We start from the raw sequence: 113,051 nt of genomic DNA, 5'->3' as shown, positions 1-113,051 counted from the left end.
GCGTTCGGCTACCGCAGCCACGATCAGCGTCACTCCCAGCACGCGCAGCAGCAACTGCTCGGAATCGGGGTGACCCACCAGCCGTCCGAAGTAGTGGCCCCACCGAAACGACACGGCGAACGCCACCCAAAATGCCCCGACTGCGACCACCATTCCACCGACGGCCAGCAGCCACGTGCCACCGCTCGCCAGCACCGCGAACACCGGCAGGTAAGCCGCCATGACGAAATCCTCGAGCACCAACACCGCCAGAACAGCCGGTGTTTCGCGGTTGCCCAGCCGGTCGAGCTCCTCGAGTAACCGCGCGATCAGCCCGGAAGAAGACACATACGTCACGCCGGCCAGCGCGAAAATGCCGATGCCGCTGAATCCGAGCATCCAGCCCGCGATCGCGCCCGGCGTTGCGTTGAGCACGATGTCGACCAGCGCCGAGGGCACGTGGCGCTTCATGCTGCTGGCGAATTCGGCGGTCGAGAACTCCAGACCCAGCGTGAGCAGCAAAAGCACGACACCGATGGGCGCGCCCGTCTTGATGAATTCGGTGGCGGCGACCACCGGCTCCTCGACACCACCTTTGCCCAGCCACAGCCCGACCAGCAGGTACAGCGGTATCGGCGACAGCCCGAACCGGCGCACAAAGCCGCCCAGGACCGCAAGCACCGTTAAGACGGCGCCGAGTTGTAAGAGCAACGGCGCTGAAACCTGCACAGGCTCAGCCCTTGGCGATGATCTGCTCGACTGCCGCGATGCCCTGTTCTGTGCCGATGACGACCAATACGTCGTGGGCCCGCAGCGTTTCAGCCGGCCCCGGCGATTGCAGTACCTGGTTGTTGCGCACGATCGCCACGATGGACGCACCGGTGCGGGTCCGGGCGCGAGTGGCACCCAGGGGCTGGCCGACGAGCGGGCTGCCCGGATCGACCCGAACCTGCCCGGAATCGATGCCCGGCACGTCGCTGGTGAGTTCCCGGAACCGTTCGGCGATCCGCGGTGCGCCGAGAATCTGGGCGACCGCATCGGCCTCTGCGTCGGTGAGGCGAAAAACCGGTCGAGCCTGGTCGGGATCGTCGCGGCCGTAGATGACGACCTCGAACTCGCCGCCGCGTCGGGCGATGATGCCGATCCGTTCGCCGTGCCGGCTGGTGAACTCGTATCGCACGCCGATGCTGGGCAGCAGCACCTCTTTGACGTCCACCGCCGCTACCGCCTTTTGGCGGACTTCGGCTTGGCATGGCGACCCTGCCGACGCGCGGCTTCCCGCCGCTCGCGTCGACTGCCGCCGGCCCCTGCCGCTGCCTTCTGCGCATCGCCGTTGCCCTGCACTTGCGCAGAACCGTCCTCGGCAGGCCCGGAATAGGTCAATGCAGGAGATTCGGTCTCAATTCCCTTGGCGCGCAACGCCTTTGCGGTCTCACGCACGCCAGCCGATCCGGCTGACCCGCCACCGGCCCGCTGCTGTGCGCTGGCGGCTGCCGCGGTGGCGAACTCCGCCAGATCCTCCGGCACGTCCCGCGTTTCCAAGACCGGTCCCACCTGCGGCGCCGGTACCGCCTCGACCGAGACGTTGAACAAGAAGCCGACCGACTCCTCCTTCATGCCGTCGAGCATCGCCGTGAACATGTCGTACCCCTCGCGCTGGTATTCCACCAGTGGATCGCGCTGCGCCATTGCCCGCAGACCGATGCCCTCTTTGAGGTAGTCCATCTCGTAGAGATGCTCGCGCCACTTGCGGTCGATGACGCCCAGCAGCACGTTGCGTTCCAGCTGGCGCATCGCGCCCTCGCCGGCGAGTTCCTCCAGCTCGGCCTCGCGTTCCGCGTAGGCGCGATCGGCGTCTTTTATCAACGCGTCGAGCAGTTCCTCACGGGTGAGCTCACCGGGCTCGCCGATCGCCTCGGAGTCGATCAAGTCTTTGTGGTCGATCTTGACCGGATACAGCGTTTGCAATGCCTCCCAAAGCTTTTCCAGATCCCAGTCCTCGGCGTAACCCTCCGCGGTTGCTCCGTTGACGTAGGCGGTGATCACGTCGACGAGCATGTCGTGCGCTTGCTGCTGCAAGCTCTCGCCTTCGAGGATGCGGCGCCGCTCGGTGTAGATGACCTTGCGCTGCTGGTTCATCACCTCGTCGTATTTGAGGACGTTCTTGCGGACCTCGAAGTTCTGCTGCTCGACCTGGGTCTGCGCGCTCTTGATAGCGCGGGTCACCATCTTGGCTTCGATGGGCACGTCGTCGGGCAGGTTGAGTCGGGTCAGCAGCGTTTCCAGCGCCGCGCCGTTGAAGCGGCGCATCAACTCGTCGCCCAGCGACAGATAGAAGCGCGACTCACCGGGATCACCCTGGCGACCGGAACGGCCGCGCAGCTGGTTGTCGATGCGCCGCGACTCGTGCCGCTCGGTACCCAGCACGTACAGCCCACCGGCCTCGATCACTTCCGCGGCCTCCTCGGCGGCCTCGGCCTTGACCAAAGGCAGCTCGGAGTGCCAGGCCTGCTCGTACTCGTCAGGTGTCTCCACCGGATCGAGGCCTCGCGCGCGCAGCCGCGTGTCGGTGAGAAAGTCGACGTTGCCGCCCAACACGATGTCGGTGCCGCGGCCGGCCATGTTGGTGGCGACCGTGATCGCGCCGCGCCGGCCGGCCTCGGCGATGATGTTGGCTTCCTGCTCGTGGTATTTGGCGTTGAGCACGTTGTGCGGGATGCGCTTCTTCTGGAATTGGCGCGACAAGTACTCCGAGCGCTCCACGCTGGTGGTGCCGATCAGCACCGGCTGGCCCTTCTCGTAGCGCTCGCTGACATCGTCGACGACCGCGATGTACTTGGCTTCCTCGGTCTTGTAGATCAGGTCGGAGCAGTCGGTGCGGATCATCGGCTTGTTCGTCGGGATCGTGACGACGCCGAGTTTGTAGATCTCATGCAGCTCGGCGGCCTCGGTCTGAGCGGTGCCGGTCATGCCGGAGAGCTTGTCGTAGAGACGGAAGTAGTTCTGCAGCGTGATCGTGGCCAGCGTCTGGTTTTCGGCCTTGATCTCGACGTGCTCCTTGGCCTCGATGGCCTGGTGCATGCCTTCGTTGTAGCGCCGCCCGATCAACACCCGGCCGGTGAACTCGTCGACGATGAGCACCTCGCCGTCGCGCACGATGTAGTCCTTGTCGCGGTGAAACAGCTCCTTGGCTTTCAGCGCGTTGTTGAGGTAGCTGACCAGCGGCGAGTTGGCGGCCTCGTAGAGGTTGTCGATGCCGAGCTGGTCCTCGACGAATTCCACGCCCAGCTCGTGCACCCCGACCGTGCGTTTACGCAGGTCGACCTCGTAGTGGACGTCTTTTTCCATCAACGGCGCCAACCGGGCGAACTCGGTGTACCAGTTGGAGGCGGCGTCGGCGGGACCGGAGATGATCAGCGGGGTGCGGGCTTCGTCGATCAGGATTGAGTCGACCTCGTCGACGATCGCGAAGTTGTGGCCGCGCTGGACGCACTCTTCCAGCGAATGCGCCATGTTGTCGCGCAGGTAATCGAACCCGAATTCGTTGTTGGTCCCGTAGGTGATGTCGGCGGCATACGCCACCCGCCGCTCGTCGGGTGTCATGTGCGCGAGGATCACGCCGACGTCCAGGCCTAGGAAGCGGTGCACCCGGCCCATCCATTCGCTGTCTCGTTTGGCCAGGTAGTCGTTGACGGTGACGATGTGGACGCCCTTGCCGCCGATGCCGCCCAGGTAGGCCGGCAGCACCGACGTCAGGGTCTTGCCCTCGCCGGTCTTCATCTCAGCGACGTTGCCGAAGTGCAGGGCCGCACCGCCCATCACCTGCACATCGAAGGGGCGCTGGTCCAGCACCCGCCAGGCCGCTTCGCGGGCCACCGCAAACGCCTCGGGCAGCAGGTCGTCGAGGCTTTCAGGGTTTTTTGGGTCGGCGTGCCGCTGCTTGAACTCGTCGGTCTTGGCGCGCAGTTGGGCGTCGGTCAGTTTCTCGACATCGTCGGCCAAGGTGTTGACATAGTCGGCCACTCGCTTGAGGCGCTTGACCATGCGACCTTCACCAAGGCGCAGCAACTTAGACAGCACGGCTATTTCCCTGGCTCCTCTGTGGATCAGATGTCGTGGGCGCCACCCATCCTAGGTGACAAGCCGTGATGTCCGGCCCAGCGGCGATCGCAAGCGCGGCGCAGCCGGGCGCTGGGGGCGCCCGCAGCCGCGGAGGGGTCGTCGCCATCGGCCCCGTCAGGCCAACCGGATCAGGCCGTAGTCGTAGGCGTGCCGACGGTAGACTACCGACGGCCGTTCGGTCTGCTTGTCGTAGAACAGGAAGAAGTCGTGGCCGACCAACTCCATTTCGTAGAGCGCGTCGTCCACCGTCATGGGCTGGGCGGCGTGTTCCTTGATTCGCACCACCCGACCCGGCTCGTGGTGTCCGCTGGTCGGGGAGGCGCCGTTGCGGCCCGGCACGCCCGCGGCTCCGGTGTCCGCGGCCGGCTCGGGCGGCACGGCGGCGGTCGCCTCGGCCACCGAGACCGGAGTCTTGTCGCCGTAGTGGACTGTGCGGCGATCCTTGACGCGGCGCAGCCGGGCTTCCAGCTTGGCGATCGCGGCTTCGAATGCGGCGTAGAAGCTGAAAGCGCCTGCCTCGCCGCGGACCACCGGCCCGCGACCGCGGGCAGTGATCTCGACATGCTGACACGACTTGCGTTGGCGTCGGTTGCGTTCGTGGTCGAGTTCGACGTCGAACAGATAGATCGTTCGGTCGAACCGTTCCAGGCGGGCGAGTTTCTGCGAGACGTAGAGGCGGAAGTGGTCGGGTATCTCGACGTTGCGGCCTTTGACGACGACCTCGGCGCGCGGTGTCGGTTGGTCCGGCTCGTCGGCTGCCGCCGGTAGTGGCTCGTCGGCTGCCGCCGGTAGTGGCTCGTCGGCTGCCGCCGGTAGTGGCTCGTCGGCTGCTAGCGGTAGTTCGGCGACAAGTCGAGCGGAATCTACGGTGAGTCTTGACATGCTTGACAGCTCGTTTCTCTCGCGTTGCACGCGCGCGGCGTGCCGGATTCGAAATACACGCGCCGACGGGGTTAATGGACGTGCCCTGGTCGCCCGCCGGTGCAAGGAGTCGAGAACTCACCCCCTACCGTCTTCGGGGCCGTGGCGCCTACATCAGACGCGCCGACTTGAGGCGTTCAACGTGCTTGATCCCGACGGTAGACCGTCTGCGGGCCGAAGTTCCAGTGTTTTGGTCCACCTGTTGCACGTTCTTCATGAACGCTCATGCGGCGGCCAGCGCCAGCACAGCCGACACCTGCGCTCCCGCGGATTGCAGCACGCGGACCGATTCGCGGGCGGTCGCGCCGGTCGTGACGATGTCGTCGACGAGTAAAACCTCGCCACCGAGCGGCACGCGACGGCGGGTCAGCAGCACCCTTCCGGCGATGTTGCGCTCGCGGGCGGCACTGCCCAGACCGGCCGAGTCGCGGGCCAGCGCCTTCATCCGCAGCGCACGGACCACGGCGATGCCTGGGTGGCCGGCTGTCGCCAGCGTCGCGATGAGGGTGACCGGATCGCCACCGCGGCGCCGCGCCGCCCAGCTGCGGGTCGGCGCCGGCACGATCGTCAGCGGGACGTCCAGCAGGCCCCAGCCGAGTAATCGGTGTACGCCGAGCCCCAAAGCCTGAGCCAACGGCGCGATCAGATCGCTCCGGCCGTGGTCTTTCATCGCGACGATCGCCTGCCGGCGCGCGCCGGCATAGCGGCCGAGCGCCAGCACCGGAACTTTTGCGTCGATGCGCGGGTTCACCACCCGCGGCACGTCGGGACCCACGGCCAGCTCGCGGGCGCAGGCCGCGCACCAGCGCGTCGACGGCGCTCCGCAGCCGCCGCATTCCAGCGGCAAGACGAGATCGAGCACAGCGCAAGTGTGAGGGCTGGGGGTGACACACAGTCGTCATCTCAACCCCGACACCCGCCCGCTGCTCGACGTCGACGAGTTCTACCAGTCCCAGCGCGGGTCACAGCAGTAGTGCCCACATTTGCCGGCTCTCTTGATGCCAACGTCGTGCTCCGCCTGCTGCTTAACGATGTTCCCCAGCAACACACAGCGGCGATCGCGCTACTAGAAAGTGGCGATGCGCCATTCGTCGTGTCGGACGTCGCCGTCATCGAGGTCGTATTCGTGCTGTGCCGCCACTACCAGTTCAGCCGGGACGCGGCGGCCGAGGCGATCGAAGGCCTGATGTCGTTGCCCCAGATCGATGGCAACCGCGCCGTGTTCAACCGCGCACTGCCACTTTTCGCGCAACGCCGGAAGCTCTCGTTCGAGGATTGCTGCCTAGCCACCTACGCGGAAGTCTCGAAGGCCCAACCACTGTGGACCTTCGACACAAAACTGGCCGGCCAAGCCATCTCGGCCCGGCTGGTGCCGCAGACGGCCCAGTGAGGACACACACCGGCACAAGTCGCCCGGGCATGACCGGCACCGCTTTGGCCACCCTGAATCCCGACACCTCCGACTAGCCTGTTCGTCTTCGGCGTCGCCCGATTCTGCGTGTGATGACTGGCCACTCGACGCGGCGGGGGCCGCGTTATCCGGGCAGCACCGGCACTGCCCCGGCCACCATGAACGGCGGTACGTCCAACCAGCCCTGCGGCCCTTCTGCCCCCGAGATCGACAACTGCATCACCCCGCGCGGATCGGCCACGTACACCATCGAGGGGTTGGCCGCGATCGTCGACACCGGCTGTTGCAGATTGCCGTCCGGCGCATCGGAGTTCACCCCGTCGATGTTGACGTAGGACACCGGGTGGTCGGCGTCGTTGCGACTCACCGCGATGTCGTCGTCGGTGCGCCACGACAACGACACCACCGAGGAGCCCAGCCCGAAGCCGAGCCGCCGCGGGTAGGTCAACGCGAACTGGCCGGCCTGGGTCTGCTCGACGCTGGCCAGGATCACCTGGCCGCCAATGACCATCGCTGCCCGCGTCCCGTCCCGGGACAGCTGCAGCTCAGCGACCACACCGGGGAAGCGAGTGGACACCGCGGCCGAATCGACCGGCAGACGCGCGGGCTGACCGGAGGCCGTCCCCGCGATCGCGCGCAGCACGGTGTTGCCGTCGGCGACCACCCACACCGCGTCGTCCAGCGCCCAGCTGGGGCGCGACAACATATGCCCGTCTGCGGCTTCCACCGCTTCGCCGCCGAGATCGCCGATCCACAGCGATGCCGCCATGTCCGGAGCGCCCGGGCGTAGCGTCACCACCGACGCGACCTGGTGCCCGCTGCGCGACAGCGCGCCTGAAGTCTGATCCGTCGTCCGCCCGAACGCACCCGGCACCGGGTCGGCCGCCTGCCCGTTCAGCGACACCAGCCGCCCGCCCACCAGCGCGTGCACCCCGGCCGCGGCGCCCTCGTCGACACCCGGATCGGTGGCGGCGACGTCCGAGGTGTTCCACCCGGCCGCGAACCTCTCGTCCAGTGCGGCGCCGTCGGCGTTGATCACGTACGGCCCTTTGATGTCGGCACGCGCCAGGGTCCAGATGATCTGCGCGGCAAGCAATTGCTTGCTCTGTGGGTCGGCGACGGTCAGCAACTCCAGATCGATGCGGGCACCGGCGTAGCCGCGGCCGATGCCGTTCTTTCCGCCGTCGGCCCGAGTCACCGGCCCGCGCAGCCGCACCGGCGGCGCGAGCATGTTGCGCACGCTTTTGGCCATCTCCGGCCGCGGCCCGGCGATCAGCTTGGAGATCAGTTCGGTGGCCAACTGATCACGGTCGGACACCGCGACGTAACGCGGATCAGGAACGACCGTCTTGCCGGTCGGGTCGGCGAAATACAACGTGTTGCGTTTGTAGGTGGCCTGAAATTGCTGCCAGTCCAAGAACACTCCGTTGGGCAGGCGGTCGATACGCCAACCGCCCGCCGTCTTGACCAGCTCGATCGGGCCGGGATCAGGCAGCACTCCCTCGGCGGTCTGGAATACGCCCATATCCGAGAGCGATCCGAGTTTGTCCGCCCGCATCGTCGCCCACACCCGATCGGCACTGTGGGTTTCCACGAAGACGACGTGGTCGATCAGCAGCGCGCTGCCGGCATCGTCCCACACGTTCGACGCCGATTGAGTCAAAAACTGACGTGCAGCGAGGTGCCGATTGGCCGGATCGGCGGTGGCTTTGAGGAATTCGCGCAGCAGCATGTCAGGGTCCATGCCGGGGGTCGGCTTGGGCAGATTCGACGGCGCCGGCCGCTCGACGGTGCCGATGGCTTGTGGCGCCGACGCGCTCGGCACGCCGGCGCAGCCCGCGAGCACCACGGCGGCGGCGAGCAGCAGCCCGACGACCACGCGGACCGGAACGGCCCGAGGTGGGGGCGCCCCCGGCCGCGTAGCGGCGAGGGGGCAAGCAGGACGATCGGGCCAGCCCATCACATGCCCCTCTCGGCGTGCTCCCGTGGCCGAGGCTGGCGCTCCTTGTGTTCTGGGGCAATCGGTTTCATCGGCAGCGGGCTGGTGGTGACCTTATGCCCCCGCACCAGCGGAAGGGTCAGCCGGAAGCAGGCGCCGTTGCCCGGCTCGCCCCAGGCTTCCAGCCGACCCTGGTGCAGGCGGGCATCTTCGACGCTGATCGCCAAGCCCAGCCCGGTCCCACCGGATTGCCGCACCCGCGACGGGTCCGAGCGCCAGAACCGGCTGAACACCAGCTTCTCCTCCCCCGGCCGTAGCCCGACGCCGTAGTCGCGGACGGTGACAGCGACGGTGTCTTCATCGGCGGCCATCCGGATCCGAACCGGCTTGTGTTCGGCGTGGTCGATGGCGTTGGCGATCAGGTTGCGCAGGATCCGCTCGACCCGCCGGGGGTCGACTTCGGCGATCACCTCGTCGGGCGGCATGTCGACAATCAGCTGGACCCCCGCGTCTTCGGTCAGGTGACCGACATTGCCCAGCGCGCTGTTGACGGTCGACCGGAGGTCGACGGCCTCCACGGACAGTTCGGCCACGCCGGCGTCGTGCCGCGAGATTTCCAGTAGATCGTTGAGCAGCGTCTCGAACCGGTCCAGCTCGCTGACCATCAGCTCGGTGGACCGCCGCAGGGCCGGTTCGAGGTCTGCGCTGTGGTCGTAGATCAGGTCGGCGGCCATCCGGACGGTGGTCAGCGGGGTGCGCAACTCATGGCTGACATCGGAGGTGAAGCGGCGCTGCAGGTTGCCGAACTCCTCGAGTTGGGCGATCTGCCGCGACAGGCTTTCGGCCATGTCGTTGAACGACACCGCCAGGCGGGCCATGTCGTCCTCACCGCGGATCGGCATTCGCTCGGACAGATGTCCTTCGGCGAATCGTTCCGCAGTGCGGGCCGCCGCCCGCACCGGCACCACCACCTGCCGAGTGACCATCCACGCGATGCCGGCCAGCAGCACCATCAACACCAAGCCGCCGCTGGCCATGGTGCCCCGGACCAACGCGATCGTGCTTTGCTCGTTGCCCAGCGGGCAGATCAGGTAGAGCTCGAGGTTGGTCACCCGCGACGAGGTCGGGGTGCCGACGACCAGCGCTGGACCGGAGAAGCCGTCGGTGTGCACGGTCGCGTACTGGTAGGCCACCTGCCCGGCCTTGACAAAGTCCCGCAGCGCATCGGGCAGCTGGTCGACGGGACCGGCCGCCGCCGCGGGCCGCGGACCGTAGCCGGGTACCACCAGCACCGCGTCGAACGCGCCGGCCAGTCCGGCGCCGGACGTGGGATCGGTTTTGGACGTCAAGGTGTTGCGGGCAAGCTGCAGGCTGCTTTCCAGCGACCGCGCCTCCTCGCCGCTGACGACCCCGCTGACCGTATTGCGGGCCCGCTCGATTTGTTCGATGGCCGCACGGACCTTGACGTCAAGAACGCGGTTGGTGACCTGACTGGTCAGCACGAAGCCGAGCACCAGGATTACCGCGAGCGACATACCCAGCGTCAGTGCGACCACCCGAAGTTGCAACGAGCGGCGCCAGGCCGCGCCGACGGCCCGACTCAACACACCCATGCCCCGCATCACCGGCCCGGAACGGCCGGAACGACCGCGGATGCGTGGCCTCGCCGAAAAGATCACCGGCGCCGCTCCTCAGCCTCGCTAGGCTCGGCATCGTCGCCGGCGCGGGTCACGGCGGTCCGGCCTTGTAACCCACTCCTCGAACGGTCAGCACTACGGTCGGGTTTTCGGGATCTTTTTCCACCTTGGCGCGCAGACGTTGGACATGCACGTTCACCAAGCGGGTATCCGCTGGGTGACGGTATCCCCACACGTGTTCGAGCAGCACATCACGAGTAAACACCTGGCGCGGTTTACGCGCCAACGCCACCAGCAGGTCGAACTCCAGCGGCGTCAGGGAGATCTGTTCACCATTGCGAGTCACCTTGTGCGCCGGCACGTCGATATCCACGTCGGCGATGGACAGCATCTCGGCGGGCTCGTCGTCGTTGCGCCGCAACCGTGCGCGCACCCGGGCAACCAGCTCCTTGGGCTTGAACGGCTTCATGACGTAGTCGTCGGCGCCCGACTCCAGGCCGAGAACCACATCGACGGTGTCGGTCTTGGCCGTCAGCATCACAATCGGGACACCCGAATCGGCGCGCAGCACCCGGCACACGTCGATGCCGTTCATCCCCGGCAACATCAAATCCAGCAGCACCAGGTCGGGGCGCAGTTCGCGCACCGCCGTGAGCGCCTGGGTGCCATCACCAATGACCGCGGTGTCGAAACCTTCGCCTCGCAGCACGATGGTCAGCATCTCGGCCAGCGAAGCGTCGTCGTCGACCACGAGAATCCTTTGCCTCATGGCGTCCATGGTGTCACCAGATCTCGATAAAACCGGGCTGCCACACGCGTGTTTCTCCCCCCGATTACCACAGTTCGCGTCGTTAGGCCGTCAACCTGGCCGCCAGCCGGCCGGAATCGACGTCCGCATCGACCACCAGCCAACGCCCGCCGAAGCCCGCGGCGGCCAGGCCGGCGTACACCGCGCCGGTGCGCTGCTGGAGCTCGTCGTCGCGCTCGTAGGCATCGCGCGACCGCCTGGCGTCCTCGCGGGCCCGCCGGCGGGCCCGCTGGCCGGCAAGCTCGGCCGAAACCCCAAGCAGCACTTGCCAATCCGGTGCCGGAAGGTGCAGCCGGCGGTATTCGATCTGGCGCACCCAACCCACCACCTCACCGTCGGCGTCCTGACGCAGCCGGGCGGCGCTGTAGGCCGCGTTGGACGCCACGTAGCGATCCAGGATCACCACGTCGTAGCCGCCGCACAGTCGGCGGATCTGGTCGGCGGCGCCGGCGCGGTCCAGCGCGAACAGCATTGCCATCGCATACACCGAGGAAGCCAGGTCACCGTGGCGGCCGTGCAGCGCTTCGGCCGCCACGTCGGCGGCCACCGACTGCCCGTACCGCGGGAACGCCAGGGTGGCCACCGACCGCCCGCCGTCTTGGAACGCCGTGCGCAGACGCTGCGAAAGTGTCCGCTTGCCGGCGCCGTCGACGCCTTCGATGGCGATCAGCACGGCGCGAGCTTATCGCCGACTCCGCCGAGGGTGCGGCCAGCCGCATCCTGGGCGCCCGGCGTGCGGCTGGCCGCACGCCGGGCGTGACGCAGCGAGCTGCTCAGTACCGGTAGTGGTCCGGCTTGTAGGGCCCGTCGACGTCGACGCCGATGTACTCGGCCTGCTCCTTGGTCAGCTTGGTCAGCTTTCCGCCCAGTGCAGCCACGTGCACGCGGGCCACCTTCTCGTCAAGGTGCTTGGGCAGCCGGTAGACCTCGTTGTCGTATTCGTCGTTCTTGGTCCATAGCTCGATCTGGGCGATGACCTGGTTGGAGAAGCTGTTGCTCATCACGAACGACGGATGCCCGGTGGCGTTACCGAGGTTCAGCAGCCGGCCCTCGGACAGCACGATGATCGACTTGCCGGTGTCTTTGAAGGTCCACATGTCGACCTGCGGACGGATGTTGGTCTTGATGGCGCCGGAGCGCTCCAGCCTGGCCATCTGGATCTCGTTGTCGAAGTGGCCGATGTTGCCCAGGATCGCCTTGTCCTTCATCGCCTTCATGTGCTCGAGGGTGATGATGTCCTTGTTGCCGGTGGTGGTGATGACGATGTCGGCCTCGCCGATCACGTCCTCCACCAGCTTGACGTTGTAGCCCTCCATCAGCGCCTGCAGCGCGTTGATCGGGTCGATCTCGGTGACGGTCACCCGTGCGCCCTGACCGGCCAGCGACTCCACACTGCCCTTACCGACATCGCCGTAGCCGCAGACCAACACGTTCTTGCCGCCGATCAGCACATCGGTGCCGCGGTTGATGCCGTCGATCAGCGAGTGCCGGCAGCCGTACTTGTTGTCGAACTTCGACTTGGTGACCGAGTCGTTGACGTTGATCGCCGGGAACGCCAAATCGCCCGCGGCGGCGAACTGGTAGAGGCGCAGCACACCGGTGGTGGTCTCCTCGGTGACGCCCTTGATCGACTCGGAGATCTTGGTCCACTTGTTCTTGTCGGTCTCGAAGCGCTTGCGCAGCAGGTTCAGGAACACCTTGTGCTCAGCCGAGTCGTCCTCTTCGGCGGGCGGCACCACCCCGGCCTGCTCGTGCTGCGCTCCGCGCAGCACGAGCATGGTGGCGTCACCGCCGTCGTCGAGGATCATGTTCGCCGGCTCACCCGGCCAAGTCAGCGCCCGCTCGGCGGCCCACCAGTACTCCTGCAGCGTCTCGCCCTTCCACGCGAAGACCGGCACACCCTTGGGCTCTTCGGGAGTGCCGTGTGGGCCGACGACGACTGCGGCGGCAGCGTGGTCCTGGGTGGAGAAGATGTTGCACGACGCCCACCGCACCTCGGCGCCCAGCGAGACCAGCGTTTCGATCAGCACCGCGGTCTGCACGGTCATGTGTAGCGAGCCGGAAATCCGGGCGCCTTTGAGCGGTTGCACGTCGTGGTACTCGCGGCGCAGCGACATCAGACCCGGCATCTCGTGTTCCGACAGCTCGATGTCGCGGCGACCGTAGTCCGCCAAAGACAGGTCGGCTACCTTGAATTCGATGCCGTTACGAACGTCGGCGCGGGGCGAGCTCTCGGTCGTCGTCATGTGTATAGGCCCATTCCTTCGTCATCAACTAATTAGCTTGCATATATATTAGTCCCGACGCGGCGGTGCCCTGCTGCGGGGTCAGCCGGGTTCTGCTCTACCCTATGGGTCCGCTTCTCCTCGGGCCTACCGGCCCGCATCGTCGCGAATCTCCCCGTAGCGTTCCACCGCCGGTGTCATCAGCCGCGCCAGATCCGCGGCCACGTCATGGTCGGACTCGGGCGGCATCGACACGTAGCTCATCGCGAGCCGCACGATGGCGCGGGCCAGGATGCCGGAGTCCTCATCGCTGGCCTTGACCCAGCTGTGCTGGAAAGTCGCGGTCAGACGCACCGAGCAGTGCGTGATGATCGGCCCGCTGTCGATGGTGATGAGTTGCAGCAGATCGGGTTTGGCCACCCCGCTCAGCAGCGAGATGACCAGCGGGTCGGTGGCCGACTCGGAGAAGAAGGACCGAAATCCCTGCAGGAAGGCGGCATAGGCATCGCCAACGTTGGAGTGGATAGCGTCGTCGACGGCGCTCACCAGTCGATCGGCCAGCCGCATCGCATAGCCTTGAGCAAGGCCTTGCCGCGACCCGAATTCGTTGTAGATGGTTTGACGGCTGATGCCGGCGGCGCGGGCCACATCGGCTAGCGCGATCGCCGACCAGTCGCGGCCCAGTAGCAGCTCCCGCATCGCGTCGAGCACCGAATCACGCAACAGGGCCCGTGACGCCTCGGCGTGCGGGACCCGTTGCTTCACAAGCGCGACAGTAGCCGTTGCGCCGCTCCTCCTCATCGCTTCGCTCTGCATCGCCGCCGGCGGTGTGCTCACGACCGGGCGACTTCCACCATTTCGAAGTCGGATTTCGCTGCGCCGCAGCCCGGGCAACGCCAGTCGACGGGGAGCTGACCCCGGCGCGTCGCGGGTAGAAATCCTTCTCGTGCGGCGCCATTGCGCCGTCTGCGCCGGCTTGCGAGGCGACCTTTACGTCTTTTGCCTCGGCGGCAGCCGCGTCCCGCCGCATGGCCAGCACGGAGTGCCGGCGCCCTTAGCCGAAGTAGATGGCGACCCCGGCGACCATCCAGACGCCGAAGCGGATCCAGGTCACCACCGTGAGGCTGACCATCAGCCAAAGACGCGCGCGTTCGGTGCGCGTACCGCGCTTCGACGCCGACACCGGGCGGGTGACCCGGAGTGTTGCTGAATTTCGATGACATTGCCAACCCGGAGTTTGTCGCCGCCGACCTCCTCGTCGACGCGCCCGAACGCGGCACCAGGCTGCCCGTGTGGCTAGAGCAGTGGGGCCGCCTGCGCCGAGCCTTGGCCGGTGGCCCGACAACAACGAACTTGGCGCGCGACGTGAATCGGGCCACCGCCAGAACCACCTACCCGGTATGGACGATGAACACGATCGGCGATCTCAATTTCCACCATGCCGCCGGCCACGCATCGTGGCGGTACCGGCCGCAGGGCAGTCTGTTCGATCAATTCCTCGGCGCCGCAGAGGCCGATCGACGTTCTCGCCGAATGGTTTTTGCGTAGGTTTTCGTTACTCGACAGCCTCTACATGATTCCGACGCCGCCGCCTGTTGTCCGCGCCATCCGGCACAACTTGCGGTTGTGCGCCCGCCGAGCGCCGCCAAGCCCGGAACGGTCACAGGCCCACGGTGGCCCGAAAGATCGTGGTCGGTTCGTGAGCGATGAGCCGGATGGGCCCGTCGTCGGCAGCCACCCAGGCAGCGGCGCCCCGGGTGAGCTTCACCACCCCGGACTTTCCGCACACCGTCGTGGAACCCTCAGTGCACAACAGGATCTGGGGACCGTTATGGCGCGACGGCGCGTCGACTTCGTGACCAAGTTGGTCGTCACCGAGGGTCAGCATCGATGCCGCGAACTCGACGGCGGGAGTGTCATAGACCAGTCCGATTCCATCCTGGTGTGTCGACGGGTGCAGCCCCGCCTCGGTGGTGGGGTTGAAATCCAGCACCCGCAAGAGCTCCGGAACGTCGACGTGCTTGGGGGTCAGACCACCTCGTAACACGTTGTCGGAGTTGGTCATTACCTCCAGCCCGACGCCACGCAGATAGGCATGCAGGTTGCCGGCCGACAAAAAGATCGCCTCGCCAGGATCAAGGGTTATCCGGTTGAGCAACAACGCTGCCAGCACGCCAGCATCGCCGGGATAGCGTTCGCCCAGCTCCAGCACAGTCTTGGCTTCCGCAGCGAATTCCTTTGCGCCGCAGCTGACGTAGCGGATGGCACCCTCCAGCACAGCGGACACAAGGGCATCGACGTCGGGCTGTGGCGCGGTGATCCAAGTCGTGAACAAGGCGCGCAGGCCATCGGCATCGGACTGGTCGTTCAGCAATTCGATGTATGGATCCAGTTCAAATACCGCTAGGGCGCGCAGGAGTTCGATGGTCCGGGCGGTAGGACGGAATCCGGCCAGCGCCTCGAACTGCCGTAGTGCCACCAACAGCTCGGACTTGTGACTGGTGTCGCGGTAATTGCGGACCGGCGACGTCACCGGGATGCCGAGCTGTTCCTCGCGAAGGTAACCCTCGGCGGCTTGCTCGGCGCTCGGATGCGCCTGCAGCGACAGCGGTTCTTCGGCAGCAAGCACTTTGACCAAAAATGGCAGCACGTCGCCGAACCGGGCGCGGGCCACCGAGCCTAGCTGGCCTTCTGGATCGTCGAACAGCGCCTGCAGCAACGACGTTTCCCCGTCCGGGCCTTCCAGCCACGCCGGATCGCCGGTGTTGGCGCCGAGCCAGAGTTCTGCTTCTGGGTGGGCGGCCGGGACGGGGCGCCCGGTGAATTCGGCAATGTCAGTACGCGATCCCCATGCGTAAGTCCGTATCGCTCCGCGTAGCAACTGCACTGTCTAGTTATCCCCGCACGAGCCGTAAGTAAACCGCGGCCATCTCCAGCCGGACAGCCAATATTGCCAGTTGCTGCTCGGCACGTTGGACACCCACCGGCGCCGAGCGGACATCCGACACATCAGACACATCCTCGGCGCCGACGATGTCGAGGTCGTCGAGACGCACGGCCCGCGAGGCCACGACGGAGCGCTCGGCGTCCAACGTCAACGCCAGCACCCGCAACCGCTCGGCGACCGGGCCGTCGATCTGCTCGTCGTGAAAAAACGCCTCTTCCGGGTCGAGGGACTTTGACTGTGCGATGGCCCGCAGCGCTGCCAGCGCGTCGGCGAGCCCGGTTGCGGCGGCCACCTGATGCGCAATCCGCAGCAGTGCCGAAGACCCGTGTCTGGCCAGCGCCAGGGTGGCTGCGCAGTCGCCGGCGAGCACGACGCGACGCCGTGACATGCGCTCGACCAAGGCCTTGGCCGGGTTGGTGAACACTTCTCGGCTGGCGCTGTTGCGCAATGCCTCGGCGTCCAGTTCGTCGGCCATCGCGGCGAGGTCCACCCGCAGCTTGGGGTCGACGGTTTGCAAGGTAGCCAGCCCGGCGGCCAGGTAGCGGCACAGGCGAAACTCTTCGGGAACCGGCACCCGCGGCTCCATCACCGCCACCCGCCCGGCGGTGCTGTCGCGCAGCGGGCCCTGGTAGGGCGCCGCGACGACCACCCGCGCGCCTCGGCGCACTCCGCTGGCGGCGGCCCCGACCAACGCCGGGTCGCCGGGGTCGTCGCCGGCGACGACCAGCGTGTCGAGCGGACCGATCCAAGGTGGCGCCCCGGCCGCGACCACGATGGGCGCGGCCACCCGGCTGCCCAGCGTCGCGGCCAGCATGACACCCGCGGTCTCGGCGGCGCCGCGCCCGGCAACCCAGATCACCGTGCGAGGACGCTCATCGCTGGTTACTGGGTCCAGCGCGCCCCCGTCCAGCGCGGCCGCGGCGGCCCGGACCTGGGCACCGGCCGTCGACGCCGACCGCAACAGCCCGTCGCGGTCGGCGGCCAGCAGGCCGTCGGTGTCGTCGAGGTCGATGGTGGCCCGGGTCGCGTTCACACTGCGGCCTCTGGCTGACTCGCGTCCTGTCGGCGGATTTCGTCGGCAACTCGCGCGACCACCGCTTCGACGTCTTCGGTGCACCGTCCTTCCACGTTCAGCCGCAACAACGGCTCGGTGTTGGAGCTGCGCAGGTTGAACCAGCTGCCCTCACCGAGGTCCACCGTCACCCCGTCGAGATGATCGATGGATTGAATTCGGCCGCTGAAGGATTTCAGCACCGCTTCGACGCAGGAGGCTGCGTCGAACACGGCGAAGTTGATTTCGCCGGAGGACTCGTAGCGCTGGTAGTCGGCGGTCAGCTCAGACAGCGGACGCTGCTGCTCGCCCAGCGCGGCCAGCACATACAGCGCGGCCAGCATCCCGGAATCAGCGCCCCAGAAGTCGCGGAAGTAGTAGTGCGCCGAGTGTTCGCCGCCGAAAATCGCGCCGGTGTCGGCCATCAGCGCCTTGATGTAGGAGTGCCCGACCCGCGATCGCACTGGCGTGCCGCCGCGCTCGACCACCAGCTCCGGCACCGCGCGAGAGGTGATCAGATTGTGAATGACAGTCGCGCCGATTTCCCGGCCGAGCTCACGGGCGGCGACCAGCGCGGTCACCGTCGACGGCGACACCGGCCGGCCGCGCTCGTCGACCACAAAGCACCGGTCGGCGTCGCCGTCGAAGGCCAGTCCGATATCAGCACCGGTGTTCTGCACGTAGGACTGCAGGTCGGCCAGGTTCGCCGGGTTCAGCGGGTTGGCCTCGTGGTTGGGGAACGACCCGTCGAGCTCGAAGTACAACGGCAAGAGGGTGATCGACCCGATCGGACCAAGGACCGCCGGGGCGGTGTGGCCGGCCATCCCGTTGCCCGCATCGACGGCCACCCGCAGCTGGCGCAGCCCGGCGGTGTCCACCAACGAGCGCAGGAAGGCGCCGTAGTCGGCCAGCACGTCTTTGTCGCCGATCGCGCCGGGCGGCCCGTGGTACGCCGGGACGCCGGCGACCAGGGCGCCACGGATCGCGCTCAACCCGGTCTCGGCGCCGACGGGCAAGGCGGCGGCCCGGCACATCTTGATGCCGTTGTAGGCCGCCGGGTTGTGGCTCGCGGTGAACATCGCGCCGGGGCAGTCCAGCAGCCCGGAAGCGAAGTAGAGCTGATCGGTCGACGCCAAGCCGATGCGGACCACGTCAAGACCCTGTGCGGTGACCCCGGACCCGAACGCGGCGGCCAGCGACGGAGAACTGTCCCGCATGTCGTAGCCGATGACGACTTGCCGCGCGTCCTGCTCACGCATCAACCGGGCGAACGCGGCGCCGACGTCGCGGACGAGGGGCTCATCGATCTCCGCACCGACCAGACCCCGCACGTCATATGCCTTGATCACACGGTCGAGCACCGCGGCGGACCGAGACATGTACCAGGCTCCTGACGAAGGGGACGTTTCGCCGTCAGCCTAGCTGGGTGACGATGCATGCCGGGGCGGATTGAGGGTGGCGGCACCTCCCAGCCGCGAAGCGGCGAGGGGGCGAACCGGGCAATCAAACCGAGCCCGGTGACGTTGCTAGTCGGCGGGGTCGGGCAACACACGAAGATGCCCGCGCCGGCGCCCGGCGCCGGCGGGGCGGGGGCCGGCCTGGGCCAGGGCGCCGTTCGACCCGGCAGCGGTCGGAGCACCGCCGCGCTGGGCGGCGAAATCGTGGAATCCGTTGACGGGCGCACCGCCGCCAACCGCGTCGCGACCCTCGCGGACCGCTTCGGCCAGCGCGATCAAATCGTCCTCGTCAGGGTTGGTGGCCAGCGGGCCGGAGTGGCGGACGAGTTCCCAGCCGCGCGGCGCGGTGATGCGACCGGCGTGGCTGACGCACAGGTCCCAGGAATGCGGATCGCGCGAGGTTGCTAGCGGACCGATTACCGCCGTGGAGTCCGAGTAGACGAACGTCAGCGTCGCCACCGCGTAATGCGGACACCCGGGCCGGCAACAGCGACGCGGAACGTTCACGATCGAGAGGCTATCGTGCGGAAACGTCCTCTCAGCGCCGGACACGCGCATTCGCCCGGGACGCGATGTCCAACCGTTACCATCGCCGGGTGAGCGATTCGGGCAGCTCCCCCCGCGGCGGCGGCCGGGGGCCGCGACGGGTTTCGCGCCGCCGCCGGGAGATGCGCGGGCCGCTGTTGCCGCCGACGGTGCCGGGGTGGCGCTCCCGCGCGGAACGTTTCGACATGGCCGTGCTTGAGGCCTATGAGCCCATCGAGCAGCGCTGGCGGGAGCGGTTGTCGGGGCTCGACGTAGCCGTCGACGAGATCCCGCGGATTTCGGCCAAGGATCCCGACAGCGTGCAATGGCCACCGGAAGTGGTCGCCGACGGGCCGATCGCGCTGGCCCGGTTGATCGGCGCAGGCGTTGACGTCCGAGGAGGTGTTACCCGGGCCCGAGTTGTCTTGTTCCGCAAGCCAATCGAGCGACGCGCCAAGGACACCGTCGAGCTCGTCGAATTGCTGCACGAAATCTTGGTGGCCCAAGTCGCCAGCTATTTGGACGTCGAACCTTCGGTCATCGACCCGGCGATCGATGACGATTAGTTCCCCGGCGCGACTGCGCCCAGCGCGGAGATTTCCGCGAATCGCCGCCCTGGGCGCAGTCTCGGCGCCGCGGTCGCAGTCTCGGATGCGAAGTCACGGCCCGTCAAGCAGCCCCTGGTCTCAGATAATTCCGCGCTTGAGGCGCCGGCGTTCGCGCTCGGACAGCCCGCCCCAGATGCCGAACCGCTCGTCGTGCGCCAAGGCGTAATCGAGGCATTCGGCCCGGACCTCGCAGCCGAGGCAGATCTTCTTGGCCTCGCGAGTGGAGCCACCCTTTTCCGGAAAGAACGCCTCAGGGTCGGTTTGCGCGCACAACGCGCGGCCTTGCCATTCGTCGGGCGTCACCGGTGCAGGCTCAGAGTCAAAGGCTGCCGACACTTCGACCGCATCGGCGACCAAACTCAAACGGGGCCTTGACGTTACCTCTATCACCGGCGTCATCGGCGAGCTGGTAGTGGTGTGCGGTGTGCCTCCCATTAGGGCCCGAAGGTGCTCATAGGACATGCTCCGCCTCCTCACCTGGTTTCGTTGATCGTGAATGTCACCACTGTTTTGCTGTGCGGCCATCTCGATTCGAACAAATGATCGAATCTCGGTCTGCGACACCGAATCCGGCTAGCCAACCGAAATGACACTGGTGTGATTACACACGGGTAAGCAGCGCTTTGCAAGCGATTCGGAAGAATTCCATACCATCTCGTGATCATTTTTTTGCGGCGCTGCAGCCGTTGCCGCCCTGGCGTGTCGGTCACACCCGCCCCACATGCCCCACCGCGACGGTTCGGGCCGCTCGGGCGCCGGGCGTACTGTCGTGCGGTGTGAAGGTCACGGTCCTGGTCGGCGGGGTTGGCGGCGCCCGCTTTCTGCTCGGGGTGCAGCAGCTGCTCGGTCTGGGTCGGTTCGCCTCCGCGCCGGCGGCGCCGGGCGATGATGAGCTGACCGCGATCGTGAACGTCGGCGACGACGCCTGGATGCACGGCGTGCGCATCTGTCCCGACCTGGACACCTGCATGTACACCCTGGGCGGCGGCGTCGACCCGCAGCGCGGCTGGGGCCATCGCGACGAAACCTGGCACGCCAAGGAGGAACTGGCCCGCTACGGCGTGCAGCCCGACTGGTTCGAGCTCGGGGACCGTGATTTGGCTACCCATTTGGTGCGCAGCCAGATGCTGCGGGCCGGATATCCGCTCGCGCAGGTCACCGCGGCGCTGTGCGACCGCTGGCAACCGGGGGCCACGCTGCTGCCTGCCACCGACGACCGCTGCGAGACGCATGTCGTCATCACCGATCCCGTCGACGACAGCCAACGCGCGATCCACTTCCAGGAATGGTGGGTGCGCTACCGTGCCCAAGTGCCGACGCACAGTTTTGCCTTCATCGGTGCTGAAAAAGCCCGCGCCACAGCCGAAGTCATGCAAGCTATCGGCGCTGCCGACATCATCTTGCTCGCGCCGTCGAATCCGGTGGTGAGCATAGGCGCGATCCTGGCCGTTCCCGGCATTCGGGGAGCGCTGCGGTCGACCAACGCGCCTGTCGTCGGCTACTCCCCGATCGTCAGCGGAAAACCATTGCGCGGCATGGCCGACGCCTGCCTAAGGGTGATCGGCCTGGCGGCTACCGCAGAGGCAGTGGGCCGGCACTATGGCCCGCGCGCAGGCACCGGCATCTTGGACTGCTGGCTGATACACGAGAACGACCGGGCCGAAATCGATGGCGTTGCAGTGCAGCCGGTGCCGCTGCTGATGACCGATCCGAAGGCGACGGCGGCGATGGTGAGCGCCGGCCTCGACCTCGCAGGCGTGGCAACGTGACCGCCCCGGCCAGCCCCGAGCACGGCGCCGCGTCACCCGTTGAGATTCTCCCCGTTACCGGGCTACCCGAGTTTCGCCCCGGCGACGACCTGAGCGCGGTGCTCGCCGCGGCCGCACCCTGGCTGCGCGACGGTGACGTGCTGGTGGTCACCAGCAAGGCGGTCTCCAAATGCGAAGGCCGGCTGGTCGACGCGCCCGTCGACGCCCAGGATCGAGACACGCTGCGGCGCACGCTCGTCGGCGCCGAGGCCGTTCGCGTACTGGCCCGCAAGGGTCGCACGTTGATCACCGAAAACAAGCTGGGCGTGGTTCAGGCGGCATCCGGGGTGGACGGGTCCAACGTCGATGCGGGCGAATTAGCCCTGTTGCCGGTCGATCCCGACGCCAGCGCGGCAGCCCTGCGTGCCGGACTGCGCCAGCTACTGGGTGTCACCGTTGGCGTCGTCGTCACCGACACCATGGGCCGGGCATGGCGCAACGGCCAGACCGACGCTGCCGTCGGCGCGGCCGGTTTGGCCGTGCTGCACAACTACGCGGGCGCCGTCGACCAGCACGGCAACGAATTGGTGGTCACCGAGATTGCGGTTGCCGACGAGATCGCCGCCGCGGCAGACCTGGTGAAGGGCAAGCTGACCGCGATACCGGTGGCCGTCGTGCGTGGCCTGCCCGCCAGCATCGTTTCCGACACCGGCGACACCGCGCGCCACCTTGTCCGCTCCGGCGCCGACGACTTGTTCTGGCTGGGCACCGCCGAAGCCCTGGAGCTGGGCCGCCAGCAGGCCCAGCTGCTGCGCCGCTCGGTGCGCCAATTCGCCAATGAGCCGGTGCCGCCGCAGCTTATCGAGGCCGCGGTCGCCGAGGCGCTCACCGCGCCGGCCCCGCATCACACGCGGCCGGCGCGCTTCGTCTGGTTGCAGACACCCGCGACCCGGATCCGGCTGCTGGACCGCATGCGCGACAAGTGGCGTGCTGATCTGTCCGGTGACGGCAAGCCCGCCGACGCTGTCGAACGACGGGTGGAGCGCGGCCAGATCCTCTACGACGCACCGGAAGTCGTGATCCCGATGCTCGTGCCAGACGGTGCGCACGACTACTCCGACGCCGCGCGCAACGACGCCGAGCACACCATGTTCACGGTCGCGGTGGGGGCGGCGGTACAGGCGCTGCTGGTGGCACTGGCGGTGCGCGGGGTGGGCAGCTGCTGGATCGGCTCTACGATCTTCGCCGCAGATCTGGTGCGTGACGAGCTGGGGTTGGCCGACGACTGGGAACCTCTGGGCGCCATCGCGATCGGCTACCCGCTTGAGCCGACGGAGCCCCGCGATCCGCTGCCGGTCACAGGTCAGCTGGTGCGCAAGTGAGCGTCCGGCAGTCGGCGATTGCATTGCTGACCGAGTGGGAGGCGCCGAGCCCGGAACAGGATTCACTGCGGCACGCGGTGTTGGCGTTTATCGATGCGCGTGACGACTCCTGCCGTCGTGAGTGTGTGCCGGGACATGTCACCGCCTCGGCGTTGGTGCTCGACGACTCCGGCGGCCAGGTTCTGCTCACGTTGCATCGCCGGCTGAGCCGCTGGGTGCAATTGGGTGGGCACTGCGACGACGGAGACGGCGACATACTCGCGGCGGCGCTGCGGGAGGCCAGCGAAGAATCCGGCATTGCCGACCTGTGCATCGAGCCCGATCTGGTCGCCGTACACGTCCACCCGGTCACCTGCTCGCTGGGTGTGCCGACCCGCCATCTCGATCTGCAGTTCGTGGCTCACGCGCCGGCGACCGCTCAGATCACGATCAGCGACGAATCGGTGGATCTGCGTTGGTGGCCTACCGACGACTTACCCGCGGGCTCCGACGAGGCGCTCGCATACCTGGTCGCCCGGGCGTCGAAGGTGGGCTCGTGACACGCTCCGCTCGAAAAACCGTCCATTAAGCCCACATTCGGCGAGTCACACGTCCGACGAGTACCTGATCCCCCCGTCGGGAATGACCACACCGGGCCACACCCGCGCACCCCGCAGCAGCTCACACCGCGCCCCGATATCAGCGCCGTCGCCGATCACGCCGTCGCGGATCAGTGCCCGCGGGCCGATACGGGCGCCGAAGCCGATGATCGACCGCTCGATCAGACTGCCGGCCTCGACCCGCACCCCGTCGAAGATGACTGCGCCGTCCAGCCGGGCGCCGGGGCCGATTTCCGCGCCCCGCCCGACGACCGTGCCGCCGATGAGCACCGCGCCCGGCGAGACCGCCGCGCCGCCGTGCACCAACTGCTCGCCGCGATGCCCACCCAACGCCGGCGACGGCGCGATCCCACGCACCAGATCCGCTGAACCGCGCACGAAGTCCTCGGGCGTGCCCACGTCCCGCCAGTAGGAAGAATCCACAAAACCGCACACCTTGACCCCGTCGGACAGCAGCGCCGGGAACACCTCGCGCTCCACGGACACCTCCCGCCCGCGCGGTATCCGGTCGATGATCGCACGCGAGAATACGTAGCAGCCGGCGTTGATCTGGTCGGTCGGCGGATCTTGCGTCTTCTCCAAAAACGCTGTCACACGGCCATTTTCGGTGGGCACACAGCCGAACGCTCGCGGGTCGCCGACCCGCACCAGGTGCAGCGTGACATCAGCCTGCTTCTCGTGGTGATAGTCCAGCAGCTGTCCCAGATCGACTCCGGAGAGCACGTCGCCGTTGAACACCATCACGGTGTCGTGACGCAAATGCGAAGCGACGTTGGCGATCCCGCCGCCGGTGCCCAGCGGATGGTCCTCCGTGACGTATTCCATCTGCAGACCCAGCTTCGACCCGTCGCCGAACTCCGCCTCGAACACCCCCGGCTTGTACGACGTGCCCAGAACGACGTGCTCAATTCCGGCCGCGGCGATCCGCGACAGCAGATGGGCCAGAAACGGCAGCCCCGCAGTAGGAAGCATCGGCTTGGGCACCGAGAGCGTCAGCGGGCGCAGCCGAGTGCCCTTGCCGCCGACCAGGACGACAGCGTCAACTGGCGACCGGGTCACGTCACGGCCACCCTTGCGCCCGCCGCGAGCCCCGCACCATCAGCCGCGCACGCACCGCCAGTCCCGCCCGGATGACCCAGCGCAGCGGGGCCCGCCGCCACCCAGCATGGCGGCAGGCGAGATAAAGGTAGGTGCTTTTGTGGTGCCCCGCCAGGTGGCGCGCGGGGTCGCGGCCGGTGGCGTGGCCCTTGTAGTGCAGCACCTGCGCCGACGGCACATAGATGTTCAGCCAGCCGGCCTTACCCAACCGGTCGCCCAGGTCAACGTCTTCCATGTACATGAAGTAACGCTCGTCGAAGCCGCCGATCTGCTCGAAGGCGGCGCGACGCACCAGCAGACACGACCCCGAAAGCCAGCCCACCGGCCGCTCGCTGGGTTCCAGCCGCTCCTGGCGGTAGGCCGCCGACCACGGATTGTTCTTCCACAACGGTCCGACGACGGCGTGCATGCCGCCGCGGATCAAGCTCGGCAGATGGCGCGCCGACGGGTACACCGATCCGCCGGGGTCGCGGATCAGCGGGCCAAACGTCGCCGCCCGCGGCCACCGCGTCGCCGCGTCCAGCAGCGCGTCGATGCTGCCCGGGCCCCACTGCACATCCGGGTTGGCCACCATGACCCACTCGTCACCGTCGTCGAGCTGCGCGATTGCGCGGTTCACCGCGCCGCCGTAGCCGAGGTTCGACCCGGTCGAGAACAGCCGAACGCCCGGGTAACGCTCGACCGCGGCCTGCGGCGCCCCGTCGGTGGAGCCGTTGTCGGCCATCAGCACGCTCACCCGTCGGTTCGTCGCATGCGACAGCGACGCCAAAAACCGGTCCAGATGCGGACCCGGGGAATAGGTCACCGTCACAACCGGCAGGACGTCACTCACGGGTAGCAGGGTAACGGTCAGCCGCGCGGCGCGGCGTGCAGCGCCTCGGCGAGCGCGTCGCGCCACGGTCGCAGCGGCGAAAGGCCGGCCCGCTGCGACTGGCGGCCGGACAGCGCCGAATACGGCGGCCTGGCCGCCGGCCGTGGATTGCCGGCGCTGCTGACCGGCGCCACCCGTTGCGGGTCGGCGCCGACCCCGGCGAACACCGCGCGCGCCTGCTCGAAGCGGCTGACCGCTCCCCCGTTGGCGGCGTGTACCAGCGGCGCGTGCACTCCCCCGTCGACCACCTGCAGCAGCGCGGCGACCAGATCAGCGACGTAGGTCGGTGATCCGGTCTGGTCGTCGACCACCTCGACGATGCCGTCCCCGGCGGCCAGCCGGCGCATCACCGCGACAAAGTCTTTGCCGTTCCCGCCGGTGTAAAGCCAGGCGGTGCGGACCACGGTGGCCTGCGGCAGCGCCGCCAGCACGGCGTGTTCACCGGCAAGTTTGGTACGGCCGTAGACGCTGAGCGGACCGGTTTGGTCGTCAACGTCATAAGGGCGCGGCGCCGACCCGCCGAAGTCGCCGCTGAAGACGTAGTCGGTGGAGACGTGAACCAGCCGGGCGCCGACGCGCTCGCAGGCTCGGGCGATATATCCCGGGCCGGCGGCATTGACCGCACGCGCGCTCGACTGGTCGCTCTCGGCGCCGTCGACATTGGTGTAGGCCGCGCAATTGACCACCACATCGCCGGGCCCGACGATCCCCTCGGCGGCAGCCGCGTCGGTGACGTCCCACTGCGCCGACGTGAACGCCCGCACGTCGCGGCCCTGCCGGGCGGCCGCGGCCGAAAGAAGGCTTCCGAGCTGGCCGCCGGCGCCGGTGATCATGATCCGCACGTCACGAGTCTGGCACGCCGAAGCCACGGCTACGCGCCATACTGCTGTGGCAAAAGTAGTCTAGAGTGATGCCTGGGGAACGCGTGGTTCGTGTGATTGCAACTGTGGCCGCCGTGGCGGTCGTGCTCGGCACCGGGGTCGCATGGGGCAAGGTCCGCTCTTTCGAGGACGGCATCTTCCACGTCTTCGCCCCGTCGCTGGGTCAAGGCGGCGACGACGGCGCGATCGACATCCTGCTGGTCGGCATGGACAGCCGCACCGACGCCCGCGGCAACCCGCTCAGCGCCCAGGAGTTGGCGGCGCTGCGGGCCGGCAACGAGGTGGCCAGCAACACCGACACCATCATCCTGGTGCGCATCCCCAACAGCGGGAAATCGGCGACGGCCATCTCGATTCCGCGAGACACCTACGTGGCGGCGCCCGGGCTGGGCAAGACCAAAATCAACGGCGTCTACGGCCAGACCAAGGAAGAGAAGCGGGTCAGCCTGGTCAAATCCGGCGTCGCGCCCGCGCAGGCCGAGGCAGAAGGAACCGAGGCCGGCCGCGAGGCGCTGGTCAAAACCGTTGCCGACCTCACCGGCGTCACCGTCGACCACTACGCCGAGATCGGGCTGCTGGGCTTCGCATTGATCACAGACGCCCTCGGCGGCGTCAACGTCTGCCTTAAAGCGCCAGTGTACGAACCACTTTCGGGCGCCGACTTTCCGGCCGGCTGGCAGAAGCTCAACGGTCCGCAAGCGCTGAGCTTTGTCCGCCAGCGCCATGACCTGCCCCGCGGCGACCTGGACCGGGTGGTGCGCCAGCAGGTGGTGATGGCGTCGCTGGCCCACCAGGTGATCTCCGGCAAGACTTTGTCGAGCCCGGCGACGATGAACCGGCTGCAGCTGGCCATCCAGCGCTCGGTTGTGCTGTCGTCCGGTTGGGACATCATGGATTTCGTAAACCAGCTGCAGAAGCTGGCCGCGGGCAGGATCGCCTTCGCCACCATCCCGGTGCTCGACGAGTCGGGCTGGAGCGACGACGGCATGCACAGCGTCGTGCGGGTCGATCCCCATCAGGTGCAAGACTGGGTCGCCGGCCTGTTGCACGACCAGGCGCAGGGCAAGAGCGAGGAGCTGGCGTACACGCCCGACAAGACCACCGCCAGCGTGCTCAACGACACAGATGTCAACGGGCTCGCGGCGGCGGTGTCAGCGGTGTTGACCGCGAAGGGATTTGCCGCAGGTACTGTCGGCAACAACGATGCCGCCCACGTGTCCGCCAGCCAGGTGCAAGCCGCAAAGGCCGACGACCTGGGCGCGCAAGCGGTCGCCAAAGATCTCGGCGGACTTCCGGTGAGTGCCAATCCATCGCTGCCGGCGGGATCGGTTCGGGTGGTGCTGGCCAACGACTACACCGGGCCGGGCTCGGGCCTGGGCGACGGCGCAGGCGCAACGGCGGCCGCCGCGTCGCACTCCGACTCGGCCAACAACACCGCTCCCCCGCCGTCGCCGATCCTGACCGCCGGCTCCGAGCACCCCGAGTGCGTCAACTGACGTGCCGGCGACGATGCAGTGGGGGCATCCCCAGCCGCGAAGTGGTGAGGGGGGCGAAGCGATGGGCAGGAGCGGCACTTTATGACCGTCACGCTGAGCGCGGCGGTGCTGGACCCGATGCTGCGCGCCGACTCCGTCGGCCCGCGTATCACCTACTACGACGACGCCACCGGTGAGCGCATCGAGCTGTCCGCGGCGACGCTGGTCAACTGGGCGGCCAAGACGGGCAACCTGTTACGCGACGAGTTGGGCGCCGGGCCGGCCAGCCGGGTGGCGGTGTTGCTACCGGCGCACTGGCAGACGGCGGCGGTGCTGTTCGGGGTGTGGTGGATAGGCGCCGACGTGGTGCTCGGCGACGGGGCAGCGGCAGACGTCGCGTTGTGCACCGTCGACCGGCTGGAGGCGGCTGACACCACCGGCGCCGGCGAGGTTGCGGTGCTGTCGCTGGACCCGTTCGGGCGCCCGGTGCCCGATCTGCCGGTCGGTGTCACCGACTATGCGACCGCGGTGCGGGTGCACGGCGATCAGATTGTCGCCGAGCCTCAGCCCGGCCCGGCGTTGGCGGGACGATCGGTCGACGAGGTGCTTGCCGCATGCCAAAGATCAATTGTGGCAAGGGGTTTGACGGCCGAGGATCGGGTGCTCTCGACGGCATCGTGGGATGGGCCGGACGACGTGATCGACGGCCTGTTAGCGGTCCTGGCGATCGGCGGGTCGCTGGTGCAGGTGGCCAACCCGGATCTGGCGTCGCTGGCACGCAGGATCGAGACCGAGAAGGTCACCCGCGTGCGGTAGGGGTCGCCCGCGCTCGACGCCGCCGCGTCCTGCGATCCACCCCAATGCCAACGGGAATCCGGTAGAAAGCGTCGAGCAAATCAAGTTCGCGGCCAAGAAAATCCGCTAGAGTTCCGATTGCCGGAACGGCGCGACGGCAAGCAGTCAGGCCGAAGATGATTTGGTCATTGACGCTGGTGCACGTGATGTTCAGCGTCTGCCCGTCAACGGGGACCGACAGCGGGTAAAGCGCTTCGAGGTGAGCGCCGTTCCAGTAGAGCGGGCCCGATGGGCCGGGAACGTTGGAAATCATCACGTTTGGCGGGCGCAGCGGGCCCAGCCCATGCCCGAGCGCTATCGCAATCGCGAGCGGGGCAGCACCAAGCGCACTCATCGCCAACACCTGTAGTTGGCTGCGGCCGGCCAGCGCGGCCTTGCCGTCGCACATGCTGGCCTGTACTGCCGCAAGACGCTCGGCTGGGTCTGCCAATTGTGTGCCCAGCGAGCACGTCAATGTGCCGATTCTGTTGCCGGGAACGGCCGCGCCGGCAGGCTCGTCGCCGCGCAGCGACACCGGCACCATCGCCATCAGCGGCGCGCTCGGCAATGCGTTACGCCGCAACAGATAACGACGCAGCGCACCCGCGCACATGGCGAGCACCACGTCGTTGAGAGTGGCATCGGTGTGTTTGGCGACCAGCCGCAGCCGGTCGATCGGGAAGCTGCGTCCGGCGAAGGACCGGGCGCTGCTGATCGGCACGTTGAGCGGTGTGTGCGGCGCGGCCAGGGTCAGCGGACCACCGCGGCGGCGCACCGCCCGCCACACCGTGTCGGCGAGAGCCGGCGCCATTCCGGCAAGCTCTCCGGTCGCTTTGACCACACCCTGGGCCACACGCCACGGACCGATGCCGCCGGATACGTCGTCGCCGCTCGGCTGTGTGCCCACCTCCCACAGCGCCGGCATCCCGCGCCGGTCCGGGTCCGTACTGACGGTCTGTTGCAGCAGGCGCATGGCCGAAACCCCGTCGGCCAACGCGTGGTGCACCTTGACATAAATTGCATAGCGCCCGTCGGGGAGCCCTTCGATCAGATGGAACTGCCACAGCGGGCGGTTCAGATCGAGCCGTCCGCTATGCAGCCGCGAAACCAGATCGCACAACTCGGCCATGCCGGCGGGCTGGGGTAAAGAGCTGAGGCGCACATGGTAATCCAGGTCAATGTCGTCGTCGGTGCACCAACGCCACTGCCCAAGCGAGATAAGCGAACGGTGCGGGTGGCGCCGCCACAGCGGCGCCACCTGATCGCGAGTCAACGCTTCGGCGACCATTGCCCGCGCGTCTTGGGCGCCGGCGCCTTCCGGCCGGCTCAGCACACCCAGCGCCCCGACGTTGATCGGCCGCTGCACGGCCTCCGCATACAAGAACAGCGCATCGGTCGGCGATATGAAAGAGAGCACGAATAGCCGAGCCTTTCCGCCCCGGTACCGACACCCCGCACCCGGCCGGCGCCCTTTGACCCGCCGGCCGCAGTGCCGATCGAAACAGCCGATATGACGGCTGCCCGGGTTGCCGGGCGTGGCGGAAATTGACACCAGCGCCGCGCGCAGCTGCACCAGGCGGTCGACTTGACTTGTGTCAAATGATGGTTGCCGCCGAGACTTAACGGCAGTTCCCGCCGGTTTCTGGACGGGTGATCCCGTCACGATAGCACACTCTAACCGCGTCGCGGTGAGTTTGCCGGGGGCGTTAATTAGGCACTTCCCAGCGGCGATACATGTTGGTATTGCAATATTTGTATGTTAGGTTTGGCGACACGGTTACCTAGGGAAGGTTCTGGGGATGTTGATGCACGGCTTTTTGGGCAAGGCGGCCGGAACGGTGGTCACCGGGCTGGTCGGGGTGAGCGCGTACGAGGTTGTGCGTAGGGCCCTGGCGAAGGCTCCGATTCACGACGCCGCGGTGACCACCACGGAGTGGGGACTGCGCGGAACCCGGCGTGCCGAGGAGGCAGCGGAGTCCGCCCGGCTCAAGCTGGCCGACGTGGTGGCCGAGGCCCGCGAACGCATCGGCGAGGAGGCGCAGCCTCCGGCGATCGGCAACCACGACCACGAGCACTGACGTGCGCGTCGTTTCCGACGCTGCCGGGCGGATGCGGGTGCATGTCGGATGGGCGCGTTCGAATCCTCGCCGCGCCGTCGCGGTGGAAGAGGCGGTCGATCGGCAGGACGGGGTGCGTTGCGTGCACGCCTACCCACGCACCGGTTCCGTCGTCGTCTGGTATTCGCCGAGGCGCTGTGACCGTGAGGAGGTGCTGGCGGCAATCACGTCGGCAGAACACGTTGCCGCCGAGCTGATCCCGGCTCGCACACCGCGGTCGTCCGACGTCCGCAACACCGAGGTGCTGCGCATGGTGCTCGGCGGCGCCGCGCTGGCATTACTCGGGCTGCGGCGCTACGGCTTCAACCGTGCGCCGCTGCTGGGCCCGAGCGGCCAGCTCGTCGCGGCCGGCGCGACGGTGTTCATGGGCTATCCGTTCCTGCGCGGCGCGTTGCGCTCACTGCGGTCCGGACGCGCAGGCACCGATGCGCTGGTAACCGCAGCGACTGTGGCAAGCCTGGTGTTGCGCGAGAACGTCGTCGCGCTCACCGTGCTGTGGCTGCTGAACATCGGTGAGTACCTTCAGGATTTGACGTTGCGACGGACCCGGCGGGCCATCTCGGACCTGCTGCGCGGCCGCACCGACACGGCATGGATCCGGCTGGCCGACGGCAACGAGGTGCAAGTCCCGATAGATTCCATCCAGGTCGGCGACGACGTGGTGATCCACGACCACGTCGCGATACCGGTCGACGGTGAGGTGGTCGACGGCGAGGCCATTGTCGACCAGTCCGCGATCACCGGCGAAACGCTGCCCGCCAGCATCCTTGCCGGGGCGACGGTGCACGCGGGTTCGGTGGTGCTGCGCGGACGTCTGGTTGTCCGCGCTGGCGCCGTCGGCAACGAAACCACCATCGGCCGCATCATCGCTCGCGTCGAAGAGGCCCAACACGATCGGGCGCCGATCCAGACCGTCGGCGAGAACTTTTCCCGTCGCTTCGTCCCGCTCTCGTTCATCGTGTCGGCGGTCACCCTGGCCATCACCGGAGACGTCCGGCGCGCGATGACCATGTTGTTGATCGCCTGCCCGTGCGCAGTGGGCCTGGCGACGCCGACCGCAATCAGCGCGGCGATCGGCAACGGCGCGCGCCGCGGCATCCTGATCAAAGGCGGCTCGCACCTCGAGCAGGCCGGCCGAGTGGACGCGATCGTCTTCGACAAGACCGGCACACTCACCGTCGGGCGTCCTATCGTGACGAATATTATTGCGTTGCATGAGAATTGGCAGCCAGAGCAGGTGCTCGCCTACGCCGCCAGCTCGGAGCTGCACTCACGTCACCCGCTGGCCGAGGCCGTGATCCGCTCGACCGAGGAACGCCGCATCATCATTCCGCCGCACGAAGAATGCGAAGTGCTGGTCGGCCTGGGCATGCGGACCTGGGCCGACGGACGAACACTGCTGATGGGCAGCCCGTCGCTGCTGCGCTCGGAAAACGTCAAGGTGTCCAAAAAGGCCGCCGACTGGGTCGACGCGCTGCGCCGCCAGGCCGAGACGCCGCTGCTGCTCGCGGTCGACGGCACACTGGTCGGGTTGATCAGCCTGCGCGACGAAGTGCGGCCAGAAGCGCCCGATGTATTGAAGAAGCTGCGCGCCATCGGGATCCGCCGAATCGTGATGCTCACCGGTGATCATCCCGACACGGCGACTGCGGTCGCCGGCGAGCTGGGCATCGACGAATGGCGCGCCGAGGTGCTGCCCGAAGACAAGCTCCAAGTGGTGCGCCAACTTCAGGACGAGGGCTACATCGTGGGCATGGTCGGCGACGGCATCAACGACGCCCCCGCGTTGGCGGCCGCCAACATCGGCATCGCCATGGGCCTGGCCGGCACCGACGTCGCCGTCGAGACCGCCGACATCGCCTTGGCCAACGACGATCTGAACCGCTTGCTCGACGTGGGCGACCTGGGCGCTCGCGCGGTCGAGGTCATCCAGCAGAACTACGGCATGTCGATCGCAGTCAACGCCGCCGGGCTGTTGATCGGCGCCGGCGGCGCGTTGTCGCCGGTGCTGGCCGCGATCCTGCACAATGCGTCCTCGGTGGCGGTCGTCGCAAACAGTTCTAGGCTGATTCATTACCGGTTGGACTAGTGGCGACCGTCAAGCGCGGCGAAGCGGGGAACGCCGATTCCCGGCCTTCGGCTTAGGGTTAGCAGCCGCAGTCCTCACCGCGCCACGCCTTGGCGCCCTGCCAGATTGCCGCGGCGGCAATGCCCAGGCCGATTACCGGATCAAACCACCAGAAGCCCGGCCACTGGGCGGTCACCACCAGGCCAACCAGAACGGCCGCGGCCTGCGCACCGCACAAATAATTCTGGGTACCTTCGCCGGCGGTGGCCGACGAGCCCAGCTGCCCGGCGAGTGCATGCTTGGCCCGCCCCAGGATCGGCATCAGCACCAACGACGCGGCTGTCAACGCCATACCGATCACCGAGACGTCAGCGTGGTGCGCATCGAACAGGTGATGTATCGATTCCGCGCCGATATAGGGCGCCGACAGCCAAAACGACAACGCGACACCGCGCTGAGCGCGCCGTTCCGCCGTCTCGGACAATGTGCGCGAGCCGGAGAACCGCCACGCCACCATGGCACTGGCCAGGGCCTCGGGCATGCTGCCCAGTGCCCAGCCGGTCAGCGCGATCGACCCGACCGCCAAGCCCTGCCACAACCCGATGACACCCTCGGCCAGCATGGCGGTCATGCTGACCCACGCCAGCCCCCAAGCCCATCGGGCACGACGATGCCAGGCCGCGTCCCGTTGGGCCGCATGTCCAGATTCTGCACAGCAGGCCCCGTCGACGAGCCGGGCGTCACCGCCGATCGGGCGCGCAATGGTCACCAAGCGATGTTAGCGGCCCACCTCCACCGGGAGTGGCAGCGACATGTCGTTGCCGCCGTCGCTGAGCGTGCGCTGCCAGAAACCAACGTCGTGCCAGGTGCCCATTTTGCAACCGGCCTCCAGCAGTCGACCAGCCCGGATAAACCCGTGTCTTTCGTGCAGTCGGACGCTCGGGTCGTTGGGCAGTGCGATCACCGCTACGACGCTTCGGAAACCCTGGCGGGTCAGGCGGCCGAGCAGTTCGGTGTACAACGCGTCGGCCAGCCCGCGCCGCTGCCTCGACGGATCGACGTAGACGGTGGCCTCGACGGTCCACTGATCGGCGGCCCGAGGGTTCCACGGCGCCGCATCGTTCACCGACGGCTTGCGGCAGGTTTACGGTTGTCGCGAGCCCTCTCGACGAAGCCCGGCGCAGTGCCATTAACGTGCCCCTATGGTGGATTTTGCGCTGCGCTCCTGTGGACTGCGCGGGCATGCGACGTTCGCTCCCGACGAGCCCGAGCTTCGGCAGCGCTTGAAAGCCGATACCCCCGCCGGGGAGGCGTGGCGCTGTTTGCGCTGCGAAACGTTCGTAGTCGGCCCTCCTCGCGACAGCGGCCCGGCCAATACCGCGCCGGAGATCCCACGGGGGCGAATGCTGCGTGATCGGACGTTGATGCGGGCGCTGGCCGTGGAACGCGCGATTCGCGCTGTGATCGTTCTGTTGCTAGCCGCCGGCGTGTTCAAGGTCACCGGGTCACGCGAGCGATTGCGTCATGCGTTCGAACAAGACCTGCCGTTGCTCAAACCGTTGGCGAAGCAGATCGGGTTTAATCCGCAAAACTCCAAGATCATTCACCACATCGCGCAAGCATTCGCGCTGTCGTCCTCGACGTTGACGTGGATTGGCGTCGGGCTTGTCGCCTACGCGGTGATCGAACTTATCGAAGCGGTCGGGTTGTGGTTGGTGCGACGGTGGGGCGAGTACTTCGCGGTGATCGCGACCAGCGTCTTTCTTCCGCTGGAAATGTACGAGCTAACAGAAAAGCTCACGGCTCTTCGACTTATTGCGCTTGTCGTCAACATCGTCGCGGTCATTTGGCTGCTGTGGAGCAAACGGCTGTTCGGGCTGAACGGCGGCGACACAGCCTACCGAGAAGAGCATCACACCGCAAGCCTGCTCAGCGTGGAGCGCGCGGGGCTGGGCGAAAGTGCAGCAAGCGCAACAATATAACCGAAGCTACCCGAGCGGATCGATCCATCGGACGCCGGAAAATCGACTGAAGTCGACGTCGGTGGAACACAATTCTGCGCCATGCTCGATGGCCAGGGCGGCAAGATGCGCATCGCTGGTTAGATTTCCCGCTGCGCCAAGAGGAATAAGCAGCCCCCGGAGCACATTCGCATGGCGATCGGTTGGGTGCACGACGGTCACGCACGGTTGCGCCAACCAGCCGTCGACGACGTCGAACGACTCGTCGACCGTGAGGGGCCGGGCAAACACTGCAGCGCGCGTAGCTAGCCGCACAAAACCGACGAGTACCTGCCAAGCGAAAGCGACGGTGTCCGAACCGGACAGGGTGTCGTCGAGCCAGTCCCGCGCCCGTTGGTGACGCGACGACGACTCATCCATCGCGTAGATGAGGATGTTCAGGTCCAGCAACCTCATTTGCGATGCGCGAGTTTGCGCACGATCTCCGCGTCTTCGTCGGCTGCGGCCAAGGCCACTGCCTTATCGACGTCGAATTCTGGCCGTATCCCCATGTCACGACTCGGCGTGCGATAACGCCGTCGGGTTGGTTCACTGCCCAGCCCGCGTCGTACCGCGTCGTTGAGCACCGCCTTGAAAGACGTCCCCCGCTGGCGTGCCACCCGCTGCAGCGCGGCAACCACATCGGGATCGAGCGTCACCGTGGTCCGCATGCTGGCATCATAGCAGCAATTGCGATGCTGTCATGATGCCATACAACGTGGCCTGCCAATTGATCCGCGACGCATAAACGCCTGCGAAGACACGCCAGGCTGGTGCGCAGCAGATTAAGTCTCGACGGGATTGTGCGGCGCGCCCTCCACTCGCCGGCACGTCACAGCATCTCGTTAGATTGGGTTGAAGTAACTTCTCGCAGCCACGGAAGGGCCAAACGATGCCACGTACCGACAACGACACCTGGGACCTGGCGACCAGCGTGGGCGCAACCGCGACCATGGTGGCCGCGGGCAGAGCCCGTGCCAGCATTGCCGAGCATCCGGTGATCGACGACCCGTTCGCCCAACCGCTGGTAGCTGCGGTCGGTGTCGACTTCTTCACCCGCTGGGCGGCCGGCGAACTCGACTCGGCCGACGTCGACATCCCCGACCACCCGTGGGGGATGCAGCCGATGACCGATCTGCTGGCGGTGCGCACCCGCTTCATCGACCAGTTCGCGGCTGACGCGGCAGCGGCCGGCATCCGCCAGGCGGTGATCTTGGCGTCCGGCCTGGATGCCCGCGGCTACCGACTGTCCTGGCCGACGGACATGACGGTATTCGAGATCGACCAGCCGCAAGTCATCGAATTCAAGACGCGGACGTTGGCCGAACTGAGCGCCGAGCCGACGGTCGACCTGCGGGCCGTGCCGATTGACCTGCGCGACGACTGGCCCGCGGCGCTTCAGCAGACCGGCTTCGATCCGGGGCGGCCCACCGCCTGGACCGCCGAGGGCCTCTTGGCTTTCCTCCCTCCCGAGGCCCAGGACCGCTTGCTGGACAACATCACCGCGCTCAGCGCTGACGGCAGCCGACTGGTCGCGGAAATCTTTCTCACCTCAGAGAACTCAGCGCAGATCATGCACGCCGCCACGCAGAAGTGGTACGAGCACGGCCTAGACGCCCACATCGACGATCTGTGGTACCGCGGCGAGCGTCATGACGTCGCGACCTACTTGGCTGAACAGGGTTGGCACACCACCCGGACCCCCGCCAGCCAGCTATTGACCGACGCCAGCCTACCCGTGCCCCGGCGTGACGACGATGAGTCCGAAAGCTACTACTGCACCGCAACTTTGGACACACACTGATGGCTGACGGCCCCAAGCCCCTGGACGGATTTCGGGTGATCGATTTCACCCAGAACGTCGCCGGGCCGCTGGCCGGACAGGTGCTCGCCGACCTCGGCGCCGAGGTCATCAAGGTGGAGGCGCCCGGCGGAGAGGCCGCACGCCGCATCACCGCGGTCCTGCCGGGCCGTCCGCCGCTCGCGACGTACTTCCTGCCCAACAACCGGGGCAAGAAATCGGTGGTCATCGATCTGACGACCGAGCTGGGCAAACAGCAAGTCATGCGACTCACCGACACCGCTGATGTCATCCTGGAGGGCTTCCGCCCGGGCGTGATGGAAAGACTTGGCCTGGGCCCCAATGACTTACACTCACGCAATCCCAAACTGATCTATGCCCGCGTGTCGGCGTTCGGTGGCAACGGCCCAAACGGTGACCGGCCGGGGGTAGACCTCATGGTCGCAGCCGAGGCCGGCATGACCACGGGGATGCGCACACCGGACGGTAAGCCTCAGATCATCCCGTTCCAGCTTGTCGACAACGCCACCGGGCACGTGCTGGCCCAAGCGGTTCTGGCCGCGCTGCTCAATCGCGAGCGGCACGCAGTGCCCGACACCGTCCGCGTTGCGATGTACGACGTCGCGGCGTCGCTGCAGGCCAACCAGCTCACCATGCACTTGAACCGGCCGACCGCGCCGCCTTCATCGACGCCAAAAGCTGAGCGGCGCAGAGGAGTTGGATTCGCCACCCAACCGTCAGATGCGTTCCGCGCCGCCGATGGGTATGTCGTCATCAGCGCGTACATCCCTAAGCATTGGGAGCTCTTGTGCCAGACCATTGACCGCCCGGATCTTTTCGCCGACGAGCGGTTCGCCGACCAGCGTTCGCGGGCGATCAACTACGCCGAGTTAACCGACGAGCTGGAGTCCACGCTGACCACCAAATCTGCCGACGAGTGGGTTAAATTGTTGCGCAGCAATGGAGTAATGGCTTGCCTGCCGTACACGTGGAAGCAGGTCGTGGAGACCCCGCTTTTCGCCGAGAACGACCTCGCGCTTGAGGTCGGCAGCGGCGGCGACGCCGTCACCGTGGTCCGTACGCCGGCCCGCTACTCCACCTTCACGGCGGTTGCTACCGAGCCCCCGCCGAAGGTCGGCGAGCACAACGATGACGTCCTCCCCGGTACGGCGACAATCGCCGAGCGCTAGACGGGTTTCCTTCTCGCGCGCGGTCTTGTTCGCTCCGCACGCGGCACGTAGGCGTAGCACACATGCTACAGCTTGGGCATGGCCCGAGAGATCAGCCAGCGCGAGCTTCGCAACAACAGTGGCGAAATCATGCGGCAGCTTGACCACGGCGAGTCCTTCGTCGTGACCAGAAATGGAGTCCCGGTCGGGGAACTTTCCCCGCTCACCTTCGACACGCTGCCGTTCGATGACGGCTCCGCCCGAGCCTATGGGCGCATCTACACAGCGATCGTCGCAACCGGGCGCAGGGCGCCCCGCCCCCGCGCCGTCGACGTCTTGATCGCCGCGACTTCGCTGGCCGCCGAGCTCCCCCTCTACACGCGCAACGTCAACGACTTCCGAGGAATCGAACAGCTCCTGACGATTGTCGGCGTCTAACACCACGGTCCGACCTCGCCGGCAGGACGTTACGGCACAAAGAGAAAAGAGCGCCGATCCCCGTCGGCGAATCATGGCCGAGCGCAACGCCAGTCAGCGCAGCAGCGCCCGCGACATCACCACGCGCTGAATCTGGTTGGTGCCCTCGTAAATCTGGGTGATCTTGGCGTCGCGCATCATCCGCTCGACGGGGAAGTCGGTGGTGTACCCGGCGCCGCCGAACAGCTGCACGGCCGCCTCGGTCACGTCCATGGCGGTGTCGGAGGCGAAGCACTTTGCAGCGGCGGAAATGAATCCGAGATTCGGCTCGCCGCGTTCGGCGCGAGCAGCGGCGCTGTACACCATCAGCCGGGCCGCTTCGACTTTCATCGCCATGTCGGCCAGCTCGAACTGCACGCCCTGGAACTCCGAGATCGATTTGCCGAACTGCTTGCGGTCCTTGGTATAAGCGACCGCCGCGTCCACCGCGCCCTGCGCGATGCCCACTGCCTGGGCACCGACCGTGGGCCGCGTGTGGTCGAGGGTCTGCAGTGCGGTCTTGAACCCGGTGCCGGGCTCGCCGATGATCCGATCGCCCGGGATGCGGCAGTTCTCGAAGTACAGCTCAGTGGTCGGTGAGCCCTTGATGCCCATCTTCTTTTCCTTGGGGCCGACGCCGAATCCCTCGTCGTCCTTGTGCACCATGAACGCCGAGATCCCGTTGGCGCCCTTGTCCGGGTCGGTGACCGCCATCACGGTGTACCAGGTGGACTTGCCGCCGTTGGTGATCCAGCACTTGGTGCCATTGAGGATCCAGTCGTCGCCGTCGGCCTTGGCCCGAGTCCGCATCGAGGCCGCGTCGCTGCCGGCCTCTCGTTCAGAAAGCGCATACGAGGCCAGCGCACCGTCGGTGGCCAGTGCGGGCAGCACCTGTTTCTTCAGCTCCTCTGAACCCCGCAGGATCAGGCCCATGGTGCCTAGCTTGTTCACCGCGGGGATCAACGAGGCAGAGGCGTCGACCCGAGCCACCTCCTCGATCACGATGCAGGCCGCGACCGAGTCCGCGCCCTGACCGCCGTACTCCTCGGGTATGTGGACGGCGTTGAAACCGGACGCGTTCAGCGCCGCCAGCGCCTCCTGCGGAAACCGGGACTGCTCGTCCACCTCGGCAGCGTAGGGAGCGATTTCCCTTTCGGCTAGCGCGCGGATCGCCACCCGCAGCTCGTCGTGCTCCTCCGGCAACTTGTACACGTCAAACGACGGATCGCCGGTCCACTGAGCCATCCTGAAGCCTCCTTCGGCACTGTGCCAATTTGTCCGGCCCCTCAGCGGGCCGCACCCGGTCCGCATCGTCGCCGGGCTACTGGCCGGTAACTTTACCCTGGCGCTTTTTCAGCGCCGCATCCTTAGTCAGCACCGACTCGGCGAGCCGGTCCTGAAACTTGACGATCCGGCCCCGCAGTGCCGGATCCGAAACCGCCAATATGCGCACAGCCAGCAGGCCCGCGTTGCGCGCGCCCCCGATCGATACGGTCGCCACCGGCACCCCGGCCGGCATCTGCGCGATCGACAGCAGCGAGTCCAGACCATCGAGCCGCGCCAGCGGCACTGGGACGCCGATGACCGGCAGCGGCGTCGCCGAGGCCACCATGCCGGGCAGATGAGCCGCGCCACCGGCGCCGGCGATGATCACCTCGATACCCCGGCCGGCGGCTCCTTGGGCGTAGTCGAGCATCCGCTGCGGCGTGCGGTGTGCCGACACCACAGAGAGCTCATAGGCAACGTCGAACTCGGCCAGTGCGTCGGCAGCCTCGGCCATCACCGACCAATCGCTGTCGCTGCCCATGATCACCCCGACGCGGGGGACGCGAGTCATGTGCGCCACTCCTCCTCATCGCTGCGCTCTGCATCGTCGCCGGCGCGAGTCATGTGCGCCACTCCTCCTCATCGCTGCGCTCTGCATCGTCGCCGGCGCGAGTCATGTGCGCCACTCCTCCTCATCGCTGCGCTCTGCATCGTCGCCGGCGCGAGTCATGTGCGCCACTCCTCCTCATCGCTGCGCTCTGCATCGTCGCCGGCGCGAGTCATGTGCGCCACTCCTCCTCATCGCTGCGCTCTGCATCGTCGCCGGCGCGAGTCATGTGCGCCACTCCTCCTCATCGCTGCGCTCTGCATCGTCGCCGGCGCGAGTCATGTGCGCCACTCCTCCTCATCGCTGCGCTCTGCATCGTCGCCGGCGCGAGTCATGTGCGCCACTCCTCCTCATCGCTGCGCTCTGCATCGTCGCCGGCGCTAGTCATGTGGATCCCATCCGTCTGTCCACTGCCCACGCGATAACCAGTCTGCCGCCAGCTCGGCGCGCTCGCGCAGCTTCGCCAGCTGCGCGACATCATCGCCGAGGAAGTTGACGTGGCCGATCTTGCGGCCCGGCCGTTCACCCTTGCCGTAGAGGTGAACCCGTGCATCGGGCATCCGGGCGAACAGATGGTGCAACCGCTCGTCGACCGTCATCGTCGGCGTTTGCGCAGCCCCCAGCACATTGGCCATCACCGTCACCGGCGCCGTGGCGTCGGTATCGCCAAGCGGGTAATCGAGGACCGCGCGCAGATGCTGCTCGAACTGGCTGGTCCGCGCCCCATCCATGGTCCAGTGCCCGGAATTGTGCGGCCGCATCGCCAGTTCATTGACCAACAGCCGCCCATCGACCGTCTCGAACAGTTCGACGGCCAGCACGCCGACCACGCCGAGTTCGGCCGCCAATCGCAGCGCCAGATGCTGGGCCTCGGCGCCGACGTCGTCGCTCAGCGCCGGCGCCGGCGCGATCACCACCACACATATGCCGTCGCGCTGCACTGTCTGGACCACCGGCCAGGCGGCGCCCTGCCCGAATGGCGACCGCGCCACCATTGCCGAGAGCTCGCGGCGCATCACGACGCGCTCTTCGACCAACACCGGCACTTGCGCGTCCAGATACTCCCCCGCGATTTCGCGGGCCTGCGCCACGTCGGCTGCCATCCGCACCCCACGACCGTCGTAGCCGCCGCGAACGGCCTTGACCACGATCGGCCCATCGGTTCGCGCGGCGAACGCGTCGACGGCATCGACGTCGTCCACCGCCGCATACCGCGGCACCGGGGCACCCAGCGCCTCCAGCCGTCGCCGCATGGCGAGTTTGTCCTGGGCGTGCACCAGCGCCTCCGGCGGCGGCGCCACATTGACGCCCTCGGCGACCAGCTTCTCGAGCAGCTCGGTGGGGACGTGTTCGTGGTCGAACGTCAGCGCGTCGGCGCCGGCGGCGACCCGGCGCAGATCGTCGAGGTTGGTGTGCGAGCCAATCACCACATCCGGGCTGACTTGAGCTGCAGGGTCGTCGGCGTCGGCGGCTAGCACCCGCAGGCTCTGCCCCAGCGCGATCGCGGCCTGATGGGTCATCCGGGCGAGCTGGCCGCCGCCGATCATCGCGACGAGCGGCGCGGCGGTGGGGGTACTCGTCACGGCAATCATGGTGTCATGGCCGCGCAAGGCCCTTGAACGGGGTGTTTACCGGTGGCGACACCGTCGCTGGGCGTGCCTGACCGGCAGTACGTAGACTGCGACATTGTGTCCTTCGCCGATGCCACGATCGCACGGTTACCGCGGCCGGTCCGTCCCTACGCCGAACGCCATCACGAACTGATCAAGTTCGCTATCGTCGGCGGGACCACCTTCCTGATCGACTCGGCGATCTTCTACACCCTCAAGCTGACGATTTTGGAGCCCAAGCCGGTAACCGCCAAGGTCATCTCCGGCATCGTCGCGGTAATCGCGTCCTACATCTTGAACAGGGAGTGGAGCTTTCGGGATCGCGGCGGCCGGGAGCGCCACCACGAGGCGCTGCTGTTCTTTGCCTTCAGCGGCGTGGGCGTGCTGCTGAGCATGGCGCCGCTGTGGGTCTCCAGCTACGTCTTGCAGCTGCGGGTACCGATGGTGTCATTGACCGCGGAAAACGTTGCCGACTTCATCTCCGCCTACGTCATCGGCAATCTGCTGCAGATGGTGTTCCGCTTCTGGGCGTTCCGGCGCTGGGTGTTCCCCGACGAGTTCGGCCGCAGCCAGGACAAGGCGCTGGAATCGGCCCTGACCGCGGGCGGGATCGCCGAGGTACTCGAGGACAACTACGAAGAAGGCGGCTTAAAAAACGGGAACGTCACGCCGCTGCGGTCTTGGCGGTCGCGCCGTAACCGGGCGGATCAGCTCGGCGATGCCTCTGATCCGAGGGTGTCGAAAACCTCGTGATACAGCAGCGCGTGGACCTGCTCCACGCGCGGAATGTCGTAGAACGCCAACGGGTTTTGTGACGCCGACTCGACGATCAGCGTGCCGGTGCGCAATATCCGGTCGATCAGCCGATGCCCAAACTCCACGTGAAAGATCCGGGCCAGCGGGATGTCAATCCCGCTGCGACTCAGCACCCCATGCCGAAACATGACTCGCCGGTCGGTGATCACGAAATGCGTTGTCAGCCAATTCAGGAACGGCCAGAGCGTCAGCCAGCCGATGACGACCAGCCAGATCGCCCCGATAACGGCGAAGATGATCCTTTTGGCGTTCGGATCCCAGTCGGCGCTGTTGACGACGGCTGAGCCGAACGACGCCCCCGCGCTCGCCAGGATCAAGGCGGTGACCGGCCAGAAGAGTCGCTTCCAGTGCGGGTGTCGATGCAAGACCACCTGTTCGTCGCCGGCCAGGACGTTCTCGGGGTAGCCCACGCTGGCACTTTAGACGGTGGGACGAAGGTGTGTGATGTCTGCGGCGGAGATCGCCACGGTCTGACCGCCCGTATCGACGCACAATCGGCCCGTCTCGTCGATGGCATGCGCGGTGCCCACCACCTCTCGATCGCCGGGCAAGGTCGCCCGCACCCGAGAACCCAGGGTCAGGCTGTGGCGCCGATAATCGGCGACCAGCGCGGGGTCGGCGCCGCCGGCGCTGCGCCAGGCGTCGACGCGCACCGCCAGCTCACCAAGTATCTTGCGCGCCAATGTGTTTCGATCCACAGCCGACAACCCCAGCATCAGCAGCGAGGTGGCCGCCGGGTCCGGCGCTTCCTCGGCGGTCAGCGTTACGTTGAGTCCCAACCCGACCACGATCACCGGCGCCGGCGCTGCAACCTCGGCGAGGATCCCCGCCAGCTTGCCGCCGTCGACCAGCACGTCGTTGGGCCACTTGAGGCCCACTGAGATGCCAGCCACGCCGCACACCGCTGTTAGCGCGTCGGCCACCGCAACACCGGTGGCCAGCGGCAACCATCCCCAGCCCGACCGGGGCACCGACGCGGCGGCCGCCCCCACCGACAGCGCGATCTGCGCGCGCGGCGGCGCTGACCACGGCCGGCCGTGACGACCACGCCCCGCGTTCTGGTATTCGGCCAGCAACACCGATCCGTCGATATCGGCACCGCTCTGGGCCCGGGTCATCAGATCGGCGTTGGTGGAGCCGGCTTCGGCGACGACGTCGAGTTGACGCCACGGCCTGCCCGCCCCGACCAGCGCCTCGCGCAGCCCCGCCGCGTCCAATGGCGGCCTCCGGGCACCCGTATCCATCGCTGTCCAGCGTAGAACCAGCCAATCGCGCAGAGTACCCGCTCGAGGCACGGATAAACGTGAGAAAGCCGACATCTGCGCTGCGCATGTTTTTGACACCCACCGCGGTAATCATTAGCGCAATTAATGAGGAGTTGATCGGAAATGGTCACGAATTCAGCTCCGGCTCGCTCAAGGACGGGTCGGACGACCGAGCGCCGGATGCACCATCGCCACAGTGCGCAATCGATTGCGGTCTCGCTGGCCAGCCGGCTCATCGTGAAGAATGCAGTCCGCGTCTGGGCCATCCAGCCAGACCTGCATTGGCCTCTCGAAGCCGTCGACCTGCTTGCCGGTTTGCTGCCACGGCACGGGCCCTCAGCGGAGATCGAACGGGTTGAGCTCGACAACTGCGCCGCCGAATGGATCCGCTCGGCTGGCGCATCGTCGGACCGGGTGATCCTCTATTTACACGGCGGCGCGTTCTTCACCTGCGGCCTCAACACCCACCGCTCCTTCGTGACCCACTTGTCGAAAGCAGCGGACGCGTCCGTGCTCAACGTCGGATACCGACTGCTGCCGTCGCACCAGATATGCGATGCGATCGACGACGGCATCAGTGCCGTTGCCTGGTTGCGGCGTCGCGGCTACGACGGCGACAGGATCGTTATCGCAGGCGACTCGGCCGGGGGGTATCTGGCATTCATGACTGCGCTCTCCGCCATCAAAAACCAGGTTGCGAAGCCGGCCGGAGTTGCGACGATCTCACCATTCACCGATCCCGACCCGGCCCGCAAGCTCGGTCACCGCAACGCACGCAGGTGCTCCATGTTTACTCGCCGAGCCCTATCGGTGTTTGACCGATACCTTCGCCAGGCGCAGCTTTGGGAACGATCAGACGATGTTCTCGGTTGCGCTGTCTCACCGGTCGACGCCGATCTGTCACGGCTGCCGCCTGTCGCCATCCATGCGAGTTCCGATGAATTGCTGCGTCCGGACGCCGAGCTCATGGCACAACGCCTAGGAAACGCGGGAGTCCGCTGCGATCTCCATCTGTGGGACGGACAAATCCACGACTTCCCGCTGGCGGCGGATGTGTTGCCCGAAGGGCGGCGCGCCATTCGGTACATCGGAGACTTTGTCAAAGAAGTCACCGCGAAAACCGGCGAATTACGCGGGCGCCGGGAACGCGCATCGCGGGGTCAGAAGCGGCGGACGCGCTATCGCGGCGGGTTAGCGCCGCTCGCCGCGAGCTGGCCGCGCAGAGCCGCAAGCCATGCGACCTGCTGATAGCGGCATCCTTTGCGCCGCCGGCGCGTGATTGGGATCCCACTTTAAGGGACCGCTAAGATCGGCAGCCATGACAAGCGTTTCCGAGAGCCATGTCGAGGCCAAGGCCGAGCACCACATCGACATCCACACCACCGCGGGCAAGCTAGCCGAACTGCGCAAGCGGTCGCAGGAGACACTGCACCCGATCGGCGAGGCGGCGGTCGACAAGGTGCATGCCAAGGGCAAGCTGACCGCGCGCGAGCGCATCTATGCCCTGCTCGACGAGGGGTCGTTCGTCGAGCTCGACGCGTTGGCCCGGCACCGCAGCACCAACTTCGGGCTGGGCGACAAGCGTCCGCTCGGCGACGGCGTGGTTACCGGCTACGGCACCATCGACGGCCGCGACGTGTGCATCTTCAGCCAGGACGTCACGGTGTTCGGCGGCAGCCTCGGCGAGGTCTACGGCGAGAAGATCGTCAAGGTCCAAGACTTGGCAATCAAGACGGGCCGGCCGCTGATCGGCATCAATGACGGCGCGGGCGCCCGCATCCAGGAGGGTGTCGTCTCGCTGGGCCTCTACAGCCAGATCTTCCGCAACAACATCCTGGCCTCCGGGGTCATCCCGCAGATCTCGCTGATCATGGGCGCTGCCGCCGGGGGGCACGTGTACTCTCCGGCGCTGACCGACTTCGTCGTGATGGTCGACCAGACCAGCCAGATGTTCATCACCGGTCCGGACGTCATCAAAACGGTCACCGGCGAAGACGTGACGATGGAGGAGCTGGGCGGTGCCCACACCCACATGGCCAAGTCGGGCACCGCGCACTACGTGGCCTCCGGCGAGCAGGACGCCTTCGACTACGTCCGCGAACTGCTGAGCTACCTGCCGCCCAATAACTTCACCGATCCGCCGCGGGTCGCCGCACCGGTTCCCGAGGGCGCCATCGAGGACGACCTCACCGATGAGGATCTCGAGCTGGACACCCTGATCCCGGATTCGGCCAACCAGCCCTACGACATGCACGAGGTGATCACCCGCATCCTCGACGACGACGAGTTCCTCGAGGTGCAGTCCGGTTACGCCCAGAACATCGTGATCGGCTTCGGTCGCGTCGACGGTCACCCGGTCGGGATCGTCGCCAACCAGCCCACCCATTTCGCCGGCTGCCTGGACATTGACGCCTCGGAGAAAGCCGCACGCTTCGTGCGAACCTGCGATTGCTTTAGCATCCCGATCGTCATGCTGGTGGACGTGCCGGGCTTCTTGCCGGGTACCGACCAGGAATTCAACGGCATCATCCGCCGCGGCGCCAAGCTGCTGTATGCCTACGGCGAGGCCACCGTTCCCAAGATCACCGTTATCACCCGCAAGGCCTACGGCGGCGCCTACTGCGTGATGGGTTCCAAGGACATGGGCTGCGACGTCAACGTCGCCTGGCCGACCGCACAGATCGCGGTGATGGGCGCATCCGGCGCGGTCGGTTTCGTCTACCGTCAGCAGCTCAGCGAGGCGGCGAAAAACGGTGAGGACGTTGACGCGCTGCGGCTCAAGCTTCAGCAGGAGTACGAGGACACCTTGGTCAACCCGTATATCGCCGCTGAGCGGGGCTACGTCGACGCGGTCATCCCGCCATCACACACCCGCGGCTACATCGGCACCGCGCTGCGGCTGTTGGAGCGCAAGATCGCCCAGATGCCACCTAAGAAACACGGGAACATTCCACTGTGAGCGGCGAGGGTGACACAACCGAGATCCATGAACCGCATATCCAGGTGCTCAAGGGCCAGCCGACTGACGAGGAGCTGGCCGCGCTGATCGCAGTGTTGGGCAGCGCCGTCGGCGGCCGGGGCGAGGCGGCACCGGCGGAGCACAGCCGGTGGGCACTGCCCGTCGACAAACTGCGCTACCCGGTCTTTTCTTGGCAGAAGATCACGTTGCTGGAACGGACCCACATGCGGCGATGACGCGGCGCGGCACGACGATGACGCCGGCGAAGCCGGGATCGAGGAGTGACGCATGACGCGGGTAGTCCTCGGGTCCGCCTCACCGGGCCGGCTCAAGGTACTGCGGCAGGCCGGCATCGACCCGCTGGTCGTGGTCTCCGGCGTCGACGAGGACGCGGTCATCGCCGCATTGGGATCCGACACCTCCCCCGGTGACGTCGTCCGCATCCTGGCCCAGGCCAAGGCCGACAAGGTCGCGGCCAGGCTGGACGATGTGATAGCCGCGGATTGCGTTGTCGTTGGCTGTGATTCGATGCTCTACCTCGACGGCCAACTGGTCGGCAAGCCGGCATCGGCCGATGCGGCGCGAACCCAGTGGCAGTCGATGGGCGGCAGGGTCGGGCAGCTCTACACCGGCCACTGCGTGGCCAGGCTGCTCGACGGCAACGCTAATCGACAGGTATCCGAATCATCTACCACCACATTGTATTTCGCTAAACCAACCGCATCAGACCTGGAAGCGTACATCCGCAGCGGCGAACCGCTGGCCGTCGCCGGGGGATTCACACTGGACGGGCTGGGCGGCTGGTTCGTCGACCGGATCGAGGGCGACCCGTCCAACGTCATCGGGCTGAGCCTGCCGCTGACCCGCCGCCTGCTCAGCCGCATTGGGTTATCCATCGCCGACGTGTGGTGATCGCCCCACCGAGATCTACGTTGTGCAGGCAAAGAGGCGAGAAGAGTGCTGCAAAACGTCGATCTCGCGGCGAGCATTGCCGAAGCGCCAACGGGTAGGCTCGCGGTGTGTCATTACCAGCGGACCCCAGCCCGACGCTGAGCGCCTACGCCCACCCGGAACGGCTGGTGACCCCCGACTGGCTGGCCGGCAACTTGGGTCAGCCGGGGCTGGCCATCGTCGAATCCGACGAGGATGTCCTGCTTTACGACGTCGGTCATATCCCCGGGGCGGTCAAGATCGACTGGCATACCGACCTCAACGACCCGCGGGTGCGCGACTACATCAACGGCGAGCAATTCGCCGAATTGCTGGACCGCAAAGGCATTTCCCGTGACGACACGGTCGTGATCTACGGGGACAAGAGCAACTGGTGGGCCGCGTATGCGCTGTGGGTCTTCACCCTGTTCGGACACCCGGACGTGCGGCTGCTCAACGGCGGCCGCGGCCTGTGGCTGTCCGAGGGACGCGACACCACGTTGGACGTCCCGACCAGAACGTCGACCGGCTATCCCGTCGTGCAGCGCAACGATGCCCCGATCCGCGCGTTCAAGGACGACGTGTTGGCGGCCTTGGGTTCGCAGCCTCTGATCGATGTGCGATCGCCCGAGGAGTACACCGGCAAGCGCACCCATATGCCCGACTATCCCGAGGAAGGCGCGCTGCGCGCCGGGCACATCCCCACCGCGATCCACATCCCGTGGGGCAAGGCAGCCGACGACAGTGGGCGCTTCCGCAGCCGCGACGAGCTGGCGCAGCTCTACGGGTTTATCGAGCCGGACGACACGACGATCGTCTACTGCCGCATCGGCGAGCGGTCCAGCCACACCTGGTTTGTGCTGACACATCTGCTCGGTATCCCCGGCGTGCGCAACTACGACGGCTCATGGACCGAATGGGGTAATACCGTGCGGGTGCCGATCGTCGCCGGCGAAGAGCCAGGAGCTGTGCCTGTCCGATGAGCATGCCCGCGCCGCTGGCCGAGGTGGTGTCCGACTTCGCCGAAGTTGAGGGCCAGGACAAGCTCAAGCTGCTGCTGGAATTCGCCAATGAACTTCCGGCGCTGCCCGCCGGTCTGGAAGAGGCGGCGATGGAGCCGGTGCCCGAATGCCAATCGCCGGTGTTTCTGCGCGTCGACGCCGGCGACGTCAATCGGGTGCGGCTGTACTTCAGCGCTCCGGCGCAAGCGCCCACCACTCGTGGGTTCGCGTCGATTCTGGCCGCCGGCCTCGACGAGCAGCCCGCCGCCGACATCTTGGCGGTGCCGGAGGATTTTTACGCCGAGCTCGGCCTGGCCGCGCTGGTCAGCCCGCTGCGGCTGCGCGGCATGTCGGGGATGCTCGCGCGAATCAAGCGGCGGCTGCGCGAGTCCGGCTGAAGTGGGCACCGGGTCGTATCACTCACGGCGCGGCGCTTAAACTTCCCCCGACACGACTTGTAAGAATTTCTCTTAGACACGCCAGATGTGGTCAGCGATACAGGAGGCGCAGTGCCTAATCACGCCAGCTCGACGATCTCTAGGATCTCTAAGGTTCTGGTCGCCAATCGCGGTGAGATCGCGGTGCGGGTGATCCGCGCGGCCAAGGATGCCGGCCTGTCCAGCGTGGCGGTGTACGCCGAGCCCGACGCCGACGCTCCTCACGTGAAGCTGGCCGACGAGGCGTTCGCCCTGGGCGGTCAAACCTCGGCGGAGTCCTACCTGGACTTCGGCAAGATCCTGGAGGCCGCCGAGAAGTCCGGGGCCAACGCGATCCATCCCGGTTACGGCTTCCTAGCGGAGAACGCCGACTTCGCCCAGGCCGTGATCGACGCCGGGCTGATCTGGATCGGGCCCAGCCCCCGGTCGATCCGCGATCTCGGCGACAAGGTGACCGCCCGGCACATCGCCGCCCGCGCGCAGGCCCCGCTGGTGCCCGGCACGCCCGACCCGGTGAAAGACGCAGACGAGGTGGTCGCTTTCGCCAAGGAATACGGCGTGCCGATCGCGATCAAGGCGGCCTTCGGTGGCGGTGGTCGAGGCATGAAGGTGGCCCACACCATCGAGGAGATCCCCGAACTGTTCGAGTCGGCCACCCGCGAGGCGGTCGCGGCGTTCGGCCGCGGCGAGTGCTTCGTGGAGCGCTACCTGGACAAGCCCCGCCACGTCGAGGCGCAGGTGATTGCCGACCAGCACGGCAATGTCGTCGTGGCAGGAACCCGCGACTGCTCGCTGCAGCGCCGCTTCCAGAAGTTGGTCGAAGAGGCTCCCGCGCCGTTTTTGACCGACGCGCAGCGCAAGGAGATCCACGAGTCCGCCAAGCGGATCTGCAAAGAGGCCCACTACTACGGCGCCGGGACGGTCGAATACTTGGTCGGCCAGGACGGCCTGATCTCGTTCCTGGAGGTCAACACCCGTCTTCAGGTCGAGCACCCGGTCACCGAGGAGACCGCCGGCATCGACCTGGTCCTGCAGCAGTTCAAGATCGCCAACGGCGACAAGCTGGACATCACCGAGGACCCGACGCCGCGCGGGCACGCCATCGAGTTCCGGATCAACGGCGAGGACGCCGGTCGCGGCTTTTTGCCCGCACCTGGTCCGGTCACCCGCTACGACATCCCGACCGGGCCCGGTGTGCGGCTGGACTCCGGCGTCCAGGCAGGTTCGGTCATCGGCGGCCAGTTCGACTCGATGCTGTCCAAGCTGATCGTTTACGGCGCCACCCGCGAGGAGGCGCTGGCCCGCGCCCGTCGGGCCCTGGACGAATTCCACATCGAAGGGCTCGCCACCGTCATCCCGTTCCACCGCGCCGTGGTGTCCGACCCGGCGTTCGTCGGTGACGGCGGTGATGTTCCTGGCTTTTCGGTGCACACCCGCTGGATCGAGACCGAGTGGAACAACACCGTCGAGCCCTTCACCGGCGGCGAACCGCTCAACGAAGACGACGCCCGTCCGCGGCAGAAAGTTGTGGTTGAGGTCGGAGGTCGACGCATCGAGGTTTCACTGCCCGGTGATCTGGCGCTCTCCAACGGCAGCGACCCGTCCGTTACCGGTGTGATCAGGAAGAAGCCCAAGCCGCGCAAGCATGGCGGGTTGGGCCGCGCGGCAGCCTCTGGCGACGCGGTCACCGCGCCGATGCAGGGCACCGTGGTGAAGGTCGCCGTCGAAGAGGGCCAAGAGGTCAGCGCCGGCGATCTGGTAGTGGTGCTAGAAGCGATGAAGATGGAAAACCCCGTCACCGCACACAAAGACGGCACCATCACCGGGCTGGCAGTCGAGGCGGGCGCGGCGATCACCCCGGGCACCGTGCTGGCCGAAATCAAGTAGTGGACGCCGTCGAAATCAACGCTGGGCAGTGGTATCTGCGCCCATTGCGCGCCGACAATCGCCTCGACGATCGCCTCGGACGATCGCCTCGACGATCGTCCTGCGCTGGCCGATCTCGCGGTAATCGACCCGATCACGTCGCACGCTGTGCGGTGTCGTGGTCAGCGGATACCAGCTACTCCTGGGCGGTGTGCGAGGTGACGACGGGTGAGTTGCTGGCAGAGGTGACGCTGGACCCCGGACACCGGTGAGATCGCAACTCGGGCCCGCGCCGGGTAAGCCGACGCTGCAGCCGCGGCTGCCGACTCAGTGCAGCGACTCGCCGCTGAACTGGGTTTCTTGGAATCGCCCTAAACGTCCTCTAAACCTCGTTGTCGGCTCAGCGCAGCCGGAGTAAGGTATCGAACAAGGTTGAGTTCACAGCCACCCGGAGCAACGTTGATCGACGTAGGGGGAGGCCAGGTTTCCGGCCTCTCCTCGCGCGCGGCCTGACCGCTTGACGTGATCCCTCGGCAAGACTGCTTGACGACTGATGGAGTCACCTGATGTTTCCCGTAAGACGCTCGAATTCTGCTTCCCAAGCGCGAGATGTCGATACCGCAATTCCGTCCGCGCCGTGGGAAAACCACACCGCCCGTTTCACCGCAGAGTGGGGCCCCTCGTTGGTAGTGGTTACGGCACACGGCGAGCTCGACGCCTCCAATGCCAACCAGCTGGCCGATTACGTCCAACGCTGCGCAGCCCATGCCGACTCGGTGATCGTGAACTTAAGCCGCCTGGACTTCTTTGGAACTGCGGGCTTTTCAGCGCTGCACACGATCAACGTGCGATGCGCGGGCGCCGGTGTGCGCTGGACCGTTGTACCAAGTAAGGCGGTTTCCCGGCTACTACGCATATGCGACCCTGACCACGCGCTGCCGCTGTCCGAGTCGGTTCCGGACGTCTTGGACGGAGACGAAGCGCCCCGACGGCTAATCCAGCTCGTCCCGCAGTCGCGCTAGCGACTTAGCGAGCAACCGCGAGACGTGCATCTGTGAAATACCGACCCGCTCGGCGATCTGGGTCTGCGTCATCGACTCAAAGAACCTGAGTACCAACACAGTTCGTTCCCGCTCGGGCAGCCCGTCCAGTAGCGGACGCAGCGCCTCGCGGTTCTCGATCCGCTCGAGTCCGACGTCCAAATCGCCAAGCGTGTCGGCGATGGCTCGGGCGTCCTCATCGCCGGTGCCGGCGCCGCTGTCAATGGACAGCGTGTTGTAGGAGCTACCGGCCACCAAGCCCTCGATGACCTCCGCGCGGTCCATATCGAGTTCGTCGGCGAGTTCAGTGGCGGTCGGTGCGCGGCCCAGCCGCTGGGAAAGGTCGGCGGTTGCCGTCCCAAGGCGCAAGTGCAGTTCTTTCAATCGCCGCGGAACCTTGACCGACCAGCTGTTGTCCCGGAAATGCCGACGGACCTCCCCCATGATGGTCGGCACCGCAAACGAGACGAAGTCGGACCCCGCGTCGACGTCGAAACGGGCAACAGCGTTGACTAGTCCGACGCGCGCTACTTGAACCAAGTCCTCCCGTGGTTCCCCACGGCCCTCGAAGCGGCGGGCGATGTGATCGGCCAGCGGCAGGCAGCGCTCCACGATCTTGTCCCGCTGGCGCTGAAATTCCGACGAGTCGCCGTCGAGAGTGGCCAACTCGCGGAACATGTCCGGAACGTCAGCGTATTCGTTGGGACGAGATGAAGAACCGCCGACAGCTCGCGCTGTCACCGGTGGGGGCCCGCCGTCCGCGTCGTCAGCGTGACGCCGAAGACGCCGCGCCCGCCACCAGGTTCCTGATCGTCGTGGAAAGTTTGTACGTCGTCGGTTAGCGATGTCAGCACATGCCAGCTGAAGCTGCCTGGCGTCACCACGTCGTAGTTGTCACAGGTCGCCGACGCCTCGACCACCAACCCATCGTCTCTCGGGTCGACCACGATGGCCAACGTGGCATCTGGGATCGCCGAGCTAATCAACCGGGTACAGACCTCATCGACCGCCAACCGCAGGTCGGCAACCGCATCGAAATCGAGATCCTCATAGGCGCCGACCGCCCCAACCAGCGTGCGCAGTACCGCCAGATTCTCCAACCGCGCGGCAACTCGCAGTTCGATCGCGCGGTCGCCGCGCTGCGAGTTCATACCTTGCTTTTCGGCAGTAGTCATCGAGCCTCCCGGCAGTATTTGACTGACACTATCCTCGGGTTCAAGCCGGTTAGCCATGACCGCCGCCGGGTATCAGGTAGCCCATGAAGGCAAATGAGACGGCTGAGATGGTGTTGCGCTCATGATCTTGTCGCCGGTGCTCGCATGACCGGGATGCCGGGGCAGGGACGGGCGCCTCCAAACTCATCATGGTCTATAGCTGATACCCACTAGCCTCGGCGAATAACCCGCTAATCCAAGCCTTAAGGTGAGCCTCATGCCCGATCGCGACCGCTTCTCCGATGAGACTCCTATCGCCGACGCCGTCGAGCAGGAGCAGGAAACCACTTTTGAACCCATCCCGTCTCATCAGGAAACACCACCGATAGAGGCGAACGCGTCGGACTGGAACGAGCAGCGCCAAGAAATCGGCGGCGGCGACGACGAGGAGTACCGCGATTAGCAGACAGCTTGGCGCATCAGGCTATTCGAGCCCGTTAAAGGCCCTGCCAAAGGCCCTAGCTGGTCAGCTCGCTGGCGGTTGGCGCGGAACTTCGGGGTGTGCGTCGTACCAGCGGTCTTCGATTCTGCGCACCCGCCGGTGCTCGGCCGCTAGCCACACCAGACCGAACGTCATCGCCGCGACGGCGATGACACCTGTGGTCATGCCCTGGCTTGGGTGCCCGGTCCCGAACGCCGCCAGACAACCCACGACGGCGATCACGCCCGCCACCACTAGTAGATAGCCGGGCCAACGCAACACGTCGATCATCGACTCGCCTGCGTGTGACCGCGTCGTCCGCACATGGTCGACGGGGTCACGATAGGTGTCACCCATTACTGAACCCTTCTTCCAACCTTTTGGGCGGTACCTACCACGGTAGAACGCTCAAAGACAACCCGGAAGTATCCGGACGAGATTGCCAGCAGTTCGTCAGCCAGCCAGAACGTGCCCGGCGATCGGCGGTACGCCCATGGTGAGCGTCACGAGCATCAGCATGAACAGGAACCAGCCGGCGCCCTGCCACGCCCACCAGATGCCGTTGCTGCGCCAGATTCGATACGTACGCAGAAATGCCCAGCACCCCGCGGCCAGCAGGATCAGCGGTGCACCGAACGCCAGAATCGTCAACTGCGGCGCACCGCAGGCGACGGTGTCGATCGCCATCGCACCTTTACAGGCACTGGCCCATAGCGCGGCCACGACGAGGAACGCCGCTCCGGCCACCGCGGCCAGCACCGCGAATCGCACGGCGGCATGCACCTCGTGGTCTTCCTGCCCGAGGCGGTCGCCGCCCGGGCGCTCCTGCATCTGCATCTCGAACCCTCTACAAGCGTCACCATCATCATGCGCCGTCACATGCGCCACAGCTATGTAGCCCAGGATCAGTAACCGGTGAACACATCCCGGAGAACCGCGATCGCCTCGTCGATCTCGGCACGCGCAACGGTCAGGGCCGGCCGGAACCGCACGCTGGCTTGACCGCACGGCAGCACAATCACCCCGTTCTGCCACAACCGGCGGAGCAGCGCATCGCGGTTGGCGGTGGTCGGCATGCTGAACGCACACATCAAGCCGCGGCCGCGGACATCCTGCACGAATGCCGGGAAGTCGTCGGCGAGTTCGTTGAGGCGCGCCCGCAGATGGCGGCCCTGGGCGGCCGCATTCTCGAACAGGCCGTCAGCTTCGACGATCTCCAAGATGCGCCGCGCGCGAACCATATCGGTGAGGTTGCCGCCCCAGGTCGAGTTGATCCGGGAAGCCACCGTGAAAACGTTGTCGGCGATTTCGTCGACCCGACGTCCTGCCATCACGCCGCACACTTGCGTCTTCTTACCGAACGCAACCACGTCAGGCGCAACACCCAATTGCTGGTAGGCCCAGGCGGTTCCGGTCAAACCACAGCCTGTCTGCACCTCGTCGAAGATCATCAGAGCGTCGTATTCGTCGCACAGCGCGCGCATCGCGGCGAAGAATTCGGGCCGGAGGTGACGGTCACCGCCTTCGCCCTGGATGGGCTCGGCGATGAAGCAGGCGACGTCGTGCGGGTAGGCCTCGAAGGCTGCCCGGGCTTGGCGCAACGACTCGGCTTCCAGCGCCTCGATGTCGGCACCGGGACGAAGGTAAGGCGCGTCGATGCGTGGCCAGTCGAACTTCGGAAAGCGAGCAACGACGACCGGATTGCTGTTGGTCAGCGACAGCGTGTAGCCGCTGCGACCGTGGAACGCACCCCGCAAATGCAGCACCCGGGCGCCCAGTTCCGGGTGAACGCCGCGTGCCTCGTTGTGCCGGCTCTTCCAGTCGAATGCGACCTTCAACGCGTTCTCCACCGCGAGGGCGCCACCGTCGACGAAGAACAAATGCGGCAGCGCGGGATCCCCCAATACGCGGGCAAAGGTCTCGACGAAGCGGGCCATCGGCACCGAGTACACGTCGGAGTTGCTGGGCTTGTTGACCGCGGCTTCGGCGAGTTCTTCGCGAAACTCGTCGTCATAGGCCAGTGCCGGATGGTTCATCCCCAGCGCCGACGAGGCGAAGAACGAGAACATGTCCAGGTAACGCCGACCGTCGCGGGCATCGACCAGATATGAGCCCGCCGAACGATCCAGGTCGAGCACCAGATCCAGGCCGTCGGCCAGGATGCTGCGCGCTAACACCTCGTGGACCCGGTCGGGCTCGAGTTGCCGATCGGCCGAACAGGCACGTGCCAGCACGCCAGTCATGACACTCACGGTATCATTAACTCTTACGGTATATTGGCGTCTGGCCGTAACTATTACGGTATGAACTGCCGATCATCGTAAAATGTTTGTAAAATGATCGTACTGCGGGTCCGGACGTTGGCGGCTGTGCGGATCCGCTGCAACAGGCCCTCCAACGCTCGCGGCGACCCGACGCGCACCAGCAGGATGTAGCTCTCCTCGCCGGCCACCGAGTGACACGACTCGATCGCCTCGATGTCGTGGAGGCGAGCCGGCGCATCATCGGGTTGCGAGGGATCGAGAGGAGTGATGGCCACGAACGCCGACAGCAGATGTCCGACGGCTTCCGGATCGATCCGCGCCGAATACCCGGTCACCACACCGCGAGACTCCAGCCTGCGCACCCGCGACTGGACCGCAGAGACCGACAATCCGGCGCTCGCCGCAAGCTCCGACAATGTCGCGCGACCGTCGGCGACCAGTGAGCGCATCAAGATCCGGTCGATGCCGTCGAGCGTCTCTGCCATCAGTCCACCCCTTGGAAACCGGCGGCTTCAGCCATCCGCGAAGCCGGGACTTGTGTCAGGTTGCGACGGAATTCGTGGTGGCTCAAGGGTACTGTCACTTTCGGGATCGGACTGGTCCTTCGTGCGGCGTCGAGAGGCGCACCGCAGAGAAGAATCTGAGGCTGAGTGAGGGCCATGAAGCTGCTGGTTTCAGCTGGCAGAGATGTCACGGCCGGAGAGTATCGCAGCCGAACATGGTGAGCTGCGTGAACAAGTTGTCGACGTGGCAATTGCGCGAGCGCTTCGCCGCCGGCCTGTCCGCTATGTATGGTGGCGAGGTACCCGCGTACACCACGCTGGTCGAGGTGAGCACCCAGGTCAACCGCGATTACGCCGACCAGCATCCGGACGCGCAGCGGCTGGGCTCGCTTTCCCGAGTGACCGCGGAACGGCACGGCGCGATCCGCGTCGGCACGCCCGACGAGCTGGCCGCTGTCGCCGACCTGTTCTCCGCGTTCGGCATGGTCCCGGTCGGCTACTACGACCTGCGCGACGCCGTTTCGCCCGTTCCGGTGATCTCTACCGCGTTCCGGCCGATCGACAAGGACGAGTTGGCGCACAACCCATTTCGGGTGTTCACCTCGATGCTGGCATTGCAGGATCCGCGTTTCTTCGACGCCGGCCTGCGCGCTCGTGTGCAGACGTTCCTGGAATGCCGCCAGCTGTTCGATCCGGCGTTGATCTCCCGGGCCCGGGTGATCGCTGCCGAAGGCGGCTGCGGCGTTGCTGAGGCCGATGACTTTGTCGCACAGGCCGTGGCGGCATTTGCGCTGTCACATCAACCGATCGAGAAGTCCTGGTATGGCGAGCTTTCGCGGGTGTCGGCGGTGGCAGCCGATATCGCCGGAGTCACGTCCACCCACATCAATCACCTGACGCCGCGGGTGCTCGACATCGACGAACTGTACCGGCGGATGGCCGCGCGCGGCGTCACGATGATCGACGCCATCCAGGGGCCGCCGCGCTGGGACGGGCCCGCGGTGCTGTTGCGCCAGACGTCGTTTCGCGCACTCGCCGAACCGCGCCGGTTTCGCGACGACGACGGGACGGTCATCGAAGGCTCGCTGCGGGTCCGCTTCGGCGAGGTCGAGGCGCGCGGCGTGGCGCTGACACTGAAGGGCCGCGAGCGTTACGACGCAGCAATGGCCGCCGGCGATCCCGCCACAGTCTGGGGCCATTATTTTCCGGCGAGCGACGACGAGATGGCCACCCAGGGGCTGGCCTACTATCGCGGCGGCGACCCATCCAAACCAGTTGTCTACGAAGACTTTCTGCCTACCTCAGCTGCCGGCATCTTTCGGTCTAATCTGGACCGCGACACCGAGACTCTAACGGCCACCGGAATCGCCGACGACTCCGGCTACAGCATCGATTGGATGGCGGGGGCGATCGGTCGCCACATCCACGACCCGTACGCGCTGTACGAATCGCTTTGCAAGGAGGCACTCGCGTGAGCACCCGCCTGCCCGCCCTCGACGAGTTGCGCGCCCGCGCCCGCCGCGCGCTGGATGCCGTCGGCTGTGATGTCACCCTCGGTGAGCCCGGCGAGCACGGCCAGCCGGCGAGCACACCGATCACCGGCGACGTCCTGTTCACCGTCGAGCAGACCACGCCCGAACAGGTCGATACCGATATCGCCGCCGCCGCACAAGCGTTTTCGGCGTGGCGAGCCACCCCCGCTCCGGTACGCGGTGCGCTGGTGAGCCGGCTGGGCGAGCTGCTCACACAGCACAAGCAAGATCTCGCCACCCTGGTGACGATCGAGGCCGGCAAGATCACCTCCGAGGCGCTGGGCGAGGTGCAGGAGATGATCGACGTCTGCCAGTTCGCCGTCGGCCTGTCGCGTCAGCTATGCGGCCGCACGATCGCCTCTGAGCGACCGGCGCATCGACTGATGGAGACCTGGCATCCGCTCGGCGTGGTCGGAGTGATCACCGCATTCAACTTCCCGGTCGCGGTGTGGGCGTGGAATACGGCGGTGGCGCTGGTATGCGGGGACACCGTGGTGTGGAAGCCGTCCGAGCTGACGCCGTTGACGGCGCTGGCCTGCCAGGCGCTGATTGAACGGGCGGCCAGTGACATCGGGGCGTCGGCTCGTGTTTGCGTCTTGATCATCGGTGGCCGCGAGGTCGGTGAGCAGCTCGTCGACGACGAGCGGATCGCGCTGGTCTCCGCGACCGGCTCGGTGCGCATGGGCCGGCAGGTCGGTCCGCAGGTCGCCCGGCGATTCGGCCGCTCGCTATTGGAACTGGGCGGCAACAACGCCGCCGTCGTCACACCATCGGCCGACCTAGATCTCGCGGTACGCGCCATCGTGTTCGCCGCCGCCGGCACCGCCGGTCAACGCTGCACCACGCTGCGCCGGCTGATCGTGCACCGATCGGTGGCCGACGAGGTCGTGGGGCGCATCGCCGCCGCCTACCGACAGCTGCCGATCGGCGATCCGTCGACCGAGGGCACGCTGGTTGGCCCGCTCATTCATGAGACGGCCTACCGCGACATGGTGGGCGCGCTGGAGCAGGCGCGCGCCGGCGGCGGCGACGTGGTCGGCGGCGAGCGCCACGATGCGGGCCACCCGAGTGCCTACTATGTCGCGCCGGCGCTGGTGCGGATGCCGTCGCAGACCGACATCGTGCACACCGAGACGTTCGCGCCTATCCTCTACGTGTTGGTTTACGACGGCCTCGATGAGGCCATCACGCTGAACAACGCCGTGCCGCAGGGCTTGTCGTCGGCGATCTTCACCATCGACATCCGCGAGGCGGAACGCTTCATCGACGGCTCCGACTGCGGCATCACCAACGTCAACATCGGGACGTCGGGCGCCGAGATCGGCGGCGCGTTCGGTGGCGAGAAGCAGACCGGCGGCGGCCGGGAGTCGGGCTCGGACGCCTGGAAGACCTACATGCGCCGCGCCACCAACACGGTCAACTACTCCAGCGAGTTGCCGCTGGCCCAGGGCGTGCATTTCGGCTGAGTGCGCCGCACGACGCCGATCGGGTCAACCGTCGTCGCTGTCCGCTTGTGCGGCGCGTTTGGTGCTGACGCGAATCATGAAGATTGCCGCGGCGATGCCTACGACCAGCAGTCCCAACGCGCCCAACTCGAGCAGCAGGCGATTGAGCTGCTTGTCCGAGTGCACCTGTTCGGTCTGCGCCGTCACGATCAGGATCCGTCGCACGCAGGCGATCAAGCCGATGAAAAGAAACGGCTCGGCGGCGATTTCGTGATACAGCAGGACCGCGCGCAGCGTCGCGGCGATCTCCGCAACGATCAGAACCATCAGTACCCGATCGAGGACGAGCACGCCGCCCTGCAGCGTGTTGACCTTGTGCTCCGCGGCTTGCGCGACCGCTTCTGCACCGCCGATCACCACCAGGATCGCGGCCGCTATCAGGAGCAGGAAGGCGATCGCATAAATCACCGTCTCGAAGCTGTCGACCAGGCCGCCGACTCGGTGACTCAGCCGGGAGCGGGTGTCCGCGCTTTTCACATCCATCGGTCAGGGATTCTATTCTCGCATTGCCCGACGCGACGGCTGAGAACAGTGTAGAAATCGTCCGCCAATTCGCTGAGTGAACGAACGTGCCGGCAGAGCCGCGGTGGTGGCTTCGCGGCGCCGCCCCTCGCAGGGCGCGTTATTGACGGGCGCGTCGCTAATACCAGGTTTGCAGAGCCTTCCTGAAACGTTGACGGCCTGCGCCAAGGACCGGCAAGTACCATCTGGTCTATGCGGACACCCCGGCGCCGGTTATCTCCGGACGATCGCCGCGCCGAGTTGCTGGCACTCGGCGCGGAAGTCTTTGGCCAACGCCCCTACGACGAGGTCCGAATCGACGAGATCGCCGAGCGGGCGGGCGTGTCCCGGGCCTTGATGTATCACTACTTCCCGGACAAGCGGGCGTTCTTCGCCGCCGTCGTCAAGGGACAGGCTGACCGGCTGTTCGAGACCACCAACGCCCTGCCGGCGCCAGGCCAGTCGCTGTTTGAGGAGACCCGGGACGGCGTCTATGCCTACATGCAGTACCACCAAGAGCACCCACATGCCGCCTGGGCTGCATATGTCGGCCTCGGCCGCTCCGATCCGGTGTTACTCGGCATCGACGACGAGGCCAAGGATCGGCAGATGGCACACATCATGAGCCGCGTCATGGAAGTGGAGGGCTCGGGCAACACGCTCGCGCCCGACGTGGAACGCGACCTGCGGATCGTCATCCACGGCTGGCTGGCGCTGACCTTCGAGGTGTGCCGGCAGCGGATCATTCACCCCGACACCGACGCGCGCCACCTGAGTGAAACCTGCGCTCACGCGCTGATGGACGCGATCATCCGGATCAACGGGATTCCCGAACAACTGGCCAAGGCGCTCGGTCCCGACCAGCGCTGACAGCCGGGCGTTGTCGGGCCCGACTGGCACCATGGCTGGGTGAGCACCGTGCCCATAGATCCACTCGGACGGTTCAGCGTCGTCACCCGCGACTGGTTCGCCGGTACCTTCGCTGCGCCGACCGCGGCTCAGGCCGATGCCTGGGCGGCGATCGCCGACGGCCACAACACCTTGGTCATCGCGCCGACCGGTTCGGGTAAGACACTGGCGGCGTTTCTGTGGGCGATCGACAGGCTCGCCGACGAGCGAACGACCGGCACCCGCATCCTCTACGTCTCGCCGCTGAAGGCTTTGGCCGTCGACGTCGAGCGCAACCTGCGCACGCCGCTGGCCGGCATGACCCGGGTCGCCCAACAGCGCGGGTTACCCCCACCGGAGATCACGGTCGGGGTGCGATCCGGCGACACCCCGCCCGCGCAGCGCCGCCAGCTCATCGCCCGGCCACCCGACGTGTTGATCACCACGCCGGAATCGCTGTTCTTGATGCTCACGTCGGCGGCGCGGGAAACCCTGGCCGGTGTGCAAACCGTGATCGTCGACGAGATCCACGCTATTGCCGGCACCAAGCGGGGCGCTCACCTGGCGCTGTCGCTCGAGCGGCTCGACGACATGTTGCGGGCACCCGCGCAGCGCATCGGGCTGTCGGCGACGGTGCGCCCGCCCGAGGAGGTGGCCCGGTTTCTGTCCGGCTCAGCACCGACGGCCATCGTGGCGCCCGCGGCGGCGAAGACGTTCGAGCTGACGGTGCAGGTCCCCGTCCCGGACATGACCAACCCGGCGGAGACTCGCCCGCAAGCCGGAGGCACCCCCTCCATCTGGCCCGACGTGGAGGCGCGTCTGGTCGACCTGGTCGAAACGCACAACTCGACGATCGTGTTCGCCAATTCCCGGCGGCTGGCCGAGCGACTGACCGCCCGGCTCAACGAGATTCACGCTGAACGCGCTGGAGTCGATTTACCGTCCGTCGCCAATCCGCAAGTCGCCGGCGGCGCCCCGGCCCAGTTGTTGGGCAGCGGGCAGACCTACGGCGTGCCAACAGTATTGGCTCGTGCGCATCATGGCTCGGTCAGCAAGGAACAACGCGCCATTGTCGAAGAGGAGCTCAAGTCCGGACGGCTGAAAGCGGTGGTGGCGACCTCGAGCTTGGAGTTGGGCATCGATATGGGCGCCGTCGACCTGGTCATCCAGGTGGAGTCGCCGCCGTCGGTGGCCAGCGGCCTGCAGCGCATCGGCCGGGCCGGACACCAGGTCGGCGAGATCTCGCAAGGGGTGCTGTTTCCCAAGCATCGCACCGACCTGATCGGCTGCGCGGTGACCGTGCAGCGCATGCTCGCCGGTCAGATCGAGACGATGCGGGTCCCGACCAACCCGCTCGACATTCTCGCCCAGCACACGGTAGCCGCGGCGGCGCTGGAACCGCTCGACGTCGACCGCTGGTTCGACACCGTGCGTCGCAGCGCGCCGTTCGCGACGCTGCCGCACAGCGCATTTGAGGCCACGCTGGATCTGCTGTCCGGCAAGTACCCGTCAACCGAATTCGCCGAGCTGCGGCCCCGGCTGGTTTACGACCGGGATACCGGCGCCGTGACGGCACGGCCGGGGGCGCAGCGGCTGGCGGTCACCTCGGGCGGCGCGATCCCGGACCGCGGCCTGTTCACCGTCTATCTGGCTACCGATAGCGAAAAACCCTCTCGCGTCGGCGAACTCGACGAGGAAATGGTTTACGAGTCGCGCCCCGGCGATGTCATCTCGTTGGGCGCCACCAGCTGGCGGATCACCGAGATCACCCACGACCGCGTGTTGGTGATCCCCGCGCCCGGTCAGCCGGCCCGGCTGCCGTTCTGGCGCGGCGACGACGCCGGGCGCCCCGCCGAGTTGGGCCAGGCAGTCGGCAAGTTCACCGGCGAGCTGGCTGGACTGGCTCGCGATTCATTCGACAAACGTTGCGCTGAACTGGGTTTGAACGACTACGCCACCGACAACCTGTGGCGGCTGCTGGATGACCAGCGCACCGCCACCACGGTGGTACCCACCGACGCCACCTTGCTCGTCGAGCGGTTCCGCGACGAACTGGGCGACTGGCGGGTGGTTCTGCACTCCCCCTATGGTCTGCGCGTGCATGGTCCGCTTGCACTCGCGGTGAGCCGGCGACTACGCGACCGCTACGGCATAGATGAGAAACCGACCGCGTCGGACGACGGCATCGTGGTCCGGTTGCCGGACACGTTCTCCGAGTCCGGGCCCGCCGACAAGCCACCGGGCGCCGAACTGTTCGTCTTCGACGCCGACGAGATCGACCCGATCGTCACCGCCGAAGTGGGCGGTTCGGCGCTGTTCGCCTCGCGTTTTCGGGAATGTGCGGCGCGTGCGCTGCTGCTGCCGCGGCGACATCCCGGCCGCCGATCGCCGCTGTGGCATCAGCGCCAGCGCGCCGCGCAGTTGCTCGACGTGGCCCGCAAGTATCCGGACTTCCCGATCGTGCTGGAGGCTGTCCGCGAATGCTTGCAGGACGTCTACGACGTGCCGACGCTCACGGGGCTGATGGCCGACATCGCCGCGCGCAAGGTGCGCGTACTGGAGACCGAGACGGCCACCCCGTCGCCGTTCGCCGCGTCGCTGTTGTTCGGCTATGTCGGCGCGTTCATGTACCAGGGCGACAGCCCGCTGGCCGAGCGCCGCGCTGCCGCGCTCTCGCTGGACGCCACGCTGCTGGCCGAACTGTTGGGCCGCGTCGAGCTGCGCGAACTGCTCGACCCCGAAGTCGTCGCCGCCACCGGCCGGCAATTGCAACATCTATCGCATGATCGGGCAGCCCGTGATGCCGAGGCAGTCGCCGATCTACTGCGGCTCCTTGGCCCGTTGACCGCCGAGGAGGTCGTCGCCCGAGCCGGTGGTGGCGATGTCGGCGGCTGGTTGGAAGGTCTATTCGCCGCCAAACGCGTGTTGCCCGTTTCATTTGCCGGACAAAGCTGGTGGGTCGCGATCGAGGACATCGGCCGACTCCGCGACGGCGTCGGGGCGGCCGTACCGGTCGGCGTGCCAACCAGCTTCACCGAGGCGGTCAACGATCCGCTGGGCGAGCTGCTCGGCCGATACGCCCGCACCCACGCCCCGTTCACCACCTCCGACGTCGCCGCCCGGTTCGGGCTCGGACAGCGGGTAACGGCCGACGTGCTGGGCCGGCTGGCCGCCGACGGCCGGCTGGTCCGCGGCGAGTTCACCACGGAGGCCGCCGGTGACCAGTGGTGTGACGCCGACGTCCTGCGGATCCTTCGCCGCAGATCACTGGCGGCGCTGCGGGCCCAAGTCGAGCCGGTCAGCACCCGCGCGTACGCGCGGTTCCTGCCGGCCTGGCATCAGGTCGGTTCGGCTGGGGACTCCAGCAACGCCGGCCTCGACGGGCTGGCGGCCGTCCTCGACCAATTGGCCGGCGTCCCGCTGCCCGCCTCGGCGGTCGAATCGCTCGTGCTCTCTGCTCGAGTAGGCGACTACTCCCCCGCGATGCTCGACGAACTGCTGGCATCCGGCGAGGTTGTCTGGTCGGGCGCCGGACCGATCTCCGCCACCGACGGCTGGATCGCGTTTCATCCGGCTGACACGGCGCCGCTGACCTTGGCAGCGCCCGCCGCGTTCGAACTGACTGCGGCCCACCAGGCGATCCTGGACACGCTGGCCGGCGGCGGAGCGTTCTTCTTCCGGCAACTCACGCAGACCGGCATCGGCGAGCAAGAGCTCAAAGCGGCACTGTGGGAGCTCATCTGGGCCGGGTCGGTCACCGGCGACACCTTCGCGCCGGTCCGCGCGATGCTGAGCGCCGGCCCGGGCAGCCGCCGACGGTCCACCCCCGCGCACCGGCTAGGTCGCGCAGTCCGTCCGCCGCGGCTGAGCCGCTTTCATGTCGCGCACGCCCAGTCCCGCCCCAGCGACGCGACGGTGGCGGGCCGTTGGTCAGCGCTGCCTGTGCCCGAGCCGGATTCGACGCTGCGGGCACACCACCAAGCCGAGCTGTTGCTGAACCGCCACGGCGTGCTGACCAAAGGCGCGGTGGCGGCCGAGGCAGTGCCGGGCGGATTCGCGATGCTCTACAAGGTGTTGACGACGTTGGAGGAGGCCGGTCGATGCCAGCGTGGCTATTTCGTCGAGTCGCTGGGCGGCGCCCAGTTCGCACTGGCATCAACGGTCGACCGGTTGCGCGGCTACCTCGACGAGCCCGGCTCTTTCAAAGACCCGACGCGTCCCGAGTATCGGGCGGTGGTCCTGGCCGCCGCCGATCCGGCCAACCCGTACGGCGCCGCGCTGCCTTGGCCGTCCCGGGCGCTGGAGGAAGAGGGAGGTGGCCGCCCCGGCCGCAAAGCCGGAGCGCTGGTTGTGCTGGTCGACGGCGAACTGGCCTGGTTTGTCGAGCGGGGCGGCCGCTCGCTGCTGAGCTTGCGTGACGATCCTGACGTCAACCGCGCAGCGGCCGCGGCGTTGGCCCAGCTGGTGACGGCGGGGCGGGTCAGTTCGATTCTGGTTGAACGGATCAACGGCCTGCCGGTGTTGGGGCCCGACGTGTCCGCGCCGGCCGTCAGCGCGCTGTCCGACGCCGGGTTCGCCCGGACGCCACGCGGGCTTCGGCTGCGATAGCGTATGCCCGAGGGGGACACCGTTTTTCACACCGCAGAGACGCTGCGGAAAGCACTCGCCGGTCGCACACTGACGCGATGCGATATCCGTGTGCCACGCTTTGCGGCTGTCGACCTGACCGGCCAGGTGGTCGATGAGGTGCTCAGCCGCGGCAAGCACCTGTTCATTCGCATCGGGCCGGCCAGTATCCACTCGCACCTGAAGATGGACGGCAGCTGGCGGGTGAGTCGTCGCCCGCCAGATCACCGGGTGCGAATTATCCTCGAAGCCGGCGGAATTCGCGTCGTCGGGATCGACCTCGGCGTGCTGGAGATCCTCGACCGGCAACACGACGAGAACGCGGTCGCCCACCTGGGCCCGGACTTGCTGGGCGCAGACTGGGATCCCCGGGTCGCGGTCGCCAACCTGATGGCCGCCCCGGACCGGAACCTCGCCGAGGCGCTGCTGGACCAGCGGGTGATGGCCGGGATCGGCAATGTCTATTGCAACGAGCTGTGTTTCGTCAGCGGACGGCTGCCTACCGCTGCCGTCAGCTCACTGTCCGACCCGCAGCGGCTGGCGACGCGGGCACGAGAGATGCTGTGGGCCAACCGGTCGCGGTGGAACCGCTGCACCACCGGCGACACCCGATTCGGCCGTCAGCTCTGGGTGTACGGGCGCGCCGGGCAAGAGTGCCGCCGCTGCGGCGCCACCATTCAAAAGGACCACACCGGCGACCGGGTCACCTACTGGTGCCCCGCCTGCCAGCGGTAGCGGGCCCGCGAGTGGCCAGTTATGCCACGCCTTGTAGGACAGGGTTTGCGTGCTTGTCGCGGAGGAATACACCGGCGACGTCTTGAATCACGACGGACCACATTGCCGGATTACTGAAGGGCACCGGGGCGCTAACACTGCAGAACCACGTCAACCTCAGCAATCTGACGAATATTCGCGCCCTCAACGCGGGCGCGTTGGCGGCGCGGCTGCGGGAGACACTGCTCGCCGCCGTTTCGGGCGCCGGCGCCACGCGGGCTGGCGGGCCGATCCCGGAGGGCGGCCGTCCGGAGCCGCGGGATCTGGCGCCACGGGTGGACCGAGACTTGCCGCGCATGCGTCGCGGCGTCGAGCGCTGTTAGCGGGCGGGCTCTAGCCGTCGCGAGCTGACGAACCGGCGCCGATATCCGGTCACTGGGTCCTCGAATTCGATGCACTGCGCCAGCAGCTGCAGTGGCTGGCTGAAGTCGTCGTCTGCCACCTCGCGCACCGCGGGGTACAACGGGTCTGCGTAGATCGGTATCCCGAGTGAAGCCATGTGTACTCGCAGCTGGTGGGTGCGCCCGGTGCGCGGCGTCAGCTGGTAACAGCCGTCCGGTGACATCAACTCAACCAGCGTCGCCGCGTTGGGCTCACCGGGTTCTTCGACGGCTTGTAAATGGCCGCGGCGCTTGACGATCCGACTGCAGACTACGCGCGGCAACGGCAGGCCGGGGTTGACCGCGGCCCTCGCCACATACGTCTTGTGCACGGCGCCACGGGCAAACATCGTCTGGTAGGCGCCACGAATTTCGCGGCGGGCGGTGAAAAGCAGCACCCCGGCGGTCAGCCGGTCCAGCCGGTGGGCCGGGCTCAGCTCGGATAATCCCAGTCGCCGACGCAGCCGCACCAGCGCCGTCTGCGCGATGTGGCGCCCGCGCGGCATGGTGGCCAGAAAGTGCGGCTTGTCGACAACCACAATGCGCTCGTCCTGATACAGCACGGGGACGTCGAACGGCACCGGTACCTCGTCGCGCAAGTCGCGGTAGAAGTAGACGCTGACCCCAGCCGGCAGCACGGTGGTCGCATCGAGCACCGCCCCGTCGGTGTCGACGACCTCCCCGGCGATCGCCTTGGCGGCAACCGCTGGCCCGAACCGGGTCAGCAACTCGTCTCCGAGCGGCCCGCCGCGAACCCGCAATCGCGCCGGTCCCAATCCGTCGCGAGGCGGCAGCGGCAGTGACCTCACTTTTGGCTCAATTTAGAGGCACCGGCTCGAGGATCTCCATGCGCGCCTCGGGGGCAGTGGCCCGCAGCGCATCGGCCGATGCATCGTCGGGCTGGGCCTGCGACAACACCTCGGCTTCGACCCGCGCCGTGTACGTCGCGACCTCGCGGCCCACGTCAGCGGCAGTCCAGCCCAGCAGCGGCGCAACGATGTCGGCCACCTCACGCGCGCAGTCGACACCGCGGTGGGAGTATTCGATGGCGATCCGCGTCCGGCGCGCCAAGATGTCCTCCAGATGCAATGCGCCCTCGGCGTCAGCGGCATACGCGGCTTCGACCCGCAGGTAGCCTGGCGCCGAGGCGATCGGGTCGAGCAGGTCTCGGCGGTCGGTGGCCATCGCCAGCACCTCGCTGATCAGCGACCCGTAGCGGTCCAGCAGATGGCGCACCCGGTAGGGATGTAGTCCTTGCAGCGCACCGACGTGCTCGGTCTGATTGACCAGCGCGAAGTAGCCGTCAGCGCCCAGCAGCGGCACCTTCTCGGTGACCGACGGCGCCACCCGGGCCGGGACGTACTGCGACGCGGTGTCGATCGCGTCCGCGGCCATCACCCGGTAGGTGGTGTACTTGCCGCCGGCGATGGCCACCAAGCCGGGAGCCGGCACAGCCACCGCGTGCTCACGCGACAACGTGGAGGTGTCCTCGCTCTCCCCCGCCAGCAGTGGGCGCAAACCGGCGTACACCCCGTCGATATCGGCGTGCGTCAACGGCGTGGCCAGCACCGTGTTGACGGTGCCCAGGATGTAGTCGATATCGGCTTTGGTGGCCGCCGGATGGGCCAAGTCGAGCCCCCAGTCGGTGTCGGTGGTGCCGATGATCCAATGGCTGCCCCACGGGATGACGAACATCACCGACTTCTCGGTGCGCAAGATGACCGCGACGTCGCTGACGATCCGATCCCGCGGCACGACGATGTGCACGCCCTTGGAGGCACGCACCTGAAACCGTCCGCGCTGCTTGGACAATGCCTGAATCTCATCGGTCCACACCCCGGTGGCGTTGACCACGACGTGCCCGCGGACCTCGGCGATGGCGCCGTCTTCCGAGTCGCGGACGCGCACGCCGGTCACCCGGTCGCCTTCGCGCAGCAACGAGACCACTTGGGTGGACGCGCGCACCACCGCGCCGTAATGCGCGGCGGTGCGCGCGACGGTCATGGTGTGCCGGGCGTCGTCGACAACGGTGTCGTAGTAGCGGATGCCGCCGATCAGCGCGCTGCGCTTCAGGCCGGGGCTCAGCCGCAGCGCGCCGGCGCGGGTCAAATGCTTCTGTCCCGGAAGGGATTTCGCCCCGCCGAGTTCGTCGTACAGGAAAAGACCGGCGGCGACGTAGGGGCGTTCCCACCAGCGCTTGGTCAGCGGGTACAAAAACGGCAACGGCTTGACCAGATGCGGCGCCAAGGTGGTCAACGACAGCTCGCGTTCGAAGAGCGCCTCGCGGACCAGGCCGAATTCCAGTTGCTCAAGATAGCGCAGCCCGCCGTGAAACATCTTCGACGACCGGCTTGAGGTGCCCGAGGCGAAGTCACGCGCTTCGACCATCGCCACTTTGAGTCCACGGGTGGCGGCGTCCAGCGCGGATCCCGAGCCCACGACACCGCCGCCGATGACCACGACGTCGAATTGGTCGCTGCCGAGGCGCTCCCAGGCCCAGGCGCGCTGCTCAGGTCCCAACAAGGAACCCGGGCCGGCCTGCGCGCTCCCAGGTACGTGAAGCGGGTCGCTCACGGCACAGAACTCCTGTCAGTTACTCGTCAGTAGGACACTGGCTCCCAAGGCTACCCGGCACCCGCCCGATCGGCCGCGTCCGCCTCATCGCGCTACGCGTCCTTCTCGCCGCTGCACGGCTGGGTGCGCCCCACTGCATCGTCGCCGGGCGGTCAGTCCAGATCATCGTGCGCCATCAGCCGCCGTGCCGCCTCCGTGATCGAGCCCGACAGCGACGGGTAGACGGCGAGCGTTTCGGCCAGCTGGTTCACGGTGATGCGGTTCTGCACGGCCATCGCGATCGGCAGGATCAACTCCGATGCGATCGGCGCAACCACGACACCGCCGATGACCACGCCGGTGGACTGCCGGCAGAACACCTTGACAAAACCTTGCCGCAGTCCCGACATCTTCGCTCGCGCGTTGGTCCGCAACGGCAGCATGATGGTCCGAGCACTCACCGATCCGTTGTCGATGGCCGATTGAGGAACCCCGACCGCGGCGATCTCGGGCCGAGTGAACACCGCAGCCGCTACCGTGCGCAGCCGGATGGGGCTGACGGCCTCGCCCAACGCGTGCCACATCGCAATCCGGCCCTGCATCGCAGCGACCGACGCCAGCAGAAGCAGGCCGGTGCAGTCCCCGGCGGCGTAGATGCCGGACACCGATGTCCGCGACACCCGGTCGACGGGCAGGTAGTTCCCTCGTCCCAGTTCGATGCCGACCCGTTCCAGGCCCAGGCCGCTGGTGTTCGGAACGGACCCGATCGTCATCAACGCATGACTGCCCGCCACAGTGCGACCGTCGGTCATCGTGACCAGCACCCCGGAGTCGGTGCGGGTGACCGACTCTGCGCGGGCATTCTTGACCAGCTGGACGCCGCGTTCGGCGAACGAATCCTCCAGCACCCGGGCGGCGTCGGCGTCCTCATAGGGCAGCACCCGGTCGCGGCTGGCCACCACCGTGACGTCAACGCCCAATTCGGTATAGGCGTTGACGAATTCGGCGCCGGTGACACCGGACCCGACCACGATCAGATGGTCGGGCAGTATGTCCAAGTCGTAGAGCTGGCGCCAGGTCAGGATGCGCTCGCCGTCAGGCTGCGCCGACGGCAACACCCGCGGGCTGGCGCCGGTCGCGATCAGGACGACGTCAGCGTCGTAGGCGCTGGTGGTGCCGTCGGCGGCCGTCGCCTTGATGCGGTGAGTGGCCAGACCGGGGCTCGCATCGATCAACCCGCCCTTGCCGACGACCACCTCAACGCCCGCACTGACCAGTTGGGAATTGATGTCGGCGGACTGCGCGGCGGCCAGCGTCTTAACTCGCTGGTGGATTTCCGGCAGCGAGATCTTGGCGTCGTCGATGTCGATGCCGAAACCCAGATGAGGCGCGCGGCGCAGTTCGGTGCGCACGCCCGTGGAGGCGATGAACGTCTTCGATGGCACGCAGTCATACAGCACGGCCGCGCCGCCGACGCCGCCCGAATCGACGACGGTGACCTCGGCGTCGCGTGCTGCCGCGACGAGCGCCGCCTCATAGCCGGCCGGCCCTCCACCGAGGATCACGATGCGGGTTGCCACGGGTACAACCTAGCCCGGCGACGATGCGGCCGCGCTGCGGCCGAGGAGGAGCCGGGCAATCGAATCAAGCTAACCGTTCGGATCACCGCCGATTCAGCGGCTTCCGTTTAAGCTTTCTCCGTGCCGCTCTACGCCGCCTACGGGTCGAATATGCATCCCGAGCAGATGCTGGAGCGAGCACCCCACTCGCCGATGGCCGGAACCGGCTGGTTGCACGGGTGGCGGCTGACGTTCGGCGGTGAGGACATCGGCTGGGAGGGAGCGCTGGCCACCGTCGTCGAGGACCCGGCGTCAAAGGTGTTCGTCGTGCTCTACGACATGACGCCTGCGGACGAGAACAACCTCGATCGGTGGGAGGGGTCCGAGCTGGGCATCCACAAGAAGATCCGGTGCCGGGTGGAGCGCTTGTCGTCCGACACGACCACCGATCCGGTGCTGGCGTGGCTGTATGTGCTGGACGCGTGGGAGGGCGGCCTGCCGTCGGCGCGCTACATCGGTGTAATGGCCGACGCCGCCGAAATCGCAGGGGCGCCATCCGAATACGTACACGACCTCCGCACCCGCCCAGCCCGCAACATCGGCCCCGGAACTTAGCTCACTTTCGTCGACGAGCGTGCGTGTTTGTACGCCGACACGCCGTTGACGACGGCATTTTGCGCACCTTCGCGACAGGTTGAGCGCTGCTGGCGCGCTCCAAGTGCATCTCGATACGACGGACGAGCTGGCCGGGCCAGCGCCTCACATCCTCGGCGACCATGCGTAGTCGCGACCGAGCATCCACATCGCCTCGGCTGTAGATGCCATACCAAACCTTCTGCAGCCCGCCGCGTTTCAGCTCCGCTTCTAAGGAACGACGGGTCAGGAATGCCAACGCCTGGCCAGAGGTGACGACTCCGCCTTGCTTGTCGAGCAGCCGACACAGCTCGTCATTCATGCCGCCATGGTGGGTGGATGGCCGGTGCGGCACGTTCAGCTTCGGGGTGCCGGTGGCCGGTTTGTGTACGAATGCGCCGCTGTGCACAGTTGGCGTCCCCGCGAACGTGCACAGTTGTACGCCAAGCGCGGCATGTTGACGTGCGAACACGCACGTTCGCGCTAAATGGCTGCGGCCTGCTCGACGATGTTCACCATCAGCCGCACCCCGATCGCCAGCGCGCGCTCGTCGAGGTCGAACGTCGGCTGATGCAAGTCGGGCTGCGGACCGTGACCCGACCACACCCCGAGTCTGGCCATCGCGCCGGGCACCTCCTCCAGATACCAGGAGAAGTCCTCGCCGCCGCCGGACTGCTTGGTATCGGTCAGCACATCCGGTCCGACCGCCTCGATGGCATGCCCAATGATCCGCGTCGAGACCTCCTCGTTGACCACCGGCGGGACCCCGCGGCTGTATTGCAGGGTGTGCTCGATGCCCAGCGGCGAGAGCAGGGCGGCGACCGCCTGGCGCACGATTTCCTCGAGGCTCAGCCAGGTTTCACGGCTAGCCGTCCGGATGGTGCCGGCGAGCATGCCCGTTTGCGGGATCGCGTTTGCGGCCACCCCCGCATTGACCGCACCCCACACCATCACGGTGCTGTTGCGCGGGTCGATGCGGCGTGACAACACGCCGGGCAGCCCGGTGATCAGCGTGCCCAACCCGTAAACCAGGTCGCCGGTCAAATGTGGCCGCGAGGTGTGCCCGCCCGGCGAATACAGGGCGATCTCGATCATGTCGGCCGCCGACGTTATCGGCCCTGCTTTCACCGCGATCTTGCCGACCGCCAGCCGGGGATCGCAGTGCAAGGCGAAGATCCGGCTCACTCCGGCCAAGGCGCCGGCGGCGATCGCATCGATCGCGCCGCCGGGCATCAGCTCTTCGGCGGACTGAAAGATCAGCCGCAGCGCGATCGGCAGCTCCGGCACCGGCGCCAATGCCAGCGCCGTGCCCAGCAGGATCGCGGTATGAGCGTCGTGGCCGCAGGCGTGCGCGGCGTTGGGCATCGTCGATTCATAAGGGGCGCCGGTCCGCTCGGCCATCGGCAACGCGTCCATGTCGGCCCGCAATGCGATCCGGGGCTCGTTGTCGGGACCGAAATCGCACGTCAACCCCGTCCCGCCGGGTAACACCTTCGGGTTGAGCCCGGCGTCGGCCAACCGTTCGGCGACAAACTGGGTGGTCGCGTACTCCTGGCGACCCAGCTCCGGGTAGCGGTGGATATGTCGCCGCCAGGCGACCAAGTCGTCGACGTGGGCGGCCAGCCACGATCCAGCGGTGTCAGCAAGCCTCACGATGCCGCCCGCCGGTCGCGAGCCGCCAGCACGCGGTCGCGTTCATCCGAAAACTCGGCGAGGCGAACGACACTGCGCGCCAACATGATTGCGCCATCAATCACCGCCTGGTCGGCACTGGGACCGACAGCTGCTGCGGTGAACCCGGGCTGGTGCAACGACGCGCCACCGGCATCGACAGCGACCATCGGATGGATACCGGGCAGAACTTGCGTGACGTTGCCCATGTCGGTACTGCCCAACGGGAACTTGGCCTCGAGTTCCTCGTCGACGGGCGTGCGCCCGAGTCGCGTCATCTCGGCGCGGACGGCACCGGCCAGCCAGGGATCGGGCTTGAGCGCCTCGTACATCGGCTCGGTTTGCTCGACGTTGTACTCACAGCCGGTGGCCACCGCACCGGCCAAGAAGCAGTCGCTTACCTTGCCGCGCAGGTCGTCCAGCGACCCCGCGTCGGGTGCGCGCATCGTGTATTGCAGTTGGGTCCGGCTCGGGATGACATTGGCGACTTGACCGCCCTCGGAGATAATGCCGTGCACCTGCTGTCCGGGCACCAACTGTTGACGCAACAGCCCGATGGCCACCTGCGCGACAGTGGCCGCGTCGGCGGCGTTGACGCCGAGGAACGGCGCGGCCGATGCGTGTGCCTCGCGCCCGTGGTACTCGACCCGGATCGCGGACAACGTCAGCGACCGGGCGGCGGCGATGTCCACCGGACCGGGATGCATCATCACGGCCGCCGCCAGATCGTCGAAGATTCCGGCGTTGAGCAGCAACACTTTTCCGCCGCCGAACTCCTCGGCGGGTGTGCCGAGCAGCGCAACCGTCAGGTCCAGTTCGTCGGCGACCTCGGCCAGCGCCAGCGCGGCGCCCACCGCCGAGGCGGCGATGATGTTGTGGCCGCAGGCGTGGCCGATTTCGGGCAGCGCGTCGTACTCGGCGCAGACGCCGACGGTCAGCTGACCGCCACCGAAGTCGGCGCGGAAGGCGGTGTCCAGTCCACCGGCTGACTTGGTGATCTCAAATCCTCGCTCAGCCACCAACGTTTGCGCCTTGGCGCAACTGCGGTGCTCGGCGAACGCCAACTCCGGTTCGGCGTGAATAGCGTGGGAAAGCTCGACCAGCTCCGCGCCACGGCGCCGCACCGCGTCCTCGACGCGGTCCAATATCGGGTTTGGGGCCATGGTCGCAGTATCTCACCGACGGTCCCGGCGCCGTCGCGGCCGGCTCACATGTCGTGCGGAGCCCGCATGAGGACATCGGCGCGAAGCCATGCGGCTGACGGCCGAGACGACGTCAACCGAAGCGAGTACGGCAATGCGATGCAATGGCCGAACATCCTTGATTAATCTGCGTACATTTATCATGTGTGTATGCAGATTATATGTCGGCCTTTATCATCAGGGCGTGGTGCGCAAAACGACGCGTCCAGACCTCGCGGAGATGCTGACGCTGCTGGCTCGGCAAACCGTGGCGGCCGAGCAGCCCGTGCTGGCAGCGCACGGTCTGTCGATGTGGGGCTACATCGTTCTGGCCGCCCTGGACCGTTCACCGATCCGCACTCAAGCGGCACTCGCCGAAGCGATCGGCGCCGACAAAACACGCATCATTCCCACGCTCGACGAGTTGCAGGAGCGCGGTTACATCGAACGAAGTCCCGACCCCGACGACCGCCGCGCGCGGCTGCTCGCGATCACCGAGCCCGGCCGCTCCATCAAAGACGCAGTGCAGGCGGCCATCCAGCGCGGGGAGGAGCGCTGGCTCGGCCAACTACCGGCCAACGACCGCGACGTCTTTCTGCGTGCGCTGCGCCGACTCGCCTTCGGCGCAGCGCCGTCCGACTACGCTGCGCGACTGTGAGTGACGCTCCGGCCGACCCCGAGGCGCTCGCGCGGCGGGCGGCGCAGTTCATCGCCGACGGCACCGAGACCGCCGAACACGACGTCGCGATCGTGCTCGGGTCGGGGTGGGCGCCGGCTGTTGCCGCGCTGGGCTCGGCGACCGCCGTACTGCCGATGGCCGAATTGCCCGGCTTCACCCCACCGACCGCGGTCGGGCACACCGGTCAGGTGTTCTCAGTGGGCATCGGCGCGCACCGCGTGCTGGTGTTAGCCGGTCGCGTGCATGCCTACGAGGGCCATGACCTGCTGCACGTCGTGCATCCGGTGCGGGCGGCCTGCGCGGCCGGCGCACGCGTCGTGGTCCTCACCAACGCAGCCGGTGCGGTGCGCGAGGACTTCGAGGTGGGCCAGCCGGTGCTGATCAGCGACCATCTGAACCTGACCGCGCGGTCTCCGCTGATCGGGGCGCAGTTCGTCGACATGGTCGACGGTTATGCGCGGCGGCTGCGGGAGCTGGCCCGTGAAGTCGACCCGACACTGGCCGAAGGCGTGTACGCCGGGCTGCCCGGGCCGCACTACGAAACGCCCGCGGAGGTCCGGATGTTACGGACACTGGGCGCCGATCTGGTCGGCATGTCCACCGTGCACGAGACGATCGCGGCGCGGGCGGCGGGCGCCGAAGTGCTGGGGGTGTCGCTGGTGACGAATCTGGCGGCCGGGATCACCGGTGGCCCGCTCAGCCACGTCGAGGTGCTCGCCGCGGGCGCGGCATCGGCGACTCGGATGGGCGCTCTGCTGGCAGACGTGGTCGCACGGCTGTAGAGAGGACAGGCGTGACACCGCAGGATTGGATCACGCACGACCCCGATCCGATGACGGCCGCTGAACTCGCCCGGTGCGACCGGACCGAACTCGTCGCGCGGTTCGCCCGGCCGCTGGCATTCGGCACAGCCGGACTGCGCGGCCCGGTCCGGGCTGGGCCGGACGCGATGAACCTGGCCGTGGTGTTGCGTGCCACCTGGGCGGTGGCACAGGTGCTCACCGGCCGCGGCCTCGGCGGTGCGACGGTGATCGTCGGGCGCGACGCTCGGCACGGCTCAGCAGCGTTCGCGCGAGCAGCAGCCGAAGTCCTTGCGGCCAGTGGTTATTCGGTGACGTTGCTTGCGCATCCGGTACCCACCCCGGTGGTGGCCTTTGCCGCGCGGCACACCGGCGCAGCGGCGGGCATTCAGATCACCGCGTCACACAATCCGCCGACCGACAACGGCTACAAGGTCTATTTCGACGGCGGAATCCAGATCATCTCCCCCACCGACCACGAGATCGAATCCGCGATGGCCGTCGCCCCGTTCGCTGACGAGATCGCCAGGGCGCCTGTCGAACCGGCGGATACCGATCTGGTCGAGCGTTACATCGAGCGGGCCGCCCGGGTGGGACGCTCGCCGGGTCCGGTCCGGGTGGCGATGACACCGCTGCACGGGGTGGGCGGCACTGTCGCCGTTGAAACGCTCCGACGCGCCGGCTTTTCCGATGTGCACACCGTCGCCAGTCAATTCAACCCGGACCCGAATTTCCCGACCGTGGCGTTCCCCAACCCCGAAGAGCCCGGTGCGACCGATGCGCTGCTGGCGCTGGCCGAAGACGTCGGCGCCGACATCGCGATCGCGCTGGATCCCGACGCGGATCGCTGCGCCGTGGGAATACCTACACCTGCGGGCTGGCGAATGCTGTCGGGCGACGAGACCGGTTGGCTCCTAGGCGATTTCATTCTGTCTCGCATCGACACAGGCGAGCTCGCCACCAGCGTAGTGGCCAGCACGGTGGTGTCGTCGCGGATGCTATCGGCAATCGCTGACCATTGGGGCGCACGCCACGTCGAGACGCTCACCGGCTTCAAATGGCTGGCCCGCGCCGATGCCGACATGCCCGGCAGCGCATTGGTCTACGCCTACGAGGAGGCGATTGGGCACTGCGTCGACCCGGCCGCCGTCCGAGACAAGGACGGCATCAGCGCCGCGGTGCTCGCCTGCGATCTGGTAGCCACGCTTAAGCTGTCCCGCCGCTCGGTGCTCGACGCGCTGGACGACCTGGCCCGCAGGTTCGGGGTTCACGTCGGCGCCGCCGTGTCACGAGCGGTGACAGATTCGGACGAGGCAACCGCAGTGATGCGCCGGTTGCGCGTTTCGCCCCCTAGCCATCTGGCCGGATTCGGCTCGGCCGCAGCGGATTTACTGCAGCGTCCAGGTGTAGACCGCACCGATGCTCTGATCTTCACTGGAGGCGCGGCCGATACGTCGGTGCGGGTGGTGGTGCGGCCGTCAGGCACCGAACCGAAGGTCAAGTGCTACATCGAAGTTCGCAGTGCGGTGGCCGACAACCTAGCCAGTGTTCGCGCGCGGGCGAGGGCACTGTGCGACGAGCTGGCGTCATCTGTGCGCCACTGGTAGTTCAGCGCGGTCCGAATTGCCGGTCGCCGCTGTCGCCGAGGCCCGGGACGATGTAGGCCGCGTCGTTGAGGCCGTCATCGATGGCCGCGGTGAATATCCGGGCGTTGGGTGCTGCGTTTTCCAGCGCCGCAACGCCTTCCGGAGCCACCACCACGCACAGCACGGTGATGTCGTCGGCGCCGCGGCGTTGCAGCAATCCAATCGCGTGCGTCATCGAACCGCCGGTGGCCAACATCGGATCGAGGGCCATCACCGGCTGGCCGCGTAGATCGTCGGGCAGTGATTCCAGATACGGTGTTGCCAACGCGGTCTGTTCGTCGCGCGCGATGCCGACGAACCCCACTCGTGCTTCCGGTACCAGTGCGAGCGCCGCATCAACCATGCCGAGCCCGGCCCGCAAAACCCCCACCAGCAGTGGCGGTTTCGCGAGCCGAGAGCCGGTCGTCTCGGCCAGCGGGGTGCGCACGGCGACCGTCTGACACGGTGCGTCCCGAGTGGCCTCGTAGACCAGCATCAGCGTCAGATCACGCAACGCCGCGCGAAACGCCGCATTATCGGCGCGCGCGTCGCGCAGTATGGTCAGCTGGGCCGCCGCCAGGGGGTGGTCAACGACGCGCACATCCACGGGGCATGACCCTACGCCCGCCGACAATGCCGAGCGCGAGGTGAATCGCACCGGTCTGAGAAGTCCCGCGGCGAGCGACTGAGCGCCGACGTTGCAGCAGTGGCTGATGTGACTGCGCGGCCCCCGCGGCTTACGCGCCGAAGAAGTTGAAGATGTCGAAACCGTAGCCGACGAGGTCGATCAGTGGCTGCCCGGTGATCAGCGGCGACCCGTTCAAGATGGCGTCCGGCGCCAGCGACGGGATGCTCGTCGTCAAGTCGGTCCACGAGGTCAGCAGCGACGCGTCCAGTTGGTTGGTCGCGTCATAGCCCGAGAGCAGCGAGTCCACCACCGATTGCGGCAGCGGCGCCTGTCCGGCGTCGGCCAGCAAGTCGTCGATCGGGCCGACGAACGTCTGCACCGCGGCGTACTCCAAGCCGGCCAGCATCTGCAGCGGATCCATCTTCGGGGTGAACCCGGCGACGCCGGAGGCCACCAGTTGGCCGGTCGCATCGACTTGCCAGGGGCCGGCGACACCGATCGGGTCGACCCCATTGACTTCGATGCCGGCGCCCGGGTCACCGGGGTTGCCGTATGCCCAGTCGTCGAACAAGGTCGCAAACGGGGCGAAGGAATCGTAGAAGAACTGCCCGGCGGGCCCGCCGTCGTACATGAACGCCAGCGTCGGCAGCGGCGCGGGAATGTCGTAGAAGGTGGTGTTCCCGATGGTGCCGAGATCGAGCATGTCGGTGGTGTCCAAGTTCACCCCGGGAGTCGGATCGGGATAGTAGGGGTGCACCGTGTCGATGCCGATCAGGGCGTTGAGGTCGGCGAACAGGTTGCCGGGGTTCTCCGGGAAGTCGGCCCAGCCGTCGTATTCGCCGGTGTAGATGTCGGTCGCAATCCCGGTGGTCGGGGTGTCAGCCAGGCTGAGCGGGATGTCGAGGAACGGAACGTGTTGGGGCTCAGGGCTCAAGCTGAAGTCGCCGACGCCGTCGGGGAATCCGAAGCGATCCAGGATGCCGCCGATCGGGCTGTTGGGGTCACCGAGCAGCGTGACGCTCAAGTCGCCCAGGTTTACTCCGGCCGGCGTGTTGGCCAGCAGGTCGTTCATCTCGATGGTGGCGAGGGTGGCGCTCTGCGAGTAGCCCGGCACCGCGACGTCGTTGCCGCCCTATAGGGCCGGGACAATCGTGCTGTCGAGGTCGTTGACGCCTTGGTTCAACGATTCGCCGAACGTCAGGTACGGCTCGGTGGAACTGCACACGATCGGGCAGAACTGCTCCGGGGTGGTCAGCGGGTAGAAGGTGTAGCCGCTGTCCTGGCTGAGGTAAAGCGATTCGACTGAGTCGAGGTAAGCGCTGTCCGGGGTGGGATCTGCGGTGCCGCCCATGATCCAGCCCTCGTCGGCCAGCAGCCGAGCTTCGGCGATGATCGCCTTCAGCCCGGACTCGAACGCCGACGTCATCATCGACATCACGCCGGCACCGGCGACGGCGATGGCCAACAGCAGATAACCCGGCGAGCGCAACCTCGACGCTGACATCGCGACCTCCCAGATCCTGTTCGATCCTCCCCGGCTCGGCGAATGGCGACATCATCTCCTGTTCAGCGGTCGGCCACGACACAATTCGCAAATTTGGTTGTCTTTGTTTGTCGCGCTTCCCCGCTCGACACGCGTTACGTGGGCCAATCCCTGCGAGCAGGGACCATATACTCCGGCCATGCGGCGCCGACCATGGCGAAACGGCAAGCGATATCGAGCGGTCAGCCTATTGAGCGTGCTGGCGGTGTCCACGGCGCTGATGTCGTGGCCGTCGACTCGTCACGTCCACCAAACCGGTCCGGTCGAGTTCAAAGCGGCGGCGGTTCCGACCCCCGCGCACGTCGTCGTCGTGGTGGAAGAAAATCGCTCGCAAACCAACATCATCGAAAACAAGGCGGCGCCCTACATCAACCAGCTGGCCGCCGGCGGCGCGATGATGGCGCAGTCCTTCGCCGAGCTGCACCCCAGCGAACCCAACTACTACGCCCTGTTCGCCGGCAACACGCTGGTCAGCGCCAACGTCTGCCCGGTCAACGCGGGCAACACGCCCAACCTCGGTTCGGAGTTGCTTGCCGCCGGTTACACCTTCGCGGGCTATGCGGAGAGCCTGCCCGCGGTGGGCTCGACGGCGTGCAGTGCGGGGAAATACGCGCGCAAGCATGTGCCCTGGGTCAGCTTCAGCAATATCCCAGCCAACTACTCGCTGCCCTTTTCCGCGTTTCCGCCGCCAGCAAATTACGCCAGCCTGCCGACGGTCGCATTTGTCATCCCCAATCTCGACAATGACATGCACGACGGCTCGATCGCTGCAGGCGACGCGTGGCTGTATCAGAACTTGTCGCAGTACGCGGAATGGGCGAAAACCAACAACAGCTTGCTGATTTTGACCTGGGACGAGGACGACAACACCTCGCGGAATCAAATTCCCACGGTGATCTACGGAGCAAACGTCAGGCCTGGCGCCTACACCGAGACGATCAGCCACTACAACGTGTTGTCCACGCTCGAGCAGATGTACGGGTTGCCCAAGCTCGGGTATGCGGCCGCAGCGCCGGCCATCACCGATATTTGGGCCGGCTGACGGCATGGCGCCAGGCGGCAAACCGCGGCCTGGGGTCGGTCGGCCGCGCGGCCCGTCGCTATTGTGTGCCGCATGGCTGCTGACCTCGTGCCGATCCGCTTGAGCCTGACCGGCGGCGACCGCTACACGGTGTGGGCGCCCCGCTGGCGCGACGCGGGTGACGAGTGGGAGGCGTTTCTCGGTAAGGATGAGGACCTCTACGGCTTTGAGACGGCCGCTGACCTGGTGGCATTTGTGCGCACCAACACCGACAACGATCTGGTCGACCACCCGCAGTGGCAACGGCTGTCCGAGGCCAACGCCCACAAGCTCGAGCCCGCCGAGGACAAGCAATTCGACCTGATCGCGGTTGAAGAGCTGGTCGCAGAGAAACCGACCGAGGAGTCGGTGACGGCGCTGGCGAACGCGCTGGCGATCGTCTCGTCCATCGGGTCGGTGTGCGAGCTGCCGGCGGTGATGAAGTTTTTCAACGGCAACCCGACCTTGGGCACGCTGGCCGGCGGGATCGGCCACTTCACCGGCAAGGCCGGTCTCAAACGCTGGCATGCGATCGCCGAGGTCATTGGGCGCGGCTGGGACGACGTGCTGGCCGCGGTGGACGAAATCATCAGCGCTCCTGACGTGGACAGCGCCGTGTCGGAGGCCGCCGCAGCCGAACTGGCCGAGCCGCTCGAGCAGGAGCCGCTCGAGAAGCAGCACACCGACGAGCAGCAGGGCGAGCCCACCGACGACGGCGCCGCCGGGGATGTCGACCCCGCGAGTGCCCCCGCCAGCGACGCTGTGCTCGGCGGCGACGAGGACTTCTGGGCGAAGGTCGGCATCGACCCGATTCGGGTCATGATCGGCGGGCGCACCTACTACACGCTGCGGTGTTATTTCGACGACCGCCCGATCTTCTTGGGCCGCAACGGCCGAATCAGCGTGTTCGCCTCGCAGCGGGCCCTGGCCCGATATCTCGCCGACGAGCGCGACCACGATTTGGCCGACCTGAGCACCTACGACGATGTCCGCACGGCGGCAACTGACGGCTCGCTGCGCATCGACGTGACCCACGACAACGGCTACGTCCTGACCGGGCTCGTCGACGATTTGGCCGCCGGGCCGGATTCGGTGGACCGGGAGCAGCTTGATCTGGCTGTCGAGCTGCTACGCGATGTCGGGGACTACGCCGAGGACAACACCGCCGACAAGGCGCTCGCGACGGAACGCCCGTTGGGCCAGCTGGTGGCCTATGTCCTCGAACCCGATTCGGTGAGCAAGCCCGCGCCTCCCTATGCCGAGGCGGTCGAGGCGTGGGAGGAGTTGGAGCGCTTCGTGGAGTCGCGGCTAAGGCCCGAGTAGCGCGGCGAGCCGCTACCCGATCAGTACCGCAAAGCGCGGTTTGATGACTTCGTCGATGATCGCCAACCGTTCGTCGAACGGAACGAACGCCGACTTCATCGCATTGATCGTGAACCGCTGCAGGTCGGTCCACCCATAGCCGAACGCGTCGACGAGAACGAGCATTTCATGGCTCATCGTCGTGTCGCTCATCAGCCGGTTGTCGGTGTTGACGGTGACCCGGAACCGCGCCCGGGCGAGCAGGTCGAACGGATGCTCGGCGATGCTGTTGACCGCGCCGGTCTGCACGTTGGAGCTGGGGCACAGCTCCAACGGAATCCGCTTGTCCCGCAGTATCGATGCCAATCGTCCCAGCCGCACCGTGCCGTCCTCGGCGACGTCGATGTCGTCGGTGATCCGCACGCCGTGCCCGAGCCGGTCGGCGCCGCAGAACGCGATCGCCTCGTGGATGGATGGCAGCCCGAAAGCCTCGCCAGCGTGAATCGTGAAGCGGGCGTTGTGGTTTCGCATGTATTCGAAAGCATCCAGGTGCCGGGTGGGCGGATAGCCGGCCTCCGCACCGGCGATGTCGAAGCCGACCACGCCCTTATCGCGGAATCGGATTGCAAGTTCAGCGATTTCGCGGGACAGTGCGGCGTGGCGCATCGCGGTGACCAGGCAGCGCACCGCAATAGTTCGCCCCGCTGCAGCGGCAGCCTTCTCCCCATCGGCGAAACCGGCCAGTACGGCATCGGTGACTTCGTCGAAGGACAGCCCGCGGTTGATGTGCAGTTCCGGAGCGAACCGCACCTCGGCATAAACCACCGAGTCGGCGGACAGGTCTTCCACGCACTCGTAGGCCACCCGGTGCAGCGACTCGGGCGTTTGCATCACCCCGACGGTGTGCGAGAACGGCTCGAGGTAGCGCTCCAGCGAGCCGCTGTGCGACGAGGTGTGAAACCACCGCGTCAGTTCGTCGACTTCGGTCGCCGGCAGGCCGTCGTAGCCGGTTTGGTCGGCGATGTCGATCACGGTGGCCGGGCGCAGCCCGCCGTCGAGGTGATCGTGCAACAACGCCTTGGGCGCCTGCTTGATGGTCTCCAAGGTGAGCGGCGTCGTCATCAGGTGATCCGATCGATGATCAGCGGCCGCCGGACCGGGGGTGCATCGACAAGGCTCCAGCCCGCGGCCAGTTCGGCCATCGCCGACTCGAAGCGTTCCGGAGTGTCGGTATACAGCGTGAACAGCGGCTCACCGGCGGCCACTGGCTCCCCGGGACGCCGGTCGATCCGAATCCCTGCGCCGGCCTGGACGGTCTCGCCCGGACAGGATCTGCCCGCTCCGAGCCGCCATACCGTTCGCCCCACTGCCATCGCGTCGATATCGCCCATTGTGCCGCCCCGGCCGGCGGTCACGGTTTCGGAGTACTTACCAACGGGCAACGGTACGGACAAATCGCCGCCCTGCGCGGCGATCAGCGCGCGAAATCGGTCCATCGCGGTGCCGTCGCGCAATGTCTGCGCTGGATCCCGGCCGTCGATACCGCCGATCTCGAGCATCTCCCCGGCCAGCCGCAGGGTCAGCTCCACCACGTCGGGCGGTCCGCCACCGGCCAGCACTTCCAGCGCTTCGGCGACTTCCAGCGCGTTGCCGGCGGCCGCGCCCAGCGGACTGTTCATATCGGTCAACACCGCGCACGCCGTCACCCCGTGCGCTGCGCCCAGCGCCACCATGGTTTGGGCCAGCTCGCGGCACTGCGATTCCGATTTGAGCAATGCGCCGGAGCCGACCTTGACGTCAAGCACCAGCGCGCCCGCTCCCTCGGCGATTTTCTTGCTCATCACCGAGCTCGCGATCAGCGGCAGCGATTCGACGGTGGCGGTGATATCTCGCAGCGGGTAAAGCTTCGCGTCGGCGGGCGCCAGCCGGCCGGCCGCGAAGATAGCCGCGCCGATCTCGCAAAGCTGGTGGCGCACTTGCTCGCTCGTCAGATCCGCAGTGAAGCCGGCGATGGACTCCAGCTTGTCCAGGGTGCCGCCGGTATGGCCTAGTCCACGACCGGACGCCTGCGGTACCGCGCCGCCGCACGCCGCGACCACCGATACCAGCGGCAGCGTGATCTTGTCTCCGACCCCGCCGGTGGAGTGTTTGTCCACGGTCCGCAGCGGATTGCCGTCACGGCGCAAATCGGTGAAATCCATTCGCTCACCGGAGGCCACCATCGCCGCCGTCCATCGCGCGGTCTCGCCGTAATCCATTCCGCGCAGAAAAACCGCCATCAACAGCGCCGCCATCTGCTCGTCGGCGACCCGACCGTCGGTGTAGGCGTTGATGACCCAGTCGATCGCGGCATCCGAGAGCCGCCCACCGTCGCGTTTGGCCGCGATAATCGTCGGCGCGTCCCAGCTCATCCGCGCCACTGCGCCTCATCGCTGCGCTCTGCATCGTCGTCGGCGCGGCTCATCGCGCGAGGTCATCCGGTCCAAACGGCTCGGGCAGCAAGTCGCCGAGCCGCCGTGGCGCAGCGGGGTGGTCGATGAGCAGGTCCGGCCCGCCGTGTTCCAGCAACACTTGACGACACCGCCCGCACGGCATCAGCGGCGAGCCGTTCCCGTCGACGCACGCCAACCCGACCAGCCTGCCGCCGCCGCTCGTATGCAACGCGCAGACCACGGCGCACTCGGCACAGAGACCCAGGCCATATGAGACATTTTCCACATTGCAGCCGATAATTATCCGCTGGTCGTCGACCAACGCCGCCGCGCCCACCGGAAACCGTGAGTACGGCGCGTACGCCCCATGCGCTGCTTGGATAGCTTTGTCCCGCAGCATATTCCAGTCAATTGCGTCGGTCATGGTCGCGATACCACGCGTGTCGGGAATGCATCGGGCCACCTCGCTGTCTGTCGGCTAATGCACAAGGCCACCCTAGATTCTTGGTGACGCTAACCGTTGGCGGGCACGAAGCGGGTCATCTGACAGCAAGAATGGAGCTAAATTGAACTGCATTGAACTGCCCGACTCCTCAGCGGGCCGTTAGACGGCCCGCACCGTCGTCGGGCCGAAGTCCCACCCGGGAGATCCACCGACGGTCCCACGATGACCGTGGCGATCGCAAGCGCGGCGAAGCCGGGCGCAGCGGATCGCCACTACATCATTGGAGGCGCTGATGACGACGGCGACATCTGCACGACGCCCACGACGAACCCTCTACCGCGGCGATCCCGGTATGTGGTCATGGGTGCTACACCGCATCACCGGGGCGACGATCTTCTTCTTCCTGTTCGTGCATGTGCTGGATACCGCTCTGGTTCGGGTTAGCCCGCAAACCTACGACGAAGTGCTCTCGACCTACAAGACACCGATTGTGGGCCTGATGGACCTCGGGCTGGTGGCCGCGGTGCTCTACCACGCGCTCAACGGCGTCCGCGTCATCCTGATCGACTTCTGGGCGCAGGGCACCCGCTATCAACGGCTGATGCTGTGGGCGGTCGGCATCGTGTGGCTGCTGGTCATGGTTCCGGTGACGGTGGTGCTCAGCATCCAGCTGATCGGGCGGTTCGGATGAGCGCCCCCGACCTGCAACTCGGGCGCGGCGAGGTGGCCCCGGTGCGCCAGCGCAGCCATGACCGCCCGGCCGGCCTGGACAATCCTCGGGCGCCCCGCCGCCGCGCCGGCATGCCCAACTTCGAGAAATACGCCTGGCTGTTCATGCGGTTTTCCGGCATCGTGCTGGTGTTCCTGGCGCTCGGGCACCTGTTCGTGATGCTGATGGCCGACGACGGCGTCTACCGCATCGACTTCAACTATGTGGCGCAGCGCTGGCACTCGCCGTTCTGGCAGACCTGGGACCTTCTGCTGCTGTGGCTGGCACAGTTGCACGGCGGCAACGGTCTGCGCACGATCATCGACGACTACAGCCGCAAGGATTCCACCCGGTTCTGGCTGAATGCCCTGCTGGTGTTCTCGATGCTGTTCACGCTCGTGCTGGGCACCTACGTGCTGCTGACCTTCGACCCGAACATCACCTGATGAGCATGATCCAACAACACCGATACGACGTGGTCATCGTCGGCGCCGGCGGTGCGGGAATGCGTGCGGCGGTGGAGGCCGGGCCACGGGCGCGCACCGCAGTGCTGACCAAGCTCTACCCGACCCGCAGCCACACCGGCGCCGCGCAGGGCGGCATCTGCGCGGCATTGGCCAACGTCGAAGACGACAACTGGGAATGGCACACCTTCGACACCGTCAAGGGCGGCGACTACCTGGCCGACCAGGACGCGGTCGAGATCATGTGCCGCGAAGCCATCGACGCGGTGCTGGACCTGGAAAAAATGGGCATGCCGTTCAACCGCACCCCCGAAGGCCGCATCGACCAGCGCCGCTTCGGCGGGCACACCCGCGATCACGGCAAGGCCCCGGTGCGCCGAGCCTGTTACGCCGCCGACCGCACCGGCCACATGATCCTGCAGACGCTGTACCAGAACTGCGTCAAGCACGACGTCGAGTTCTTCAACGAGTTCTACGCGCTGGATTTGGTGCTCACCCAAACCGCAAGCGGTCCGGTGGCCAGCGGGGTGGTCGCCTACGAGCTCGCCACCGGCGACATCCACGTCTTCGGCGCCAAGGCCGTCGTGATCGCGACCGGCGGGTCGGGCCGGATGTACAAGACCACCTCCAACGCGCACACGCTGACCGGCGACGGCATCGGGATCGTGTTCCGCAAGGGACTTCCGTTGGAGGACATGGAGTTTCACCAGTTCCACCCGACGGGTCTGGCCGGGCTGGGGATTTTGATCTCCGAAGCGGTGCGCGGTGAGGGCGGTCGGCTGCTCAACGGCGAAGGCGAGCGGTTCATGGAGCGTTATGCGCCGACCATCGTCGACCTGGCGCCGCGCGACATTGTCGCCCGCTCGATGGTGCGCGAAGTTCTGGAAGGCCGCGGCGCGGGCCCGCACAAGGACTACGTCTACATCGACGTCCGTCACCTCGGCGAGGATGTGCTGGAGTCGAAGCTGCCCGACATCACCGAGTTCGCCCGCACCTACCTTGGCGTGGACCCGGTCAAAGAACTGGTCCCGGTCTATCCGACCTGCCACTACGCGATGGGCGGCATCCCCACCACTGTCACCGGCGAAGTGTTGCGAGACAACGCATTTACCGTGCCCGGCCTGTACGCGGCAGGTGAGTGCGCATGCGTGTCGGTGCACGGCGCCAACCGGTTGGGCACCAACTCGCTGCTGGATATCAACGTGTTCGGCCGGCGGGCGGGCATCGCTGCGGCGAACTACGCGCTAGGTCACGACTTCGTCGAGTTGCCGCCGGAGCCGGCGGCGATGGTGGTCGGTTGGGTGGCCGACATCTTGAGCGAGCATGGCAACGAACGCGTCGCCGACATCCGCGGGGCGTTGCAGCAGACCATGGACAACAACGCCGCGGTGTTCCGCACCGACGAGACGCTCAAGCAGGCGCTCGCCGACATTCACGTGCTCAAAGCGCGTTACTCCCGGATTTCGGTGCACGACAAAGGAAAACGCTTCAACAGCGACTTGCTGGAAGCCGTCGAGCTGGGTTTCCTGCTTGAGCTGGCCGAGGTCACCGTCGCCGGTGCGTTGAACCGCAAGGAATCCCGCGGCGGGCATGCCCGCGAGGACTATCCGAACCGCGACGACGTCAACTACATGCGCCACACCATGGCCTACAAACAGGGCAGCGCGCTGCTCAGCGACATCCGGCTGGATTTCAAACCCGTCGTGCAAACCCGCTATGAAGCCAAGGAGCGCAAGTACTGATGACGGTTGTCGACGACGTGCAGGCCGGCGGTCCGCCGTTGCCGCCGATCCCCGAGGGCGCGGTAATGGTGACGCTGCGGATCGCCCGGTTCAATCCGGAAAGCCCCGACCGGTACACCGGTTCCGGTGGCTGGCAGAGCTTCCGGGTGCCCTGCCTGCCCACCGACCGGCTGCTGAATCTGCTGATCTACGTCAAGAGCTACCTCGACGGCACGCTGACCTTCCGGCGGTCCTGCGCGCACGGGGTCTGCGGCTCCGACGCGATGCGGGTCAACGGTGTCAACCGGCTGGCCTGCAAGGTGCTGATGCGCGACCTGCTTCCCCGCAAGCCCGGCAAACCGCTGACCATCACCGTCGAGCCGATCCGCGGGCTGCCCGTGGAGAAGGACCTCGTCGTCGACATGGAGCCGTTCTTCGACGCCTACCGTGCGGTCAAGCCATACCTGATCGCCGGCGGCAACCCGCCGACCCGCGAGCGAATCCAAAGCCAAACCGATCGCGCACGCTACGACGACACCACCAAGTGCATCCTGTGCGCGGCGTGTACCACCAGCTGCCCGGTGTTCTGGCATGAGGGCAGCTACTTCGGGCCGGCGGCGATCGTCAACGCGCACCGGTTCATCTTCGACAGCCGCGACGAGGCCGCCGCCGAGCGCCTGGAAATCCTCAACGAGGTCGACGGGGTGTGGCGTTGCCGCACCACATTCAACTGCACCGAATCATGCCCGCGGGGTATCGAGGTGACCAAGGCAATCCAGGAGGTCAAGCGCGCGTTGATGTTCGCGCGCTAATCCGCGGGCGCGGCCTTCATTGAGATTGCGTCCAGGGTTGTGATTTCTCGAAAATCCACAACCCTGCACGCAATCTCAATCGTCAATCTGAATCGTCAAGAGCTGAACAACCCGACCGTAGTTGCGGTCGCGATGGCCGTAGTCTCGATCGTTCGCGCTGCCTGCGCCGCCGGTGTCGTGGACGGCAGGTTCAACGGCTTGCTCAGCGCATACAGCTGAAAGCGGTAGTGGTGCACGCCGGTGCCGGCCGGCGGGCACGGCCCGAGATACTCCGCCTTGCCACTGGAGTTCGGGCTGACGCTCGCTCCCCCAGGCAGTGCCCCTTCGCCGATTTCGGTGGTCGCGGGCGGGATGCCGGCGACCACCCAGTGGACATATAGCCCGGCGGGGGCGTCGGGGTCATCGACCACCAGGGCCAGCGAGTGCGTGCCAGTCGGCACGTTCTCCCAGCGCAGCGGCGGAGCCACGTTGCGGCCCTTACAGGAGTACTCGACCGGGATCGGGGTGTTGTCAGCGAACGCCGGGCTGGCGAGGGCGAAATTCCCCGGTGTGGCTGGCGGCGGTGATGCCGTCGTCATCGCGGCTCCAGTGCTGGTAGAAGCGGGTTTCTGTGCCGGGTTCACGTTGGCGCCGCCGCACGCGGGGACGGCGAAGAAGATCAGCGCCGCAGCGGCCAGTGCCAGTCTCATGGACGCGGGTATACCCGCTCGCCGGGAGACCGTCACGCATCCCGCGGCTGTCCCGTCTGACTGGTATGACACAGAAAACCCGCATCGAACCCCTGCCCCCGAAGAGGGCGAACCTGCTGGTCCGCGTCATGTACCGGGTCGCCAAGCGGCGCTTCGGCGAAGTTCCCGAGCCCTTCGCGGTGACCGCGCATCATCCGCGGCTTTCTCATCGTTTCGGTGACGCCACCGGGCACGCCCTCTCTCCAATCCGCACTCGACTCGAATGACTTAAGAGCGGCCAGCACCCGAGGGAGACCCGGTGAACTTCTCGGGATTGGCGATATCCCATAGCGCACAGACCTTTCCGTCACGCACTGTCATCGCCGTGATCCGCGGCAGCATCTCGCGGTACCCGCCACTCGCGGCACAGCCGGCCGTGTAGACGCCGAGTTCGCCATTGACCAACGCCAGCTGCGACTCTGAAAACATCGACGGGCCATAGCGTTGGGCAAGGCCGAGCATGAACCGGCCCACCTTGTCCGCCCCGTGGATCACCTGAACTGCCGTGGGCGCCTTGCCATCCGAATCGCCGGTGAAGGCCACGTCGGGATGCAACAGCGCCACCACGGCTTCCAGGTCACCGACGGCCATGGCGGCCAGCAGCCGGCCGACCACCTCGTTGTGCGACGGATCGGGTTTCGGCGGCGGCGGCCTTGCGGGCCCGCGACGCCAGCTGGCGGGCGGTGGACTCGCTGGTTCCGAGCACGTCGGCCACTTGCCCGAAGGGGACGGCGAATCCGTCGTGCAGCACGAACGCGACCCGCTGATCCGGCGACAGTCGCTCCAGCACCACCATCGCCGCGAACCGGGCGTCCTCGCTCGCCACCACGGCAGAGAGGGGATCGGCCCCATCGAATCCGGTCACCACCGGCTCGGGCAGCCAATTGCCGGTGTAGGTTTCGCGCCGATGCGCGGCCGACCGCAATCTGTCCAGACCCAGCCTGCTCACCACCGTGGTCAACCAGGCCCGCAAATCGACCACATCGTCGCGGCTTTCGGCCGCGTGCCAGCGCAGCCAGGCATCCTGGACGATGTCCTCGGCATCAGCCACGGTGCCGGTCAACCGATAGGCGACCGACATGAGATGCGGCCGCAACGCCTCGAATTCGCTGACCTGCTGCGCTGCAGCCATATCGCGAGCCTAGCGTGGCGACGGCGAGCGCCGGAACGGCGCGAGTGAGGAGCCGCGCCATCAGACCTAAGCGTTACGCTCACCTGGAACATGACAAACCACCTCTGGCTGCACTTCGCCCGCCATGGCCCGGACATCACGCCGCCGATCATCACTCGCGGCGAGGGCGTCATCATCTTCGACGACCGGGGCAAGAGCTACCTCGACGGGTTATCCGGCCTGTTCACTGTGCAAGTCGGCCACGGCCGTACCGAACTCGCCGAGGTCGCCGCCCGCCAGGCGAGCACTCTGGCGTTCTTCCCGCTATGGGGATACGCCACCCCCACCGCGATCGAGCTTGCCGAGCGCCTCACGCACTACACGCCGGGCGACTTGAACCGGGTGTTCTTCACCACCGGCGGCACCGAAGCCGTCGAGACGGCGTGGAAAGTGGCCAAGCAGTACTTCAAGCTGACCGGCAAACCCGGTAAGCACAAAGTGATTTCGCGATCGATCGCCTACCACGGCACCACCCACGGCGCGCTGGCCATCACCGGGCTGCCGCGCTATAAGGCGCCGTTCGAACCCGTGACGCCCGGCGGCTTCCGGGTGCCCAACACGAACTTCTACCGCGCCCCGGAACCTTTCAGAGCAGGTGAGCACGCCGACGCCAAGGCGTTCGGGCAATGGGCTGCCGACCGTATCGCCGAGGCAATCGAGTTCGAAGGACCCGAGACGGTCGCCGCGGTTTTCCTGGAACCGGTGCAGAACGCCGGCGGCAGCATCCCGCCTCCCCCAGGCTATTTCGAACGGGTGCGCCAGATCTGCGACTCCTACGACGTGCTGCTGGTCTCCGACGAGGTGATCTGCGCGTTCGGCCGGATCGGGTCGATGTTCGCCTGCGACGACTTCGGCTACGTGCCCGACATAATCACCTGCGCCAAGGGCATGACGTCGGGCTACTCCCCGATCGGCGCGATGATCGCCAGCGAGCGGTTGTTCGAGCCGTTCAACGACGGCAACACGATGTTCCCGCACGGCTACACATTCGGCGGGCACCCGGTATCGGCCGCGGTCGCGCTGGCCAACCTCGACATCTTCGAACGCGAGGGCCTCAACGACCACGTCAAAAGCCACGCCCCGCGCTTCCGCGCCACCCTGGAAAAGCTGTACGACCTGCCCATCGTCGGCGATGTGCGCGGCGAGGGGTACTTCTACGGCGTGGAACTGGTCAAGGACAAGGCGACCAAGCAAACCTTCACCGACACCGAACGCCGCGCGCTTCTCGGCTACGTGTCGTCGGCCCTCTTTGAGGCCGGGCTGTACTGCCGCACCGACGACCGCGGCGATTCCGTCATCCAGTTGGCGCCGCCGCTGATCAGCGGCCACGCCGAGTTCGACACCATCGAAACCATTTTGCGCGGCGTGCTGACTGATATTGGGAGCCAGTTGTGACCAAACCAGCCATCGACCCCGTCCGGTGGCAGCCACCGCCGTCACGGCCATTGCCCGAACCCGATCTCACCGCGACGCTGCACGTCGTCGCGGTACCGGGCAACGCGCCCGAAGACGTCGTCGCCGACGCCGAGGGCAACATCTGGACCGGCGTCGACGACGGCCGCATCATCCGGATCAGCGCCGACGGCAGCTCCACCGAGGTGCTCACCAACACCGGCGGCCGGCCACTGGGCTTGGCGGTCGCGCGCGACGGCCGGCTGCTGATCTGCGACAGCCACCGCGGCCTGCTGCGATACGACCCTGCCACCGCAACACTGGAGACGCTGGTCGCCGAGGTTGCCGGGCGGAAGCTGACCTTCTGTTCCAATGTCGTCGAATCATCGGATGGCACACTCTTTTTCACCGAGTCCACCAGCCGGTTCCACTACGAGTACTACAAGGGTGCGGTGGTCGAAGGACGCGCCACCGGGTCGCTGTTCCGGCGTGATCCCGACGGCACCGTGAGCATCCTGGCGTCGCGTCTGCGCTTCGCCAACGGCGTGACGCTGACCGTCGACGAGTCGGCGGTGGTGTTCGCCGAGACAACCGGCTGCCGGCTGTCCAAGTACTGGCTCACCGGAAGCCGGGCCGGCTCGACCACTGCGCTGGTCACCGATCTGCCCGGTTACCCCGACAACATCTCCACCGGCCGCGACGGGCGGATCTGGGTCGCTATGGTCTCGGAGCGCAACCGGCTCAGCGAATGGTTGTGCCCCCGCGCGCCGGCCATCCGTTCGCTGTTGTGGCGGCTGCCTTATCGCTGGCTACCGGACCCGAAGCCGCTGGTGTGGGTGATCGGGTTCGACCCGGACGACGGCCGCGTCGTAACGCAGCTTCGCACCCAGCATCCAGACTTCGGTCTGGTCACCGGCGTGGTGGAAACACCCGGACGGCTGTGGCTGGGCCGCATCGGCGGCCCCGGGGTCGGCTACCTGGATTTGTAACTTCTGCAACACCAGTCACAGCGCGGCTACCGCGAATCGGGCCGATGATCGCCTAATCTGCACAGACGATGGGCTTCCTACGTACGGCGTCATGCCAGGCAGCGGCGGCTTTCATGGTCTGGGCGTCCGCTGTGTTCGGCATGCCGGTTGCGCTCGCCGAGCCCGCTGCCGGGTCCGGCCCCCCTCGCGACACCTGCCCGTATAAGGTGGCCACTCCGCCGGCGGTGGACTCGTCGGAAGTGCCGCAGGCCGGCGATCCGCCGCTGCCGCTGCCGGTGCCGGCGTCGCCGATCGGCGGTAACGCGCTGGGTGGCTGCGGTGTGGTCACGGCAGCCGACACCCCACCGGTGCCCGGCGACATTTCTGCCGAGGCCTGGGTGGTCGCCGACCTGGACAGCGGCGCGATCATCGCCGCGCGCGATCCGCATGGCCGTCACCGGCCGGCCAGCGTCATCAAGGTGCTCGTCGCGACGGCGTCGCTGCGCGAGCTCAACCTCAATAAGATCGTCGACGGCACGCCTGAGGATGCCGGCGCGGAGGGCACCCGGGTCGGCGTTGCCCCGGGTGGCACCTACACCGTCAACCAGTTGCTGCACGGGCTGTTGATGCACTCAGGCAACGACGCGGCGCATGCGCTGGCGATGCAGTTGGGCGGCATGCAGGTCGCGGTGGAGAAGATCAACGCGCTGGCGGGCAAGCTCGGCGGCCGCGACACCCGCGTTGCGACGCCGTCGGGGCTCGATGGGCCCGGTATGAGCACATCGGCCTACGACATCGGGCTGTTCTACCGATATGCCTGGCAGAACCCAACTTTCGCTGACATCGTCAGTACCCGGACGTTCGATTTTCCCGGGCACGCCGACCATCCCGGCTATCAGCTGGAAAACGACAACCAGCTGCTCTACCACTATCCGGGCGCGCTGGGCGGCAAGACGGGATACACCGACGACGCGGGCCAGACGTTCGTGGGTGCGGCCAATCACGACGGGCGCCGACTGATGGCGGTGCTGTTGCACGGCACCCGGCTGCCGATTGCGCCGTGGGAGCAGGCCGCACATCTGCTGGACTACGGCTTTGCGACCGCGCCGGGAACTCGGGTGGGCACGCTGATCGAGCCCGATCCGGCGTTGGCGGCGGCTAAATCCCCCACGGGCGGTGACGCGGGTGCTTCGACGAATGCCGCCGCAATTGTGCCGTCCGCCGATGCGCTGCCGGTCCGAGTCGGTGTGGCGGTGATCGGCACCGTGATCGTGCTCGGGCTGATCATGGCCGCTCGCTCGATGAACCGCCGGCCGCAGAACTAAGTCGGCAGGAGTTCGGCGATCAGAGCGCGAACGCGTTCGGCGATGTCGTCACGGATGAGGCGAACGGTGTCGAGCGGTTGGCCTGCCGGGTCGTCGAGTTTCCAATCGCGGTAGGACACTCCGGGATAGTAGGGGCAGGTGTCGCCGCAGCCCATGGTGATCACGACGTCGCTGGTCTCCACCGCCTCGGGAGTCACGACCTTGGGCACCTCAGCGGTGATATCGATCCCGAGTTCAGCCATCGCCGTCGCGGCGGCCGGGTTGATCTGGTCGCCGGGTTCGGTTCCCCCCGAACGGACTTCGATTCGATCACCGGCGAGATGGGCCAGTAGCGCGGCGGCCATCTGGGAACGGCCGGCGTTATGCACGCAGACGAACAGCACGCTGGGCCTGGCGCTCATTGCGGCGAGAATAGGCGTGGTCGCAAGGCCAAGGACACGTAGACCAATGCGACCAGCACGGGGACCTCGATCAGGGGCCCGACGACGCCGGCCAGAGCTTGGCCGGAAGCGGCACCGTAGGTGGCGATCGCCACGGCGATGGCCAGTTCGAAGTTGTTGCCGGCGGCGGTGAATGCCAGGGTGGTGGTGCGTCCGTATCCCAAGCCGAGTGCGGCGCCCAGAAGGTACCCGCCGATCCACATGATCGCGAAGTAGGCCAGAAGTGGCAGAGCAATGCGTGCGACGTCCCATGGCCGGGCGGTGATCTGGTCGCCTTGGAGAGCGAACAGCATCACGATCGTGAACAGCAGCCCGTAAAGTGCCCAGGGCCCGATCTTGGGCAGGTAGCGGCTCTCATACCAGTTGCGGCCCTTGACTTTTTCGCCCCATTGGCGGGAAAGATATCCGGCGGCCAGCGGGACGCCGAGGAAGATGAGGACGGATTTGGCGATCTGCCAAGGCGAGGTCGCGATGGTGGTTTGGGTCCGATCGAGTTCAGCGCGACCAGCACGGCGGCGGCTTCGCGGTCTCCGCTGGCCAGGTCGTTCCAGATGATCACCATGGCGATGCAGCGGGCCAGGCCGACGATGATCAGCCTGGTGCGGTATTCGGGCAGGTCGGGCAGCATCAGCCAGGCCAGCGTGAACATCACCGCGGGGCCGAGCACCCAGTTGAGCAGCAGCGAGCTGACCAGCAGGCGCCGGTCGTTGGTGACCGTGTCGAGCCGGTCGTAGCGGACCTTGGCCAGCACCGGATACATCATGATCAGCAGTCCCAGTGCGATGGGCAGCGAGATCCCGTCGATCTGCACTTTTTGCAGCGCGGTGTTGAAGCCGGGCAGCCCGCGTCCCAACAGCAACCCGGCGACCATGGCGACCGCGATCCAGACCGGCAACAACCGATCCAACATAGGAAGCCTTGCCACAGTGGAGGTTTCAGCAGAGCTGGCGGGGATGGTGTCAGTCATCGGACAATTCCGTTCGGGGGGCGATCGTAGTGGGGCATCGGCAACACGATGTCGCGGACGCCGTGGTGTCGGCGGACTCCGCATTCGCGCCGCAACATACACCTGAGCAGTCCTGGCCAGGTTGACCAGGACTGCTGCCGAGGGTTTCGGAATCGGCGAGCACGGTGTAGACCTCCCGGCGCACACTGCTGGGTCCGGTTACCCATGCCTTGTCCTGGGTCGCAAAACAGCAGGTGGCGCCGATCTCCTCCGCGGTGAACATTTCGGCCTCGGTCAGCCGGGCGATCTCGGTGTGCACCACCTCGCTGGACTCGACCGCGACCCCGAGATGGTTCAGCGTGCCACGTGGCCCAGCATGCCGACCTTTTCGATATATGTCAACGCATGTGGCAGGATGGTGCGATGCCGAAAGCGCTGCCGGTGATCGATACGACCACGCCGGTGTGTTGTGCACCGGTGGCCGCAGGACCGATGAGTGATGCCGACGCATTGCAGGTCGCGGTGCGGTTGAAGGCCCTTGCCGATCCGGTGCGGGTAAAGATTGTGTCGCAGCTGTTCAGCTCGCCCGCCGGAGAAGAGATTTCCGGACAGCTAGCGGCCGTGCTTAATTTGAGTGAGTCCACGGTCAGTCATCATCTGACCCAGCTGCGCAAGGCCGGCCTGGTGGTCTCGGATCGCCGCGGGATGAACGTGTTTCACAGGGTCCGCCCGGACGCGTTACAGGCGCTTTGCACGGCGCTGGACCCCAGCTGCTGCACGTAGTCGAAGGGATGGCCGGCATGCCGCTGATCGCCGCGGGCACTGTCGCGCTAGAAGACGGCCTCTGCCGCCCGGGTTGGGTGCAAACCTCGGGTGAACGCATCGCAGCGTGCGGGTCGGGGCTTCCGCCGCGCCCGGCCGACGTCGATATGCCTGACGCGCTGGTGGCGCCCGGGTTTGTCGACATCCATGCGCATGGTGGGGGCGGCGCGTCCTACACCGATGGCAGCGACGCAGACGTCCTGCGCGCAGCCATGTTTCACCGCAGGCACGGCACCACCACCACATTGGCCAGTCTGGTCACGGCGTCGCCGGCCGACCTGCTCACCGCGGTACGTGCGCTTGCCGATTCGACCCATGCGGGCGTCGTCGCCGGTATCCATTTGGAGGGGCCATGGCTGAGCGCGGCGCACTGCGGGGCGCACGATCCGCGGCAACTGCGCGACCCTGACCTTGATGAGATCGACGCCCTGTTGGCCGTCGGAGGCGACGCGATCCGGATGGTCACCCTGGCACCGGAACGCACCGGAAGCGACGATGCGATTTCCCGCTTCGTCGACGCCGGCGTGCTTGTCGCCGTTGGACATACCGATGCCACCTACGAGCAGACCCGCCATGCCATCGAGCTCGGCGCGACCGTAGGCACCCACCTGTTCAACGCGATGCGGCCGCTGCATCACCGCGAACCCGGCCCGGCGCTGGCGCTGTTGGAGGATGCCCGGGTGATCGTCGAGTTGATCGCCGACGGCGTGCACGTCCACCCCGCGATGCAACGCGCGGTGATCGCGGCCGCGGGAGCCGACCGGGTGGCCCTGGTCACCGATGCCACCGCGGCGGCGGGATTGGGCGACGGCGAATTTCGGCTCGGCACACTGCAGATCGATGTCGTCGAGCAGGTGGCACGTGTGCGTGGGACGTCGACGATCGCCGGAAGCACCGCGACGATGGACCAGCTCTTCCGCGCTGCAGCCGGTCTCGGCACGGACCGCGACGCGGCGCTGACCGCTGCGGTGCAGATGACCTCGACGACGCCGGCCCGAGCGCTCGGTCTCGGCAATGCCGGGAGCTTGCGCGCCGGTGCCGACGCCGATCTTGTTGTGCTGGATCGGGATCTACGGGTCACCGGCGTGATGGCCGATGGCGAATGGCTGGTCGGCGGTTAGCGTTTACGCGCTCGGCGTCCAGGCCGAGAGTCGCGGGAGCCGGCCGCGACGTTTTCCCGGTAGTTGACGTAGTCGCCACCGCAGCCCTCGGCGCCGCGACTATCCGCTAAGCACCGGGCGCCGATATCACCGGATCGCCGGCTAGCCCGCTGCCTCATCGGTCTGCTCAGCCCGGCCGAAGAGGAAGGGATAGGCAATGCCGGCGATCGCCCCACCGATCAGCGGAGCAAGCCAGAACACCCACAGCTGCGCGGGAGCGCCGTTGCCGTTGAAGAATGCCACAGCGGTGGAACGCGCGGGGTTGATCGACGCGTTGGAGATCGGGATCGCCACCAGGTTAGCCAGCGCTAGAGCGAACCCGATGGACACGCCGGCGAAGCCCTTAGGCGCCCGATCGTCCGTCGAGCCGAGGATGACGAACAGGAAAATCGCTGTCAGGACGATTTCGGCAAGAATCACCGCGCCCAGCGAGTAGTACCCGGGTGAGTGTTCGGCATACCCGTTGGCCGCCATGTTCCCGGTCGCGCTGAATCCGGCCTTGCCGCCGGCGATGTAGTAGATCACCAGCCCCGCCAGCACGCCGCCGATCACCTGAACAATCCAATACGCCGGCAGTACTTTCCATTCCACGCGGCGCGCCAATGCGGCGCCCAGCGTCACGGCGGGGTTGAAATGCCCGCCGGAAATGGCTCCGAACGCGTATACGCCTGTGAGCACGGTCAGACCGAACGCGAGTGATACACCCAGATAGCCGATACCCACGGGATAGTGACCCGAGTACACTTTCGCCGCGAAAACCGCGCTGCCGCAGCCGCCGAGCACCAGCCAGAAGGTGCCGATGCTTTCCGCTGCCAATTTATGGAACAGATTTGGTGCTGACATCGCCTACCCGCCTTTGCGTAGAGCAACTATTCGTGCTCATGAGAGTGACACGGCTGAGCGCCGAAGCGCCCTGTCGTGGCCAAATCGTTTCGGCACCGAGAGGATTACGAACCCGAAACTATTCTCTCTTGTGTCGAACAAGTCGGGAAAGGCCGAGTGCCCCAGCGGCTCCTATTGCTGCAGCGGTCAACGCCTGTCGCGCTTTGATACCTTCGTTGAGCTGTACACGAGTGGCGATGACCGCCGGCGCCGGCGGTTGCACCGGTGCCGCGCGCGAAGTTTCCGGAGACGTCGCCGCCCACGCAGTGGCGAATAGCAGCAGCCGAGCGGTGATGTACGCGAACACCATCAAGCCCAGCACCGGCCCGAACGTCGCGCCCGCGGGACTGCGCAACACGGACTTCAGGTAAATCGATGCGAGCAACTTGAACAGTTCGAAACCGATCGCGGCGAGCCATGCGGCCCGAATTGACGTGGCGTAGTCGACTGGCTCTCTGGGCAATCGGGCGATCATCCAGCTGAACACCAACCACGACAACAGCACTGACACCAGTATCGACACCCCGTGAAGGATTGCGTCCAGCAGTGGCGCGTTGTTAATGCGCAGCCATGCCAATATCTTGCCGGTCGGGGTCGCGTCGGCGAGTGTGCTCAGCGCCAGGGTCGCCACGATCGCCGCGAACGACGACATCATCGCCGCCAGGTCGGAGAGTTTGGTGCGGACGAATCCCGGGGAATGTCCGCGCTGTTCCCACATCTCGCTCAGGGCTACCCGCAGGTTGGCCATCCAGGTCAGCCCGACCCACGCCGCGGTGATCAGCCCGATGATGCCGACTGCTGCGCGCGAATTGATCGCCGAGTGCATCAGGTCGATGACTTGCTGCCCCAGCGGGCCGGGCACGGCGGTCCTGACCTTGCTGTCGATTCTGGTCAGCATGTCGGGCCGGCGCGACAGAATGAATCCGCCGACACCGAAACAGACCATCAGCAAAGGAAACAACGCGAAAATCGTGTAGTAGGTCAGGCCAGCGGCGAAGTAGTTGCCTTTGCGTTCGTTGAATCGCCGATTGGCCCGCATCGCGTGGTCGAACCATCCGAACCGCGCCCGCAACCGATCCAGGATCCCTGGTTTGGCCGGCTCACTCATGACAATTCGCTAGGGACATTTCGGCAGGAACCCGAGCCGGTCGTAGACCCGGTCGACCGTTTTTGTGGCGACATCCTCGGCCCGTGCCGCACCGGCAGCCAGGACAGCCTCCAATTCGGCTGGGTCCGCGAGTAACTCGTCGACCCGCGCTTTGATCGGGGTCACGAATTCGACGACCGCCTCGGCCGTGTCCTTCTTCAGATCGCCGTAGCCGCGTCCCGCATAGCCTTGAACCAAGGCATCGACCTCCACGCCGGTAACGGCGGATTGAATGCTCAGCAAGTTCGACACACCGGGTTTGGCGTCCGGGTCGAATCGGATGTCGCGTTCGCTGTCTGTCACAGCGGAGCGAATCTTCTTGGCGGACACGGCCGGGGCGTCGAGCAGACTGATCACCCCGGCGTCGGTGGCTGCCGACTTACTCATCTTCGAGGTCGGCTCCTGCAAATCGTAGATCTTCGCGGTGACCTTCGGGATCAGTAATTCGGGAACGACAAACGTGTCCGGGAACCGGCTGTTGAACCGCTGCGCGACATCACGAGCCAGCTCCAGATGCTGACGCTGGTCTTCACCCACCGGCACCAGTTCGGCGTCGTAGGCCAACACGTCGGCGGCCTGCAATACCGGGTAGGTGAACAAGCCGACCGTGGTCGCGTCGCTGCCCTGACGCAGCGACTTGTCCTTGAACTGCGTCATCCGCGAAGCCTGGCCGAAACCGGTGAAACAGCCCAGCACCCATGCCAGCTGGGTGTGCGCGGGAACCTGGCTCTGCACGAAGACCGTACTGCGGCGGGGGTCGATGCCCAACGCCAGATACTGCGCGGCGGTGGCCAGGGTGCGGCGCCGCAGCACGTCGGGCTCCTGCGGGATGGTGATGGCGTGCAGGTCGACGACACAGAAGAACGCGTCGTAGTCGTCTTGCAACTGGGCCCACTGCGCGACGGCGCCCAGCGCATTTCCCAGGTGCAGCGAGTCTGAGGTGGGCTGCACGCCGGAGAAGACCCGGCGCGATCCGGTGCTGATGCTCATGGTGACTCGATCTTTTCACGCGGACACCGGCCCACACTCCGCATACTTGCAGTACCGCTGGTATCACCTTACTGTCGGCGTCATGCGCCCCGCTCGCCCGCAGTCGCCTCGACCGACGCGCGCGCCCATCCATCTCGGGTCTGGCGAACCGGTCCTGCTGCTGCACCCCTTCTTGATTTCCCAGCTGGTATGGCACAAGGTTGCCCCGCGGTTGGCCGACACCGGCCGCTACGAGGTGTTCGCGCCGACAATGGCTGGTCACAACGGTGGCCCGTACGCCGGCACGTGGTTGCTGAGCTCGTCGGTGTTGGCCGACCATGTCGAGCGCCAACTCGACGAGCTGGGTTGGAGCACCTGCCACATCGTCGGCAACTCGCTGGGCGGCTGGGTGGCCTTCGAACTGGAACGTCGCGGTCGGGCACGCACGGTGACCGGCATCGCGCCGGCCGGCGGATGGACCCGCTGGGCGCCGACCAAGTTCGAAGTGATCGCCAAGTTCGTCTCCGGCATGCCGTTCTGGGCACTGGCACGGTGGTTGGGGCCGCGCGCGCTACACCTGCCCTTCAGCCGTCGGCTCGCCACCTTGCCGGTCAGCGGGTCGCCGGACGGGGTCGGCGAAAGTGAACTCGAGGCGATCGTCGATGACGTGGCGCACTGTCCGGCCTACTTCCGGCTGCTGGTCAAATCGATGCTGTTGCCCGGGCTGCTGGAGCTGGCGCAAACCGCCGTCCCCGCGCACTTGGTGCTCTGTGAAAAGGACCGCGTGTTCCCCGGGCCGCGGTCGCACCGCTACTTCAAGGCCCAACTTCCTGTTGGGACGCGGGTGACCGAGCTCGACGGCGTCGGACACATCCCGATGTTCGAGGCCCCGGAACGAGTCACCGAGGTCATCACCGGCTTCCTCGACGAGCACACCCCGCCGATCCGAGCGGCCGAACCGCCGGCCGTTTAGCTCGGCGAGCAGAGGCAGAATCGCACGATTTCGGGACGACCAGCGGGGCGTGCGATTCTGCGTCTGCTCGCGCTATGAGGCGCTTATGAGGTGAGCGCCTTGTCCAAGTTGTCGGCGATCGCCCCGAGGAATTCCTCACTGGTCTGCCAGCGCTGATCCTCGCCGACCAGCACCGCGAGATCCTTGGTCATCTGCCCGCCTTCGACGGTGGTGACGACGACCTGTTCCAGCTTCTCGGCGAACCCGCTCACCTCGGGTGTGTGGTCCAGCTTGCCGCGGTGCTCGAGCGCACGCGTCCAGGCGAAGATCGTGGCGATCGGATTGGTGGAGGTGGCCTTGCCCTCCTGGTACTGCCGGAAGTGACGGGTGACCGTGCCATGCGCGGCTTCGGCTTCCACGGTCTTGCCGTCGGCGGTCATCAGCACCGACGTCATCAGCCCCAGCGAGCCATAACCCTGGGCGATCGCATCCGACTGCACGTCGCCGTCGTAGTTCTTGCACGCCCACACATAGCCGCCGCCCCACTTCAGCGACGCGGCCACCATGTCGTCGATCAGCCGGTGCTCGTAGGTCAGACCGGCTTCTTCGAACTTGTCCTTGAACTCCTCGTCGTAGACGCGCTGAAACTCATCTTTGAACAGGCCGTCGTAGGCCTTGAGGATGGTGTTCTTCGTCGACAGGTACACCGGGTAGTTCTCTTTGAGCCCGTAGGCGAACGACGCGCGGGCGAAGTCCCGGATCGAATCCGTGAAGTTGTACATCCCCATCACCACGCCGCCGTCTTCGGGCATGGACACCATCTCGTGCACGATCGGCTGGCTGTCGTCGGCCGGGGTGAAGGTCAGTGTGACGGTTCCGGGACGGTCGACCTTGAAGTTCGTCGCGCGATACTGGTCGCCAAAGGCATGACGGCCGATGATAATCGGCTTCTTCCACCCCGGAACCAGCCGCGGAACGTTCGAGATCATGATCGGCTCGCGGAAGATCGTGCCGCCCAGAATGTTTCGGATTGTCCCGTTGGGCGACGACCACATGGTCTTGAGGTTGAACTCCTTGACCCGGGCCTCGTCGGGAGTAATCGTGGCGCACTTGACGCCGACGCCGTGCTTTTTGATCGCGTAGGCCGAGTCGATCGTCACCTGGTCGTCGGTGGCGTCACGGTGCTCGATACCCAGGTCGTAGTAGTCCAGGTCGATGTCGAGGTGCGGAAGGATCAGCATGTCTTTGATCCACTTCCAGATGACCCGCGTCATCTCGTCGCCGTCGAGCTCGACTACCGTGCCCTCGACTTTGATCTTCTGTCCGCAGGACATGAAGTCCACAGTACGACTACCTGGTGGACCCTGCGCCCTGACGCTGTTCGAGGATGGCCAGCGTCCGCTCGGCCCATCGAATGTTCGCTTGTTCGAACGAGATTCCGCGCATCAGCGTCAAGTAGGGGCCCACTCGCTTCGTCTGGGCAAGGTGTTCTTCTTCGTCCCGGCCGTCGAGCATACGAGCTCGCATCCGTTCGTAACGTTGCAGTTTGGCTGTCGCCCGTTGCAGTCGTTCGACCATGAAGTCGCGCACCGCCGGCGCGTTGCCGAAGTCGACGGCCAGCAGCTTGACTGCCAGTTCATCACGGATCACCGACGGTTTCGGCGCCCGAGAGGTGAACTGCTGGATGGCTTCGTAGCCCGCCTCGGTCAGCGAATACAGGCGCTTGTTGGGCCGGCGTTCTTGGTGAACGACGCGGGCGCGGATCAGACCTTGCCCGGCGAGTCGGTCGAGCTCGCGGTACAACTGCTGCGGGGTTGCCATCCAGAAGTTCGCGACCGAGGCGTCGAAGCTCTTGGCCAGGTCGTACCCGCAGGACTCGCCGTCGATGAGGGCGGCCAGCACCGCGTCACGCAGCGACATCGGACGATAGTACAACGACATGAATAGTCAACAAAGTGACTAATCGCTCATAGACATATCGATGGGCAGGCTCTACCGTCAGTTCCGCCTAGCCGACAAATTGACGATTGCGAGGTGTCCGGTGAGTTGCATCCGCGAGACCCATCACAGCAACGACCGCGACCATGCGTTTGTGTTCGAGACAACCGTGGCCGGCAAAAGGTCACCGGATGCGACTTCCCGCACTTCAACGACGCGGGTCTGATCGACGACTTTATGGTCGTGGTGCGGCCGCTGTCGGGAGCGACGGCATTGGCGGACGCGATGGGCGCCCAGTTCGAGCGGATCCAGCAAGAGGCGCTCGAACTGGCCGATCAGTTCACTCGGGCATACAAAGCATAGGAGTACGAGCATGCGGATCGGGTTGGGAATCAACTACGCCGGCGGGTTCAAAGAGGTGGCCGCCGAGGTGGCCGGCCTCGAACGCGCCGGGTTGGACATTGTCTTTGTCCCCGAGGCGTATTCGTTCGACGCCGTCAGCGCGCTGGGCTACCTGGCGGCCAGCACCGAACGGGTTGAGTTGGCGTCGGGCATCCTGCAGCTCTACACCCGGACACCCACGCTGACCGCGATGACGGCCGCCGGTCTCGACTACGTCTCCGACGGCCGGTTCACCCTCGGCCTTGGCGCGTCCGGCCCCCAGGTCATCGAGGGCTTCCACGGCGTGGCCTACGACGCCCCGATCGCCCGCACCCGCGAAGTCGTCGAGATCTGCCGGCAGGTGTGGCGTCGCGAGAGCCTGCAACACCGGGGCAAGCACTACACCATCCCGTTGCCGCCCGAGCACGGCACCGGTTTGGGCAAGCCACTGAAGCTGATCAATCACCCCGTCCGGGAACGCATCCCGATACTGATCGCCGCACTCGGACCTAAGAACGTCGAGCTGGCCGCCGAGATAGCCGAGGGCTGGCAACCGATCTTCTATCTGCCGGAGAAAGCGCAGGATGTGTGGGGCAAGGCGCTGGCCACCGGACGGGCGAAGCGCGATCCCGCGCTGGGCGACCTCGACGTGTTCGCCGGACCGGCACTGGCCATCGGCGAAAACGTCGAACCGCTACGCGAATTCATCAAACCGCACCTGGCGCTCTACATCGGCGGAATGGGCGCCAAGGGCAAGAACTTCTACCACACGCTGGCCACCAGCTACGGCTACGGTCCGCAAGCCGACCGCATCCAGGAGCTCTACCTGGCCGGGGATAAGGAAAGCGCCGCCAAGGCCGTGCCCGACGAACTCGTGCGAGACGTCTCGCTGATCGGCACACCCGCGTTCGTCAAAGAACGTGTCGCGGCGTTCCGGGAGGCGGGCGTGACCACCTTGAACGTGGCGCCAATGGCGGCCACGCCCGCTGAGCGGGTCAAGCTGATCGAGACCCTTCGCAACATCGTCGACTAGGTGCGCCGCGAGCTGGTCGGCGTCGAGATTGCAGTGAGGGTCGTGGTTTTGCCGCCGATCACAGCCATAGGCGCAATCTCGTGGACTAAGCCCGCTGAGCGTCCTCCAGCGCGGCGTTGAAGGTTTCGCTGGGCCGCATCACCGCAGTGGTCTTCTCATCGTCCGGCTTGTAGTAGCCGCCGAGGTCGACCGCCTCGCCTTGGACCTCGGCGAGTTCGGCGACGACGACCTCTTCGTTCTCGATCAACGCATCGGCCAGTGCCGCGAAGTGCTTCTGCAACTCGGCATCATCGCTCTGCGTGGCCAGTTCCTGCGCCCAGTAGATCGCCAAATAGAACTGGCTGCCCCGGTTGTCGAGCTCACCGGTCCTGCGCGACGGACCCTTGTTGTTGTCCAGCAGCTTGCCGATCGCGGCATCCAGCGTCTTGCCCAGGATCTTGGCGCGCTCGCTGCCGGTCTTGATACCGATGTCCTCGAAACAGGCCCCCAGCGCGAGGAACTCGCCGAGCGAATCCCAACGCAGGTGGTTTTCCTCGACCAGTTGGCGGACGTGCTTGGGCGCCGAACCGCCCGCTCCGGTCTCGTACATTCCGCCGCCGGCCAGCAGCGGCACGATGGACAGCATCTTGGCGCTGGTGCCCAGCTCCAGGATCGGGAACAGGTCGGTGAGGTAGTCGCGCAGCATGTTGCCGGTCGCCGCGATGGTGTCCAGCCCGCGGATCAGGCGCTCCAACGTGTACCGCATGGAACGCACCTGCGACATGATCTGGATGTCGAGGCCGTCGGTGTCGTGGTCTTTCAGGTACTTCTCGACCTTCTTGATCAACTCGTTCTCATGCGGCCGGTACGGGTCCAGCCAGAACAACACCGGCATCCCGGAGTTACGGGCCCGGGTGACGGCCAGCTTGACCCAGTCGCGGATCGCGGCGTCTGTGACGACGGGCATGCGCCAGATGTCGCCGGTTTCCACGTTCTGCGTCAGCAGCACTTCGCCGGTGTCGAGGTCCACGATGTTGGCGACGCCATCCTCAGGGACCTCGAACGTCTTGTCGTGCGAGCCGTACTCCTCGGCCTGCTGCGCCATCAGGCCGACGTTGGGGACGGTGCCCATCGTCGTCGGATCGAACTGGCCGTTCGTCTTACAGAAGTTGATGACTTCCTGGTAGATGCGGGAAAAGGTGGACTCGGGGTTGACGGCCTTGGTGTCCTTCTGCCGCCCGTCGGCGCCGTACATCTTGCCGCCCGCGCGGATCATCGCGGGCATCGAAGCGTCGACGATCACATCACTGGGCGAGTGAAAATTGCTGATTCCCTTGGCCGAATCGACCATGGCCAACTCCGGGCGGCGCTCGTGGCAGGCGTGCAGGTCGCGGACGATCTCATCGTGTTGCGAGGCGGGCAGCGACTCGATCTTGTTGTAGAGATCGACCAGTCCGTTGTTGACGTTGACCCCCAGTTCGTCGAACAGCGCCTGGTGCTTGGCGAATGCCTCCTTGTAGAAGACCTTGACGGCGTGCCCGAAGACGATGGGATGGGAGACTTTCATCATCGTGGCCTTGACGTGCAGGGAGAACATCACGCCGGTCTTGTACGCATCCTCCATCTGCGCTTCGTAGAATTCGCACAGAGCTTTCTTGCTCATGAACATGCTGTCGATGATGTCGCCGCCGCCCAGCGACACCGTGGGCTTGAGCACGATTGTCTTGCCGCCCGCGGTCACCAGCTCCATCTTCACGTCGCGCGCGCGGTCCAGCGTCATCGACTTCTCGCCGTGGTAGAAGTCGCCGTACCGCATGGTTGCGACATGAGTGCGCGACGCCATCGACCAATCGCCCATGCTGTGCGGGTGCTTGCGCGCGTACTCCTTGACCGCCTTCGGCGCACGGCGGTCCGAATTACCCTGTCGCAGAACGGGATTAACCGCGCTGCCGAGACATTTGGCGTAACGGTCGCGAATTTCCTTTTCCTCGTCGGTCTTGGGACTTTGCGGATAGTCCGGAACCTTGAATCCCTTGCCCTGCAGTTCCTTGATCGCGGCGACGAGCTGGGGCACCGATGCGCTGATGTTCGGCAGCTTGATGATGTTGGTGTCGGCTCGCTGCGTCAGGCGGCGCAGTTCGCCGAGGTTGTCGGGCACCTTCTGATCGTCGGTCAGGTAATCGGGGAACTCGGCCAGGATCCGTGCCGCTACCGAGATGTCACTGGTCTTGATTCCGATGCCCGCCGGTTCGGCGAAGGCACGCACAATCGGCAGAAAGGAGTAGGTCGCCAGCAGCGGCGCCTCGTCGGTCAACGTGTAGATGATGGTCGGCTGTTCGGCGCACACGGCTGGTCTCCAGTATCACTGGTCTTGGCGGGCTTCGTTTTGTCACTGACTGCCACGGCATCAAGGGCGTTTCGCCTCGTTTCGACCTTGAGGTGGTGCCGGCGAACCGGGGCACCCAGGGCTAGTTCGATTCGATGGTAGTCCGGTTCGACCTCTGCCGGCGACGTAAGCGCAGGAGACCCCTGGCATGCGATCGGCTTAATGAGATAAGCTCCGTTTCGGTCATGAGCGCCAGCGTCAAGCCCCGGCTTGCTGGCCGGCAACCCTCCAACCGCGGTGGGGTGCCCCGGGTGATGACCAGGTTGAGTAGCCAAAACGGCTACGTCGGCAAGCGCGGGTCCGCCGTGACGGGCCCCCCGAGTAGACAGGGAAACCTGATGCGCACCTATTTGGGCTGGCTCATCGTGTGTCGCAGCTGCTAACCGCAACGCTGCCGGTTGACGTCGTTTTCCAGATGACGTCCCGCGGGGCTGCCAGCACTCGACCCACCCACATCCTTCCAAGAAAGACATCACCGTGAGTTCCGAAACCAACCCTGACAACGAGACCCACCCGGCCGCGCATTGGTCGTTTGAAACCAAACAGATCCACGCCGGCCAGCAGCCGGACCCGACCACCGGCGCCCGCGCGCTGCCGATCTACCAGACCACCTCCTACGTCTTCGACGACACCGCACACGCCGCGGCGCTGTTCGGGCTCGAAATCCCCGGCAACATCTACACCCGCATCGGCAACCCAACCACCGACGTCGTCGAGCAGCGCATCGCCGCCCTGGAGGGCGGCGTCGCCGCGCTGTTCCTGGCCTCCGGGCAGGCCGCGGAGACGTTCGCGATCTTGAACGTGGCCGGCGCCGGCGACCACATCGTGTCCAGCCCGCGGCTCTACGGCGGCACCTACAACCTGTTCCACTATTCGCTGCCCAAGCTGGGTGTCGAGGTCAGCTTCGTCGATGATCCCGACGACCTGGACTCGTGGCGGGCCGCGGTGCGCCCGGACACCAAGGCGTTTTTCGCCGAGACCATCTCCAATCCGCAGGTCGACGTGCTGGACACTCCCGGCGTCTCCGGGGTGGCCCACGAGCATGGCGTTCCGCTGATCGTCGACAATACCGTCGCCACGCCCTACCTGATTCAGCCGATCGCCCAGGGCGCCGACATCGTTGTGCATTCGGCCACGAAGTATCTGGGTGGGCACGGCGCCGCGATCGCCGGTGTGATCGTCGACGGCGGGACTTTCGACTGGACCCAGGGCCGTTTCCCCGGGTTCACTACACCCGACCCCAGCTACCACGGTGTGGTGTACGCGGAGCTGGGCCCGCCGGCCTTCGCGGTCAAGGCGCGGGTGCAGTTGCTGCGCGACTACGGGTCGGCCGCGTCGCCGTTCAACGCGTTCCTGATCGCGCAAGGCCTGGAAACGCTGAGCTTGCGGATCGAACGCCATGTCGCCAACGCCCAGCGAGTCGCCGCATTCCTGGCCGGCCGCGACGATGTGCTTTCGGTCAACTACGCCGGCCTGCCCGGCTCGCCATGGTATGAGCGGGCAAAGAAGTTGGCGCCCAAGGGAACCGGAGCCGTGCTGTCGTTCGAGTTGGCCGGTGGCGTCGAGGCCGGGAAGGCGTTCGTCAACGCGCTGAGGCTGCACAGCCACGTCGCCAACATCGGTGACGTGCGATCGCTTGTGATTCACCCGGCGTCGACGACGCATTCCCAGCTCAGCCCCGCCGAGCAGTTGTCCACCGGCGTAAGCCCGGGGCTGGTGCGGCTGGCCGTGGGCATCGAAGGCATTGACGACATCCTGGCCGACCTCGAGCTCGGCTTCGCCGCGGCGCGAAAGTACCGCGGCGAGACGGCCGGCAGCGGCGACCCGCACGCCGTGGCGGCGTTCTAGAGGAGGCCCGGGATGACGATCTCTGATATGCGGACCCAGACGCTGCCCACCGAGGGCGAGGTCGGCATTGTTGACATCGGCCCGTTGACGCTGGAAAGCGGCGCAGTCATCGATGACGTCAGCATCGCCGTGCAGCGTTGGGGCCGACTGTCGCCGACCCGCGACAACGTCGTCGTGGTGCTGCATGCGCTGACCGGGGATTCGCACATCACCGGACCAGCCGGGCCAGGACACCCGACACCGGGCTGGTGGGACGGCATAGCCGGCCCGGGCGCGCCGATCGACACCGACCGCTGGTGCGCAGTGGCCACCAATGTGCTGGGCGGCTGCCGCGGCTCGACCGGGCCAAGTTCGACTGCCCCCGACGGCAAGCCCTGGGGTTCGAGGTTTCCGTTGATATCGGTGCGAGACCAGGTCGAGGCCGACGTGGCCGCGCTGGCGGCGCTGGGCATCGCCGACGTCGCCGCTGTGGTCGGCGGATCGATGGGTGGGGCCCGCGCGTTGGAGTGGATCGTCGGGCATCCCGACCGGGTGGGCGCCGGTCTGCTGCTGGCCGTGGGCGCGCGGGCGACGGCCGACCAGATCGGCACCCAATGCACCCAGATCGCGGCCATCAAAGCCGACCCGAACTGGCAGGGCGGTGACTACTACTGCACCGGCCGCAGCCCGGACGCCGGTCTGCACATCGCCCGCCGCTTCGCGCACCTGACCTACCGCGGCGAGCGCGATCTGGACACCCGTTTCGCCAACGACCCACAGCGCGACGAGGATCCGGTGGCGGGCGGACGCTATGCGGTGCAGAGCTATCTGGAACACCAGGGCAGCAAGCTGGTGTCGCGCTTCGACGCCGGCAGCTATGTGGCGCTCACCGAGGCGCTGTCCCGCCACGACGTCGGCCGGGGCCGCGGCGGTGTCGGCGCGGCGCTGCGCGGCTGCGCAGTGCCGGTGGTGGTCGGCGGCATCACCTCCGACCGGCTCTACCCACTGCGCCTGCAGGAGGAACTGGCCAAGCTGTTGCCAGGATGCAGCGAGCTACAGATCGTCGACTCGATCTACGGGCACGACGGCTTCCTGGTGGAGTCCGAAGCAGTTGGCGAACTCCTACAGCAGACCCTCAAGTTGGTCGAGTGTCCCCGATGACCCGGTCCCGGCAGGACCGCTCGTTGTCGTTTGGCTCTGAAGCGGCCGCGTACGAGCGGGGCCGGCCGTCGTACCCGCCGGAGGCGATCGACTGGCTGCTGCCGGACGGAGCCCGCGACGTGCTGGATCTCGGCGCCGGCACCGGCAAGCTGACCACCCGGCTGGTGGAGCGGGGGCTGGACGTGGTCGCGGTCGACCCGATCGCCGAGATGCTGGAGATGCTGCGCCGGTCGCTGCCGGACACACCGGCGCTGCTCGGCACGGCCGAGGAAATTCCGCTGGCGGACAACAGTGTTGACGCGGTGCTGGTTGCGCAGGCGTGGCACTGGTTCAACCCGGAGCGGGCGATTCCCGAAGTGGCCCGGGTGCTGCGGCCGGGCGGGCGACTGGGTCTGGTGTGGAACACCCGCGACGAGCGGCTCGGCTGGGTGCGCGAACTGGGCCACATCATTGGCCGCGACGGCGATCCGGTCCGCGATCATGTGACGCTGCCGGCGCCGTTCACCGCAGTACAGCGTCATCAGGTTGAGTGGACGAATTACCTTACACCACAGGCGTTGATCGATTTGGTGGCTTCTCGTAGCTACTGCATCACCTCACCGACAGAAGTGCGCACCAAAACACTGGACCAGGTACGCGAGTTGCTGGCAACTCATCCCGCGCTGGCGAACGCGGGAGGCCTCGCGCTGCCCTACATCACGGTCTGCGTGCGCGCGACGCTGTCTTAAGCCCGGCCCGAACGGGCTTTACAAAGTCGATGACGCTTCACCAGGCTGGTTTTATTGTGGGCGAAGACCTTTCGGTCACTGACACCCGAACGTCGCGCAACGCCGCCGAGCTGGCGCAGCGCCAAGGGCAGGCCCAGGCGTTTTCCGCTGACATTCGGAGCCGCGCCGCCCAGCTCATCGCTACCGATAGTCGAGACGATCCGATCCCTCGTGGACGATGACCTGATGGAAGCCGGATACCTCGTTGACAACGGTAGATTCGCCGCCGCACCGTTCGATCACTGGATGCGGGATCTCACCGATGCCTACGTGACTCACCACGACGATACGGCCGAATGGGTATTTTCCTTCTGGCTGAACCTCACCGACAAAGGGCGACGGATCGCACTCTCCACCGAAGAAGGCAAAGCCGTGGATCGACATGAGCGCGAGCGAATCGCCTCGCTTCGGACGATCCAGGACGGTCAGCCTGGCAAGTAGTGCGACGAGTGCTGAGCTGCGCCAGAGTGTCATTGTTACAACTAATCTCGTTGAAACCGTGACACAACCCGACACTCGGCAGGTCAAAAATTGAGCCCGGAGAACATGATTCGGCCGGGATCGTACTTCTGCCGCACAGCGCTGAGCCGGGATGTATTCGGGCCGAAGTACCGCGACGCCGGCTGGCTGGTCTCGAGATAGTTCACGTAGCCGCCGACCGAATACGGCCGCACCGCTTGGTGTGCGACACCCAACCAGCCGGTCGCCGCCGCAGGGTCACCGGTTTCGACGTACCACTGCACCAGCGCGGACTGCTGGCGCCACGGGAACGCCGTGGCGCCCGTCGGGACGCTGGCCACCGCTCCGTCGAGAGCGTGCATGATCGCCAGCATGCGGCCTGCGCTACGAGGAAAGGCGCGCACCGCCGAGGCAATTCCCTGCGCGGCGGCCGGGGTGATCGTCGTGAAGACGTCCGACCCGCCGACATAGCCCAGCGGAGACGGGTTGAGGTTTCCGACGGCCAGATAACGCGCCAGGTCCAAGTAGTTCAAAGTGCGGTCCTCGGTCCCGGTGGGTTGCATGCCGACGGCCGAAACGACGGCGTTCGACACGCTGCCACCCGACCCGGCCGGACACGTCGCCAGGATGCGACAGTGCGTGCCCATCGCGTCGACGGTGGCGTCGGCCAGTGCCCAGCTGCTTCGGTCTGCGGTCCGCAGCCAGTTCTGCCAACCGACCAGCACCTGCGCGAACGACTGCGGCGGGAAATTGAGGTTGATCACGTCGACGTCGCCGGTGGGAAACGTGGCAAAGGTGAGCGAGGTGGTCACCCCGCAGTTGCCGCCGCCACCACCGCGTAATGCCCAGAACAGGTCGGGGTTGCCGGCGGCGGAAGCGGTGACCGCCTGGCCACCGGGCAGCACCACCGACGCCGACCTCAACGCGTCACACATCAGGCCCGCGCGCCGCGAATGGGCGCCGAGCCCGCCGCCCAGCGCGTGTCCCGCGGCGCCGACGGATGGGCAGGTGCCCGTGGGGATCCCGCGGCCCGCCGCGGCCAGTGCCTGGTGCATGGCATACAAACTGGTCGCCGGCGTCACCGTGACCTGGCCGGTGGCGGCGTCGTAGTCGACTCCCCCGGGCAGTTGACGCAAGTCGAGCACCATGGTTCCGTTGGCCGTGGACGCGCCCACATAGGAGTGCCCACCACTGCGTGGAGCGACCTTGAGGCGCCGCGCCGCAGCGAATGCCATCGACTTTTGCACATCCGCCGGCGATGACGGGACGACGATCACCGCGGGCGTCGAGGAGTTGTAGTTGGTGTTGAAAACCTGTTTGGCCGTTCCGAATTGACCGTTGCCCGGTTGTATCACCTGCCCGCCGATGGCAGAGGAAAGCGGATCCCAACCGGACGCAATCGGATCGGCGCCGGCCCGGCCCGATCCGGCTCGTCCCGGTCCCAGGATCGCACCGGCGGCTAACGCTCCGACGGCACCCCGCAGAAACGTCTGGCGCGAGATCTCACGCGTCAACGTACGCCTCCCGCGGTTGCGTCACGTCCCGCATTGTCGATCACGGGAACCGCGGTATGCCATGACGTGTCGGGGATAACTGAAACGTGTGCGAACCTTAACCTCACTGTGTTGTGAATGTGACAGCCGTAGACCACTGTTCGTTGCAGACCAAGGACGAGGAGCTGGATATGCGTCGCAGTTGGATGTCGTGGTTGGGCAGTCAGCCATTGACGGTCCGCGCGTTGCTCGGTGCCGGCTGTCTGATCACCGCAGCCACAGCTTTCTCGGCACATTCCGAGGCAGACCAAAACGACGACAACTTCATCGACTCGCTGAGCCACGCCGGCATCGAGTATGGCGAACCAGGAAAT

At 66.6% G+C, this 113,051-nt stretch carries 108 protein-coding genes, 9 pseudogenes and 1 riboswitch (2 of these 118 cut by a window edge); of the genes and pseudogenes, 54 read left to right on the top strand and 63 right to left on the bottom strand.

Features of this window, described 5'->3' with window-relative positions:
• The 5 genes from M5I08_RS09165 to M5I08_RS09145 form a co-directional block, all read right to left on the bottom strand.
• On the bottom strand, positions 1–708 hold the 5' portion of the coding sequence (locus tag M5I08_RS09165; RefSeq protein ID WP_219067337.1) for a cation:proton antiporter. It extends 447 nt beyond the left edge of the window; only the first 708 of its 1,155 coding nucleotides appear in the window; its start codon is at positions 706–708; its stop codon lies beyond the left edge, outside the window.
• Between the two features lie 4 nt (positions 709–712).
• Positions 713–1,195, bottom strand: a complete 483-nt coding sequence (locus M5I08_RS09160) for a cation:proton antiporter regulatory subunit (protein ID WP_219067336.1) — start codon at positions 1,193–1,195, stop codon at positions 713–715.
• 5 nt (positions 1,196–1,200) lie between these two features.
• On the bottom strand, positions 1,201–4,059 hold the full coding sequence (gene secA / locus M5I08_RS09155; protein ID WP_219067335.1) for a preprotein translocase subunit SecA: 2,859 nt from the start codon (positions 4,057–4,059) through the stop codon (positions 1,201–1,203).
• Positions 4,060–4,215: 156 nt separating this feature from the next.
• Entirely contained in the window at positions 4,216–4,983 is a 768-nt protein-coding gene (gene hpf / locus M5I08_RS09150; RefSeq protein WP_219067334.1) for a ribosome hibernation-promoting factor, HPF/YfiA family, read from the bottom strand.
• 262 nt (positions 4,984–5,245) lie between these two features.
• Positions 5,246–5,884 (bottom strand): ComF family protein, encoded by a 639-nt coding sequence (locus M5I08_RS09145; RefSeq protein WP_219067333.1) that lies wholly within the window; start codon positions 5,882–5,884, stop codon positions 5,246–5,248.
• A gap of 111 nt (positions 5,885–5,995) precedes the next feature.
• On the opposite strand from M5I08_RS09145, the gene M5I08_RS09140 reads away from it, so the two are divergent.
• On the top strand, positions 5,996–6,412 hold the full coding sequence (locus M5I08_RS09140; RefSeq protein ID WP_219067332.1) for a type II toxin-antitoxin system VapC family toxin: 417 nt from the start codon (positions 5,996–5,998) through the stop codon (positions 6,410–6,412).
• Between the two features lie 145 nt (positions 6,413–6,557).
• On the opposite strand, the gene lpqB is transcribed toward M5I08_RS09140, so the two are convergent.
• The 8 genes and pseudogenes from lpqB to M5I08_RS09100 all read right to left on the bottom strand — a co-directional run bounded on the left by lpqB (position 6,558) and on the right by M5I08_RS09100 (position 14,225).
• Positions 6,558–8,312 carry an MtrAB system accessory lipoprotein LpqB gene (lpqB, locus tag M5I08_RS09135; RefSeq protein WP_249763210.1) on the bottom strand — a complete coding sequence of 585 codons (1,755 nt, stop codon included), beginning with the start codon at positions 8,310–8,312 and terminating at the stop codon, positions 6,558–6,560.
• An 80-nt stretch (positions 8,313–8,392) separates the two neighbouring features.
• Complete coding sequence (gene mtrB, locus M5I08_RS09130; protein WP_219067330.1) at positions 8,393–10,051, bottom strand: MtrAB system histidine kinase MtrB; 1,659 nt, start codon at positions 10,049–10,051, stop codon at positions 8,393–8,395.
• A gap of 49 nt (positions 10,052–10,100) precedes the next feature.
• The gene (gene mtrA, locus M5I08_RS09125; protein WP_219067329.1) at positions 10,101–10,787 is read right to left on the bottom strand and encodes a two-component system response regulator MtrA; all 687 of its coding nucleotides are present in this window, start codon (positions 10,785–10,787) and stop codon (positions 10,101–10,103) included.
• Positions 10,788–10,860: 73 nt separating this feature from the next.
• Positions 10,861–11,490: a dTMP kinase gene (locus tag M5I08_RS09120; protein ID WP_219067328.1), complete on the bottom strand. Its 630-nt coding sequence runs from the start codon at positions 11,488–11,490 to the stop codon at positions 10,861–10,863.
• Between the two features lie 100 nt (positions 11,491–11,590).
• Positions 11,591–13,063, bottom strand: coding sequence for an adenosylhomocysteinase (gene ahcY / locus M5I08_RS09115; RefSeq protein WP_219067327.1), 1,473 nt, complete (start codon positions 13,061–13,063; stop codon positions 11,591–11,593).
• Positions 13,064–13,189: 126 nt separating this feature from the next.
• Positions 13,190–13,843 carry a TetR family transcriptional regulator AlkX gene (alkX, locus tag M5I08_RS09110; RefSeq protein ID WP_219067374.1) on the bottom strand — a complete coding sequence of 218 codons (654 nt, stop codon included), beginning with the start codon at positions 13,841–13,843 and terminating at the stop codon, positions 13,190–13,192.
• A gap of 32 nt (positions 13,844–13,875) precedes the next feature.
• Positions 13,876–13,998 (bottom strand): annotated as a pseudogene (locus tag M5I08_RS26670) (rubredoxin); the annotation flags it as partial.
• A gap of 98 nt (positions 13,999–14,096) precedes the next feature.
• On the bottom strand, positions 14,097–14,225 hold the full coding sequence (locus tag M5I08_RS09100) for an amino acid permease C-terminal domain-containing protein (protein WP_370328599.1): 129 nt from the start codon (positions 14,223–14,225) through the stop codon (positions 14,097–14,099).
• A 17-nt stretch (positions 14,226–14,242) separates the two neighbouring features.
• On the opposite strand from M5I08_RS09100, the gene M5I08_RS26665 reads away from it, so the two are divergent.
• Entirely contained in the window at positions 14,243–14,590 is a 348-nt protein-coding gene (locus M5I08_RS26665; protein WP_370328598.1) for a hypothetical protein, read from the top strand.
• 112 nt (positions 14,591–14,702) lie between these two features.
• Here M5I08_RS26665 and manA read toward each other — a convergent pair whose 3' ends face one another.
• The 4 genes from manA to M5I08_RS09075 form a co-directional block, all read right to left on the bottom strand.
• Positions 14,703–15,929, bottom strand: a complete 1,227-nt coding sequence (gene manA, locus M5I08_RS09090; protein ID WP_219067326.1) for a mannose-6-phosphate isomerase, class I — start codon at positions 15,927–15,929, stop codon at positions 14,703–14,705.
• Positions 15,930–15,936: 7 nt separating this feature from the next.
• On the bottom strand, positions 15,937–17,022 hold the full coding sequence (locus M5I08_RS09085; protein ID WP_219067325.1) for a TobH protein: 1,086 nt from the start codon (positions 17,020–17,022) through the stop codon (positions 15,937–15,939).
• The gene (locus tag M5I08_RS09080; RefSeq protein WP_219067324.1) at positions 17,019–18,419 is read right to left on the bottom strand and encodes a phosphomannomutase/phosphoglucomutase; all 1,401 of its coding nucleotides are present in this window, start codon (positions 18,417–18,419) and stop codon (positions 17,019–17,021) included. Before M5I08_RS09080 ends, M5I08_RS09085 begins: the two co-directional genes overlap by 4 nt.
• Positions 18,420–18,566: 147 nt before the next feature.
• Complete coding sequence (locus M5I08_RS09075; protein ID WP_219067323.1) at positions 18,567–19,004, bottom strand: DUF3499 domain-containing protein; 438 nt, start codon at positions 19,002–19,004, stop codon at positions 18,567–18,569.
• A gap of 161 nt (positions 19,005–19,165) precedes the next feature.
• Here M5I08_RS09075 and M5I08_RS09070 point away from each other — a divergent pair, with 161 nt between their 5' ends.
• Positions 19,166–19,588 (top strand): metallopeptidase family protein, encoded by a 423-nt coding sequence (locus M5I08_RS09070; protein WP_219067371.1) that lies wholly within the window; start codon positions 19,166–19,168, stop codon positions 19,586–19,588.
• A gap of 120 nt (positions 19,589–19,708) precedes the next feature.
• On the opposite strand, the gene M5I08_RS09065 is transcribed toward M5I08_RS09070, so the two are convergent.
• Positions 19,709–20,065: a WhiB family transcriptional regulator gene (locus M5I08_RS09065; protein WP_307728217.1), complete on the bottom strand. Its 357-nt coding sequence runs from the start codon at positions 20,063–20,065 to the stop codon at positions 19,709–19,711.
• Positions 20,066–20,406: 341 nt separating this feature from the next.
• Here M5I08_RS09065 and cofD point away from each other — a divergent pair, with 341 nt between their 5' ends.
• Genes cofD through M5I08_RS09050 form a run of 3 tightly spaced genes read left to right on the top strand, consistent with a single transcriptional unit; the run spans position 20,407 to position 23,299 of the window.
• Positions 20,407–21,399, top strand: coding sequence for a 2-phospho-L-lactate transferase (cofD, locus tag M5I08_RS09060; protein ID WP_219067322.1), 993 nt, complete (start codon positions 20,407–20,409; stop codon positions 21,397–21,399).
• Positions 21,396–22,760: a coenzyme F420-0:L-glutamate ligase gene (locus tag M5I08_RS09055; RefSeq protein WP_219067321.1), complete on the top strand. Its 1,365-nt coding sequence runs from the start codon at positions 21,396–21,398 to the stop codon at positions 22,758–22,760. Before cofD ends, M5I08_RS09055 begins: the two co-directional genes overlap by 4 nt.
• On the top strand, positions 22,757–23,299 hold the full coding sequence (locus M5I08_RS09050) for an NUDIX hydrolase (protein ID WP_219067320.1): 543 nt from the start codon (positions 22,757–22,759) through the stop codon (positions 23,297–23,299). The genes M5I08_RS09055 and M5I08_RS09050 overlap by 4 nt, the downstream gene beginning before the upstream one ends.
• Before the next feature lie 45 nt (positions 23,300–23,344).
• Here the strand turns inward: M5I08_RS09050 and manB are convergent, their stop codons facing one another.
• From manB to rfbD, 3 genes are read right to left on the bottom strand one after another with little or no spacing between them, the layout of a single operon-like run.
• A complete protein-coding gene (gene manB / locus M5I08_RS09045; RefSeq protein WP_219067319.1) occupies positions 23,345–24,418 on the bottom strand; it encodes a mannose-1-phosphate guanylyltransferase in 1,074 nt (357 codons plus the stop codon).
• Between the two features lies 1 nt (position 24,419).
• Positions 24,420–25,289: a glycosyltransferase family 2 protein gene (locus M5I08_RS09040; RefSeq protein ID WP_219067318.1), complete on the bottom strand. Its 870-nt coding sequence runs from the start codon at positions 25,287–25,289 to the stop codon at positions 24,420–24,422.
• A gap of 17 nt (positions 25,290–25,306) precedes the next feature.
• Positions 25,307–26,161, bottom strand: a complete 855-nt coding sequence (rfbD, locus tag M5I08_RS09035) for a dTDP-4-dehydrorhamnose reductase (RefSeq protein ID WP_219067369.1) — start codon at positions 26,159–26,161, stop codon at positions 25,307–25,309.
• A gap of 77 nt (positions 26,162–26,238) precedes the next feature.
• Between rfbD and M5I08_RS09030 the strand changes: the two genes are divergently transcribed.
• Together M5I08_RS09030 and M5I08_RS09025 are read left to right on the top strand one after the other, a co-directional pair.
• Positions 26,239–27,705, top strand: a complete 1,467-nt coding sequence (locus tag M5I08_RS09030; RefSeq protein WP_219067317.1) for an LCP family protein — start codon at positions 26,239–26,241, stop codon at positions 27,703–27,705.
• Positions 27,706–27,786: 81 nt separating this feature from the next.
• On the top strand, positions 27,787–28,500 hold the full coding sequence (locus M5I08_RS09025) for a TIGR03089 family protein (protein WP_219067316.1): 714 nt from the start codon (positions 27,787–27,789) through the stop codon (positions 28,498–28,500).
• Here M5I08_RS09025 and M5I08_RS09020 read toward each other — a convergent pair.
• Positions 28,484–29,935, bottom strand: coding sequence for a WS/DGAT/MGAT family O-acyltransferase (locus M5I08_RS09020; RefSeq protein WP_219067315.1), 1,452 nt, complete (start codon positions 29,933–29,935; stop codon positions 28,484–28,486). The two genes, M5I08_RS09025 and M5I08_RS09020, sit on opposite strands and share 17 nt — an antisense overlap.
• A 382-nt stretch (positions 29,936–30,317) precedes the next feature.
• On the opposite strand from M5I08_RS09020, the gene M5I08_RS09015 reads away from it, so the two are divergent.
• Together M5I08_RS09015 and ctpC are read left to right on the top strand one after the other, a co-directional pair.
• Positions 30,318–30,596 (top strand): DUF1490 family protein, encoded by a 279-nt coding sequence (locus M5I08_RS09015; RefSeq protein WP_219067314.1) that lies wholly within the window; start codon positions 30,318–30,320, stop codon positions 30,594–30,596.
• Positions 30,597–30,627: 31 nt separating this feature from the next.
• Entirely contained in the window at positions 30,628–32,724 is a 2,097-nt protein-coding gene (ctpC, locus tag M5I08_RS09010; protein WP_219067368.1) for a manganese-exporting P-type ATPase CtpC, read from the top strand.
• Between the two features lie 58 nt (positions 32,725–32,782).
• On the opposite strand, the gene M5I08_RS09005 is transcribed toward ctpC, so the two are convergent.
• Entirely contained in the window at positions 32,783–33,334 is a 552-nt protein-coding gene (locus M5I08_RS09005) for a cation diffusion facilitator family transporter (RefSeq protein ID WP_249763328.1), read from the bottom strand.
• Positions 33,335–33,481: 147 nt separating this feature from the next.
• The gene (locus M5I08_RS09000; RefSeq protein WP_219067313.1) at positions 33,482–33,829 is read right to left on the bottom strand and encodes a GNAT family N-acetyltransferase; all 348 of its coding nucleotides are present in this window, start codon (positions 33,827–33,829) and stop codon (positions 33,482–33,484) included.
• Positions 33,830–33,905: 76 nt separating this feature from the next.
• Between M5I08_RS09000 and M5I08_RS08995 the strand changes: the two genes are divergently transcribed.
• Positions 33,906–34,685, top strand: coding sequence for a DUF2127 domain-containing protein (locus tag M5I08_RS08995; RefSeq protein WP_219067312.1), 780 nt, complete (start codon positions 33,906–33,908; stop codon positions 34,683–34,685).
• 6 nt (positions 34,686–34,691) lie between these two features.
• On the opposite strand, the gene M5I08_RS08990 is transcribed toward M5I08_RS08995, so the two are convergent.
• Positions 34,692–35,120 carry a type II toxin-antitoxin system VapC family toxin gene (locus tag M5I08_RS08990; RefSeq protein ID WP_219067311.1) on the bottom strand — a complete coding sequence of 143 codons (429 nt, stop codon included), beginning with the start codon at positions 35,118–35,120 and terminating at the stop codon, positions 34,692–34,694.
• Positions 35,117–35,374 (bottom strand): ribbon-helix-helix domain-containing protein, encoded by a 258-nt coding sequence (locus M5I08_RS08985; RefSeq protein WP_219067310.1) that lies wholly within the window; start codon positions 35,372–35,374, stop codon positions 35,117–35,119. The genes M5I08_RS08990 and M5I08_RS08985 overlap by 4 nt, the downstream gene beginning before the upstream one ends.
• A 221-nt stretch (positions 35,375–35,595) precedes the next feature.
• Here M5I08_RS08985 and M5I08_RS08980 point away from each other — a divergent pair, with 221 nt between their 5' ends.
• The 3 genes from M5I08_RS08980 (at position 35,596) to M5I08_RS08970 (ending at position 38,111) form a co-directional block, all read left to right on the top strand.
• Positions 35,596–36,507 (top strand): class I SAM-dependent methyltransferase, encoded by a 912-nt coding sequence (locus M5I08_RS08980; protein ID WP_219067309.1) that lies wholly within the window; start codon positions 35,596–35,598, stop codon positions 36,505–36,507.
• Complete coding sequence (locus tag M5I08_RS08975) at positions 36,507–37,694, top strand: CaiB/BaiF CoA transferase family protein (protein WP_219067308.1); 1,188 nt, start codon at positions 36,507–36,509, stop codon at positions 37,692–37,694. The genes M5I08_RS08980 and M5I08_RS08975 overlap by 1 nt, the downstream gene beginning before the upstream one ends.
• A gap of 78 nt (positions 37,695–37,772) precedes the next feature.
• Entirely contained in the window at positions 37,773–38,111 is a 339-nt protein-coding gene (locus M5I08_RS08970) for a hypothetical protein (RefSeq protein ID WP_219067307.1), read from the top strand.
• A 93-nt stretch (positions 38,112–38,204) separates the two neighbouring features.
• Here the strand turns inward: M5I08_RS08970 and M5I08_RS08965 are convergent, their stop codons facing one another.
• The 5 genes and pseudogenes from M5I08_RS08965 to M5I08_RS08955 all read right to left on the bottom strand — a co-directional run bounded on the left by M5I08_RS08965 (position 38,205) and on the right by M5I08_RS08955 (position 41,594).
• Complete coding sequence (locus M5I08_RS08965) at positions 38,205–39,374, bottom strand: acyl-CoA dehydrogenase (RefSeq protein ID WP_219067306.1); 1,170 nt, start codon at positions 39,372–39,374, stop codon at positions 38,205–38,207.
• 76 nt (positions 39,375–39,450) lie between these two features.
• Complete coding sequence (gene purE / locus M5I08_RS08960) at positions 39,451–39,966, bottom strand: 5-(carboxyamino)imidazole ribonucleotide mutase (RefSeq protein WP_219067305.1); 516 nt, start codon at positions 39,964–39,966, stop codon at positions 39,451–39,453.
• A gap of 13 nt (positions 39,967–39,979) precedes the next feature.
• Positions 39,980–40,053: pseudogene (locus M5I08_RS26660) on the bottom strand (hypothetical protein); the annotation flags it as partial.
• 244 nt (positions 40,054–40,297) lie between these two features.
• Positions 40,298–40,371, bottom strand: a pseudogene (locus M5I08_RS26655) (hypothetical protein); the annotation flags it as partial.
• A gap of 11 nt (positions 40,372–40,382) precedes the next feature.
• Positions 40,383–41,594: a 5-(carboxyamino)imidazole ribonucleotide synthase gene (locus M5I08_RS08955; protein WP_219066826.1), complete on the bottom strand. Its 1,212-nt coding sequence runs from the start codon at positions 41,592–41,594 to the stop codon at positions 40,383–40,385.
• Between the two features lie 96 nt (positions 41,595–41,690).
• On the opposite strand from M5I08_RS08955, the gene M5I08_RS08950 reads away from it, so the two are divergent.
• On the top strand, positions 41,691–42,365 hold the full coding sequence (locus M5I08_RS08950) for a GtrA family protein (RefSeq protein WP_219066837.1): 675 nt from the start codon (positions 41,691–41,693) through the stop codon (positions 42,363–42,365).
• Here the strand turns inward: M5I08_RS08950 and M5I08_RS08945 are convergent.
• On the bottom strand, positions 42,320–42,838 hold the full coding sequence (locus tag M5I08_RS08945; protein ID WP_219066825.1) for a PH domain-containing protein: 519 nt from the start codon (positions 42,836–42,838) through the stop codon (positions 42,320–42,322). The two genes, M5I08_RS08950 and M5I08_RS08945, sit on opposite strands and share 46 nt — an antisense overlap.
• A gap of 9 nt (positions 42,839–42,847) precedes the next feature.
• A complete protein-coding gene (locus M5I08_RS08940) occupies positions 42,848–43,672 on the bottom strand; it encodes a biotin--[acetyl-CoA-carboxylase] ligase (RefSeq protein WP_219066824.1) in 825 nt (274 codons plus the stop codon).
• A 201-nt stretch (positions 43,673–43,873) separates the two neighbouring features.
• On the opposite strand from M5I08_RS08940, the pseudogene M5I08_RS08935 reads away from it, so the two are divergent.
• From M5I08_RS08935 to M5I08_RS08895, 9 genes and pseudogenes are all read left to right on the top strand, one after another.
• Positions 43,874–44,809 (top strand): annotated as a pseudogene (locus M5I08_RS08935) (alpha/beta hydrolase); the annotation flags it as partial.
• A 202-nt stretch (positions 44,810–45,011) separates the two neighbouring features.
• A complete protein-coding gene (locus M5I08_RS08930; protein ID WP_219066822.1) occupies positions 45,012–46,652 on the top strand; it encodes an acyl-CoA carboxylase subunit beta in 1,641 nt (546 codons plus the stop codon).
• Complete coding sequence (locus M5I08_RS08925; RefSeq protein WP_219066821.1) at positions 46,649–46,888, top strand: acyl-CoA carboxylase subunit epsilon; 240 nt, start codon at positions 46,649–46,651, stop codon at positions 46,886–46,888. Before M5I08_RS08930 ends, M5I08_RS08925 begins: the two co-directional genes overlap by 4 nt.
• Before the next feature lie 52 nt (positions 46,889–46,940).
• A complete protein-coding gene (locus tag M5I08_RS08920) occupies positions 46,941–47,564 on the top strand; it encodes a Maf family protein (protein WP_219066820.1) in 624 nt (207 codons plus the stop codon).
• 107 nt (positions 47,565–47,671) lie between these two features.
• Entirely contained in the window at positions 47,672–48,565 is an 894-nt protein-coding gene (locus M5I08_RS08915) for a sulfurtransferase (RefSeq protein ID WP_219066819.1), read from the top strand.
• Positions 48,562–48,981, top strand: coding sequence for a SufE family protein (locus M5I08_RS08910; RefSeq protein WP_219066818.1), 420 nt, complete (start codon positions 48,562–48,564; stop codon positions 48,979–48,981). The genes M5I08_RS08915 and M5I08_RS08910 overlap by 4 nt, the downstream gene beginning before the upstream one ends.
• Before the next feature lie 111 nt (positions 48,982–49,092).
• Positions 49,093–50,907 carry an acetyl/propionyl/methylcrotonyl-CoA carboxylase subunit alpha gene (locus M5I08_RS08905; protein ID WP_219066817.1) on the top strand — a complete coding sequence of 605 codons (1,815 nt, stop codon included), beginning with the start codon at positions 49,093–49,095 and terminating at the stop codon, positions 50,905–50,907.
• Positions 50,907–51,158 (top strand): hypothetical protein, encoded by a 252-nt coding sequence (locus tag M5I08_RS08900; RefSeq protein WP_219066816.1) that lies wholly within the window; start codon positions 50,907–50,909, stop codon positions 51,156–51,158. The genes M5I08_RS08905 and M5I08_RS08900 overlap by 1 nt, the downstream gene beginning before the upstream one ends.
• A 294-nt stretch (positions 51,159–51,452) precedes the next feature.
• Complete coding sequence (locus M5I08_RS08895; protein WP_219066815.1) at positions 51,453–51,908, top strand: STAS domain-containing protein; 456 nt, start codon at positions 51,453–51,455, stop codon at positions 51,906–51,908.
• On the opposite strand, the gene M5I08_RS08890 is transcribed toward M5I08_RS08895, so the two are convergent.
• Positions 51,879–52,667 (bottom strand): RNA polymerase sigma factor SigF, encoded by a 789-nt coding sequence (locus M5I08_RS08890; RefSeq protein ID WP_219066814.1) that lies wholly within the window; start codon positions 52,665–52,667, stop codon positions 51,879–51,881. The genes M5I08_RS08895 and M5I08_RS08890 overlap by 30 nt on opposite strands.
• Positions 52,664–53,101, bottom strand: a complete 438-nt coding sequence (locus tag M5I08_RS08885) for an ATP-binding protein (protein WP_219066813.1) — start codon at positions 53,099–53,101, stop codon at positions 52,664–52,666. Before M5I08_RS08885 ends, M5I08_RS08890 begins: the two co-directional genes overlap by 4 nt.
• A gap of 256 nt (positions 53,102–53,357) precedes the next feature.
• Here M5I08_RS08885 and M5I08_RS08880 point away from each other — a divergent pair, with 256 nt between their 5' ends.
• Positions 53,358–53,543: a hypothetical protein gene (locus M5I08_RS08880; protein ID WP_219066812.1), complete on the top strand. Its 186-nt coding sequence runs from the start codon at positions 53,358–53,360 to the stop codon at positions 53,541–53,543.
• Positions 53,544–53,606: 63 nt separating this feature from the next.
• On the opposite strand, the gene usfY is transcribed toward M5I08_RS08880, so the two are convergent.
• The 4 genes from usfY to M5I08_RS08860 form a co-directional block, all read right to left on the bottom strand.
• Entirely contained in the window at positions 53,607–53,918 is a 312-nt protein-coding gene (usfY, locus tag M5I08_RS08875; RefSeq protein WP_219066811.1) for a protein UsfY, read from the bottom strand.
• 96 nt (positions 53,919–54,014) lie between these two features.
• Entirely contained in the window at positions 54,015–54,398 is a 384-nt protein-coding gene (locus tag M5I08_RS08870) for a hypothetical protein (RefSeq protein WP_219066810.1), read from the bottom strand.
• Positions 54,399–54,466: 68 nt separating this feature from the next.
• Entirely contained in the window at positions 54,467–55,804 is a 1,338-nt protein-coding gene (gene lat, locus M5I08_RS08865; protein ID WP_219066836.1) for an L-lysine 6-transaminase, read from the bottom strand.
• Positions 55,805–55,857: 53 nt separating this feature from the next.
• Positions 55,858–56,310 carry an Lrp/AsnC family transcriptional regulator gene (locus M5I08_RS08860; RefSeq protein ID WP_219066809.1) on the bottom strand — a complete coding sequence of 151 codons (453 nt, stop codon included), beginning with the start codon at positions 56,308–56,310 and terminating at the stop codon, positions 55,858–55,860.
• Between the two features lie 233 nt (positions 56,311–56,543).
• Between M5I08_RS08860 and hglS the strand changes: the two genes are divergently transcribed.
• The gene (gene hglS / locus M5I08_RS08855; RefSeq protein WP_370328597.1) at positions 56,544–57,803 is read left to right on the top strand and encodes a 2-oxoadipate dioxygenase/decarboxylase; all 1,260 of its coding nucleotides are present in this window, start codon (positions 56,544–56,546) and stop codon (positions 57,801–57,803) included.
• Positions 57,800–59,326 (top strand): L-piperidine-6-carboxylate dehydrogenase, encoded by a 1,527-nt coding sequence (gene amaB, locus M5I08_RS08850; RefSeq protein ID WP_370328596.1) that lies wholly within the window; start codon positions 57,800–57,802, stop codon positions 59,324–59,326. Before hglS ends, amaB begins: the two co-directional genes overlap by 4 nt.
• A 24-nt stretch (positions 59,327–59,350) precedes the next feature.
• Here the strand turns inward: amaB and M5I08_RS08845 are convergent, their stop codons facing one another.
• On the bottom strand, positions 59,351–59,848 hold the full coding sequence (locus M5I08_RS08845) for a phosphate-starvation-inducible PsiE family protein (RefSeq protein ID WP_219066808.1): 498 nt from the start codon (positions 59,846–59,848) through the stop codon (positions 59,351–59,353).
• 231 nt (positions 59,849–60,079) lie between these two features.
• On the opposite strand from M5I08_RS08845, the gene M5I08_RS08840 reads away from it, so the two are divergent.
• The 3 genes from M5I08_RS08840 to nei2 are packed head-to-tail and all read left to right on the top strand — an operon-like array spanning position 60,080 to position 66,115.
• Positions 60,080–60,736, top strand: coding sequence for a TetR/AcrR family transcriptional regulator (locus M5I08_RS08840; RefSeq protein ID WP_219066807.1), 657 nt, complete (start codon positions 60,080–60,082; stop codon positions 60,734–60,736).
• A gap of 39 nt (positions 60,737–60,775) precedes the next feature.
• Positions 60,776–65,362 carry an ATP-dependent helicase gene (locus M5I08_RS08835; protein ID WP_219066806.1) on the top strand — a complete coding sequence of 1,529 codons (4,587 nt, stop codon included), beginning with the start codon at positions 60,776–60,778 and terminating at the stop codon, positions 65,360–65,362.
• A gap of 3 nt (positions 65,363–65,365) precedes the next feature.
• Positions 65,366–66,115, top strand: a complete 750-nt coding sequence (nei2, locus tag M5I08_RS08830; RefSeq protein ID WP_219066805.1) for an endonuclease VIII Nei2 — start codon at positions 65,366–65,368, stop codon at positions 66,113–66,115.
• Between the two features lie 358 nt (positions 66,116–66,473).
• Here the strand turns inward: nei2 and M5I08_RS08825 are convergent, their stop codons facing one another.
• From M5I08_RS08825 to M5I08_RS08815, 3 genes are all read right to left on the bottom strand, one after another.
• Positions 66,474–67,343, bottom strand: a complete 870-nt coding sequence (locus M5I08_RS08825) for a pseudouridine synthase (protein WP_219066804.1) — start codon at positions 67,341–67,343, stop codon at positions 66,474–66,476.
• A gap of 7 nt (positions 67,344–67,350) precedes the next feature.
• The gene (locus M5I08_RS08820) at positions 67,351–69,108 is read right to left on the bottom strand and encodes a glycerol-3-phosphate dehydrogenase/oxidase (protein ID WP_219066803.1); all 1,758 of its coding nucleotides are present in this window, start codon (positions 69,106–69,108) and stop codon (positions 67,351–67,353) included.
• 152 nt (positions 69,109–69,260) lie between these two features.
• On the bottom strand, positions 69,261–70,667 hold the full coding sequence (locus tag M5I08_RS08815) for an NAD(P)H-quinone dehydrogenase (RefSeq protein ID WP_219066802.1): 1,407 nt from the start codon (positions 70,665–70,667) through the stop codon (positions 69,261–69,263).
• A 120-nt stretch (positions 70,668–70,787) separates the two neighbouring features.
• Between M5I08_RS08815 and M5I08_RS08810 the strand changes: the two genes are divergently transcribed.
• Entirely contained in the window at positions 70,788–71,261 is a 474-nt protein-coding gene (locus tag M5I08_RS08810; RefSeq protein WP_219066801.1) for a gamma-glutamylcyclotransferase family protein, read from the top strand.
• Between the two features lies 1 nt (position 71,262).
• Here the strand turns inward: M5I08_RS08810 and M5I08_RS08805 are convergent, their stop codons facing one another.
• From M5I08_RS08805 to M5I08_RS08795, 3 genes are all read right to left on the bottom strand, one after another.
• Positions 71,263–71,601, bottom strand: a complete 339-nt coding sequence (locus M5I08_RS08805) for a hypothetical protein (protein ID WP_219066800.1) — start codon at positions 71,599–71,601, stop codon at positions 71,263–71,265.
• A gap of 161 nt (positions 71,602–71,762) precedes the next feature.
• Positions 71,763–72,932 carry an amidohydrolase gene (locus M5I08_RS08800; RefSeq protein ID WP_219066799.1) on the bottom strand — a complete coding sequence of 390 codons (1,170 nt, stop codon included), beginning with the start codon at positions 72,930–72,932 and terminating at the stop codon, positions 71,763–71,765.
• Positions 72,929–74,113, bottom strand: coding sequence for a M20 family metallopeptidase (locus M5I08_RS08795; protein ID WP_219066798.1), 1,185 nt, complete (start codon positions 74,111–74,113; stop codon positions 72,929–72,931). Before M5I08_RS08795 ends, M5I08_RS08800 begins: the two co-directional genes overlap by 4 nt.
• A 181-nt stretch (positions 74,114–74,294) precedes the next feature.
• On the opposite strand from M5I08_RS08795, the gene M5I08_RS08790 reads away from it, so the two are divergent.
• The 3 genes from M5I08_RS08790 to M5I08_RS08780 are packed head-to-tail and all read left to right on the top strand — an operon-like array spanning position 74,295 to position 77,217.
• Positions 74,295–74,789 carry a MarR family winged helix-turn-helix transcriptional regulator gene (locus tag M5I08_RS08790; protein WP_219066833.1) on the top strand — a complete coding sequence of 165 codons (495 nt, stop codon included), beginning with the start codon at positions 74,295–74,297 and terminating at the stop codon, positions 74,787–74,789.
• Positions 74,786–75,592: a purine-nucleoside phosphorylase gene (locus M5I08_RS08785; RefSeq protein ID WP_219066797.1), complete on the top strand. Its 807-nt coding sequence runs from the start codon at positions 74,786–74,788 to the stop codon at positions 75,590–75,592. The genes M5I08_RS08790 and M5I08_RS08785 overlap by 4 nt, the downstream gene beginning before the upstream one ends.
• Positions 75,593–75,603: 11 nt before the next feature.
• Positions 75,604–77,217: a phospho-sugar mutase gene (locus M5I08_RS08780; RefSeq protein WP_219066796.1), complete on the top strand. Its 1,614-nt coding sequence runs from the start codon at positions 75,604–75,606 to the stop codon at positions 77,215–77,217.
• A gap of 1 nt (position 77,218) precedes the next feature.
• On the opposite strand, the gene upp is transcribed toward M5I08_RS08780, so the two are convergent.
• The 3 genes from upp to M5I08_RS08765 all read right to left on the bottom strand — a co-directional run bounded on the left by upp (position 77,219) and on the right by M5I08_RS08765 (position 79,367).
• Positions 77,219–77,842 carry a uracil phosphoribosyltransferase gene (gene upp / locus M5I08_RS08775; protein WP_219066795.1) on the bottom strand — a complete coding sequence of 208 codons (624 nt, stop codon included), beginning with the start codon at positions 77,840–77,842 and terminating at the stop codon, positions 77,219–77,221.
• A 130-nt stretch (positions 77,843–77,972) separates the two neighbouring features.
• Positions 77,973–78,977, bottom strand: coding sequence for a PE-PPE domain-containing protein (locus tag M5I08_RS08770; RefSeq protein ID WP_219066794.1), 1,005 nt, complete (start codon positions 78,975–78,977; stop codon positions 77,973–77,975).
• An 18-nt stretch (positions 78,978–78,995) separates the two neighbouring features.
• The gene (locus M5I08_RS08765) at positions 78,996–79,367 is read right to left on the bottom strand and encodes a hypothetical protein (protein WP_219066793.1); all 372 of its coding nucleotides are present in this window, start codon (positions 79,365–79,367) and stop codon (positions 78,996–78,998) included.
• Between the two features lie 178 nt (positions 79,368–79,545).
• Here M5I08_RS08765 and M5I08_RS08760 point away from each other — a divergent pair, with 178 nt between their 5' ends.
• Both M5I08_RS08760 and satS read left to right on the top strand, forming a co-directional pair.
• Positions 79,546–80,448, top strand: a complete 903-nt coding sequence (locus M5I08_RS08760) for an alkaline phosphatase family protein (protein ID WP_219066792.1) — start codon at positions 79,546–79,548, stop codon at positions 80,446–80,448.
• A 72-nt stretch (positions 80,449–80,520) separates the two neighbouring features.
• Positions 80,521–81,789 (top strand): protein export chaperone SatS, encoded by a 1,269-nt coding sequence (satS, locus tag M5I08_RS08755; protein ID WP_219066791.1) that lies wholly within the window; start codon positions 80,521–80,523, stop codon positions 81,787–81,789.
• A gap of 12 nt (positions 81,790–81,801) precedes the next feature.
• Here satS and M5I08_RS08750 read toward each other — a convergent pair whose 3' ends face one another.
• From M5I08_RS08750 to M5I08_RS08740, 3 genes are read right to left on the bottom strand one after another with little or no spacing between them, the layout of a single operon-like run.
• Positions 81,802–82,890, bottom strand: coding sequence for an adenosine deaminase (locus tag M5I08_RS08750; protein ID WP_219066790.1), 1,089 nt, complete (start codon positions 82,888–82,890; stop codon positions 81,802–81,804).
• On the bottom strand, positions 82,890–84,179 hold the full coding sequence (locus tag M5I08_RS08745) for a thymidine phosphorylase (protein WP_370328595.1): 1,290 nt from the start codon (positions 84,177–84,179) through the stop codon (positions 82,890–82,892). The genes M5I08_RS08750 and M5I08_RS08745 overlap by 1 nt, the downstream gene beginning before the upstream one ends.
• Positions 84,180–84,228: 49 nt before the next feature.
• Positions 84,229–84,624, bottom strand: a complete 396-nt coding sequence (locus tag M5I08_RS08740) for a cytidine deaminase (RefSeq protein ID WP_219066788.1) — start codon at positions 84,622–84,624, stop codon at positions 84,229–84,231.
• 313 nt (positions 84,625–84,937) lie between these two features.
• Here M5I08_RS08740 and sdhC point away from each other — a divergent pair, with 313 nt between their 5' ends.
• Genes sdhC through M5I08_RS08720 form a run of 4 tightly spaced genes read left to right on the top strand, consistent with a single transcriptional unit; the run spans position 84,938 to position 88,351 of the window.
• A complete protein-coding gene (sdhC, locus tag M5I08_RS08735; RefSeq protein WP_219066787.1) occupies positions 84,938–85,336 on the top strand; it encodes a succinate dehydrogenase, cytochrome b556 subunit in 399 nt (132 codons plus the stop codon).
• On the top strand, positions 85,333–85,800 hold the full coding sequence (locus tag M5I08_RS08730) for a succinate dehydrogenase hydrophobic membrane anchor subunit (protein WP_219066786.1): 468 nt from the start codon (positions 85,333–85,335) through the stop codon (positions 85,798–85,800). The genes sdhC and M5I08_RS08730 overlap by 4 nt, the downstream gene beginning before the upstream one ends.
• 5 nt (positions 85,801–85,805) lie before the next feature.
• Entirely contained in the window at positions 85,806–87,560 is a 1,755-nt protein-coding gene (sdhA, locus tag M5I08_RS08725) for a succinate dehydrogenase flavoprotein subunit (protein WP_219066832.1), read from the top strand.
• A complete protein-coding gene (locus M5I08_RS08720; protein ID WP_219066785.1) occupies positions 87,560–88,351 on the top strand; it encodes a succinate dehydrogenase iron-sulfur subunit in 792 nt (263 codons plus the stop codon). The genes sdhA and M5I08_RS08720 overlap by 1 nt, the downstream gene beginning before the upstream one ends.
• Before the next feature lie 95 nt (positions 88,352–88,446).
• Here M5I08_RS08720 and M5I08_RS08715 read toward each other — a convergent pair whose 3' ends face one another.
• Positions 88,447–89,040, bottom strand: a complete 594-nt coding sequence (locus tag M5I08_RS08715; RefSeq protein ID WP_219066784.1) for a YbhB/YbcL family Raf kinase inhibitor-like protein — start codon at positions 89,038–89,040, stop codon at positions 88,447–88,449.
• 53 nt (positions 89,041–89,093) lie between these two features.
• Here M5I08_RS08715 and M5I08_RS08710 point away from each other — a divergent pair.
• Positions 89,094–89,243, top strand: a pseudogene (locus tag M5I08_RS08710) (carboxymuconolactone decarboxylase family protein); the annotation flags it as partial.
• A gap of 64 nt (positions 89,244–89,307) precedes the next feature.
• On the opposite strand, the pseudogene M5I08_RS08705 reads toward M5I08_RS08710, so the two are convergent.
• A pseudogene (locus M5I08_RS08705) lies at positions 89,308–90,211 on the bottom strand (sigma-70 family RNA polymerase sigma factor).
• 90 nt (positions 90,212–90,301) lie between these two features.
• On the opposite strand from M5I08_RS08705, the gene M5I08_RS08700 reads away from it, so the two are divergent.
• The 3 genes from M5I08_RS08700 (at position 90,302) to M5I08_RS08690 (ending at position 93,935) form a co-directional block, all read left to right on the top strand.
• Positions 90,302–91,645: an aspartate aminotransferase family protein gene (locus tag M5I08_RS08700; RefSeq protein ID WP_219066783.1), complete on the top strand. Its 1,344-nt coding sequence runs from the start codon at positions 90,302–90,304 to the stop codon at positions 91,643–91,645.
• Positions 91,642–92,631: an SMP-30/gluconolactonase/LRE family protein gene (locus M5I08_RS08695; protein WP_219066782.1), complete on the top strand. Its 990-nt coding sequence runs from the start codon at positions 91,642–91,644 to the stop codon at positions 92,629–92,631. Before M5I08_RS08700 ends, M5I08_RS08695 begins: the two co-directional genes overlap by 4 nt.
• A 68-nt stretch (positions 92,632–92,699) precedes the next feature.
• Positions 92,700–93,935 carry a D-alanyl-D-alanine carboxypeptidase family protein gene (locus tag M5I08_RS08690; protein ID WP_219066781.1) on the top strand — a complete coding sequence of 412 codons (1,236 nt, stop codon included), beginning with the start codon at positions 92,700–92,702 and terminating at the stop codon, positions 93,933–93,935.
• On the opposite strand, the pseudogene M5I08_RS08685 reads toward M5I08_RS08690, so the two are convergent.
• Together M5I08_RS08685 and M5I08_RS08680 are read right to left on the bottom strand one after the other, a co-directional pair.
• Positions 93,932–95,342, bottom strand: a pseudogene (locus M5I08_RS08685) (arsenate reductase/protein-tyrosine-phosphatase family protein). The gene M5I08_RS08690 and the pseudogene M5I08_RS08685 overlap by 4 nt on opposite strands.
• Positions 95,335–95,694: pseudogene (locus tag M5I08_RS08680) on the bottom strand (hypothetical protein); the annotation flags it as partial. The pseudogenes M5I08_RS08680 and M5I08_RS08685, both read right to left, overlap by 8 nt.
• A gap of 50 nt (positions 95,695–95,744) precedes the next feature.
• Between M5I08_RS08680 and M5I08_RS08675 the strand changes: the two are divergent.
• Positions 95,745–96,104 carry an Rv2640c family ArsR-like transcriptional regulator gene (locus M5I08_RS08675; protein ID WP_219066779.1) on the top strand — a complete coding sequence of 120 codons (360 nt, stop codon included), beginning with the start codon at positions 95,745–95,747 and terminating at the stop codon, positions 96,102–96,104.
• 17 nt (positions 96,105–96,121) lie between these two features.
• Positions 96,122–97,264 carry an N-acetylglucosamine-6-phosphate deacetylase gene (gene nagA / locus M5I08_RS08670; protein ID WP_219066778.1) on the top strand — a complete coding sequence of 381 codons (1,143 nt, stop codon included), beginning with the start codon at positions 96,122–96,124 and terminating at the stop codon, positions 97,262–97,264.
• Positions 97,265–97,405: 141 nt separating this feature from the next.
• Here the strand turns inward: nagA and aqpZ are convergent, their stop codons facing one another.
• The 3 genes from aqpZ to trpS all read right to left on the bottom strand — a co-directional run bounded on the left by aqpZ (position 97,406) and on the right by trpS (position 100,322).
• Entirely contained in the window at positions 97,406–98,146 is a 741-nt protein-coding gene (aqpZ, locus tag M5I08_RS08665) for an aquaporin Z (RefSeq protein WP_219066777.1), read from the bottom strand.
• A gap of 118 nt (positions 98,147–98,264) precedes the next feature.
• Complete coding sequence (gene yhjD / locus M5I08_RS08660; RefSeq protein ID WP_219066776.1) at positions 98,265–99,293, bottom strand: inner membrane protein YhjD; 1,029 nt, start codon at positions 99,291–99,293, stop codon at positions 98,265–98,267.
• A gap of 9 nt (positions 99,294–99,302) precedes the next feature.
• Positions 99,303–100,322, bottom strand: coding sequence for a tryptophan--tRNA ligase (gene trpS / locus M5I08_RS08655; RefSeq protein ID WP_219066775.1), 1,020 nt, complete (start codon positions 100,320–100,322; stop codon positions 99,303–99,305).
• 154 nt (positions 100,323–100,476) lie between these two features.
• Between trpS and ephH the strand changes: the two genes are divergently transcribed.
• Complete coding sequence (gene ephH, locus M5I08_RS08650) at positions 100,477–101,274, top strand: epoxide hydrolase EphH (RefSeq protein ID WP_219066831.1); 798 nt, start codon at positions 100,477–100,479, stop codon at positions 101,272–101,274.
• Between the two features lie 83 nt (positions 101,275–101,357).
• Here ephH and M5I08_RS08645 read toward each other — a convergent pair whose 3' ends face one another.
• Together M5I08_RS08645 and M5I08_RS08640 are read right to left on the bottom strand one after the other, a co-directional pair.
• Positions 101,358–102,587 (bottom strand): NADP-dependent isocitrate dehydrogenase, encoded by a 1,230-nt coding sequence (locus M5I08_RS08645; RefSeq protein WP_219066830.1) that lies wholly within the window; start codon positions 102,585–102,587, stop codon positions 101,358–101,360.
• Between the two features lie 16 nt (positions 102,588–102,603).
• Positions 102,604–103,173, bottom strand: coding sequence for a PadR family transcriptional regulator (locus M5I08_RS08640; protein WP_219066774.1), 570 nt, complete (start codon positions 103,171–103,173; stop codon positions 102,604–102,606).
• Between the two features lie 133 nt (positions 103,174–103,306).
• Here M5I08_RS08640 and M5I08_RS08635 point away from each other — a divergent pair.
• Positions 103,307–103,554, top strand: a pseudogene (locus M5I08_RS08635) (nuclear transport factor 2 family protein); the annotation flags it as partial.
• 10 nt (positions 103,555–103,564) lie between these two features.
• Positions 103,565–104,605 carry an LLM class F420-dependent oxidoreductase gene (locus tag M5I08_RS08630; RefSeq protein ID WP_219066773.1) on the top strand — a complete coding sequence of 347 codons (1,041 nt, stop codon included), beginning with the start codon at positions 103,565–103,567 and terminating at the stop codon, positions 104,603–104,605.
• 85 nt (positions 104,606–104,690) lie between these two features.
• On the opposite strand, the gene M5I08_RS08625 is transcribed toward M5I08_RS08630, so the two are convergent.
• A complete protein-coding gene (locus M5I08_RS08625; protein WP_219066772.1) occupies positions 104,691–106,931 on the bottom strand; it encodes an NADP-dependent isocitrate dehydrogenase in 2,241 nt (746 codons plus the stop codon).
• Between the two features lie 220 nt (positions 106,932–107,151).
• Positions 107,152–107,271, top strand: a riboswitch (SAM riboswitch).
• Positions 107,272–107,447: 176 nt separating this feature from the next.
• Here M5I08_RS08625 and M5I08_RS08620 point away from each other — a divergent pair.
• The 4 genes from M5I08_RS08620 to M5I08_RS08605 all read left to right on the top strand — a co-directional run bounded on the left by M5I08_RS08620 (position 107,448) and on the right by M5I08_RS08605 (position 111,166).
• On the top strand, positions 107,448–108,818 hold the full coding sequence (locus M5I08_RS08620) for a bifunctional o-acetylhomoserine/o-acetylserine sulfhydrylase (protein WP_219066771.1): 1,371 nt from the start codon (positions 107,448–107,450) through the stop codon (positions 108,816–108,818).
• 12 nt (positions 108,819–108,830) lie between these two features.
• Complete coding sequence (metX, locus tag M5I08_RS08615; protein ID WP_219066770.1) at positions 108,831–109,958, top strand: homoserine O-acetyltransferase MetX; 1,128 nt, start codon at positions 108,831–108,833, stop codon at positions 109,956–109,958.
• On the top strand, positions 109,955–110,686 hold the full coding sequence (locus M5I08_RS08610; protein ID WP_219066769.1) for a class I SAM-dependent methyltransferase: 732 nt from the start codon (positions 109,955–109,957) through the stop codon (positions 110,684–110,686). The genes metX and M5I08_RS08610 overlap by 4 nt, the downstream gene beginning before the upstream one ends.
• Before the next feature lie 210 nt (positions 110,687–110,896).
• Positions 110,897–111,166 (top strand): hypothetical protein, encoded by a 270-nt coding sequence (locus M5I08_RS08605; RefSeq protein WP_219066768.1) that lies wholly within the window; start codon positions 110,897–110,899, stop codon positions 111,164–111,166.
• 83 nt (positions 111,167–111,249) lie between these two features.
• On the opposite strand, the gene M5I08_RS08600 is transcribed toward M5I08_RS08605, so the two are convergent.
• Positions 111,250–112,698 carry an FAD-binding oxidoreductase gene (locus tag M5I08_RS08600; RefSeq protein WP_219066767.1) on the bottom strand — a complete coding sequence of 483 codons (1,449 nt, stop codon included), beginning with the start codon at positions 112,696–112,698 and terminating at the stop codon, positions 111,250–111,252.
• 170 nt (positions 112,699–112,868) lie between these two features.
• Here M5I08_RS08600 and M5I08_RS08595 point away from each other — a divergent pair, with 170 nt between their 5' ends.
• A protein-coding gene (locus tag M5I08_RS08595) for a DUF732 domain-containing protein (RefSeq protein ID WP_219066829.1) crosses the window boundary here: on the top strand, positions 112,869–113,051 show its 5' end (the start). 231 nt of this gene lie beyond the right edge of the window; 183 of the gene's 414 nt are visible here — the first part of the coding sequence; it begins with the start codon at positions 112,869–112,871; its stop codon lies beyond the right edge, outside the window.

Source organism: Candidatus Mycobacterium methanotrophicum (assembly GCF_023515995.1).
Lineage (GTDB): Bacteria > Actinomycetota > Actinomycetes > Mycobacteriales > Mycobacteriaceae > Mycobacterium > Mycobacterium methanotrophicum.
The sequence above is the reverse complement of the archived record's forward strand: the minus strand, read 5'-3'. Positions and strand labels throughout refer to the sequence as shown.

Bases quoted from the DNA above. Each gene is read 5' to 3' on its own strand.
- M5I08_RS08930 (WP_219066822.1), top strand. From the start codon at position 45,012: ATGACAAGCGTTTCCGAGAGCCATGTCGAGGCCAAGGCCGAGCACCAC.
- M5I08_RS09080 (WP_219067324.1), bottom strand. From the start codon at position 18,419: ATGTCTCGGTCCGCCGCGGTGCTCGACCGTGTGATCAAGGCATATGAC.
- M5I08_RS09025 (WP_219067316.1), top strand. From the start codon at position 27,787: ATGACCGTCACGCTGAGCGCGGCGGTGCTGGACCCGATGCTGCGCGCC.
- mtrA (WP_219067329.1), bottom strand. From the start codon at position 10,787: ATGGACGCCATGAGGCAAAGGATTCTCGTGGTCGACGACGACGCTTCG.
- M5I08_RS08970 (WP_219067307.1), top strand. From the start codon at position 37,773: ATGGCCCGAGAGATCAGCCAGCGCGAGCTTCGCAACAACAGTGGCGAA.
- lat (WP_219066836.1), bottom strand. From the start codon at position 55,804: ATGACTGGCGTGCTGGCACGTGCCTGTTCGGCCGATCGGCAACTCGAG.
- M5I08_RS08720 (WP_219066785.1), top strand. From the start codon at position 87,560: ATGACGGTTGTCGACGACGTGCAGGCCGGCGGTCCGCCGTTGCCGCCG.
- M5I08_RS08740 (WP_219066788.1), bottom strand. From the start codon at position 84,624: ATGACCGACGCAATTGACTGGAATATGCTGCGGGACAAAGCTATCCAA.
- M5I08_RS08675 (WP_219066779.1), top strand. From the start codon at position 95,745: ATGCCGAAAGCGCTGCCGGTGATCGATACGACCACGCCGGTGTGTTGT.
- M5I08_RS08870 (WP_219066810.1), bottom strand. From the start codon at position 54,398: ATGCAGATGCAGGAGCGCCCGGGCGGCGACCGCCTCGGGCAGGAAGAC.
- M5I08_RS08985 (WP_219067310.1), bottom strand. From the start codon at position 35,374: ATGCGGACCACGGTGACGCTCGATCCCGATGTGGTTGCCGCGCTGCAG.
- M5I08_RS09015 (WP_219067314.1), top strand. From the start codon at position 30,318: ATGTTGATGCACGGCTTTTTGGGCAAGGCGGCCGGAACGGTGGTCACC.
- M5I08_RS08805 (WP_219066800.1), bottom strand. From the start codon at position 71,601: ATGAATGACGAGCTGTGTCGGCTGCTCGACAAGCAAGGCGGAGTCGTC.
- satS (WP_219066791.1), top strand. From the start codon at position 80,521: ATGGCTGCTGACCTCGTGCCGATCCGCTTGAGCCTGACCGGCGGCGAC.
- yhjD (WP_219066776.1), bottom strand. From the start codon at position 99,293: ATGAGTGAGCCGGCCAAACCAGGGATCCTGGATCGGTTGCGGGCGCGG.
- M5I08_RS08980 (WP_219067309.1), top strand. From the start codon at position 35,596: ATGCCACGTACCGACAACGACACCTGGGACCTGGCGACCAGCGTGGGC.
- usfY (WP_219066811.1), bottom strand. From the start codon at position 53,918: ATGGGTGACACCTATCGTGACCCCGTCGACCATGTGCGGACGACGCGG.
- M5I08_RS08690 (WP_219066781.1), top strand. From the start codon at position 92,700: ATGGGCTTCCTACGTACGGCGTCATGCCAGGCAGCGGCGGCTTTCATG.
- nei2 (WP_219066805.1), top strand. From the start codon at position 65,366: ATGCCCGAGGGGGACACCGTTTTTCACACCGCAGAGACGCTGCGGAAA.
- M5I08_RS08965 (WP_219067306.1), bottom strand. From the start codon at position 39,374: ATGGCTCAGTGGACCGGCGATCCGTCGTTTGACGTGTACAAGTTGCCG.
- metX (WP_219066770.1), top strand. From the start codon at position 108,831: ATGACGATCTCTGATATGCGGACCCAGACGCTGCCCACCGAGGGCGAG.
- M5I08_RS08790 (WP_219066833.1), top strand. From the start codon at position 74,295: ATGTGTGTATGCAGATTATATGTCGGCCTTTATCATCAGGGCGTGGTG.
- ahcY (WP_219067327.1), bottom strand. From the start codon at position 13,063: ATGACGACGACCGAGAGCTCGCCCCGCGCCGACGTTCGTAACGGCATC.
- purE (WP_219067305.1), bottom strand. From the start codon at position 39,966: ATGACTCGCGTCCCCCGCGTCGGGGTGATCATGGGCAGCGACAGCGAT.
- M5I08_RS08745 (WP_370328595.1), bottom strand. From the start codon at position 84,179: ATGAGCTGGGACGCGCCGACGATTATCGCGGCCAAACGCGACGGTGGG.
- M5I08_RS08750 (WP_219066790.1), bottom strand. From the start codon at position 82,890: ATGACGACGCCGCTCACCTTGGAGACCATCAAGCAGGCGCCCAAGGCG.
- sdhC (WP_219066787.1), top strand. From the start codon at position 84,938: ATGACGACGGCGACATCTGCACGACGCCCACGACGAACCCTCTACCGC.
- alkX (WP_219067374.1), bottom strand. From the start codon at position 13,843: ATGAGGAGGAGCGGCGCAACGGCTACTGTCGCGCTTGTGAAGCAACGG.
- M5I08_RS09005 (WP_249763328.1), bottom strand. From the start codon at position 33,334: ATGACCGCCATGCTGGCCGAGGGTGTCATCGGGTTGTGGCAGGGCTTG.
- M5I08_RS08630 (WP_219066773.1), top strand. From the start codon at position 103,565: ATGCGGATCGGGTTGGGAATCAACTACGCCGGCGGGTTCAAAGAGGTG.
- M5I08_RS08990 (WP_219067311.1), bottom strand. From the start codon at position 35,120: ATGAGGTTGCTGGACCTGAACATCCTCATCTACGCGATGGATGAGTCG.
- hpf (WP_219067334.1), bottom strand. From the start codon at position 4,983: ATGTCAAGACTCACCGTAGATTCCGCTCGACTTGTCGCCGAACTACCG.
- trpS (WP_219066775.1), bottom strand. From the start codon at position 100,322: ATGAGCATCAGCACCGGATCGCGCCGGGTCTTCTCCGGCGTGCAGCCC.
- M5I08_RS08955 (WP_219066826.1), bottom strand. From the start codon at position 41,594: ATGATTGCCGTGACGAGTACCCCCACCGCCGCGCCGCTCGTCGCGATG.
- M5I08_RS08840 (WP_219066807.1), top strand. From the start codon at position 60,080: ATGCGGACACCCCGGCGCCGGTTATCTCCGGACGATCGCCGCGCCGAG.
- M5I08_RS08910 (WP_219066818.1), top strand. From the start codon at position 48,562: ATGAGCATGCCCGCGCCGCTGGCCGAGGTGGTGTCCGACTTCGCCGAA.
- M5I08_RS08920 (WP_219066820.1), top strand. From the start codon at position 46,941: ATGACGCGGGTAGTCCTCGGGTCCGCCTCACCGGGCCGGCTCAAGGTA.
- M5I08_RS09030 (WP_219067317.1), top strand. From the start codon at position 26,239: ATGCCTGGGGAACGCGTGGTTCGTGTGATTGCAACTGTGGCCGCCGTG.
- rfbD (WP_219067369.1), bottom strand. From the start codon at position 26,161: ATGATCACCGGCGCCGGCGGCCAGCTCGGAAGCCTTCTTTCGGCCGCG.
- M5I08_RS08845 (WP_219066808.1), bottom strand. From the start codon at position 59,848: ATGGATGTGAAAAGCGCGGACACCCGCTCCCGGCTGAGTCACCGAGTC.
- M5I08_RS08640 (WP_219066774.1), bottom strand. From the start codon at position 103,173: ATGTCGCTGCGTGACGCGGTGCTGGCCGCCCTCATCGACGGCGAGTCC.
- M5I08_RS08885 (WP_219066813.1), bottom strand. From the start codon at position 53,101: ATGACTACTGCCGAAAAGCAAGGTATGAACTCGCAGCGCGGCGACCGC.
- M5I08_RS08715 (WP_219066784.1), bottom strand. From the start codon at position 89,040: ATGAGACTGGCACTGGCCGCTGCGGCGCTGATCTTCTTCGCCGTCCCC.
- M5I08_RS08880 (WP_219066812.1), top strand. From the start codon at position 53,358: ATGCCCGATCGCGACCGCTTCTCCGATGAGACTCCTATCGCCGACGCC.
- nagA (WP_219066778.1), top strand. From the start codon at position 96,122: ATGCCGCTGATCGCCGCGGGCACTGTCGCGCTAGAAGACGGCCTCTGC.
- M5I08_RS09070 (WP_219067371.1), top strand. From the start codon at position 19,166: ATGCGCGGGCCGCTGTTGCCGCCGACGGTGCCGGGGTGGCGCTCCCGC.
- M5I08_RS08765 (WP_219066793.1), bottom strand. From the start codon at position 79,367: ATGTCAGCGTCGAGGTTGCGCTCGCCGGGTTATCTGCTGTTGGCCATC.
- M5I08_RS08730 (WP_219066786.1), top strand. From the start codon at position 85,333: ATGAGCGCCCCCGACCTGCAACTCGGGCGCGGCGAGGTGGCCCCGGTG.
- aqpZ (WP_219066777.1), bottom strand. From the start codon at position 98,146: ATGTCAGCACCAAATCTGTTCCATAAATTGGCAGCGGAAAGCATCGGC.
- ctpC (WP_219067368.1), top strand. From the start codon at position 30,628: ATGCGGGTGCATGTCGGATGGGCGCGTTCGAATCCTCGCCGCGCCGTC.
- M5I08_RS09065 (WP_307728217.1), bottom strand. From the start codon at position 20,065: ATGGGAGGCACACCGCACACCACTACCAGCTCGCCGATGACGCCGGTG.
- M5I08_RS08860 (WP_219066809.1), bottom strand. From the start codon at position 56,310: ATGGCAGAGACGCTCGACGGCATCGACCGGATCTTGATGCGCTCACTG.
- sdhA (WP_219066832.1), top strand. From the start codon at position 85,806: ATGATCCAACAACACCGATACGACGTGGTCATCGTCGGCGCCGGCGGT.
- M5I08_RS08645 (WP_219066830.1), bottom strand. From the start codon at position 102,587: ATGTCCTGCGGACAGAAGATCAAAGTCGAGGGCACGGTAGTCGAGCTC.
- hglS (WP_370328597.1), top strand. From the start codon at position 56,544: ATGGTGAGCTGCGTGAACAAGTTGTCGACGTGGCAATTGCGCGAGCGC.
- M5I08_RS08940 (WP_219066824.1), bottom strand. From the start codon at position 43,672: ATGGATACGGGTGCCCGGAGGCCGCCATTGGACGCGGCGGGGCTGCGC.
- M5I08_RS08700 (WP_219066783.1), top strand. From the start codon at position 90,302: ATGACAAACCACCTCTGGCTGCACTTCGCCCGCCATGGCCCGGACATC.
- M5I08_RS08975 (WP_219067308.1), top strand. From the start codon at position 36,507: ATGGCTGACGGCCCCAAGCCCCTGGACGGATTTCGGGTGATCGATTTC.
- M5I08_RS08995 (WP_219067312.1), top strand. From the start codon at position 33,906: ATGGTGGATTTTGCGCTGCGCTCCTGTGGACTGCGCGGGCATGCGACG.
- M5I08_RS08895 (WP_219066815.1), top strand. From the start codon at position 51,453: ATGTTTCCCGTAAGACGCTCGAATTCTGCTTCCCAAGCGCGAGATGTC.
- M5I08_RS08610 (WP_219066769.1), top strand. From the start codon at position 109,955: ATGACCCGGTCCCGGCAGGACCGCTCGTTGTCGTTTGGCTCTGAAGCG.
- M5I08_RS08760 (WP_219066792.1), top strand. From the start codon at position 79,546: ATGCGGCGCCGACCATGGCGAAACGGCAAGCGATATCGAGCGGTCAGC.
- M5I08_RS08795 (WP_219066798.1), bottom strand. From the start codon at position 74,113: ATGGCCCCAAACCCGATATTGGACCGCGTCGAGGACGCGGTGCGGCGC.